Annotated in this window: 119 protein-coding genes and 1 tRNA gene (2 of these 120 cut by a window edge); 95 read left to right on the forward strand and 25 right to left on the reverse strand. The window is 47.4% G+C overall.

Features of this window, described 5'->3' with window-relative positions:
• From E7L17_RS08445 to E7L17_RS08535, 19 genes are all read left to right on the forward strand, one after another.
• Positions 1–186, forward strand: the final stretch of a protein-coding gene (locus tag E7L17_RS08445; RefSeq protein ID WP_316322819.1) for a Ger(x)C family spore germination protein. Its footprint begins 954 nt before the window's first position; 186 of the gene's 1140 nt are visible here — the last part of the coding sequence; its start codon lies beyond the left edge, outside the window; its stop codon occupies positions 184–186.
• 12 nt (positions 187–198) lie between these two features.
• Positions 199–411 carry a hypothetical protein gene (locus tag E7L17_RS08450; RefSeq protein ID WP_316322820.1) on the forward strand — a complete coding sequence of 71 codons (213 nt, stop codon included), beginning with the start codon at positions 199–201 and terminating at the stop codon, positions 409–411.
• A 15-nt stretch (positions 412–426) separates the two neighbouring features.
• Positions 427–1551: an endospore germination permease gene (locus tag E7L17_RS08455; protein WP_316322821.1), complete on the forward strand. Its 1125-nt coding sequence runs from the start codon at positions 427–429 to the stop codon at positions 1549–1551.
• 100 nt (positions 1552–1651) lie between these two features.
• On the forward strand, positions 1652–6019 hold the full coding sequence (locus E7L17_RS08460; RefSeq protein WP_316322822.1) for a collagen-like protein: 4368 nt from the start codon (positions 1652–1654) through the stop codon (positions 6017–6019).
• A 280-nt stretch (positions 6020–6299) separates the two neighbouring features.
• Complete coding sequence (locus E7L17_RS08465) at positions 6300–7967, forward strand: exosporium glycoprotein BclB-related protein (RefSeq protein WP_316322823.1); 1668 nt, start codon at positions 6300–6302, stop codon at positions 7965–7967.
• 177 nt (positions 7968–8144) lie between these two features.
• Positions 8145–9212 carry a glycosyltransferase gene (locus tag E7L17_RS08470; protein WP_410470659.1) on the forward strand — a complete coding sequence of 356 codons (1068 nt, stop codon included), beginning with the start codon at positions 8145–8147 and terminating at the stop codon, positions 9210–9212.
• A gap of 303 nt (positions 9213–9515) precedes the next feature.
• Positions 9516–9962, forward strand: a complete 447-nt coding sequence (locus tag E7L17_RS08475; protein ID WP_316322825.1) for an Rrf2 family transcriptional regulator — start codon at positions 9516–9518, stop codon at positions 9960–9962.
• A gap of 110 nt (positions 9963–10072) precedes the next feature.
• Positions 10073–11212, forward strand: coding sequence for a PLP-dependent aspartate aminotransferase family protein (locus E7L17_RS08480; RefSeq protein WP_316322826.1), 1140 nt, complete (start codon positions 10073–10075; stop codon positions 11210–11212).
• Between the two features lie 39 nt (positions 11213–11251).
• Positions 11252–12424 carry a MalY/PatB family protein gene (locus E7L17_RS08485; RefSeq protein WP_316322827.1) on the forward strand — a complete coding sequence of 391 codons (1173 nt, stop codon included), beginning with the start codon at positions 11252–11254 and terminating at the stop codon, positions 12422–12424.
• 122 nt (positions 12425–12546) lie between these two features.
• Positions 12547–12996: a hypothetical protein gene (locus E7L17_RS08490; RefSeq protein WP_316322828.1), complete on the forward strand. Its 450-nt coding sequence runs from the start codon at positions 12547–12549 to the stop codon at positions 12994–12996.
• A 963-nt stretch (positions 12997–13959) separates the two neighbouring features.
• Positions 13960–14985, forward strand: coding sequence for a heat-inducible transcriptional repressor HrcA (gene hrcA, locus E7L17_RS08495; RefSeq protein WP_316322829.1), 1026 nt, complete (start codon positions 13960–13962; stop codon positions 14983–14985).
• Positions 14986–15051: 66 nt separating this feature from the next.
• Entirely contained in the window at positions 15052–15609 is a 558-nt protein-coding gene (grpE, locus tag E7L17_RS08500; RefSeq protein WP_316322830.1) for a nucleotide exchange factor GrpE, read from the forward strand.
• A 109-nt stretch (positions 15610–15718) separates the two neighbouring features.
• A complete protein-coding gene (dnaK, locus tag E7L17_RS08505; protein ID WP_316322831.1) occupies positions 15719–17572 on the forward strand; it encodes a molecular chaperone DnaK in 1854 nt (617 codons plus the stop codon).
• Between the two features lie 222 nt (positions 17573–17794).
• On the forward strand, positions 17795–18940 hold the full coding sequence (gene dnaJ / locus E7L17_RS08510) for a molecular chaperone DnaJ (RefSeq protein WP_316322832.1): 1146 nt from the start codon (positions 17795–17797) through the stop codon (positions 18938–18940).
• Between the two features lie 282 nt (positions 18941–19222).
• Positions 19223–19504 carry a hypothetical protein gene (locus E7L17_RS08515; RefSeq protein ID WP_316322833.1) on the forward strand — a complete coding sequence of 94 codons (282 nt, stop codon included), beginning with the start codon at positions 19223–19225 and terminating at the stop codon, positions 19502–19504.
• A 336-nt stretch (positions 19505–19840) separates the two neighbouring features.
• Positions 19841–20155, forward strand: coding sequence for a hypothetical protein (locus E7L17_RS08520; RefSeq protein ID WP_316322834.1), 315 nt, complete (start codon positions 19841–19843; stop codon positions 20153–20155).
• Positions 20156–20497: 342 nt separating this feature from the next.
• Complete coding sequence (locus E7L17_RS08525; RefSeq protein ID WP_316322835.1) at positions 20498–20809, forward strand: hypothetical protein; 312 nt, start codon at positions 20498–20500, stop codon at positions 20807–20809.
• Between the two features lie 252 nt (positions 20810–21061).
• The gene (locus tag E7L17_RS08530; protein ID WP_316322836.1) at positions 21062–21709 is read left to right on the forward strand and encodes a hypothetical protein; all 648 of its coding nucleotides are present in this window, start codon (positions 21062–21064) and stop codon (positions 21707–21709) included.
• 529 nt (positions 21710–22238) lie between these two features.
• On the forward strand, positions 22239–22526 hold the full coding sequence (locus E7L17_RS08535) for a hypothetical protein (protein WP_316322837.1): 288 nt from the start codon (positions 22239–22241) through the stop codon (positions 22524–22526).
• Between the two features lie 69 nt (positions 22527–22595).
• Here E7L17_RS08535 and E7L17_RS08540 read toward each other — a convergent pair whose 3' ends face one another.
• Positions 22596–22730: a hypothetical protein gene (locus E7L17_RS08540; protein WP_316322838.1), complete on the reverse strand. Its 135-nt coding sequence runs from the start codon at positions 22728–22730 to the stop codon at positions 22596–22598.
• A gap of 262 nt (positions 22731–22992) precedes the next feature.
• Here E7L17_RS08540 and secA point away from each other — a divergent pair, with 262 nt between their 5' ends.
• Positions 22993–25737, forward strand: a complete 2745-nt coding sequence (gene secA / locus E7L17_RS08545; protein ID WP_316322839.1) for a preprotein translocase subunit SecA — start codon at positions 22993–22995, stop codon at positions 25735–25737.
• Positions 25738–26187: 450 nt separating this feature from the next.
• Here the strand turns inward: secA and E7L17_RS08550 are convergent, their stop codons facing one another.
• The 3 genes from E7L17_RS08550 to E7L17_RS08560 all read right to left on the reverse strand — a co-directional run bounded on the left by E7L17_RS08550 (position 26188) and on the right by E7L17_RS08560 (position 28818).
• A complete protein-coding gene (locus E7L17_RS08550) occupies positions 26188–27630 on the reverse strand; it encodes a PH domain protein (protein ID WP_316322840.1) in 1443 nt (480 codons plus the stop codon).
• Entirely contained in the window at positions 27623–28057 is a 435-nt protein-coding gene (locus E7L17_RS08555) for a PH domain-containing protein (protein ID WP_316322841.1), read from the reverse strand. The genes E7L17_RS08550 and E7L17_RS08555 overlap by 8 nt, the downstream gene beginning before the upstream one ends.
• 113 nt (positions 28058–28170) lie before the next feature.
• Complete coding sequence (locus E7L17_RS08560; RefSeq protein WP_316322842.1) at positions 28171–28818, reverse strand: Crp/Fnr family transcriptional regulator; 648 nt, start codon at positions 28816–28818, stop codon at positions 28171–28173.
• Positions 28819–29010: 192 nt separating this feature from the next.
• On the opposite strand from E7L17_RS08560, the gene leuC reads away from it, so the two are divergent.
• Both leuC and leuD read left to right on the forward strand, forming a co-directional pair.
• Positions 29011–30294, forward strand: a complete 1284-nt coding sequence (gene leuC / locus E7L17_RS08565; RefSeq protein WP_316322843.1) for a 3-isopropylmalate dehydratase large subunit — start codon at positions 29011–29013, stop codon at positions 30292–30294.
• Positions 30291–30776 (forward strand): 3-isopropylmalate dehydratase small subunit, encoded by a 486-nt coding sequence (gene leuD / locus E7L17_RS08570; RefSeq protein WP_316322844.1) that lies wholly within the window; start codon positions 30291–30293, stop codon positions 30774–30776. The genes leuC and leuD overlap by 4 nt, the downstream gene beginning before the upstream one ends.
• Before the next feature lie 162 nt (positions 30777–30938).
• On the opposite strand, the gene E7L17_RS08575 is transcribed toward leuD, so the two are convergent.
• From E7L17_RS08575 to E7L17_RS08595, 5 genes are all read right to left on the reverse strand, one after another.
• Positions 30939–31586, reverse strand: a complete 648-nt coding sequence (locus E7L17_RS08575) for a hypothetical protein (RefSeq protein WP_316322845.1) — start codon at positions 31584–31586, stop codon at positions 30939–30941.
• A 185-nt stretch (positions 31587–31771) separates the two neighbouring features.
• Complete coding sequence (locus E7L17_RS08580) at positions 31772–33844, reverse strand: elongation factor G (protein WP_316322846.1); 2073 nt, start codon at positions 33842–33844, stop codon at positions 31772–31774.
• Positions 33845–34161: 317 nt separating this feature from the next.
• Positions 34162–37440, reverse strand: coding sequence for a hypothetical protein (locus E7L17_RS08585; RefSeq protein WP_316322847.1), 3279 nt, complete (start codon positions 37438–37440; stop codon positions 34162–34164).
• Positions 37441–37468: 28 nt separating this feature from the next.
• Positions 37469–38239 carry a 23S rRNA (guanosine(2251)-2'-O)-methyltransferase RlmB gene (gene rlmB, locus E7L17_RS08590; protein ID WP_316322848.1) on the reverse strand — a complete coding sequence of 257 codons (771 nt, stop codon included), beginning with the start codon at positions 38237–38239 and terminating at the stop codon, positions 37469–37471.
• A 763-nt stretch (positions 38240–39002) separates the two neighbouring features.
• On the reverse strand, positions 39003–39266 hold the full coding sequence (locus E7L17_RS08595; protein WP_316322849.1) for a hypothetical protein: 264 nt from the start codon (positions 39264–39266) through the stop codon (positions 39003–39005).
• Between the two features lie 398 nt (positions 39267–39664).
• On the opposite strand from E7L17_RS08595, the gene E7L17_RS08600 reads away from it, so the two are divergent.
• The 9 genes from E7L17_RS08600 to E7L17_RS08640 all read left to right on the forward strand — a co-directional run bounded on the left by E7L17_RS08600 (position 39665) and on the right by E7L17_RS08640 (position 48354).
• On the forward strand, positions 39665–40501 hold the full coding sequence (locus E7L17_RS08600; protein WP_316322850.1) for a DNA-3-methyladenine glycosylase family protein: 837 nt from the start codon (positions 39665–39667) through the stop codon (positions 40499–40501).
• Positions 40502–40647: 146 nt separating this feature from the next.
• On the forward strand, positions 40648–41586 hold the full coding sequence (fba, locus tag E7L17_RS08605; protein WP_316322851.1) for a class II fructose-1,6-bisphosphate aldolase: 939 nt from the start codon (positions 40648–40650) through the stop codon (positions 41584–41586).
• 335 nt (positions 41587–41921) lie between these two features.
• Positions 41922–43154, forward strand: coding sequence for a sodium/glutamate symporter (gltS, locus tag E7L17_RS08610; RefSeq protein ID WP_316322852.1), 1233 nt, complete (start codon positions 41922–41924; stop codon positions 43152–43154).
• 96 nt (positions 43155–43250) lie between these two features.
• The gene (locus E7L17_RS08615) at positions 43251–43832 is read left to right on the forward strand and encodes a DUF4830 domain-containing protein (RefSeq protein WP_316322853.1); all 582 of its coding nucleotides are present in this window, start codon (positions 43251–43253) and stop codon (positions 43830–43832) included.
• Positions 43833–44070: 238 nt separating this feature from the next.
• Positions 44071–44808, forward strand: coding sequence for a pseudouridine synthase (locus E7L17_RS08620; RefSeq protein ID WP_410470660.1), 738 nt, complete (start codon positions 44071–44073; stop codon positions 44806–44808).
• Between the two features lie 206 nt (positions 44809–45014).
• Positions 45015–46127, forward strand: coding sequence for a sn-glycerol-3-phosphate ABC transporter ATP-binding protein UgpC (locus E7L17_RS08625; protein ID WP_316322855.1), 1113 nt, complete (start codon positions 45015–45017; stop codon positions 46125–46127).
• Positions 46128–46342: 215 nt separating this feature from the next.
• On the forward strand, positions 46343–47284 hold the full coding sequence (locus E7L17_RS08630) for a threonine/serine dehydratase (protein ID WP_316322856.1): 942 nt from the start codon (positions 46343–46345) through the stop codon (positions 47282–47284).
• Between the two features lie 62 nt (positions 47285–47346).
• Complete coding sequence (locus E7L17_RS08635; RefSeq protein ID WP_316322857.1) at positions 47347–47829, forward strand: RidA family protein; 483 nt, start codon at positions 47347–47349, stop codon at positions 47827–47829.
• A gap of 252 nt (positions 47830–48081) precedes the next feature.
• Complete coding sequence (locus tag E7L17_RS08640) at positions 48082–48354, forward strand: hypothetical protein (protein WP_316322858.1); 273 nt, start codon at positions 48082–48084, stop codon at positions 48352–48354.
• 48 nt (positions 48355–48402) lie between these two features.
• Here E7L17_RS08640 and E7L17_RS08645 read toward each other — a convergent pair whose 3' ends face one another.
• From E7L17_RS08645 to E7L17_RS08680, 8 genes are all read right to left on the reverse strand, one after another.
• Complete coding sequence (locus E7L17_RS08645) at positions 48403–49533, reverse strand: bifunctional chorismate mutase/prephenate dehydratase (RefSeq protein ID WP_316322859.1); 1131 nt, start codon at positions 49531–49533, stop codon at positions 48403–48405.
• Positions 49530–50621, reverse strand: coding sequence for a chorismate synthase (gene aroC, locus E7L17_RS08650; RefSeq protein ID WP_316322860.1), 1092 nt, complete (start codon positions 50619–50621; stop codon positions 49530–49532). The genes E7L17_RS08645 and aroC overlap by 4 nt, the downstream gene beginning before the upstream one ends.
• Positions 50611–51870, reverse strand: coding sequence for a 3-phosphoshikimate 1-carboxyvinyltransferase (gene aroA / locus E7L17_RS08655; protein ID WP_316322861.1), 1260 nt, complete (start codon positions 51868–51870; stop codon positions 50611–50613). Before aroA ends, aroC begins: the two co-directional genes overlap by 11 nt.
• Entirely contained in the window at positions 51867–52943 is a 1077-nt protein-coding gene (gene aroB / locus E7L17_RS08660; protein ID WP_316322862.1) for a 3-dehydroquinate synthase, read from the reverse strand. The genes aroA and aroB overlap by 4 nt, the downstream gene beginning before the upstream one ends.
• Positions 52944–53825 carry a prephenate dehydrogenase gene (locus tag E7L17_RS08665; RefSeq protein WP_316322863.1) on the reverse strand — a complete coding sequence of 294 codons (882 nt, stop codon included), beginning with the start codon at positions 53823–53825 and terminating at the stop codon, positions 52944–52946.
• Between the two features lie 47 nt (positions 53826–53872).
• Complete coding sequence (gene aroF, locus E7L17_RS08670; protein ID WP_316322864.1) at positions 53873–54889, reverse strand: 3-deoxy-7-phosphoheptulonate synthase; 1017 nt, start codon at positions 54887–54889, stop codon at positions 53873–53875.
• 311 nt (positions 54890–55200) lie between these two features.
• Positions 55201–55725 carry a shikimate kinase gene (locus E7L17_RS08675; protein WP_316322865.1) on the reverse strand — a complete coding sequence of 175 codons (525 nt, stop codon included), beginning with the start codon at positions 55723–55725 and terminating at the stop codon, positions 55201–55203.
• A gap of 6 nt (positions 55726–55731) precedes the next feature.
• Positions 55732–56622, reverse strand: coding sequence for a shikimate dehydrogenase (locus E7L17_RS08680; protein WP_316322866.1), 891 nt, complete (start codon positions 56620–56622; stop codon positions 55732–55734).
• Between the two features lie 704 nt (positions 56623–57326).
• On the opposite strand from E7L17_RS08680, the gene acpP reads away from it, so the two are divergent.
• The 41 genes from acpP (at position 57327) to E7L17_RS08885 (ending at position 78521) form a co-directional block, all read left to right on the forward strand.
• Complete coding sequence (gene acpP, locus E7L17_RS08685) at positions 57327–57554, forward strand: acyl carrier protein (protein WP_085831954.1); 228 nt, start codon at positions 57327–57329, stop codon at positions 57552–57554.
• Between the two features lie 245 nt (positions 57555–57799).
• On the forward strand, positions 57800–58921 hold the full coding sequence (locus E7L17_RS08690; RefSeq protein ID WP_316323017.1) for a sodium ion-translocating decarboxylase subunit beta: 1122 nt from the start codon (positions 57800–57802) through the stop codon (positions 58919–58921).
• Positions 58922–58935: 14 nt separating this feature from the next.
• Positions 58936–59121, forward strand: a complete 186-nt coding sequence (locus E7L17_RS08695) for a hypothetical protein (protein WP_316322867.1) — start codon at positions 58936–58938, stop codon at positions 59119–59121.
• Between the two features lie 18 nt (positions 59122–59139).
• Positions 59140–60576 carry a proline--tRNA ligase gene (gene proS, locus E7L17_RS08700; protein ID WP_316322868.1) on the forward strand — a complete coding sequence of 479 codons (1437 nt, stop codon included), beginning with the start codon at positions 59140–59142 and terminating at the stop codon, positions 60574–60576.
• Positions 60577–60698: 122 nt separating this feature from the next.
• Positions 60699–60995, forward strand: a complete 297-nt coding sequence (locus tag E7L17_RS08705) for a hypothetical protein (RefSeq protein WP_316322869.1) — start codon at positions 60699–60701, stop codon at positions 60993–60995.
• On the forward strand, positions 60992–61288 hold the full coding sequence (locus tag E7L17_RS08710; RefSeq protein ID WP_316322870.1) for a hypothetical protein: 297 nt from the start codon (positions 60992–60994) through the stop codon (positions 61286–61288). The genes E7L17_RS08705 and E7L17_RS08710 overlap by 4 nt, the downstream gene beginning before the upstream one ends.
• A 1-nt stretch (position 61289) precedes the next feature.
• Complete coding sequence (locus tag E7L17_RS08715; protein WP_316322871.1) at positions 61290–62156, forward strand: hypothetical protein; 867 nt, start codon at positions 61290–61292, stop codon at positions 62154–62156.
• A gap of 54 nt (positions 62157–62210) precedes the next feature.
• Positions 62211–62411: a hypothetical protein gene (locus E7L17_RS08720; protein ID WP_316322872.1), complete on the forward strand. Its 201-nt coding sequence runs from the start codon at positions 62211–62213 to the stop codon at positions 62409–62411.
• A 109-nt stretch (positions 62412–62520) separates the two neighbouring features.
• Positions 62521–62832 carry a 30S ribosomal protein S10 gene (gene rpsJ, locus E7L17_RS08725; RefSeq protein WP_316322873.1) on the forward strand — a complete coding sequence of 104 codons (312 nt, stop codon included), beginning with the start codon at positions 62521–62523 and terminating at the stop codon, positions 62830–62832.
• Positions 62833–62901: 69 nt separating this feature from the next.
• Positions 62902–63534, forward strand: coding sequence for a 50S ribosomal protein L3 (gene rplC / locus E7L17_RS08730; protein ID WP_316322874.1), 633 nt, complete (start codon positions 62902–62904; stop codon positions 63532–63534).
• Between the two features lie 17 nt (positions 63535–63551).
• The gene (gene rplD / locus E7L17_RS08735; RefSeq protein ID WP_316322875.1) at positions 63552–64175 is read left to right on the forward strand and encodes a 50S ribosomal protein L4; all 624 of its coding nucleotides are present in this window, start codon (positions 63552–63554) and stop codon (positions 64173–64175) included.
• Entirely contained in the window at positions 64175–64465 is a 291-nt protein-coding gene (gene rplW, locus E7L17_RS08740; protein WP_316322876.1) for a 50S ribosomal protein L23, read from the forward strand. The genes rplD and rplW overlap by 1 nt, the downstream gene beginning before the upstream one ends.
• A 116-nt stretch (positions 64466–64581) precedes the next feature.
• Entirely contained in the window at positions 64582–65415 is an 834-nt protein-coding gene (rplB, locus tag E7L17_RS08745; protein WP_316322877.1) for a 50S ribosomal protein L2, read from the forward strand.
• Positions 65416–65439: 24 nt separating this feature from the next.
• A complete protein-coding gene (rpsS, locus tag E7L17_RS08750) occupies positions 65440–65712 on the forward strand; it encodes a 30S ribosomal protein S19 (protein WP_085831966.1) in 273 nt (90 codons plus the stop codon).
• Between the two features lie 20 nt (positions 65713–65732).
• On the forward strand, positions 65733–66068 hold the full coding sequence (rplV, locus tag E7L17_RS08755; protein ID WP_316322878.1) for a 50S ribosomal protein L22: 336 nt from the start codon (positions 65733–65735) through the stop codon (positions 66066–66068).
• A 15-nt stretch (positions 66069–66083) separates the two neighbouring features.
• Positions 66084–66749 carry a 30S ribosomal protein S3 gene (gene rpsC, locus E7L17_RS08760; RefSeq protein ID WP_009065761.1) on the forward strand — a complete coding sequence of 222 codons (666 nt, stop codon included), beginning with the start codon at positions 66084–66086 and terminating at the stop codon, positions 66747–66749.
• A complete protein-coding gene (gene rplP / locus E7L17_RS08765; protein WP_085831968.1) occupies positions 66749–67177 on the forward strand; it encodes a 50S ribosomal protein L16 in 429 nt (142 codons plus the stop codon). Before rpsC ends, rplP begins: the two co-directional genes overlap by 1 nt.
• Positions 67174–67380 carry a 50S ribosomal protein L29 gene (gene rpmC, locus E7L17_RS08770; protein ID WP_085831969.1) on the forward strand — a complete coding sequence of 69 codons (207 nt, stop codon included), beginning with the start codon at positions 67174–67176 and terminating at the stop codon, positions 67378–67380. The genes rplP and rpmC overlap by 4 nt, the downstream gene beginning before the upstream one ends.
• Positions 67381–67400: 20 nt before the next feature.
• On the forward strand, positions 67401–67658 hold the full coding sequence (rpsQ, locus tag E7L17_RS08775; protein ID WP_316322879.1) for a 30S ribosomal protein S17: 258 nt from the start codon (positions 67401–67403) through the stop codon (positions 67656–67658).
• Positions 67659–67686: 28 nt separating this feature from the next.
• On the forward strand, positions 67687–68055 hold the full coding sequence (rplN, locus tag E7L17_RS08780) for a 50S ribosomal protein L14 (RefSeq protein ID WP_085831970.1): 369 nt from the start codon (positions 67687–67689) through the stop codon (positions 68053–68055).
• A 15-nt stretch (positions 68056–68070) separates the two neighbouring features.
• Entirely contained in the window at positions 68071–68391 is a 321-nt protein-coding gene (gene rplX, locus E7L17_RS08785; RefSeq protein WP_009065525.1) for a 50S ribosomal protein L24, read from the forward strand.
• Positions 68392–68408: 17 nt separating this feature from the next.
• Positions 68409–68948 (forward strand): 50S ribosomal protein L5, encoded by a 540-nt coding sequence (gene rplE / locus E7L17_RS08790; RefSeq protein WP_316322880.1) that lies wholly within the window; start codon positions 68409–68411, stop codon positions 68946–68948.
• 12 nt (positions 68949–68960) lie between these two features.
• On the forward strand, positions 68961–69146 hold the full coding sequence (locus tag E7L17_RS08795; protein ID WP_283609451.1) for a type Z 30S ribosomal protein S14: 186 nt from the start codon (positions 68961–68963) through the stop codon (positions 69144–69146).
• An 18-nt stretch (positions 69147–69164) separates the two neighbouring features.
• Positions 69165–69563, forward strand: coding sequence for a 30S ribosomal protein S8 (gene rpsH / locus E7L17_RS08800; RefSeq protein WP_085831973.1), 399 nt, complete (start codon positions 69165–69167; stop codon positions 69561–69563).
• A gap of 16 nt (positions 69564–69579) precedes the next feature.
• Positions 69580–70128 (forward strand): 50S ribosomal protein L6, encoded by a 549-nt coding sequence (gene rplF / locus E7L17_RS08805; protein WP_316322881.1) that lies wholly within the window; start codon positions 69580–69582, stop codon positions 70126–70128.
• Between the two features lie 20 nt (positions 70129–70148).
• Complete coding sequence (gene rplR / locus E7L17_RS08810) at positions 70149–70508, forward strand: 50S ribosomal protein L18 (protein WP_085831975.1); 360 nt, start codon at positions 70149–70151, stop codon at positions 70506–70508.
• A gap of 17 nt (positions 70509–70525) precedes the next feature.
• Positions 70526–71023, forward strand: coding sequence for a 30S ribosomal protein S5 (gene rpsE / locus E7L17_RS08815; protein WP_316322882.1), 498 nt, complete (start codon positions 70526–70528; stop codon positions 71021–71023).
• Positions 71024–71039: 16 nt separating this feature from the next.
• A complete protein-coding gene (gene rpmD / locus E7L17_RS08820) occupies positions 71040–71219 on the forward strand; it encodes a 50S ribosomal protein L30 (protein ID WP_316322883.1) in 180 nt (59 codons plus the stop codon).
• Positions 71220–71237: 18 nt separating this feature from the next.
• Positions 71238–71678, forward strand: a complete 441-nt coding sequence (gene rplO, locus E7L17_RS08825) for a 50S ribosomal protein L15 (protein ID WP_085831978.1) — start codon at positions 71238–71240, stop codon at positions 71676–71678.
• Between the two features lies 1 nt (position 71679).
• Positions 71680–73008, forward strand: a complete 1329-nt coding sequence (gene secY, locus E7L17_RS08830) for a preprotein translocase subunit SecY (RefSeq protein ID WP_316322884.1) — start codon at positions 71680–71682, stop codon at positions 73006–73008.
• 45 nt (positions 73009–73053) lie between these two features.
• Positions 73054–73695, forward strand: coding sequence for an adenylate kinase (locus E7L17_RS08835; RefSeq protein ID WP_316322885.1), 642 nt, complete (start codon positions 73054–73056; stop codon positions 73693–73695).
• The gene (gene map / locus E7L17_RS08840) at positions 73692–74444 is read left to right on the forward strand and encodes a type I methionyl aminopeptidase (protein ID WP_316322886.1); all 753 of its coding nucleotides are present in this window, start codon (positions 73692–73694) and stop codon (positions 74442–74444) included. The genes E7L17_RS08835 and map overlap by 4 nt, the downstream gene beginning before the upstream one ends.
• A gap of 11 nt (positions 74445–74455) precedes the next feature.
• On the forward strand, positions 74456–74695 hold the full coding sequence (locus E7L17_RS08845; RefSeq protein WP_085831981.1) for a KOW domain-containing RNA-binding protein: 240 nt from the start codon (positions 74456–74458) through the stop codon (positions 74693–74695).
• A gap of 28 nt (positions 74696–74723) precedes the next feature.
• Positions 74724–74942, forward strand: a complete 219-nt coding sequence (gene infA, locus E7L17_RS08850; protein ID WP_085831982.1) for a translation initiation factor IF-1 — start codon at positions 74724–74726, stop codon at positions 74940–74942.
• A 52-nt stretch (positions 74943–74994) separates the two neighbouring features.
• Complete coding sequence (gene rpmJ / locus E7L17_RS08855; RefSeq protein ID WP_009065749.1) at positions 74995–75108, forward strand: 50S ribosomal protein L36; 114 nt, start codon at positions 74995–74997, stop codon at positions 75106–75108.
• A 34-nt stretch (positions 75109–75142) separates the two neighbouring features.
• Complete coding sequence (gene rpsM, locus E7L17_RS08860; RefSeq protein ID WP_316322887.1) at positions 75143–75511, forward strand: 30S ribosomal protein S13; 369 nt, start codon at positions 75143–75145, stop codon at positions 75509–75511.
• A gap of 24 nt (positions 75512–75535) precedes the next feature.
• Positions 75536–75943, forward strand: coding sequence for a 30S ribosomal protein S11 (gene rpsK, locus E7L17_RS08865; RefSeq protein WP_009065718.1), 408 nt, complete (start codon positions 75536–75538; stop codon positions 75941–75943).
• Positions 75944–75978: 35 nt separating this feature from the next.
• Positions 75979–76605 carry a 30S ribosomal protein S4 gene (rpsD, locus tag E7L17_RS08870; RefSeq protein WP_316322888.1) on the forward strand — a complete coding sequence of 209 codons (627 nt, stop codon included), beginning with the start codon at positions 75979–75981 and terminating at the stop codon, positions 76603–76605.
• 67 nt (positions 76606–76672) lie between these two features.
• Positions 76673–77638: a DNA-directed RNA polymerase subunit alpha gene (locus E7L17_RS08875; protein WP_316322889.1), complete on the forward strand. Its 966-nt coding sequence runs from the start codon at positions 76673–76675 to the stop codon at positions 77636–77638.
• A 47-nt stretch (positions 77639–77685) separates the two neighbouring features.
• Positions 77686–78027 carry a 50S ribosomal protein L17 gene (gene rplQ, locus E7L17_RS08880; RefSeq protein ID WP_085831986.1) on the forward strand — a complete coding sequence of 114 codons (342 nt, stop codon included), beginning with the start codon at positions 77686–77688 and terminating at the stop codon, positions 78025–78027.
• A 158-nt stretch (positions 78028–78185) separates the two neighbouring features.
• Positions 78186–78521 carry a hypothetical protein gene (locus E7L17_RS08885; protein ID WP_316322890.1) on the forward strand — a complete coding sequence of 112 codons (336 nt, stop codon included), beginning with the start codon at positions 78186–78188 and terminating at the stop codon, positions 78519–78521.
• A gap of 124 nt (positions 78522–78645) precedes the next feature.
• On the opposite strand, the gene abc-f is transcribed toward E7L17_RS08885, so the two are convergent.
• The 3 genes from abc-f to rnhA all read right to left on the reverse strand — a co-directional run bounded on the left by abc-f (position 78646) and on the right by rnhA (position 82314).
• Entirely contained in the window at positions 78646–80262 is a 1617-nt protein-coding gene (gene abc-f / locus E7L17_RS08890) for a ribosomal protection-like ABC-F family protein (protein ID WP_316322891.1), read from the reverse strand.
• Positions 80263–80662: 400 nt separating this feature from the next.
• On the reverse strand, positions 80663–81808 hold the full coding sequence (gene nifS / locus E7L17_RS08895) for a cysteine desulfurase NifS (RefSeq protein WP_316322892.1): 1146 nt from the start codon (positions 81806–81808) through the stop codon (positions 80663–80665).
• Positions 81809–81873: 65 nt separating this feature from the next.
• Positions 81874–82314: a ribonuclease HI gene (rnhA, locus tag E7L17_RS08900; RefSeq protein ID WP_316322893.1), complete on the reverse strand. Its 441-nt coding sequence runs from the start codon at positions 82312–82314 to the stop codon at positions 81874–81876.
• Positions 82315–82821: 507 nt separating this feature from the next.
• Here rnhA and E7L17_RS08905 point away from each other — a divergent pair.
• The 16 genes from E7L17_RS08905 to E7L17_RS08980 all read left to right on the forward strand — a co-directional run bounded on the left by E7L17_RS08905 (position 82822) and on the right by E7L17_RS08980 (position 103078).
• Entirely contained in the window at positions 82822–84858 is a 2037-nt protein-coding gene (locus E7L17_RS08905) for an RNase J family beta-CASP ribonuclease (RefSeq protein WP_316322894.1), read from the forward strand.
• A gap of 127 nt (positions 84859–84985) precedes the next feature.
• Positions 84986–86980, forward strand: coding sequence for a DHH family phosphoesterase (locus E7L17_RS08910; RefSeq protein WP_316322895.1), 1995 nt, complete (start codon positions 84986–84988; stop codon positions 86978–86980).
• 102 nt (positions 86981–87082) lie between these two features.
• A complete protein-coding gene (rplI, locus tag E7L17_RS08915) occupies positions 87083–87535 on the forward strand; it encodes a 50S ribosomal protein L9 (RefSeq protein ID WP_316322896.1) in 453 nt (150 codons plus the stop codon).
• A gap of 36 nt (positions 87536–87571) precedes the next feature.
• Positions 87572–88939: a replicative DNA helicase gene (gene dnaB, locus E7L17_RS08920; protein WP_316322897.1), complete on the forward strand. Its 1368-nt coding sequence runs from the start codon at positions 87572–87574 to the stop codon at positions 88937–88939.
• Positions 88932–90302 (forward strand): tRNA lysidine(34) synthetase TilS, encoded by a 1371-nt coding sequence (tilS, locus tag E7L17_RS08925; protein ID WP_316322898.1) that lies wholly within the window; start codon positions 88932–88934, stop codon positions 90300–90302. The genes dnaB and tilS overlap by 8 nt, the downstream gene beginning before the upstream one ends.
• On the forward strand, positions 90299–90838 hold the full coding sequence (gene hpt, locus E7L17_RS08930) for a hypoxanthine phosphoribosyltransferase (RefSeq protein ID WP_316322899.1): 540 nt from the start codon (positions 90299–90301) through the stop codon (positions 90836–90838). The genes tilS and hpt overlap by 4 nt, the downstream gene beginning before the upstream one ends.
• Before the next feature lie 39 nt (positions 90839–90877).
• Complete coding sequence (gene ftsH / locus E7L17_RS08935) at positions 90878–92812, forward strand: ATP-dependent zinc metalloprotease FtsH (RefSeq protein WP_316322900.1); 1935 nt, start codon at positions 90878–90880, stop codon at positions 92810–92812.
• A 496-nt stretch (positions 92813–93308) separates the two neighbouring features.
• Positions 93309–95288, forward strand: coding sequence for a type IIA DNA topoisomerase subunit B (locus E7L17_RS08940; RefSeq protein WP_316322901.1), 1980 nt, complete (start codon positions 93309–93311; stop codon positions 95286–95288).
• 12 nt (positions 95289–95300) lie between these two features.
• Positions 95301–97535, forward strand: a complete 2235-nt coding sequence (locus E7L17_RS08945) for a DNA topoisomerase (ATP-hydrolyzing) subunit A (RefSeq protein WP_316322902.1) — start codon at positions 95301–95303, stop codon at positions 97533–97535.
• A 313-nt stretch (positions 97536–97848) separates the two neighbouring features.
• The gene (gene secG, locus E7L17_RS08950) at positions 97849–98100 is read left to right on the forward strand and encodes a preprotein translocase subunit SecG (protein ID WP_085832000.1); all 252 of its coding nucleotides are present in this window, start codon (positions 97849–97851) and stop codon (positions 98098–98100) included.
• A gap of 60 nt (positions 98101–98160) precedes the next feature.
• Entirely contained in the window at positions 98161–100299 is a 2139-nt protein-coding gene (rnr, locus tag E7L17_RS08955) for a ribonuclease R (protein ID WP_316322903.1), read from the forward strand.
• A gap of 56 nt (positions 100300–100355) precedes the next feature.
• Positions 100356–100616 carry a hypothetical protein gene (locus tag E7L17_RS08960; RefSeq protein ID WP_085832002.1) on the forward strand — a complete coding sequence of 87 codons (261 nt, stop codon included), beginning with the start codon at positions 100356–100358 and terminating at the stop codon, positions 100614–100616.
• A 99-nt stretch (positions 100617–100715) separates the two neighbouring features.
• On the forward strand, positions 100716–100970 hold the full coding sequence (locus E7L17_RS08965; RefSeq protein WP_316323018.1) for a pro-sigmaK processing inhibitor BofA family protein: 255 nt from the start codon (positions 100716–100718) through the stop codon (positions 100968–100970).
• Positions 100971–101276: 306 nt separating this feature from the next.
• The gene (locus E7L17_RS08970) at positions 101277–101978 is read left to right on the forward strand and encodes an AzlC family ABC transporter permease (protein WP_316322904.1); all 702 of its coding nucleotides are present in this window, start codon (positions 101277–101279) and stop codon (positions 101976–101978) included.
• Positions 101975–102307 carry a branched-chain amino acid transporter permease gene (locus tag E7L17_RS08975; RefSeq protein ID WP_316322905.1) on the forward strand — a complete coding sequence of 111 codons (333 nt, stop codon included), beginning with the start codon at positions 101975–101977 and terminating at the stop codon, positions 102305–102307. The genes E7L17_RS08970 and E7L17_RS08975 overlap by 4 nt, the downstream gene beginning before the upstream one ends.
• A 30-nt stretch (positions 102308–102337) precedes the next feature.
• Positions 102338–103078: a copper homeostasis protein CutC gene (locus E7L17_RS08980; protein WP_316322906.1), complete on the forward strand. Its 741-nt coding sequence runs from the start codon at positions 102338–102340 to the stop codon at positions 103076–103078.
• 1 nt (position 103079) lies between these two features.
• On the opposite strand, the gene E7L17_RS08985 is transcribed toward E7L17_RS08980, so the two are convergent.
• The gene (locus E7L17_RS08985; protein WP_085832006.1) at positions 103080–103679 is read right to left on the reverse strand and encodes a DUF4364 family protein; all 600 of its coding nucleotides are present in this window, start codon (positions 103677–103679) and stop codon (positions 103080–103082) included.
• A 67-nt stretch (positions 103680–103746) separates the two neighbouring features.
• The gene (locus tag E7L17_RS08990; RefSeq protein WP_316322907.1) at positions 103747–104160 is read right to left on the reverse strand and encodes a helix-turn-helix domain-containing protein; all 414 of its coding nucleotides are present in this window, start codon (positions 104158–104160) and stop codon (positions 103747–103749) included.
• A 216-nt stretch (positions 104161–104376) separates the two neighbouring features.
• Between E7L17_RS08990 and E7L17_RS08995 the strand changes: the two genes are divergently transcribed.
• A tRNA-Thr gene (locus E7L17_RS08995) sits at positions 104377–104451 on the forward strand.
• A gap of 293 nt (positions 104452–104744) precedes the next feature.
• On the opposite strand, the gene E7L17_RS09000 is transcribed toward E7L17_RS08995, so the two are convergent.
• From E7L17_RS09000 to E7L17_RS09010, 3 genes are all read right to left on the reverse strand, one after another.
• On the reverse strand, positions 104745–105398 hold the full coding sequence (locus tag E7L17_RS09000) for a pentapeptide repeat-containing protein (RefSeq protein WP_316322908.1): 654 nt from the start codon (positions 105396–105398) through the stop codon (positions 104745–104747).
• A 205-nt stretch (positions 105399–105603) separates the two neighbouring features.
• Positions 105604–106077, reverse strand: coding sequence for a pyridoxamine 5'-phosphate oxidase family protein (locus tag E7L17_RS09005; RefSeq protein WP_316322909.1), 474 nt, complete (start codon positions 106075–106077; stop codon positions 105604–105606).
• A gap of 96 nt (positions 106078–106173) precedes the next feature.
• Positions 106174–107580, reverse strand: a complete 1407-nt coding sequence (locus E7L17_RS09010) for a PLP-dependent aminotransferase family protein (protein ID WP_316322910.1) — start codon at positions 107578–107580, stop codon at positions 106174–106176.
• 134 nt (positions 107581–107714) lie between these two features.
• On the opposite strand from E7L17_RS09010, the gene E7L17_RS09015 reads away from it, so the two are divergent.
• The 6 genes from E7L17_RS09015 to E7L17_RS09040 form a co-directional block, all read left to right on the forward strand.
• Entirely contained in the window at positions 107715–108074 is a 360-nt protein-coding gene (locus E7L17_RS09015; protein WP_316322911.1) for a YbaN family protein, read from the forward strand.
• 429 nt (positions 108075–108503) lie between these two features.
• Positions 108504–109778 (forward strand): nickel-dependent lactate racemase, encoded by a 1275-nt coding sequence (gene larA / locus E7L17_RS09020; protein WP_316322912.1) that lies wholly within the window; start codon positions 108504–108506, stop codon positions 109776–109778.
• A 395-nt stretch (positions 109779–110173) separates the two neighbouring features.
• The gene (locus E7L17_RS09025; protein WP_316322913.1) at positions 110174–114181 is read left to right on the forward strand and encodes a prepilin-type N-terminal cleavage/methylation domain-containing protein; all 4008 of its coding nucleotides are present in this window, start codon (positions 110174–110176) and stop codon (positions 114179–114181) included.
• A gap of 20 nt (positions 114182–114201) precedes the next feature.
• The gene (locus E7L17_RS09030) at positions 114202–114801 is read left to right on the forward strand and encodes a hypothetical protein (protein ID WP_316322914.1); all 600 of its coding nucleotides are present in this window, start codon (positions 114202–114204) and stop codon (positions 114799–114801) included.
• 1 nt (position 114802) lies between these two features.
• The gene (locus E7L17_RS09035) at positions 114803–115111 is read left to right on the forward strand and encodes a hypothetical protein (RefSeq protein ID WP_316322915.1); all 309 of its coding nucleotides are present in this window, start codon (positions 114803–114805) and stop codon (positions 115109–115111) included.
• A 2-nt stretch (positions 115112–115113) separates the two neighbouring features.
• Positions 115114–115343, forward strand: the beginning of a protein-coding gene (locus E7L17_RS09040; protein ID WP_316322916.1) for a type II secretion system protein. The gene runs 328 nt beyond the window's last position; 230 of the gene's 558 nt are visible here — the first part of the coding sequence; its start codon is at positions 115114–115116; its stop codon lies beyond the right edge, outside the window.

The raw sequence follows: 115343 nt of genomic DNA on the forward strand, positions 1-115343 counted from the left end.
GTAATTAAAAAACTGCAAACACAATATCAATCGGATGTTTTAGGGATGGGAAGCATTATCTACCGCAAAAAGCTCCCTCTTTGGAGGCAAATTTCAGGCCAGTGGGATGAAATGTTCCGTACAGTACCAGTAGAGGTCACTGTGAAAATGCACATTACCAATACTGCTATGATGCGTGAGTCGTAGGAGGGCCTTCTTTTGGTATACGTTATATTAATTGCTTTGTTTGTGGGGGTAATCCTCATCGATTATCTGCCGAAAAGAAAGCTTCTTTCACGGCCGCTGCGCTGGTTCTATGTAGGGGTATGTGTTATCAGTTTCACAGTGCTGATGCTCGATCAGACAAATATGTCTATTCCCAGAGTTTCAACACTATTAACTTGGTTGGTTGAAAAAATATACGGGATTTAAGGTGGATAAATTGAAATGATGAAAACCATACACGATTGCCCTGTTACCTCACGGGAAATGGTTCTAATGATTGTGTTATTTGTGTTTGGAAGCAGCGTGGTGATGGGGGTAAACTCAGACACACGGCAAGACTCGTGGATTTGCCTGTTAATAGGGGCCGCACTATGTATTCCTGTATTTTTGTTGTATGCCAGAATTGTAAAATTAATGGGTGAGGATGATTTCTTTACCTGTATTATCAATTGGCTTGGGGAAGTTTTCGGACGAATTGTAATTGCATTGCTTGTTTGGTATTACTTGTATTTAGCTGCAATTGTACTGCGGAACTTTTCTGAGTTTATGGAAATTGTGGCTATGCCCGAAACGCCTCAAATACCAATGATGATTGCTCTGGTTCTTGTGATGGCATATCTATGCAAAAGCAGAATTCAGGTAATTGCACAATGGGCTGTTGTAGGAATTTATGTAACCATGGGTATTGTGATTATAACTATTTTAGCCACAGCTACGCATATGCAAATAGATTATCTGTTGCCAATTATGGAACATTCTCGTACAGAAATAGCGAAAAGCTCTATGCAGGTTTTTGCATTCCCTTATGCGGAGTGTGTGGTGTTTCTACCCCTTATTTCCGCAGTAAGAAACGTAAACCCTTATAAAGTTTTATTAAAGGGGTTAGGCATGTCCACTATCATTCTACTGTTTATTGTTTTAAGGAATATTTTATGTATTGGGTCGTATTTAATGGAGGCGGAGTATTTTCCGTCCTATTCCTGTGCAAGAATTATGGAAATTGGAAGCTTCCTTTCGCGGATTGAAGGCACAATTTCAATTAATTTTATTATAGCGGGGGTAACCAAAGCAACCCTTTGTCTTTATTCCGGATCGTTAGGAGCCGCAAAGCTGCTTAATATACCCAATAAGCTGGATTTGATTATTATGCCGGTTTGCATGTTTGCGTTAATGCTTTGTGCGATCTCTTATAGTGACGCCGTGCAGATGTTTGACTTTCTGGATATTTACCCTAAGTATTCCATTCCGTTTCAAGTGGGCCTCCCGGTTCTTATTTGGGTGGCCGCTGAGTGGAAAACTCGCGCGAAAAAAATGTCTTTTAGCAAAACAGCATCACAAAATTCTTAAAATATATTTTTCTTCGGAAACAAGGACTGTAAATCTCCATAATATGCTAACAGAAATTAACTCTGAGCATAGGCCTCTGTGACAGTTAGGAGATTTGCATATGTCAGCTGATAGTAAATACCCTTATGGCAGAGGGGATAAAATGCCATTCTTTTATGCCAAGGAAAATTACATGAGCAATGGTACAGGGTGCCCGTCGTGTCCGACTTCCTGCCCGGATCCGTGCCCTACACCATGCCCCCCTCCATATCCGTGTCCAACTGGCGCAACAGGACCCACCGGCCCAACTGGCCCCACGGGTGAAACCGGGAGCGGTTTTCCGGGTCCAACTGGTCCCACAGGTGCAATGGGGCCAACGGGCCCGGCGGGTGCAATGGGTCTTACAGGTCCTACGGGAGGCTCCGGTCCTATCGGACCGACTGGGCCTGCTGGCACAACCGGAGAAACTGGTACATCAGGCCCTGCAGGAATGCAGGGTCTTCAAGGCTCTATAGGTCCGCAAGGTCCTCAGGGAGTGCAGGGTCCCATAGGGCCCATAGGGGCTGTTGGCGCGACTGGTCCCACAGGTGCGGCGGGAATACAAGGAGCGTTGGGTTCTACCGGGCCTACCGGGTTTACAGGAGCCACCGGTGCTGTTGGCCCCACTGGGCCAGCGGGGCCTACCGGAATAGCAGGTGCTCCGGGTATGCCGGGGCCGGCAGGTGCCCAAGGTCCTCAAGGGACTGTGGGTCCGCAAGGTCAGCAGGGAAGCCAGGGTTTTCCCGGACCGACGGGTGCAATTGGTGCGACTGGCCCGACCGGTGCAACCGGAATGGCAGGAGCCGCAGGAATAACAGGTGCAACCGGAGCTACGGGTGCTACGGGTCTTACAGGAGCAATTGGCCCAACCGGTCCTACCGGAAGCATAGGAATTACCGGAGCAACCGGGCCAACAGGCCCAACGGGTGCCGTTGGTATGATGGGTTTAACCGGGCCAACTGGCCCGGCAGGAATGGTTGGCGCTACCGGTCCGGCTGGTCCTATGGGAATACAGGGGCCGCAAGGCTCTCAAGGCCCGCAGGGTGCGCAAGGAATACAAGGAAATGTTGGTGCAACTGGAAGCGTTGGCCCAACCGGACCTACAGGTGCCGTGGGCGCCGTGGGCGCTACAGGTCCTACTGGTGCAACGGGAGCCATTGGTATTGCTGGTCCTACCGGACCCACCGGTTCCGCAGGAGCAACAGGTCAAATTGGTCCAACTGGCGCTACGGGTAGCACAGGTGCAGCGGGTATTACAGGCCCGACTGGTCCCACGGGTGCATCTGGCTTTGTAGGAGCTACCGGACCCACCGGGGCGACCGGTGCAACGGGCGCAATGGGTTTCACGGGGGCTACCGGCCCAACTGGAGCCATTGGTCCAACAGGTGCAGTCGGTCCCGCTGGAGCACAGGGTCCTCAGGGAAATATTGGCCCGCAAGGTGCTCAGGGCTTACAGGGAATTGCAGGAGCAAGAGGTCCGCAAGGGATTGCTGGGCCCCAGGGTGCTCAGGGAATACAAGGGGATACGGGACCCACTGGAGGGTTTGGCCCCACAGGTCCCACAGGAGCGGTTGGCGCAATTGGTGCGACTGGTCCAACCGGAGCCGCTGGTGCAATGGGTGCGACGGGTATTGCAGGCCCCACGGGTCCTACGGGAGCCTCCGGTATAGTAGGCGCAACCGGCCCTACAGGTGCAACCGGTGCCTCTGGTGAAACGGGTACTGCAGGTCCGACTGGTCCAACCGGAACGGCAGGTATTGTGGGCGCTACCGGTCCCACCGGCGCGACCGGTGCCACGGGTGCTACGGGGCTAATAGGCGCTACCGGCGCAACGGGAGCAATGGGTCCCGCTGGTGCGATTGGCCCAACCGGCGCTCAGGGCCCACAGGGTATTATTGGTCCACAGGGTCCTCAAGGAATACAAGGTATTGGATCACGGGGAATACAGGGTATTGTTGGACCGCAAGGCCCTCAGGGAAATCAAGGCGAAATTGGCCCCACGGGAATAGCAGGTCCAACCGGAGCGCAGGGGCCGCGAGGCGATGTAGGCCCGCAAGGGCCGCAGGGAATCGTAGGCCCTAAAGGCGCGCAGGGAATACAGGGTGATACTGGACCGACCGGTGCCATAGGCTCCACAGGCCCCACAGGAGAGGTTGGTGCCATTGGTGCAACCGGCCCTACGGGCGCAACGGGTTTGACAGGTGCTACCGGTCTTTCAGGTCCGACCGGACCCACAGGAGCTGTAGGTTCAACAGGTGCCATTGGCCCCACTGGTGTTACGGGTGCCACTGGTGCAGCAGGTATCGCAGGCCCAACCGGTCCTACGGGTGCGGCAGGTATTGTAGGCGCAACGGGTCCTACCGGCTCGACTGGTGCTACTGGCGCAATGGGCTTCACCGGAGCAACCGGCCCTACTGGTGCAGTCGGCCCGGCAGGCATTGCGGGTCCCACTGGGGCACAGGGGCCGCAAGGAAATATTGGCCCGCAAGGCGCACAGGGCTTACAGGGCGTTGCTGGCCCTGCGGGAGCACAGGGGCCACAGGGAATCGTAGGTCCGCAGGGAGCGCAAGGAATACAAGGGGATACAGGACCCACTGGCGCGATAGGCCCTACCGGAGCCGCTGGTATTATTGGTGCAACTGGCGCTACAGGTGCTACGGGAGCTACTGGCGCGGCGGGAATTGCAGGTCCTACTGGTCCCACAGGAGCCACAGGCTCAACCGGCGTGATTGGCCCAACCGGCGCGCAGGGGCCACAAGGTAATATTGGTCCGCAAGGTCCACAAGGCTTGCAAGGGATTGAAGGTGCACAAGGCCCGCAGGGTGTTGTAGGCCCACAGGGTGCTCAGGGTGTAAGGGGTGATACGGGAGCCACCGGTGCGGTAGGCCCAACCGGTCCCACCGGGGCAATTGGTGCAATCGGAGCAACAGGACCAACAGGAGCAACAGGTGCGGTAGGTACGGCAGGTGTACCAGGTCCCACTGGTCCAACGGGTGCAGCAGGCTCAACTGGTGTGATTGGCCCTACGGGAGCTACGGGAGCCACTGGTGCGGCAGGTATTGCAGGTCCTACCGGACCGACGGGAGCTTCTGGTACAGTTGGTGCTACGGGACCCATAGGAGCGACCGGTGCAACCGGTGCGATGGGATTAATTGGTGCAACCGGCCCTACGGGCGCAATTGGTCCAGCAGGTATTGCTGGTCCAACCGGCGCACAGGGTCCGCAAGGTAACCTTGGTCCGCAGGGTGCACAGGGTCCGCAAGGTGTTGCAGGTGTAACGGGTGCAACGGGTGCAACCGGCCCCCAAGGAATTCAAGGCGCGGGGGGAGCCATTGGTCCAACCGGCCCCACCGGTGCAGTAGGAACAGTGGGGCCACAGGGGGCGACCGGACCTACTGGATTGCCCGGCTCAATCGGTCCAACCGGTCCCACTGGCCCACAAGGGCTTCAGGGGTTAACGGGAGCTACCGGTGCTACGGGAGCGACGGGACCCAATGGCCCCGCGGGTATTCCCGGAGGTTCTGGGCCGATTGGAATGCAAGGCTTTCAGGGAACCATAGGTCCTGCAGGTCCGCAGGGTGCTATTGGTCCAACCGGTCCTTCGGGTGCTACGGGTCCCACCGGTTCTGTTGGCGCGACTGGTTCCGTTGGTCCTGCGGGGCCTACTGGCCCACAAGGTGTGCAAGGATTTATCGGCCCAGCCGGAGCGCAGGGGCCGACTGGCTCTGCCGGAGCACAAGGTCCCACAGGAGTCCCCGGCCCCGCCGGCCCTCAGGGGTTACAAGGTTCCATCGGCCCGCAAGGCCCCCAGGGACCCCAAGGTCCACAGGGTGCTCAAGGACCTATTGGTGCAGGTGGCCCAACAGGTCCAACGGGTTCTGTTGGCCCTGCTGGTGTTACTGGTCCAACGGGTGCCACAGGAGCTACTGGTCCAACAGGTGACCAAGATTTTGATATTGTTACGACCCAAATCGGAAATATAAATGTTGAAATTAGTCCCAATGAGGGTGGAGGGAATAATCAGGCGGTAGGTGCTCTCGTGTTTGATGGTGGGTTAAGCCGTACCGTAACGGAGATGGCGGCCTATATTGTGCAGACTGGAGCAAGGAACGGAACTTTCCAAATGGCAATTTTAAGACCGGTTTCCACTACAAGTGCAGTTGTAGTAGCGGTTACTACGCGAGTGAACTTTATTTCACCGGGAATGTTTATACTTCCTCTCATCACGCCTTATGTGCTTTTGCCCGGGAACCTATATTATCTTGCTGTTTATAATCAGGTAAATGCATCACGCATTGGTGGGCTAACGGCTGGGCTTGGTACGGTTCAGCAAGCCCCTCCCATTAATTTTAGAAGCCAAAATATTCAGGGAGGCTTTTTTGTTGGGCAAAATCTAAGTATCAGTGATGTTAATTTGAGATTAACACCGTGGCTTGCCGCCTTGGAGTAAATTAAGAACAATAGGAAGTAAATAGGAATGGAAAAGAACAGGGATGACAAACTCACTGTTCTTCAAATAGAAGTAAAAAGATCCTTGATTAGTTTTCTTGAGCAATATTACCAAGCTTCTTTTTAAATATATAATTACTGTGGAATTTTGAACGAACCAATCAGTTAAGGTTCTAAATTAAGCTTGTCCTTTTGCAACAAGTTTTAGAATGCTTCATACTATACTAAAGGGTGCCATCCTTTCATGAGAGACCTATTATAATAGGATAGGAGATTTGCATATGTCTTTTGACAAAAGATCCTCATATAGTTGGGGGGATTCTTTTTCCCCAAATATGAAGGTTTACAGCAGCGGCTCTGACGGCGGCTGCCCAGCTTGCCCGACCCCAAGTCCATGCCCGTGCCCATGCCCGTGCCCCAGTCCGACATGCCCGACGTGCCCAACGTGCCCACCTTGCCCCATTCCGTGCCCCGGTCCAACTGGTCCAACCGGTCCAACCGGCCCCACAGGCCGTACAGGTTCAGCAGGCCCAACCGGTGCAACGGGTGCAGCTGGCCCTGCCGGTGCACAAGGAGTTCAAGGACCTGTTGGTCCACAAGGACCGCAGGGTGTTGAAGGCCCACAAGGCCAGCAAGGTATACAAGGTGTTGTTGGTCCTACCGGCGCAACGGGCGCAGTAGGTTTAACAGGAGCGACCGGTCCCACAGGTCCTACTGGTCCCACTGGTGCCATTGGTTTAACAGGAGTAACAGGCCCCACAGGTCCTACTGGCCCAACCGGAGCCATTGGTGTAACCGGCGTAACCGGCGCTACAGGTCCCATAGGTCCTACTGGACCAACCGGCCCAACCGGAGCCATCGGCGTAACTGGCTTAACCGGAGCAACGGGCCCCACAGGCCCCACAGGTCCTACTGGCCCAACCGGAGCCATCGGCGTAACTGGCTTAACCGGAGCAACGGGCCCCACAGGCCCCACAGGCCCCACAGGCCCAACCGGAGCCATCGGCGTAACCGGCTTAACCGGAGCAACGGGCCCCACAGGCCCCACTGGTCCTACAGGCCCAACCGGTGCTGTTGGTGTAACCGGAGCTACAGGCCCAACAGGTCCCACTGGTATCACTGGTCTAACGGGTGCAACTGGTCCTACAGGCCCAACTGGTATCACTGGTTTAACAGGCCCGACAGGCCCGACAGGCCCAACAGGTCCAACCGGTATTGCTGGTTTAACAGGTGCAACTGGACCCACCGGACCAACCGGTATTGCTGGTTTAACAGGTGCAACCGGACCGACAGGTCCTACCGGTCCAACAGGCCCCACTGGTGCCATCGGCGTAACCGGTGCAATTGGCCCAACAGGCCCAACTGGTGCAGACGGCGTAACAGGCCCAACTGGTCCCACAGGCCCCACTGGTCCTACCGGCCCAACCGGCCCCACTGGTGCTGCCGCGATTATTCCATTTGCTTCCGGTACTCCTGGTGTTTTGACTACGGTACTGGGTGGATTGGCAGGAACATCAACAGCCGTTGGCTTTGGTAACTCCGTTACAGGTTTAAGCCTTGTTGGTGGTGTAATTGATACTACTGGAACAACCAACATGGCCTTCTCCGTGCCGCGAGATGGTACGATTAGTTCCATTGCGGCTCAATTCAGCCTTTCTGTTGCCGCAACTCTGGTAGGCTCCACAGTTACGGTTACGGCACAATTGTTCTCTGCTCCTGCATTGAGCAATACGTTCTCACCGGTTGCGGGTGCACTTGTCACATTGGCGCCTGCACTCACGGGATTGGTAGCCATTGGCACTACCAGCAGCGGTATTACAACGGGTCTTTCAATACCGGTAACGGCTGGTACTCGCCTCATGCTGGTGTTCTCTGCATCAGTAACTGCAGGTATCGACATCGCAACAGCAATCACTGGTTTTGCCAGTGCAGGTCTTTCAATTCTATAAGCACTCCATTGAGGGGAGGCTCGGTTTTCCGAGCCTCTTTTCTTATGCTTATTTTTATAAGATAAAAACAGTGAGACTCCGTAGGCATAATGGACAAAGGAACTTACATACCATGTTACCGGAGCGCGTTTTATACCACAGCAAAGGGGGAGTTGCTTAACGTCTTACTTGATCTGCGTGTATGCCATATGTAAAAATGAGGAACAGTTTGTTGACCGATGGATGGATTCCATGAAAGAGGCGGATCAGATTATTGTAACCGATACCGGGTCTACCGATGGCACCGTAACGCGTTTACGGGAAAGAGGCGCCGTGGTTTATGAAGAAGAGGTAAAGCCTTGGCGATTTGACCATGCGCGCAATGCCTCACTGTCTCATGTGCCAGAGGACGTAGATATTTGTGTTTGCACCGACCTAGATGAGGTGCTTTCACCGGGTTGGCGTGCTGCTCTGGAGAGGGCTTGGCAGAAAGATACCACACGCGCTCAATACCTGTATAATTGGAGCCACCATGCAGATGGTACTCCAGATCTTCAGCTGTTTTACACAAAAATCCATTCCCGGCAAGGTTTCAAATGGAGCTTCCCCGTGCACGAGTATTTAACTTATACGGGCCATGTGCCGGAGAGCGTAGTTTTTGTGCAAGACATGGTACTCGACCATTACCCAGACAATACAAAATCGAGAGGTTCATACCTGCCTTTGCTGGAAACCGCCGTAGAAGAAAACCCCTCAGATTCCCGCATGATGTATTACCTTGGACGCGAATATATGTTTAAGGCGCAGTGGCAAGACTGTATTGATACAATGAAGAGGTATCTCGCCCTCTCCCATTGGGAGGAAGAACGCAGTGCAGCGATGCGCTGGAGTGCTTACTCTTATAGTATGATGGGGAATCTGCAGGAATCTGCCCGGTGGTACCTGCGTGCAATTGCAGAGGCACCAAACATGCGCGACCCTTACGTGGAGTTTGCTCAGTTCGCTTATAAGCAAGGCAACTGGCCCTTGGTGTATTGCCTAACCCGAAAGGCGTTATCTATAACACAAAAATCGCTTGCCTTTGCCAATATGGGTTACGCTTGGAACGAAACACCAGAGGACCTATGTGCAATCGCCTGCTGGAATCTGAAGCTTTATAGTGAAGCTTTGGAGCATGCACGCCGTGCGGTAGAGCAAAACCCTAACAATGAACGCTTGCATAATAACCTGCGGCTTATTGAAGAGGCTGCAAAAAATGATTCCTAAGCCACATTTGGATGATTCGCCTCAGTTCTCGCATGTTCCTCCAAAAGTCTTTCCGCCGGGTGCTACCTGTGCGGAAAGACTTTTCTTTCTGTAAGTAGCGTTTAGGCTGCAAGATGGAATCAATCTAATTGGTATAATTTAATTGCAAATTAACGAATATGTATAATTATGAACAAGTAACATTTACACGTTTTAATAGGATTTTTTTAGGGCATTATCTTTTTGGAGCGGGTATTGACATTTCGCATTATTTTTTATATCATTAAAATCATATAGTAAAAGTATGAAATGAGGGTTTGCTTCATGAGGATTTCTGCAAAGGGTCGTTATGCCCTTGCCGCAATGGTCAGCATGTCTGAGTCTTATGCGAGCGGAGAATATATAACCGTTATTAGCATTTCAGAAAAGTTGGGAATCTCTAAGATTTATTTAGAGCAGGTTTTCTCCCTTTTAAAAAGAGGAGGGCTGGTCAACTCGATTAAAGGCGCGCAGGGCGGCTACCAGCTTTCACGAATGCCAAGGCAGATTAGTGTGTACCAGGTTTTATCTGCTGTGGAGCTCTCGCTGTTTGAACCAGCGGAAGATACCGTTGACCAAAAAGCACCGGACATTGAAAAGGCGATGCGACTGAGCGCGTTCGAAAAACTGGACAAGGCTGTACTGGATTCCCTTTCTGCGGTTACGCTGGATGATTTGGCAACCGAGGCCGAGCGCCACCGGGAAGAAAACTCCTTTATGTTTTATATTTAGTTATCCGGCAGTTTAGTTTCTCACTGCGGGAGAAAAAGTTAGTTTAATAAGCAAAACACACTGCGGCTCTGCCATAAGGCAGGGCCTGTTCTGAAAGCAGGGGCATTTTTATGGAATTTAATACAATTTGTGTGCATGGCTCAACCCACTCTTACGATAATACCGGTTCCATCTCCGTACCGATTTTTCAAACGGCTACCTTTGCTCACCCTGGCGTTGGGCAAAGCACCGGGTACGATTATTCTCGTGTGCAAAACCCAACGAGAGAGTATTTGGAAGAAACAATTACAAGGCTGGAGCAAGGCAACGGCGCACTGGCTTTTTCCTCCGGTATGGCGGCAATTTCAGCCGTGATGGAGCTGTTTTCCCCCGGAGACCATTTCATAACGTCTGATGACTTATATGGTGGCTCGCACCGTTTGTTCCATCATATCAACGCAAAGAACGGGCTTTCATTTACGGCAGTGAATACCTCTTATATCGAGCAGATAAAAGCGGCAATTCGTCCGGAAACCAAGGCGTTATTTGTGGAAACCCCCTCCAACCCCATGATGCAGGTAACCGACCTGAAGAAAACGGCAGAGCTTGCGCACGAACACGGACTGCTGCTTATTGTAGACAATACCTTTTTAACGCCGTATTTACAGCGCCCCTTAACGTTAGGAGCAGACATTGTGGTGCACAGCGGCACGAAATACCTTGGTGGGCATAACGATGTTCTAGCGGGTTTTGCAATCGCCAAGGACGAAAGCATTATTGAGCGGCTTCGCTTTGTGTACAAAAACACGGGAGCATGTCTCTCTCCGTTTGATAGCTGGCTCTTAATTCGCGGTATAAAAACACTGCCCTTACGGATGGATCGTCAAGAGCAAAGTGCCCTCAAGATTGCCGAATGGCTCACAAAGCAAGATAAAATCAAGCAGGTGTACTACACCGGTTTGCCGGAGCACCCGGACTATGCGCTCTCCAAACAGCAGGCAAGCGGGTTTGGTTCGATGATTTCGTTTGAGGTAGACAGCCCAGAAACCGCAAAACGGATGTTGACTCGTGTGAATTTAATTCACTTCGCTGAAAGCCTAGGAGGAGTAGAAACGCTGATTACCTACCCCATGCTGCAAACTCATGCAGAAATTCCCGCAGAGGAGCGGGAAGCCAAGGGCATTACGGACAAGCTCCTGCGTCTTTCCGTTGGAATTGAGGATGCAAATGACCTAATTGCCGATTTAACGTATGCCCTAAAAGTGGACTAACCATCGCTTTGTTACCCGTTACCAGACAGGAGGAACCCAATGTCTTTTGATACAATATACGACCGGAAGAATACCGGGTCTCTAAAATATGATTGCGCCGCTCGCTATGGCAAGCCGGAAGGGCTTGTACCGTTATGGGTAGCCGATATGGATTTCCCCGCGCCGCAATGTGTGAACAAAGCACTTGCTGAGCGCTGTGAACATGGAATTTATGGCTACACCGAGCCGGATGAGCGCTATTTTAATGCGCTCAAGAACTGGTTTTCCACACGTCACGGCTGGACTGTGGAAAACAATTGGCTTTTAAAAACCCCCGGAGTGGTGTTCGCCCTTTGTACAGCAATTCGCGCTTATACCGAACCGGGCGATGCTGTTTTAATTCAGCCACCCGTTTACTATCCTTTCTCCGAATCCATCTTAGAGAATGACAGGCGGCTGGTGAAGAATTCACTGGTCTACCGCGATGGTGAATACAGCATCGATTTCGCGGATTTTGAAGAGAAAATCCAACAGGAAAAGGTTAAGCTTTTCCTGCTATGCAATCCACATAATCCAGTTGGCAGAGTGTGGTCAGAGCAAGAGCTTGTACAACTCGGTGAAATCTGCCTGCGCCATGGCGTAACGGTCGTTTCGGATGAAATACACGCTGATTTTGCCTTTTCTGGCAATCGACATTTGGTGTTTGCTTCCCTGCGCCCAGAGTTTGCTGAGATTACCATCACCTGCACAGCTCCCACCAAAACCTTTAACTTGGCGGGGCTTCAGATTTCGAATATCTTTGTGCAGAATGCAGAGCTTCGCCGTGGTTTTCGAGCTGAGATGAACCGTGCCGGGTACAGCCAAGCCAATGTGATGGGGCTGATTGCCTGCCGTGCCGCTTATGAGGGCGGTGCAGAGTGGCTCGATAAGCTGAAAGAGTACCTTGTGGGAAATCAAAACTTTGTAAAAGAATTTCTGCAAGAACACATTCCCGACATCCATTTGGTCGAGCCACAGGGAACTTATCTTCTTTGGCTGGATTGCAGCGGTTTAGGACTGGACGACGATACCTTAAACAAGCTCATTCTCGAAAAAGCGGGGCTTTGGCTCGATAATGGTTCCATGTTCGGCGAAGAGGGTGAGGGCTTCCAGCGCATTAATATTGCGTGCCCACGCTCGGTACTGCAAAAGGCACTGGAACAGCTTGAGAAAGCAATCAAAGAGGTTTTATAAATTATTGAGAGGTCTGCAAAAATGCAGACCTCTTTTGATTTTTAAACTATGTCTTAATTTTTGTGGGCTTGTCCTTTAAGCCAAGGCTTTTTACTTTTATTTAATAATAGGTTGTTTTTTTGATGAAAGAAGTGTTGCGCTCTGGCGCAGGGAATTCTGCTAGCGCAGGGCTTTGCCCCTCGTGCCGGGGCGGGCACCTACTTTCACGAAAGGGTGAAAGTAGGCAAAGGCCTTCCAAGGGGAGAGTATCGATTCTCTCCCCTTGGATCCCGGACGAGAGCGCTCTAAAAATGACCGCCGACGGACGGAATCCGTTTGCTTTCTTTTTTATCATAGCTAGGAGAGTGGGCATTTTTAATGGAGCGCCTTACCGGAGGCTTTCGTTTAATAGTTTGGGGGTGTTCCCCAAACGGAATCCAAAGGCAGAGCCTTTGGTGAGTCTTTCCTCCTTTTCTTCTCATCAAGAAAAGGAGAGCCCGCCCCGGCTTGAGGGGCGAATGAAAAGAAAAAAGAAATCTCCTGCGGCACCAGCCGCTTTAAAATCCCCTATTTTAAATGAGTTGTTATATTAAAAATATTGTGCTACGGTTCTTAGCGACGTACCGCGAGCGAACGAGAGCGTTTGAAAAAGGGCAAAAAAACGCCGTTCCAATAAAGGAACGGCGTGAGCCGCATGCGTGATGGTGCGGCGTTGCTTGCTTACAGACATTAGCGCGGCGAAGCTGGAAAAAAACAAATCTATTATCCCATATGCTTCAAGAGGTTGCTCCCATTTTTTTGCTCTCCCACAGGGGGTGGAAAAACGGTTTGATTCAAAAGTTACTTCCCCCAACCCACACACAAACGTGCGGTAATCCACTTCTGTGTAAGTGAACTACATTTCCAGCCTCGCGTTGCCTTTGTCTGCAAGGCAATAAAAAAGCGCTTGTCACGGAAACCCTCGTTAAAAAGGGTACTCCACAACAAGCGATACATTGCATATCGGTTTCAGTCTCAAATTGCCAAGCTTCGCAATCATAATCCTAACGCCCCATTTCTTTAACCCTCTATACAAAAGGGAGATAATGGGTTATAATTGTGTGGCAAAGCGCAGTGAAAACTGTTGTTATGGAGGCGTTGGCTCCGTAGCAGGGGGTGGGTGTTGGTGGCACTCATTCCTGCTTTGCTTTTTAAATTACCTTACAATGTAAATATTAACATTATTTACCATTAATTGCAAGTTATATTTGTATTATGGGAAAAAATATCACAAAAAACATGTATTTATCAAAAAACGCCGGGTTTTGCCCTTGGCGTTCTTTTTTTGTTTATACATAAAAAGCCGAATATGAAAAGCCTAACATTGAAAAGAAATCAATAATGGTATGAAATTTGCATTTTCGCACCAAATTGGGAATGTTGCCGCTTTTGTGGTACACATTAATAATTAATTTACATTTGAAATCTTGACAATGACGGCGCAGAATGATAAATTATTAAATAGGAGTTAGCACTCGAACTCATAGAGTGCTAAAACTAAAAAAGAGGTGAGAGGAATGGAGCTTAGCGACAGAAAACTAAAGGTGCTGGCAGCGATTGTAGATGCTTATGTAAGAACCGGCGAGCCGGTAGGCTCAAAAGCGCTGGCGGCTGACCTAGGTGTTTCCTCTGCCACCATTCGAAACGAAATGGCTGACTTAGCAGAAATTGGTTTGCTGGAACAGCCGCATACCTCCGCAGGGCGTATTCCCTCCCAAAAGGGCTACCGTATTTATATTGACCGAGTGATGAACCGAAAACCCGTTACGCAGGAAGAACAGCGGTTTTTAGATGGCATGCTGTTCTCCAGTGCATACGACCAGCAAAAGCTGCTGGAGGGTGTTTCGCAAATGCTGGCGGGGCTTACCCGTTTTGCGGCGGTTTCCACCGCTCCCTCGGGCAAACGAGCAGACATTCGCGCGTTGCAATTCGTGCAAACGAGCCGCAGAACCGCAATGCTGATTCTGCTCACCTCGGCAGGCACGATGAAGCACCAAATCTTCCGCTGTGAGTTCGATTTATCCCCTGAAATTTTAAGGGTGTTTTTCCGAGTGCTCAACGAGCGGCTGGCTGGTGTTCCGGTGGCGGCAGTCACCCCCGCGTATATTCAAACGCTCGCCGCTTCTCTTGGCGATTTAACGGTGATGATGTCCTCCGCGCTGATGGCGCTTATGGAGGCCGCACAAGAATCCGTTGAACCAGAGGTTCGCCTCAACGGGCAAATGAATTTGCTGTTTTACCCCGAGTTTGAGCGTGGCAACGCCCGCCGGGTGATGGATTTTTTAGAACGCCCGCAAGATCTGGCAGAGCTGCTTTTGCAGCCGCAAAAGGAAGTTCGTGTGATGATTGGGGATGAAACGAAGCACCCCGAGCTGCGCGATTCGAGCATCATCGTAGCGCAATATGCCATTGATGGTCAGCGTGCCGGCGCAATTGGCGTAATTGGCCCAACCCGAATGGATTACGCAGGGCTAATTGGCAAGCTGGATTATTTGTCTCAAACCGTGGGGCGGCTCCTGACGGAGCTTCGTCAGGAAGAATAGGGAACAATCAAATGAAATATAGAATTACAGGCTGCCGCGTGACGGCAGCGGAAAGGGGCAATCTCCTTGAGTAAAAAGGATGCAGCAAAGCAGGCTGAAATGGAGAACGAAGTAAACACAGCGGAGCAGCCGCAGACAGAAACACCGGGAGGCAGTTCCAACGCTGAAATCAACCAGCTTCAGGAGCAGCTAGAGCAAACTGCCGCAGAGCTAGCAAAGCAGAAAGAACTGCTGCTGCGCACTGCCGCAGAATACGATAACTACCGCAAGCGTACGGACCGTGAAAAAACCATGGTTTATACCGACGCTACGGCAGATACAATTGAAAAGGTTCTTCCCGTTTGCGATAATCTCGAGCGTGCACTTGCACAGCAGGGCGGCTCAGTGGAAGACCTTCGCAAGGGCGTTGAAATGGTATTTAACCAGCTAACAGCCGCACTTGAAAAAATGGGTGTTATCGCAATTGGGGAGCCGGGCGAACCGTTCGACCCCGAAGTACACAACGCCGTATCTCATATTGAAGATGATTCACTGGGCGAAAATGTAATTGCCGTGGTTCTGCAAAAGGGCTACAAAATCGGCGACAAAATCATTCGCCACGCAATGGTTCAAGTGGCCAACTGATTGGCCTGAATTTGAGAATCCGCTTAAGTGAAACGGCGGTTGCCGATTTGTCGGCTAGATAAATAATATCAAAAAAATAATTTAACCTAAATTTTTGGAGGTAAATCGTATGGCAAAAACAATTGGTATCGACTTAGGTACAACAAACTCCTGCGTAGCAGTTATTGAGGGCGGCGAGCCGGTCGTTATTTCGAACGCAGAAGGCGCTCGCACCACTCCCTCTGTTGTTGCATTTTCAAAAACCGGTGAGCGTATGGTTGGCCAGGTGGCAAAGCGCCAGGCAATCACAAACCCGGAGCGCACCATCGCTTCGATTAAGAGAGAGATGGGTACCGGCTTTAAGGTAAACATTGACGATAAGAGCTTCACTCCTCAAGAGATCTCTGCAATGATTCTGCAAAAGCTGAAGGCAGATGCAGAAGCCTATTTGGGTGAGCCTGTAACCTCCGCAGTTATTACCGTACCTGCTTACTTTACTGACGCACAGCGCCAGGCAACCAAGGATGCCGGTAAAATTGCTGGTTTGGATGTAAAGAGAATCATCAATGAGCCGACTGCTGCGGCATTGTCTTATGGCATCGACAAGGGCGACGACCAGAAGATTATGGTTTACGATTTGGGCGGCGGTACATTCGACGTTTCTATTATTGAAATGGGCGATGGTGTGCAGGAGGTTCTTGCAACTGCCGGTAACAACCGCTTGGGCGGCGACGATTTCGACAAGCGCGTGATGGACTGGATGGTTGACGCATTCAAGAGAGAAGCCGGTATTGACCTAAGCGGCGACAAAATGGCAATGCAGCGCCTCAAGGAAGCTGCAGAAAAGGCAAAGATTGAGCTTTCCGGTATGACCACAGCTTCCATTAATCTGCCTTTCATTACCGCAGATGCAACTGGCCCCAAGCACTTAGACCTTACTCTCACCCGTGCAAAGTTTAATGAGCTGACTGCCGACTTGGTCGAAAAGACCATGGGCCCGGTTCGCCAAGCTCTTCAGGATTCCGGTCTCCAGATTTCCGACATCAGCAAGGTGCTGATGGTTGGTGGTTCCTCTCGTATTCCTGCGGTTCAGGATGCGGTTAAGAACCTGACCGGCAAAGACCCCTTCAAGGGCATTAACCCCGACGAGTGCGTAGCCATCGGTGCTGCATTGCAGGCTGGTGTTTTGGGCGGCGAAGTTCAGGGCCTGCTGCTGCTGGATGTTACTCCCCTTTCCCTCGGCGTTGAAACAATGGGCGGCATTATGACCAAAATCATTGAGCGCAACACCACTATCCCCACCAAGAAGAGCCAGATTTTCTCCACCGCAGCGGATGGCCAGACTCAGGTTGAGGTTAACGTATTGCAGGGTGAGCGTGAATTTGCCCGCGACAATAAGCAGCTTGCTCTGTTTAAGCTCGACGGCATTGCTCCGGCTCCTCGTGGAATCCCCCAGATTGAGGTTACCTTTGATTTGGATGCCAACGGCATTGTAAATGTTTCTGCGAAAGACCTTGGCACCGGCAAGGAACAGCATATCACCATTACCTCCAGCACGAACATGAACAAGGATGATATTGATAAGGCAGTGAAAGAAGCAGAGCAGTTTGCCGCCGAAGACAAAAAGCGCCGTGAAGAGGTTGACGCTAAAAACGAAGCAGAGAACCTGTGCTACTCCGTTGAAAAGCTGATTACCGACAGTGGCGATAAGATTGACGAAGCGGACAAAAACGAGCTGAACCAGAAGGTTGCTGAACTGAAGGGTATGCTTACAACTGCTACTGTGGAAGAGCTGAAGCTGAAAACAGAAGACGTGCAGAAGAGCCTGTACGCTGTTTCGGAAAAACTTTACAAAGCCAATGCACCGCAGGGCGGTGAAGCAGCTCCCGACATGGGCGGCCAGCCCCAGCAGGGCCCGGCAGAAGATGGCGGACAGACGGTGTATGATGCGGACTTTAAGGACGTAGACGACAGCCAGAAATAATTCCGGTATTTTCAACTTGGTGCATTTTGTGGTATTATATGCCCAGTGCATTTGTTATACAACGAAACGGGTGCCGCGGCACCATAGAAGCAATACCGCGCAAAGGGTGGCCGAGGCCGCCCTTTGTGAGGTATGCTGCCGTGGTAATTGCCCGGCGCAGAAAATCAGGGCAAGCGGGGTGTGTGATGCTCCGCTTGCCGCACCATGTGGGAGTGACTTGGCTTGGCGGATAAAAGGGATTACTATGAGGTGATGGGGGTACCCAAAAATGCCTCAGACGATGAAATAAAAAAAGCGTACCGCAAACTGGCAAAGCAGTACCACCCCGATTTAAACCCGGGGGATAAGGCTGCGGAGGCAAACTTTAAAGAGGTCAATGAGGCCTACGAGGTTTTGTCTGACAAAGAGAAAAAAGCGCGGTATGATCAGTTTGGTCATGCGGGTGTAGACCCGAATTTTGGCGGCGGCCCCGGTGGCAGCCCCTTTGATGGCGACATTGATTTGGGCGATATTTTCAACAGCTTTTTCGGCGGCGGTTTCGGTACAGGGCGGAGTGCAAACCCCAATGCGCCAAGGCGCGGGCGAGATGCACAGGCATCCGTTACCATCTCGTTTGAAGAGGCCGCAAAAGGCGTTAAAAAGCAAGTTTCTTATCAAAGAATTGAATCGTGCCAGTCTTGCGGCGGTTCCGGCGCAGAGAGCGGTACCGAGACAAAAACCTGCCCACAGTGCAGTGGCACTGGTCAAGTGCGGGTTAGCCAGCGCACTCCGTTCGGCGTAGTGCAAACCAGCCGTGGGTGTGACCGATGCGGTGGTAAGGGTAAAATTATTGACCACCCCTGCCATTCTTGCAGCGGCACGGGGAGAGTTAGAAAAACCAAAACACTGGAAATCACCATACCTGCTGGTATTGATGATGGGCAGACCTTAAACGTGGGAGGCCATGGCGATGCCGGAACAAACGGCGGACCTTCGGGCGATTTACACGTGTATGTCACCGTTCGTCCTCATGCCATTTTTGAGCGCCGTGGGAACGATGTTTGGTGCGAAATGCCAATTACATTTACGCAGGCAACCTTGGGCGCAGAGGTCATTGTACCTACTTTGGATGGTAAAGTAAGCTACCAAGTGCATGACGGCACACAGCCGGGTGATGTATTTAAGCTGCGCGGCAAGGGAATCCCGAACATTCATGGCCGCGGACGCGGCGACCAGTATGTGCGCGTAACGATTGAAGTGCCGAAGAACCTAACGGATCGCCAAAAAGAGATTCTACAGGAATTCGACAGCACGGGTGACGAGCGCAACTACCAAAAGCGCAAAACCTTCTTCGATAAGATTAAAAACTTATTCGATGCAGAAAAATAAGATGGCATAGCTGCTGTTTATAAAGAAAGGCTCCGCTTTTGTGCGGAGTCTTTCTTTATTTTGTAGAAAAATTGGGAGGGTAAAGAGGTTCGTTCGGATCAAAGAATAAGTTTTAATGACCAATAGTAAAGCGTGGCTATCTATATAATTTGTTTTATTCATTTTACATAGTTGAATAATGGTTTAATTTTCACTATAATTATCCATGATGCATTATTTTTTAAAAGCTTTAGTAATCAATTTCTAAAGAAGTGCAATTTAAATTTTATGAGGTACAAAACTATGAAAAAGAGTTTGTCATTTAAGATTCTATTATTTTTTGTTGCAGTACTTTCTATATTTTCTGCTGCATTCCTGATTTATTCTCACTATTTTTTGAAAGATGTTTTCTTCAGTTTAATGGACGGCCCTACCTCTATTTTAACTGCCAACGGAGCCCCGATTTTTCAGGATTTACTCCGTTTTGATTTTTCCGTTCCATTGGGTGTTGTGATTCTGTTAGCTGCACCGATTGTTGTTGGAATAATCACATATCGTATGGGAAAAGAAAAAGGCAAGTCGTAAAATAGAGTAATTTTAATGCAATATAGGAAAATTCTGTAACAAAACAGGTACGAAAATCGTTATATAAAGTGAAGGCATTATTGGCAAAGATTTGATAATTATGTTTTGGAAAAGGAGGTTAATTTGACTTAAGATTAAGCTACTGTTGCTGTTAGCTCAATCATTGGGTTGATGTTTGAAAAAACATAAAAAGGCTTCGCGCAGGCGAAGCCTTTTTGATTTCTATTATTAACCCATTATCCAAAAGAAGTATTAAACTACAAATATTGATATATATGTAAAACTATATTATAATTATTATAAATTATAATATAGTTTTAAAGGAGTGGTTATTTTATGGATAAAACCTTGCAAAAGAAATGGTATCTGTTAGCATATCTTTTTATTATATATGCGGTGCTCTCCAGCACATATCGCATCTTAAAAGCGATGGACGTAGTTAACCTAGCAATTTTAAAAACATTTTTGTTATGGCCGCCTATCATTTTGCTCTGTGCAATCTTAGTTTTTTTCCTCTGGCTTACAAAAAAGAGCGGACCAGACTGGAAACAGTATGTGCAAGAAAAACGCTTTGTCAAGCTTTTCTTTATGATTGGATTGGGATTAAGTTTTGTTTGTGCCATTATTGCAGATTATTTTATTCCGTTTTAATTAATTGGAGTAGTGGAATAAAAAAATATTTCAAAACAAATGAAACGAGAAAGAGGGATGCAAGGTGAATAAGAAATGGGTTTATCTAGGTTTTCTGATTGTTATTAGTATTTTTATCGTACTTTCATACCCAGTTTTCCATTTCAGCTTAAGAACTTCGTATACACTATTTTATCTTTTTATAATTTCAACTTTTGTAGTAAATGGTGTTATTTCTTTTCGCAAAAAGCAAACGGTAGTTGCGTTAATGTATCTTGTACCTATATTTTTATCATTGTGGTTCATGATTCGCTTGTACATGTAAAAAGAGTCTCTGCTATTAATGAAAGAAGGGGAAGCGTTATGAAAAAAGAATTCTGGTATAAAATACAGCAGGATATACTGGGGCTAAAGGGCGCTTGGCTCTTGTTTTTGCTGGTGATAGCGGTTAGCTATATTGGGCAAAACATACCAGATATGACATTTTTGTTCCGATTACTGTTAAACCTAATTGGTGTTGTTTTAGTAGCGGCTGTTTATTTTATCGGGAAATCGAAACGCTCCAAAAAGCAGAGCCGTATTCTTTGCTTTTATATGGCTGTGTTTTTCATTGGGTGTATCGCGGCATATTTTGAGGTGAAGCCGCTTCATTTAATCTACAAGCTGTTTCCATAAACGGTTTGTTAGGCTTTTCTTTATGATTGTGTTCGGATTAGCGTTTGTTTGCAGTATAATTGCAGATTATTTTATTTAAATAAAAATTATTATATATATTTTGTAACAAAACATAACTCATTAACGTTATATAAATGAAAGTATCTTTTTTTAAAGCTTAATCAGTTTTAAAATTAGAAGGAGGTATATCGTTATAAGATGCTTTCATGATTGATTTTAAAAAAGACTTAAGAATGTGAAGGAGTTTGTAAAATGAAAAAGTTAATGAGTTTTGCACTGGCACTTTCCATGATGGTGAGTGTTTTCGCAATTCCTGCTTCTGCAATTGAATCTAATTCCATCTCAGCCCAATCAGGCGTTCTTGCTAAAACGACAGAAGATATTTATGCTACAAACTATTCTGAAAAACTTTTCATAGACGGGAGTATGCATACTTATAAGTATTCTTATGACAATCAAGGCAGAAGAACAATCAAAATCTTATCTAATACAAAAGAAGATGTAGTTTGCGTTGATGCCTCAACAGGCAAAGCATTTTTGAATGGAAAGTTAGTTGCGCAGACGAATAAAGTATCAAAAAGTAATAGCAATAGTGTATTATCGACTTCATTAAAGGCAAGTGCTTGGGAAGATTTTGATAGCGGAGAGGAGTATATAAGCTGGGCTGAAGCAACAGCAGCAGCTGTGGTAGCAGGTATTATTGCTATATACCTAGGAGGGCCAGTAACAGGTGTCATGGCTGCAGCAAGTATTATAGCCTCCACTTGCTCCGGTGGAACACTAATATGGACCAGTAAAATAAAATATAAAACAAGAAGTACGGAAGTAAAAGTAAAATGGTATTTTATTGCACCTGAAAAATCAAAATACGGTCCATACTCTTTGACATATAAACGATAAAACTGAATGTAATAGTATTGTTTTTGTTTTCTGAAAGAAGGTGGAGAATATTTCAACCAGAAAAATTATTTATATGATTTGCATGACGCTTATTGGCATATTTATTATTATGGCGAATCCAATATTCCATATAAGCAAAATAACTACGCAGACACTACTTTACCTTTTTATGATTGTTATATTGGTAGTAAATGCAGTTAAATCTTTCCAAAAAAAGCAAATCGCAGGCGTAGTACTGAATCTTGTACCTGTATTTTTAGCATTATGGTTTTTAATTCGCTTGTATTTGTAAGAGGAGTCTATAAATTAAATTATTCAGATTAACAAATGCTTTAAAATGAATCGGATGCCCAAAGATTACAGCATAGCATAAGTTGTTGTGGAGATATTCTTCACAACAGGGAATGGGTGTTCTTGCACCCATTCCCACTTTTTATTCTTAAATACATATGATTATCCACATAGAATGTGTTTCAATATAACTTAAGTAATCAGCTTTATGTGGGCAGGCAGTAAGGAGGGGATTATTTTGAAGAAAGAGTATTGGCTTGGAATACAAAACGAAATATTGGAAGAAAAGGGAATTTACAAACTGTGGTTTTTTATATTTATAGTTTGCTTTGTGATACACGGTGAACCTGCGGCATTATGGTATTTTGTTCCTCTTGGGTTCTCTGTTTTATCCTTGGTGTTTTTGGGAGTGATTTGGCACGTATGCAAGCAAGAGCGGTCACGTAAAGACAGCCGAGAGCTTTTATTTAATATTGTTATTTTTATTGGAGGTGCAGTCATATCTCTTTACCGCATTCTGCAATAAATGCAAAACCCGGCCTGTATCCGAGAGCTTTAGCGGATATAAGCCGGGTCTTCTTATGTTATTCTTGCGTTACTTATTTTTATCAATGTAAATATTGAGTGCCTTTATCCCTCTTAGTCCAAAGCCAATTGCCGTAAGGTAAAAGAAGATGCGGAGAAACGATTCGATTCCCGCCAAAGAAGATAACCATAAAATCGAATTCATAGTAAAACCTCCCATTCCATGTTGTAGAACGAATACTTTTGCATTATATATACCATTTTAGAGAGAAAAACACAACATTAAAAAAGGTAAAATAAACCAGTGGAGGAAAAAGGAAATGGCTCTCTAGCTGGCAGAAACTGTTTGTTTACACAATCTTCTTTTTTTTTAGCGCGCTCTATGCTATAATATGAAACGTATAAATGCGAAGATCATCATGCGAAACAGGTGCCGTTTCGCTTTAAATTGTGTTGAGGTGAAGACGATGAATATTTTGGCCAAGTTCTTTGGTAATTACAGCAAGCGCGAGCTGAAACGAATTCAGCCCCTTTGCGATGCTGTTCTGGCGTTAGAGGAAAAATATAAAGCCATGTCAGACGCCGAACTCAAAGCGCAGACCGCTGCGCTGAAAGAAAGGCTTGCAAATGGCGAAACGCTGGACGACATCCTCCCTGATGCGTTTGCCGTTTGCCGAGAGGGTTCTGCCCGTATTCTTGAGATGCGGCACTTCCCGGTACAGATTATTGGCGGCATCGTGCTGCACCAAGGGCGCATTAGTGAAATGAAGACCGGTGAAGGTAAAACGTTGGTGGCAACACTGCCGGCTTACCTGAATGCACTTTCTGGCAAGGGTGTGCATGTAGTTACCGTCAACGATTACCTGGCTCGCCGTGACTCGGAATGGATGGGCAAGGTGTTCCGCTTCCTTGGTCTTACCGTCGGGCTGATTGTTCACGATATGGACAACGACCAGCGCAAAGCAGCCTATGAGGCAGACATCACGTATGGCACCAACAACGAGATGGGCTTTGATTACCTGCGCGATAACATGGTGATTTATAAAGAGAATAAGGTACAGCGCGGCCATAACTACGCCATCGTCGATGAGGTGGACTCCATCCTGATCGATGAAGCCCGTACGCCCTTAATTATCTCTGGCCAAGGAGATAAATCTACCGATCTCTACGGTCATGCAGACCGCTTTGCGAAAAAGCTCAAGATGATTCGTGTAGCGGAGCTGGACGAAAAAGAGGATAACGATGAGTTGTATAAGGAATACGACTACGTTGTAAATGAAAAGCTGAAAACAGCTTCCCTTACTCCCGCTGGTGTAAAAAAGGCGGAGCAGTTTTTTAGTATTGAAAACTTAACGGATGCCGACAATCTTACAATTCAGCACCACATCAATCAGGCGATTAAGGCAAACGGCGTTATGCGCAGTGACATTGACTATGTGGTAAAAGACGGCGAGGTCATCATTGTTGATGAGTTCACTGGGCGTTTGATGAACGGCCGCCGCTACAACGAAGGCTTGCACCAGGCAATTGAAGCAAAAGAGGGAGTAGAGGTTGCCAGAGAGAGCAAAACGCTGGCTACCATCACATTCCAGAACTACTTCCGCTTGTACACAAAGCTCTCCGGTATGACCGGTACAGCAATGACCGAAGAAGAGGAATTCCGAGAGATTTATAAGCTGGACGTTGTGGAGATTCCCACAAACCGTTCTCTTGCTCGTGAGGATTTGCCGGATGTTGTGTATAAAACAGAAAAGGCAAAGTTCGATGCCGTGATTGAAGATGTGGAGGAGCACTACAAAAAGGGACAACCGGTTCTGGTTGGCACCATCTCCATTGAAAAATCTGAAATTCTCAGCAGCATGCTCAAGCGCCGCGGCGTAAAGCACGAGGTTCTTAATGCGAAGTACCATGAAAAAGAAGCAGAGATTGTAGCGCAGGCTGGTAAAAAGGGTGCGGTAACCATCGCTACCAACATGGCTGGTCGTGGTACCGATATTATGCTCGGTGGTAACGCTGAGTATATGGCAAAATCGGAAATGCGCCGTATGGGCTTCTCAGAAGAACTGATTAGTGAATCCACCGCTTATTCCGACACACAGGATCCCGAGATTTTAGAAGCTCGCAAAACCTATGTGGAGCTTAATGATAAATACAAAGAGCAGATTCGCCCGATTGCCGAAGAGGTTCGTTCTTTGGGTGGCCTGTATATTATTGGTACGGAGCGCCATGAATCCCGCCGTATTGATAATCAGCTGCGCGGCCGTGCTGGTCGTCAGGGTGACCCGGGTAAGAGCCGGTTCTTCATCTCGCTGGAAGACGATTTAATGCGTTTGTTCGGCGGTGAGCGCATCTCAAACCTGATGGATTCCCTCAAGGTGGAAGAAGATATGCCCATTGAAGCGGGCATGCTCTCAAAGACTATTGAAAGTGCTCAGCGCAAGGTGGAAGGCCGTAACTTTGGTATTCGTAAAAATGTTCTGCAATACGACGATGTTATGAACCGCCAGCGTGAGGTTATTTATAAGCAGCGTGATCAAGTGCTTGACGGTGAAAACATTCGCGGTCAAATCATCACCATGATTGAGCAGGCGATTGACACCAATATTAAGCGTTACCTGCCGGAAGACCAACTCCATGATGATTGGGATTTCAAGGGTCTGCGCGACCATTATATGGGCTGGCTCATCAAGCCGGAAGAACTGGAGTTTACACCGGAAGAGCTAGAGGATCTGGACCCCGAATATGTAAAGAACGAGCTGCTTCAGATTGCGAACCGCATGTACGAGCAGCGTGAGAATGAATACAGCCCAGAAATTGTGCGTGAATTGGAACGTGTGATTCTGCTCAAGAACGTAGACGTTCTCTGGATGGATCATATTGACGCGATGGAAGAACTGCAGCGTGGTATTCGCCTGCGTGCTTATGCACAGCGTGACCCGGTTGTGGAGTACCGTATGGAAGGCTTCGATATGTTCGACTCCATGATTTCACAAATTCGTGAAAATACGGCTCGCATGATGCTAACCGTGCGCCTGCAAACACAGGAAGAACCGAAGCGCGAAGAGGTGGCAAAGCCCACCATGGCGACCGGTGCCGGTGACGGTAGTGAAGAAAACCACCCCGTAGTGAACGACAAGAAAGTCGGCAGAAACGACCCCTGCCCCTGCGGAAGCGGTAAAAAGTATAAAAAGTGCTGTGGTAAAGACGAATAATTTGAAAGAATACTTTCTGGATTTACAAACAGCCATAAAAAAAGACTTGCCTTACTGGCAAGTCTTTTTTATTATCTCAGACATGCTGCTCCCAATTCTACGAAATAGTATAAATTGAATAAACAAACAGAAAGAGGAGTTCAAAAAAGAATTATGAAAGATAATAGCCATACTTTATTACGGGTATAAAGAGTAATGTTCGTTTTATAACGTGCGATTTTGAATTATTTTGAAATTTTTTCATATAAAGCACAAAAACTATTGCATTATTTTTATTTATCAGTATAATTTATAATAGATACCGGATAAGGGATGCTTTCTATTCCAGCCCCCTCTAGTTGGAATACCCACCGGTCTTCGTTTGATTACTCTCTCTTTTTTAATACCAAGGCGCCGCTTAGCGGCGCCTTGGTATTTTTATATGCATGTTTATTATAAATTTATTTTAGATCACTCGCTTTGCTCTGGTACAAAATGGAACTTCTCAATATCACTGAGGCGAAAATGGCGTAAATCAAAACAGGCTCCTTTTTCCGTACCAATGCAAAGGCGCACTTGGCAACGCCCGCTCCGCTTTTGGAGAGGATTTTGTCGGATCACAACAGCTTGCACTGCGCTTTTGGGAATCACTGCGGTAAACAATTGATCGTTAATATAGCCGCAGGCAGAAATGTGGGTGTTATCTTCTGCCAAAAAGGTGTTGCGGTATGCGGCAACGCGAAGCAGCAGATAATAGAGTGGGAAAGCGAACAGAAAGAGAATCAATGGAGAAAACAAGGGAAGAAAACGCACAAATAAGAGATACAGCACCAAAATGCCCGCAGCATTTAGCAGGGGAGAAAAAAGAAAGCTAAACAATGAATTTTTAGAGGGCCGAATGACCGTCATTCCCTCTCTTGAGAAGAAGTAGGAGGATTCATTTGGGTAGAAGCGAGACAGATGATGCCGCAGTTCGCGAGTAGTCGCAGCCGCCATCAATAAGCTTCGATCTCCCTTTTCTTTGCCGGAACCAATGGTGTGCAGGTAAACAGAGGATAGGTGTAACAGGCGCATCATTAAGGTTTGGCGGATTGCCACAGCTCGTATTGCCTGGTTGGTAAGCAGCTGGCGGCTGCGAAAAATCATGCCACGTGAAATCATCGTACCGGTGGGGGCTACTCCTGCAGTAAAAAAGGCATAACGGAAAAATTGAACGAGAAAAGCACAGAACCACCCCACAGCCATTAACCAACCAACAATTGCAACCGCTGGGGGTAATCCCCATGCCATAAGACGCTGTGTCTGGTTTACATTATCATAGATTCCATAGAGCCGCTGTGTAAGCTCATCGCCTAAAATCTTACTGGCTCGGTTAAATAAAATACCGATTAAAAGTAAACCAGATGCTGGGTTCGACCATGAGATAGCCATAAGAATCACACGGATAGAACTGGCAGTATATCTATGTGAAATTTCTTCGCGCAATTGCTGCCACCACAGCAATGGTGCTTTTTTAGCGAGTAACAAGGTAAGGCTTGGTTTTTTCGCGTTAGCCGCGGGGCTATCGAGCATTACCTGAGCTGCTCCAAACAGGTCTAAAATAGGGTTTAGACGTAGAAAGACCGAAGCCACACAATCTGCCGGGAGCATTTTTTGCTTTCGAAAAAATAAGCCGCTCTTCCAATATAGAATCGAGAGACTGCGTCCATTTTCTTCTATAGCCGTTACCCCATACCCACAGCTTAGGTACTGAAAATAAGCAATTCCGATAATTCCTACTACGCTGGGTAAGCTGCTCCAAGCTACTTCAGAAAATGGCGCCTGAAAAACAGCTTGTATCAGCGGAATAATCAGCAGAAAAAAGAAACGGGAAAGATAATTCCATAGGGTGACAATATGAGGTCGTTTAGTCATCGGCGGCCTCCTCAACCAATTGCATTAGCTGTCGTGCATCTTGCTCTGAAAGCTGGCGCAATGAGATAGGCGCACCAACGGGGCGCACAGAGAGTGTGCATAGCCCAAGTGCACTTTGCAGAGGTGTGTGTGAAATGGTTGCCGTGAGGATGGTTTCTAAGCGAAGTGAGGTTTTCACGGGGAAGAGTAATCCGATTTTCCAAGTTAGTCGCCCATCTTCCAGAAAAACATAAGCGGTTTGATACAGGCGTGGAACATACCAGAAAAAATACAATAAGTATATTGTAATTACGATTATACAAGTGATAATTCCCGCAATGGGGAGAAGTGCTGCAACAGCTCCACTCAAAAAACAAAAAAGCAGTGCCGTGAGTGTTCCTTGAATACGCCATAGGCAGATGCTCTTTTTTCCCAGACCAAATTTCAAAGCAATCACTCCGTTTAAAAATCCATTCCCCTTCCTGTGGCTGCCACAATATTTTTTCAGTTAGAGGAGAATAGGCGGTAGTATTGTTCCCAAAATTTGCGGATTCTATGAGATTAATCGGCAGCAGGAGACAAAGCGTATTGCAGGAGTGCCTCAGGGTTGCGTATTTCAATGCTGCGGTAGTGTGTGCGAATCCAGCCTTTTCGTGCGAGCTCACCCAATACACGGCTTACCGTAACTCGAGATACCCCAGCCATGCTGGCTAAATCTTCGTGTGAGCAAGCGATGGTTTGGCCAGAAAGTCCGCCGCAAAGTTCCGTGAGTATTTTCGCAATGCGACGGTCTGCCTGCAGAAAGGTCATGTGATCCACTTGGTTGGAGAGCATTCGCACGGTTTTTGAAAACAAATGCAATAATTGAAAAGCAAGCATGGGTTCTTCCCGAAAGCAAATGAGAAGAAGCTCACGGCTTACGGGAATAATCTGTGATTTTTCAATCGTTCTTGCAGATGAAACACGGGGCAGGCCATCGAAAAAGGCGGCCTCTCCAAAAATATTCCCCGCTGTAAGCAAGGTAAGCGTTTTTTCCTGCCCATGTTCCGAGCTCATAGAGATTCGCACCTTGCCGCTTTTTAGGTAATAAAAACGTTCGGCGACCTCTCCCTGCCGGTAAATCATTTGATTTCCCGGGTATAGCCGTGGGGTCTCTTTTTGCTCTAGAACCTCCCATAAGCTTTCTGCTGCGTGGTTTGCCTGTTCCAATCCATTTCACTCCCTATAAACCAACTTATGTATTCGAAAGAGTTTCCCAAATCACAAATAAAATTTTTTCAATTGTAACATGATTTACATTCTTCGCGCAAGATGAATGCGATAATAGAGAAAATAAAGCCAAGGTTGTGGACGACCGACATACTGATGGGCTTTCAACACAGCAGGGGAGGTTTTGAACCGATGGGAATGACGATGACACAAAAGATTTTGGCGGCAAAGGCTGGGTTACCGCATGTAACCGCAGGGCAATTGGTAGAAGCAACGCTGGATTTAGTTTTGGGAAATGATATCACTAGCCCGGTGGCGATTAATGAATTTGAAAAGAGCGGAGCCACAGGTGTATTTCACAAGGATAAAATTGCGTTAGTGCTTGACCATTTTACGCCGAATAAGGATATTAAAGCGGCGGAGCAATGCCGCCAGACCCGTAATTTTGCAGACCAATACGACATCACCAATTTCTTCGATGTTGGGCAAATGGGGATTGAACACGCACTTCTGCCGGAACAAGGTCTTGTTGGCCCTGGAGACTGTGTAATTGGAGCGGATTCTCACACTTGCACGTACGGCGCATTGGGTGCTTTTTCCACCGGAGTAGGCTCAACCGATATGGCAGCGGGTATGATTACCGGCAAGGCTTGGTTTAAAGTGCCGGGAGCCATTCGAGTGGTGCTTAACGGGCAGTGTCCCAAATGGGTATCAGGTAAAGATGTGATTTTGCACTTGATTGGAAAAATAGGTGTAGATGGTGCATTGTACCAATCTTTGGAGTTTACCGGTGAGGGTGTAAAATCACTCTCAATCGATGACCGCTTATGTATTGCAAACATGGCAATTGAGGCGGGCGCCAAAAATGGTATCTTCCCGGTGGATGAGGTCACACTCGCTTACTGTAAGAATCGTTTTCAGCGTGAACCAGTTATTTACACGGCGGATGAGGATGCCAAATACGATAGCGAGATTGTCATTAACCTTTCGGATTTACGCCCAACAATTGCATTCCCACACCTGCCGGAGAATACCCATACCATTGATGAGGCGGGTACGGTAAAGGTAGACCAAGCGGTGATTGGCTCCTGCACCAACGGGCGTATGGAAGACCTGCGTGCCGCTGCAGAGATTTTAAAGGGCCGCAAGGTTAACAAGCGGGTACGCTGCATTATTATTCCCGGAACGCAAAGCATTTATCTGCAGGCAATCCGTGAGGGCTTGGCAGAGATTTTTGTAGAGGCGGGGGCGGTGTTTTCAACGCCAACCTGTGGGCCGTGCCTTGGCGGACATATGGGCATTCTCGGCAAAGGCGAGCGTTCGGTTTCCACTACGAATCGCAACTTTGTAGGGAGAATGGGTCATATTGAGTCTGAAGTCTATTTGGCAAGCCCCGCTGTGGCGGCAGCCAGTGCGGTTACCGGTGTACTCACAGACCCCGCCGCGCTGTTTACCGGAAAGGAGGATGCACAATGAATGCACAAGGTACCGTACACAAGTATGGCGATAATGTAGATACCGATGTTATTATTCCTGCCCGTTACCTGAATACTTCTTCTCATCAGGAGTTGGCGCAGCACTGCATGGTAGACATTGACGCAGATTTTGTAAACCGGGTAAAACCGGGAGATATTATGGTGGCGAATAAAAACTTTGGGTGTGGTTCTTCCCGTGAACATGCTCCCATTGCAATTAAGGCCAGCGGAATTTCCTGTGTAATTGCTGCAACCTATGCCCGGATTTTCTACCGCAATGCCATTAACATTGGCCTTCCAATTTTGGAATGCGAAGAGGCAGCGCGTGAGATTGAAGCGGGGGATGAAGTCAGTGTGGATTTTGACACGGGTGTGATTCGTGACCTTACTACAGGCAAAACGTATCAGGCGCAGCCGTTCCCACCGTTTATTCAGAACATCATCTCAAAGGGCGGGCTGCTCAACAGTATTACGAATCCGTAAAAGCATCCTTTTACAGAGCAAAAAGCAGGGGCGGGATTTTTAAATCCCGCCCCTGCTTTTTTGCGCTTGTGAGTGCAAACTGGATTCTAACCAGTAAAGTAATGGTTTCGAACACAGTGCTTTGTGTAATGCTATATAAAGTAGAATTGCTAGTGCAAAGAGTTACATCACACAAAGACCAAACTCTGCAGAAATAAGGTGCCTTTCGTAATAGGTTTGCGTATAGGTTGTTTTAAGCCATTTTGGGAATCGTCCCGTTCTCTTTATTTCAGAGGGTATGGTAATAACCGCAGAGCCCATAAAGTTAACGACCGTATCGGGAGTGGCGTTTGGCAACCACCAATCGACACTTTGATCTTCCAAAGACCATTCGCCTCCGCTAAGCCGTTCCCAGCCCATCTTTTTTACGGTGTTTATCTGCGCAAAGGAATCCCAATAATAGATTTCTACAATTGCGTAAAGCCTTGCAACCTTGTCACCCTCTACAACGTCTTTATATATCTTTCGGGTGATTATACGACCCTGATCTGCGTTATCCTTGTTAGAAGCACTCTCATCCATTGCGTTAAACAATTTTCCGGCTGCTTCTTCAGAGTTTGCAATAGACACTTCACCTGTACTATTCTTTTGCTCCAATCGAATTTGAGATAAATCGAATGGGGAATGAAGAAAGAGTTCATTTAACTCTATTTGCATTCCGTTGCCCATTGCAGAGTGGATTGAATCTGCCAGATAAGCAGGTATATATAGAAATATGGACAATAGGGAACTTAATAACAGACTGAGGGTCTTCGTCCAGATTTTCAGCATATGTACCTCCTAACACTATTGCAATATATATTATTATAGTATATCGTTTTCATTTGCTTATTGCAACCGAATCTAAGCATTCATTTACTAAAAGAAAATAAATGCTTACAATATGACTGTAACACATAAAAAGGCCGGAGAATCTCCTTTGCAGGAGATTTTCCGGCTGTGTGTTTTATTGTATTTTATTCGGCTTTCTCTGCTGCTTTCGCGCCTTCCACTACTTTCTGAGCCATTTGTGCCGGTGCTTCTTCATAACGGACAAAGGCAAAGGTAAAGCTGCCACGCCCTTGTGTTACCTGGCGAATAAATGTGGTAAAGTCGTGCATTTCCGCCATAGGAACCTCTGCTTCGACTACCTGCATTCCGTCTGCACCCGGGCTCATACCCATAATGCGGCCGCGGCGCTTGTTTACCTCACCCATAACATCACCGGTGTTGGAATCAGGCACGGTAGCATTTAAGGTGCCAATGGGTTCCAGCAATACGGGGGATGCCTGCGGCATTCCGGTTTTATAGGCGACGGCTGCTGCCAGCTTAAATGCCATTTCAGAGGAATCAACCGGGTGATACGAGCCATCATACAGGGTTGCTTTCAGGCCAACCACTGGGTACCCTGCCAGCGGGCCTTTCAAAATGCACTCACGCAGTCCCTTTTCAACCGCAGGGAAGAAACCTTTTGGCACTGAGCCGCCAACTACGCGCTCACCAAACTCTAGGCCGTCGCTGTCGCAAGGCGCGAATTCAATCCAAACATCACCAAACTGGCCATGGCCGCCGGTTTGCTTTTTATGGCGACCCTGTACCTGCACCTTTTTGCGGATGGTTTCGCGGTATGGTACGCGTGGTTCTGTTAAGGTGATTTCCACTCCGAACTTGCTCTTTAGCTTCGAAACAACTACATCCAAATGCTGTTCCCCAAGGCCGGTAAGAATCATCTGGTGGATTTCCGGGTTGTTTACAAAGCGAAGGGTGGGGTCTTCCTCTAAGAGACGCAGGATGCCCTGTGCAATTTTATCTTCGTCGCCCTTGGCTTTTGGCACAATCGCCATAGAAAGTGTGGGAGCGGGATAATCAACGCCGTCGAGTACGACTTTGCGTGCGGGGGAGCAAAGGGTATCTCCCGTGCCGGTACTTTGCAACTTTGGTACTGCACCAATGTCACCGGCAACAAGTACCTGTGCATCCTCCTGTTTTTTGCCCCGAATGGTAATCACCTTACCTATACGCTCGGGATTCCCGGTTCTCATATTGACTAACGGAGTTTCCGTTGTGATTTTTCCGGAGATGACTTTCAGATAGGATAGTCTGCCGATGAATGGGTCGGCAATTGTTTTAAAGACGATAGCAGCCGTGGCTCCATCCTCATTCGGGGAAAGTTCCACGGGGTTGCCGCCAACATCCAGCCCCAGCTCGCCACTTTTTTCTTCCGCGGAGGGCGCCAGCCAAATCAGGCCGTTAAGAAGCTGTTCAATTCCATAAGTAAGCTGAGCATCACCGCAGAATACGGGGCTGATGGTTCCGCTTTTCACACCCTTGCTTACGCCAACAATCACTTCTTCCGGTGTAAACTGCTCGCCGGAGAAATATTTTTCAAACATTTCTTCACTTGTTTCCGCTACGGCTTCATAAATTGCCGTGCGCAGACCATCCAAACGGTCGCCCATGTCGGGCATCGGCACTTCAACCGGTGTTCCGTTCTGGTATTGATACGCCTTATACTCCAATATGTTCACATAGCAGTCGGCATTGCCGTTTACAATGTACGGGACAACCACCGGGCATACAGATGGTCCAAAGCTGGCTTTTAGATCTTCAAATACACGGTAAAAACGCGCACTTTCGTCGCATAGGCCGTTTACAAAAAAGATTTTAGAAAGCCCGCGTGCTGCTGCCGCCTGGTTTGCTTTTTCGGTACCTACCAGTACACCGGATTTGCCGGAAACGGTAATTAAAACAGAATCCGCAGCACGTACTGCTTCATAAAGCCCGCCTTCAAAGTCGAACAGGCCGGGAGTATCAATAAGATTAATCTTGTGGTTTTTCCACTCTAACGGAGCAACCGCTGCTCCCACAGATGCTTTACGACGGATTTCTTCTGGGTCGTAATCACAAACGGTATTTCCTTCCCCTACCTTTCCCAACCGGTCAGACGCGCCGGACAAAAACAGCAATGCCTCTGCCAGCGTAGTCTTTCCCGAGCCACTGTGGCCCGCGATCGCAATGTTCAGAATATTTTTCGCATGATACTGCTTCACTTGGTAAAACTCCTTTCAAGATGCCCCAGCCGGGGCAGTAGGGTATTGCCGGGAGACTGTTCTGTAAAAACAGGAGTCGTTTGGATATTCCATACAATCCATTCCCAGTTATTATTTACAATTATATCCTGTTTTCACATAGGAAGCAATGCTTTCTAATAAATTATACGCTTTAAATAAGAGGATTTTATGGAAACTATACAATTTAACGAATTCGTTTTCTGCCAGATGTTTCCCCTGTTTTTGCTTGACTTGCAAAAAAACGGACAGGCCCTGTGAATAAGGGACTGTCCGTCGAATAAGGTCGAGTGTAATAATTATGGTTTGCGCAATCGTGGAATGAGTAGAACCGCAGCAGTCCAAAATAGCTGGTACAACAGGAGTGCCATGGTAGAAAGCTGCTCAAGTCCAGAGAAAAAGATAAGAAACGCAACAAAAAGGAAACCGAGAATGACACCAACGGTTTGCAGCATGGTAGCCATGGTAACATTGCTTTTTTCACGCACACAGGCCGTTAGCATCCGCATCATCGAGGCAGGGCGGCCTTTTGTGACAAGCAATGCGTCAGAGCGCTCACAATCCTTTGTAATTTTGTTCTGGTAGAGAGAGCCAAGGGCTTCCGGTAAAACTCGCACAGAGTGCGGGTCTAGCCCAAAGCATTCCGCTACAAACTCAGGAGTCATATTGGGGTCAGTTGTGCGCAGTATCAGGCTGATTCCGTTTTTCTCCATTCGGCGAAGCTCCTGTGCCCGCCGTTTGTCTGAGTTATACGATATGACAAACATGGCAACCAGTTCACCCTGAGAGGCTAAATAAACGACCTTTTTGCCCCCCAGCAGGTATTTATTCTCATAATCTCTAGAGGGAGGAGTAAGCCCGTGCTGCTCCAGCAGTTGGCGGGTACCCACTAAGGTACGTCGCCCGTTCACCCACCCGGTAACACCCCGGTCATCTTCATACGTAATGTTTTCGGCTTTGGGTAAGATGTCGCGTCGGTTTTGAATAATCTGCTCAAACAGGTCACTAAGCGGGCCACCTAACGTACACATAACTGCGCTGGCATCCATAATTACTTCGTCGATTCGCTGTCCGCCAAAGGTTTTAATGCCATTTAATATAACAGTTCCCTTGGGGAACAGCTCTTTGGAATCTGTCATTAAAGCGTTGGTGTTGCAGAAATACTCCACAGCCGAATTGCCTACCAGCATTGTACCGCACCGTCGTGCCAAAGCACAAAGACGGCTGATAGGCATGTTGGCGCACAGCATGCTGGTAATGGGAGCACTCACACATGCAGCTGCGGCAAAGGCCGTTACCGCTGCGGAAGCGCTTCTGGTAAAAATAAGACTTACTGCACACAGCAATATACTGCCAAGAAACAGCAGGGGAGCCATAGACTGCGACGCCTGCTCGCTGGGGTCAGGGTCATAGGAGTTGCGCAAATAATTGCGGAAGAAACCGGTCTTTCGTTGGTAAGCAATGAGCGGCTCACCCACAACACAGCCTTTTGCAAGCTGCAGAGCGGTGTTGTAATCATCAAACAGCTCAACAGCCATTTTCGGCTCTGGGGAAGCTAAAAAGCGGAAGTTTGCACGGATGCGCCTCACCATTGAGAGTTTACCGGCAGAATTGAGGAAAAGACCGAGTCCGGCAAGAACCGCATACAAATGAAGCTGACCATTTTCAACCTCATGTGTTTGAAAGAGCATGACCGCACCTTGTATCCAAGCGGCAACGGCGGCAACGGCCACGCCGCTGTCTGCGTTGGCCTGCAGTCTAGCCAATGCGCGGATGCCGCCAAAAACGGTTTTGCGGCAAAAAATTACTGCTATTGTGAATAGACAAAGGTTTGTAATCAGGTATGCGAGAGGCAAAACATCTGCCCTCAAAAAGGTGGGTAGCATACCGGAGCGTTCACTGACAAAACCCCAGAACAGCATGACCATCAAGAGTATTCCGGTGACCGAAACACGCAAAGCGAGCGCGCGGTGCTCTGCCCCGAGCTCGTGTAGTATGGAAGGAGCATCTTCCGGAGTGGTATAGTCATCCAGATTCTCTGGTTCGGGCTCTGGTACCGGTTCATCACCGGGGTCGTTGTCTTCTTCCATCTCGCCGAGGAAGTGAAAGCTATGTACGTTGGAAGAGGAGGTTACCTTTTTACGACGGTGGCGTGGTTGCTTGTGTGCCGGTACTTCAGGTTCTTCCTCCGGCGCAAGTTGGTAGCATTCTTCCACACGGGCGAGTGCCGCTTCCAAGCGATTAAATTCTAAAATATGAACCGGTAGGGTGTTCGGTAGGTATTTGCGTGAGCTTCGAACTAAGGAACGAATTTGCTCCTTTTTTTGTTGTTCCGCTTTGCGTATGGCAGCTTGTGCCTGAAGCTGCTCCAGAGCGGCTCGTGCCCTTTTTTCTTCCTCCGATTGCGACATTACTGTTTGCATCTCAACCGGTTCGGGCTGTTCTGCCGGTGAGCCTAACGGAGGTACAGCGGGCTGCGCCGCTAACTGCTTGGTGGGCTCCTGCGGTACCGGGCTGGGAGCTGACGGGGAATCTGCATTCGGATTTAACGGTTCGTGTGCAGGAGATTGCGTTCCCGATTGCCCCTTGCGTTCCGAGGGGGCAGGCTGAGGTTCCGATTCCGGCGTTACAACATCCATCTCTTTGGTAACTTCTTTTTTCGAAATTGATGGCTGTGCCGTGAGTACCTCCCTAGCGGGGCGCTGCGGTTTGACCTGCTGTTTTACGGGGGTAGAAGCTTCTCCTTGGGATTTTTGAACCAGACGAGCTGCCTCTTCCAAATCCATAAATCCGCTTTCGCTTTCTTTTGGGAAAGGGAGCGGTTCTAAGCGCAAGTGGTTGCTGGTAGGAAGCTCCGGTAAACGGAACTCTTGTGTAGATTCCTTTTTTGCAGGTTCACTTTCCAGTTCTGGATGTACCGCTTCCTGCTTTGCAGGTTTCTGGGGTGCGGTAGGGCCAAGCGGTCTTTGCTGTGTTTCTCTTACAAGATGAACCGGTGAATCGGGCTCCTTTGGCTGAAAGCGAGCAGAGATTTCTTCTTCCATCTCATCTTCCGGTGTTTCATCAAATAAATAACGAAATGCAGGTGTGGGGCCCTTCTCTGTGTGGATGGGGTCATCATACCCTTTTTTGTATTCTTCCACTGGTTTTAACTGAAGACCGTAATAAATATCCTCTTCATCATCAAACTCACACGCTTTTTCTGCCTTTCGAATGCGCCTGCGTGCAAAAAAACCCTTCAGCCCGCGGGGTGCGGGCTGTTCCTTTTCGGATTCTTCAGGGCTGGTTGTATTTGTTGCCGAAATGAATCGGATTTCTCCATTTTGCCCAGGAGTCATTGGCTGAGCCGGCATTTCCTGTGGGGGCTGAGAAATAGGGGCCGGAATCTCTGGCCCTCGCTCAGGCGGGGCCGGCTGTTCCGGCTTAGGCTGAGTCTCGGGTGGTTGAATTCGCGGTGCGCTTTTCTCGTCTTCGCCGGACAGCGTTTCAAACGCCTTACTGCTCAAACGGTCTTTTGCTTCCGCCAGAATATCATCCACCGAGTATTCCGGAGAGTTTTTCCCCTTATTGTTTTCCATGGTAGGCTACACGCTCCCGTCCTTTTGCTTATTTAGCCTGAATCCCCCTGCGCTGCCGTACGACTTCATAACAAATCACGCCGCATGCCACAGAAGCATTCAACGAGTTTATCTTTCCCAGCATCGGCAAAGATATGATAAAATCTGATTTTTCTCGAACAAGCCGGCTTACGCCAAAGCCCTCTGAGCCAATTACAATGGCAGCAGGGCTGCGGTAATCCACCGCACACCAGTCTTGCCCGTCCATATCAGCGGCATAAATCCATAGGCCGCGTTTTTTCAGTTCATCTAAAGTATTGGCTAAATTGGTCACTCTTGCAACCGGTACATATTCCACCGCACCTGCAGATGCTTTGCCAACGGCATAGGTAAGCCCGGCAGCTCTGCGGCGTGGCACGATGACACCGTGTGCACCGGAGCATTCCGCTGTGCGGAGGATTGCCCCCAAATTGTGAGGGTCTTCCAGCTCGTCCGCAATTAGGAAGAAAGGCGGCTCGCCACGCTCTTCCGCCACACGGAACAAATCTTCTAAAGTGGCATATTCTTTCACTGCGGCCACGGCTACCACGCCTTGGTGGTTTGCGTGCCCGCACATATAATCAAGCTTTTTGGGGTCAGCTTCCTTAATGGGAATCCCAGCTTGCTTCGCTTTTGTGATAATTCCGCCAATGGAGCCTGTGCGGTTACCCCGCGCCATGTAGATGCTGTCGATTGTGCGCCCGGATTTCAGTGCTTCGCTAACGGCATTTCTGCCCGCAATAATATCGTCGCCGCGCCCAGTGGTTTTATTATCTTCCATATGTTTCTGACTCCTCTTTACGGTCTTTATCGTATTTGTTAAGTACGGTTGCGGCAATTGCCACATACCGATATATTTTATTCTAAATTTATTTTATACGCTGCTGGGCAGCATCTGCGGGCGAACAAAAGCGCTCTAAAAATGACCGCCCACAGTTGGGATGCACTTGCTAATTTCTTTATGGTAGCTACGAAGGTAACATTTTAATGGAGCGCTATCGATGGTTTTCGTTTTGCGGTTTTGGGTCGTTCTCAAAACCGATTCCAAAGGCAGAGTCTATAGTGAGTTTTTTCTCCTCTTGTTCTCATCAAGAAAGGGAGTGCCCACCCCGGCTTGAGGGACAAGCCCTTGCACCAGAAGAAGACTGAGGTATGCGTAAAAAGTAACATTCACTAGATTTTTCAACGTTCTCTCAGGTGCTCGAAGCTAAGCTTCGGTCTGTACCGTGAGGTTACTCAATCATCTAAAATAATCAAAATCAAAAAATTGCACTAAATTTAAAAATAGAGTAAGGCAGATGATTCAATGTTCTCTCTCAGGTGCCCGAAGCTATGCTTCGGTCTGCACCGTGAGGTTACTCAATCATCTAAAATAATCAAAATCAAAAAATTGCACTCAATTTAAAAATAGAGTAAGGCAGATGATTCAATGTTCTCTCAGGTGCCCTGAAGCTATGCTTCGGCCTGCACCGTGAGGTTATTATAACACAAAAGGTAACGGAAAGGAAAAGATTTTGTTAAAAAAAGGCGGATTGTGTATCGGCTTAAATTGTGGCAAAATAAAGAATAGTTGCCACTGCGGCAACTGCCGCAGGAGGGAGAACGCGTGTAACCCAAAAAGACATTCCCTTTGCTCTTTTCATGCCAGAGGGTGCGTCTAAGCTACGTAGTATTTTGCGGGCCTCTCGCTCTAAAAGCTCGCGTTCAGCGCTTGCGTATTCTGGCTTAACGATTAGATAAGCGCTTTCATAGTACATATTGCCTGTTTCCTTTACCTCAATGATTTGTCTGCTAATTCCGCGGATCATATTGAGCCTCCTGCTGTTTTAATACCTTTATTTTAGGCTAAAGCAAATCGTTTATACGGAATTAGTAAGGAAAAGGATTGTACAAATACACGTTATACCATTAGTAAAGTTGTAGGTTTACATAAACTTTGTGGATAACCCGGGATCAGACTGTGGATAACTCTGTTGAAAGTGTTGATAAGTCACGGTATACCGCTGTGTTAACTTTTGTTAGAGTTTGTTTAAAAAACCTGTTATGTCAACCGATTCCGACGCACAAATACAAATTCTCAAATAACAAATAGTATTTTTCTTCTTTACAAGGTTTCGTAAAGAGGCGTTTACGTTTCTTTAAAAGTATGCTATAACGAATAGCAATGGTGTAGCCGCGAAAGCAATCGCGGAAAAGGAGGTAGCCCATGCACTACATAGAAAATATGCGAGGAATCGAGATTTTGTCTTCTACCGATTTGGATTTACAGCAAACGCTGGATTGTGGCCAGTGCTTTCGTTGGCAGGTGCTGCCTGACGGAGAATATCGAGGAATTGCTTTCGGACGAAAATTGACAATAACCGAGAAAAACGGCACGGTGTTATTTCACGGAGTCACAGCAGCGGAATTTGAATCGATTTGGATTCCTTACTTTGACCTTAATTTTGATTACGCTGTGGTACGGGAATTATTTGCGCAAATGCACCCTGCTTTGAAAGAAGCCGCAACGTTTGCACCGGGTATCCGCTTATTGCAGCAGGACCCATGGGAAGCACTTTGTTCGTTTATTCTATCCCAAAACAATAATATACCACGCATTAAAGGCTTGGTGGACAGGTTATGCCAATTGCTTGGTGAGGAGCGCGATGGTTTTCATGACTTTCCTACCCCGGAGCGCTTGGCAGAGCAAACCATAGACACACTCGCGCCAGTACGCAGTGGCTTTCGAGCAAAATACCTGATTGATGCCGCGCAGAAGGTTTGTGACGGAACGGTCGATTTAAACGCACTTTACCATTTGCCAATGGAGGAAGCCCGCCAAAGTCTTACACAAATTTACGGTGTGGGAGACAAGGTTGCTGAATGTGCTTTATTGTATGGTTTTCACCGGTTGGAGGCATTCCCGATGGATGTTTGGATGAAACGCGCCATGGCTGTACTGCTTCCCGGTTATACGCCCGAGCAGCTGGGCCCCTATGCAGGGATTGCCCAGCAATACCTTTTTCATTATAGCCGGTGTAATGCAGAACTGTTTACTGCCTGAAAGATACAAAAATATTTCCTAAGATTTTATAGTTGTTTTTTTAACAAGCCTGTCTTTTCTGCTGATTTATGGTATAATAGCCACAACAGCACATTTGTTGCCGTTAACAGAATCCACTATTAAAATCTTTCAGGAGTGTGATCCAAATGCCATTGGTAAATACGACGGAAATGTTCAAGAAAGCCTACGAAGGCGGATACGCCATCGGCGCATTCAACGTTAACAACATGGAGATTATTCAGGGAATCACAGAGGCTTGCCATGAGCTGAAAGCTCCCGTAATCCTACAGGTTTCCGCAGGAGCCCGCAAATATGCGAACCACACGTATCTTACAAAGCTGGTAGAAGCGGCGGTTCAGCTGAACCCCGAGCTGCCTATCGCACTGCATCTGGATCATGGCCCTTCTTTTGAGCTTTGCAAAGAGTGCATCGATGGTGGTTTTTCCTCCGTTATGTTTGACGGTTCCTCTTTGCCTTATGAAGAGAATGTGGAAGAGGCTCGCCGCGTTGCAGAATATGCTCATAAATACAATGTAACGGTGGAAGCAGAGCTTGGTCAGCTTGCCGGCATTGAAGACGATGTGAGTGTAGATGAAGATGCTGCGCATTTCACAGACCCGAATCAAGTTGAGGATTTTGTAAAGAGAACCGGAGTGGATTCGCTGGCGATCGCCATTGGAACCAGCCATGGCGCTTTTAAATTTAAACCTGGCCAAAAGCCCCAGCTTCGTTTTGACATTCTAGAGGAAGTTTCTCGCCGCCTGCCCGGATTCCCCATTGTTCTGCACGGTGCATCATCTGTTGTTCCGCAGTTTGTTGAGGAAATCAACCGCTTTGGTGGTAGTATGCCGGATGCGATTGGTATTCCGGAAGACATGCTTCGTCAGGCTGCCACAATGGCAGTGTGCAAAATCAACATCGATTCTGACCTTCGCTTGGCAATGACTGCAAGTGTTCGCAAATACTTAGCGGAAAATCCCTCTCATTTTGACCCCCGCCAGTACCTCGGGCCCGCACGTACTTCCATTAAAGGAATGGTTGAGCACAAAATTAACACCGTTTTGGGCTGTGCAGGTAAGGCCTGATTTTAGGTACAATTTTGAAAATGCCGAATAACCACACTTTTCAATGTATATCTGTAAGCCCCTGTTGCTTTTAAGCAGCAGGGGCTTTTTGCGTTTTAATTACGTACTTCAGACAAAAGCGGAAAGCAAAACTGCATCCGTATATCAATTATTTGCATTCTTGACAGTTAACGTTAACTTCGTTTTTAAAGTCGGGAAAAGTTCATATTAGGTCCAGGTTTATCATATCTATTCAGGCAAGAGTTGTGGGCATAGGCGTTCCATTTACTGGGGAGGTGAGAATACAATGCTCTGTGCAACTCTGCGAATACGGATATTCTTGAGGGGGATTTTGTATGCGTGCGGAATTGGTAGATTCGGTATTAACCTTTTCATTTGACAATATTGGTACGATGACCTTAGCGGCAATCTTTCTTTTAATAGGTTACTTCCTAAAAAGCAAGATTTTATTCCTAGAAAAGTTTTGCATTCCCGCTCCCGTAGTGGGAGGGTTCCTGTTTGTATTCATTAATTTTGGTTTTTATTTAAGCGGTGCCATTCATTTTCAATTTGATTCATCTCTTCAGGCGGTATTCATGCTTGCCTTTTTTACCACAGTAGGGCTTGGCGCCAGCCTGCGTGTTTTGCTGACAGGCGGGAAGCTGCTGGTTGTTTACTGGTTGGTAAATGTGGTCATAACCGTTCTGCAAACCGGAATTGGAGTCGGCCTTGGCCCAATGGTAGGCCTGCATGCCGCCTATGGAATCGTCTCTGGCCCTGTGGCACTGGTGGGCGGCCACGGTGGTGCAGCGGCATACGGGCAAACACTGGAGAGCATGGGTTACCCCGGAGCAAGCCTGGTAGGCCTTGCAGCAGCAACGTTTGGTCTCATCGTAGCAAGCCTGATTGGCGGACCGTTGGGTCGTCGCCTGATTATTCGCTACCGGCTTGAGCCAAAGCCAGATGAAGAATTCAAGATTGATGTAAGTGGCTATGAAGAACAACCACAGGAACAAAAGGTAATGGATTACGCCTGCACGATGAAAAACCTAACGGCTCTGATGCTTTGCATGACGCTTGGATCTGTCATTGTTGGTTATTTGGGACAATTGATTCATATGTCGATCCCAACTTATGTGGGTGCAATGTTTTTTGCGGTACTGGTGCGTAACCTGAATGAAAAGTACCATTTTTATGAGTTTCGCATGGACTTTAACGATAAGGTGGGAGACGTAACATTAGGGCTTTACCTTTCTATGGCTCTTCTCACGCTCAAGCTTTGGGAGCTGGCAGAGCTTGCTCTCCCGCTGTTGGTTGTTCTGGTTACGCAAACGGTCGTTTTGGTATTGCTTACTTATTTTATTATTTTCCGCATCCTTGGAAAAAATTACGATGCGGCGGTTATGTGTGTCGGTTTAATTGGGCACGACATAGGTTCTACTCCCACTGCGGTAGCCAACATGACTACCATTCAGGCAAAGTACGGGGAATCACGCAAGGCACTTATAATTGTTCCGATTGTAGGCGCATTTTTAATTGATGTATTTTATCAGCCTTTTGTTATTTGGTGCATTAATGTGCTATGCTAGACCAGCTTTTCATATAACAGGAGTAAATCGAAAAATGCTTGCATGAGCGGGCAGTAAAGTGCATATGTATTGGTATGAATTAAGGGGGAGAGAGCAATGTTCGTCGTATCTGTGAAAGCAAAACGTAAAAACATTCTGTTGGTTGTATTTCTTATTCTAGTGTTGGTTCTTGTGGCTATAACAGCAATGGTGGTTCGTGGGTCGGGCAGCGAAGCAACCATGGGCAACCAAAAATATAACGTAAAAGCCGATAGTAACGAAGATCGCATTGCGTTCTTATCCCAATTTGGTTGGGAAGTTTCGAGTGAGCCCATTGAAATACGTGAAATAACCATACCTGCAACCTTTAATGAGGTGTACGAAAAGTACAATAGCATGCAAAAAGAGCAAGGGCTGGATTTGACACGCTATGCAGGTAAGATATGCAAACAGTGGGTATATGAGATAAATAACGCAACCGACCAAGGCGCTCCCGTTCGTGCCACTATGCTGGTGCTTGGCGGTAAGGTAATTGGAGGAGATATTAGCTCTACCCCCATAGACGGCTTCATGTGTGGATTTGCAGGGAGTGACCGCATTATGCCCGGTAATACGGCAAAGCAGCTTACTTCTTCAGCAGAGTCCGCCAAGCAGACCAATGTAAGCGAAATACCCACCAACGCGTGGCCAACAGATTGAATCATGACATAATTTCTATTTCGATAGCGTATCGCTCCATTCATAGAAAAGCGTGCGGAGAATTTTTCTCTGCACGCTTTTTACCTTGACGTTTTCTCTTCCCGCACAGTACAATAGTATTGCAACAAAAAACAAAGGCCTAAGAAGCCAGCTTTTTGAGTGCCGGGTAGTGAGCCGGTAAGGCTGTGTTGTGTTTGCAATGATAAGGGATAATAATGAAAAAGGCAGGGAAGATAGAATGGCGCTGGAGCGGCTCGATAAAATACTGGCCTCCCAAAATATTGGTAGCCGTAAAGACGTAGGCATATTGATTCGAAAAGGGCGGGTTACTGTTAATGGTGCTGTGGTAGTAAAACCGGAGCAAAAGGTAGACGCAGAGTGTAACGCGGTAGCTGTAGATGGCCGGGAACTGGCATCTTCCCAAATGATTTATTTGATGATGAATAAGCCGCAGGGGGTACTTTCGGCATCACGAGATACAAGGGCAAAAACTGTGGTCGATTTGGTTCCCCAGGAATGGCAGCGAAGAGGGCTTTTCCCAGCCGGAAGACTCGATAAGGACACAGTAGGCTTACTAATTCTAACAAATGATGGAGAATATGCACACAAAATGCTCTCTCCCAAAAAGAAAGTTGAAAAAATATATGAAGCGATTCTGGATAAGCCTATCGATTCAGAGGATATTTTGGCGTTTTCTGTCGGAGTAAAAATGAAAGATTTTGATGCTCTTCCTGCAAAATTGTCTGTAATGCCCCAAGATTTGGCAGATGAGAATACACTTCCCCTGGAGCGGCAGGTTCGCGTAATAATCCATGAGGGAAAATACCACCAAGTTAAGCGAATGTTTATGGCCCGTGGAAAAACCGTACTGGCACTGCGCCGAGTGCAAATTGGTTCTCTGAAACTGGACCCCAATTTGGCTCCTGGTGAGGTTAGACAAATGGACGAAAAAGAAATTCTGGCTGTTTTCACCTGAAATGCAGGTTGGTTTTTATCACATCTTCATCTTCTTTATGGGATTTACCTAAACGCTCCATGCAAAGTTTGGGTAAAAAAGGTCTGTTAAAATGAGGGTTCTTCTGCTATATTAATAATATCAAATCTTGCTATTTCCATTAGGTTTTGGGCGTCGGGTACGACGCTGTGCTTTCAGATTGATCCATATGCTCAGGAGGTTTATTTATGGCGAGTTTATCACTTAAGAACATTTACAAGATTTATTCAGGCGGTGTAACAGCAGTTACGGATTTCTGCCTGGAGATTGAAGACAAGGAATTCATAATTTTGGTTGGCCCCTCTGGATGCGGAAAATCCACCACGCTCCGTATGATCGCCGGACTGGAGGAAATTTCTAAGGGCGAGCTGTACATCGGGGACAAGCTGGCAAACGACATTGCCCCCAAAGACCGTGATATTGCTATGGTGTTTCAGAACTATGCGCTGTACCCCCATATGACCGTGTTTGATAACATGGCATTCGGCCTTAAGTTGCGTAAAACACCGAAAGACGAAATTAAGCGCCGCGTTGAAGAGGCCGCGCGTAGTCTCGACATCTCTCACCTGCTGGAAAGAAAGCCGAAGGCTCTCTCCGGTGGTCAGCGCCAGCGTGTTGCTTTGGGGCGTGCCATTGTGCGTGACCCGAAAGTATTCCTGCTGGATGAACCGCTATCCAACTTGGATGCAAAGCTGCGTGCGCAGATGAGAACCGAGATTGCGAAGCTTCATAAGCGCCTTGGTACCACGTTCATTTATGTTACCCATGACCAAACCGAAGCAATGACGATGGCGGATCGTATCGTTGTTATGAAGGACGGTTTCATTCAGCAGGTAGATAGCCCTCAAAATCTGTATGAGCACCCGGTAAACGAGTTTGTTGCAGGCTTTATGGGTTCCCCGCAAATGAACTTCCTCGATGCTGTTCTGGGGAAAGACGGCGCTCAGTATACGCTTACCTTTGGCAATACTACCGTGAAGATTCCTCAGGAAAAAACAGAGGGAACTTCTTTGGAAGCATATGTAGGCAAAACCGTTACCTTTGGTGTTCGCCCAGAGGATGTTCACGACGAGCCTGCTTTCCTTGCGAAGTCTCCCGATAGCTTGGCGACGGCAGACGTTGAGGTTACCGAGCTGATGGGTGCAGAAATTTATTTGTACCTAAGCTGCGAGGGCAATTCTCTTACTGCCCGTGTTGACCCTGCCTCCACCGCAAAGCCCGGCGACAAGGCTAACATTGCTCTGGATATGATGAAGTGCCACATATTTGATAAAGAGACCGAGCTGGCTATTTTGAACTAAATTGAAATTGCTCTGGTTATAAAACGAAATGGGCTATCCGTAGGGTAGCCCGTTTTTAATACATAGTTTTAGTATCAAAAAAGAAATACAAAATAATCAATACATACTTACTAAAATTTGAATTTGCAGAATACTCCATTTTTGTGGTAATTTAGAATGAAGAAAAGCTTAATGGCAGAACAACGGCACACAACAAGTAAAAGGAGAGACTTGATATGGTAACAGCACAAGATGTCGCTTTGGCAAAAGAACGAATTGGAAAATACCTTTATGAAACTCCGGTTATTCGCTTGCAGAATTTGGATGCCTTCCTTGGCTGCCAAGTATATGTAAAAGCGGAAAATATGCAAAAAACCCATTCCTTTAAACTTAGAGGAGCGTTAAATAAGGTTTTAACTCTCACACCCGAACAACTGAAAATGGGCGTGGTGGCAGTTTCGTCTGGCAACCATGGTATTGGTGTAGCCTACGCGGCGAAAATGCTGGGGATTAAGGCTACTGTTGTGCTAACCGACACCGCACCAGAAATAAAAGTGAATGAGATTAAGGGTTTGGGTGCCGAGGTTCTTCTGTGTGAGCTCAATGCCCGCCAGGCTTTGGCGCAGAGCCTTGTGGAAAAGTACGGCTCTGTTTTTATTCCTCCGTATGATGATGAAGCGATTATAGCAGGTCAAGGTACTTGTGGAGTAGAAATTGTTCAGCAGCTGCCAGAAGTAGATATTATTATGACGCCAGTAAGCGGCGGCGGTCTTGTTTCAGGCGTTGCCATTGGCGCAAAAGGTGAAAAGTCAACGGTAAGGGTGGTTGGCGCAGAACCTGCGGTTGTATCCCGCTATTCCCACAGTATTGCAGCCGGTGAGAGGGTTAACCTGCCAAAGGCTGCCTCCTTGGCAGACGCACTGCTTGTAACCCAGCCGGGTCAAACAAACTTCCCGTTGGTGCAAAAGTATGTGGATCAGGTAGTATCTACCAATGAAGAGTACATTGCAAAAGCAGCTCGCCTGTTAAGCAGTGAGGGCAAAATTGTTGCCGAGCCGGCATCTTCTATCACCATGGGAGCTATTTTAGAGGGGAATATCCATTTTGAGCCGGAGCAGAAGGTTTGCTTTTTGCTGTCTGGCGGCAATACAGAGCTGCCGTTCTTAGCATCTCTGTAATTGTAGAGTGTTCGGTACAAAGTCTAGCGATAAGTTATTTACATAAAAAGAGGAGTATCATAATGAGTGTTTTTGATAAACTGAAAGAACTTGGTATTGAGCTGCCGGGGTTTAACCCGCCTGCCGCAAACTATTCCCCTGCCGTACGTGCGGGAGAATTTATTTTTACTGCCGGACAAACCCCCAAGCAGGGAGGAAAACTGATTTTAACGGGCAAAATTGGAGTTGAGGTAAGCGAAGAACAGGCCTATGAGGCTGTTAAAACCTGCGCTATGAACTGCCTGACCATTTTAGACTACTATGCCGGTGGGCTGGATAACATAGCAGAAATTGTGAAGATGACGGTATTCCTTAACACCGAAGATGGATTTGAGAACCATGCTAAAATTGGCAACGGAGCATCCGACCTTTTCGTGTCTATTTTTGGTTCGCATGGCTGTGCGGCACGTAGTGCAGTTGGCGTAAGCTCTCTACCAGGCAATGCTCCCTGCGAAATTGAATTGGTGGTGCGCTTAAAAGACGCATCGGTTCCGTCAAAAGGCTGAGTAAAAAATCTTCAAAACAAATGCAAGCATCCTCCTTTTAGGCAGATACCTGAGGGGGGATGCTTGCTTTTTTATTTATTAGATGTGGACAGAATCAGCAGATGGGTTTTTCTTCAGTGGGGAAGAAAACGGGATAAGAAATAGTAATAGCCTATATTGGAAATGTAAATAGAAAAAATAATATTTGTGTATTGAAATTCCATTTAGGTTGCTGATTGTAATAATTAAAAAATATATAAAGAGTTGCTAAACGTGAAAAAACAATGGATGACTTTTGGTTTATGCTCAGTTATTACCTGCCTATCAGCAGGAGCAGTATCCGCTAATGCTACAGTTCGGCCAAATGCAAATTCTGTTCCAATAGATGTTTCAAATATTAAGGAGCCATACCCCAACGTTTTTATTGGTTTTTTATTAAATTCAGTAATGCGAACCATATTACTAAAATTTAAATTTGGCTATTGCCAAGCAGTTAGCAAAGCGGAATACAGGGAATGGCTATTCAAAAAAGAACGTTTTATCTGAAGGAGAAACATCCAACAGGTAAAACGTCCTTTTCATTATATATAGGGGTCAGGGAGTGACTTCGCGTTCGCGATAATTTCCCAGGAAAGAGAAACGAGGTAGTTCCTCGTGCAAAGAGGCAATTAAATCAAGCGTGCTAGCTTCCCGCACATTCCCAGTGAAATCCAGATAAAAATCATACTCAAAGTTTTTATCTGCCAAAGGACGGGATTCAATTTTCGTAAGATTGAGCCCATGCAAAGAAAAACGAGATAAAATGGCGGAAAGGGAACCAGTGGTGTGCGGCAGAGAAAAGCAAAGGCTTATTTTCTGTGCATCCGCCGGAATAATCGGTTCACGGCACACCGCTATAAAGCGAGTGCAGTTACTGTGAGAGTTTTGAATGTTGCGGTTAAGTATGGTTAGGCCATAGGTTTCTGCAGCCTGCTGTGAACAGATAACCCCAATGCTGCCACCTTGCGTAGCTGCCATTTTTGCAGCGGCGGCAGTATTGCTAAATGGTTCAGTAGTAAGATTGTTTTGATTCAGGTATTCCGTGCATTGCGCCAACGCCTGCGGATGGGAATACACCGTTTTTATTTCGTTGAGGTGAACTCCCGATGGTGCGGCAAGACAATGCTCAATTTTTACAGAGGCAGCTGCTGCAATATAGAAACGGTACTTTAGAATCAAGTCATATACATCCGTTACAGAGCCTGCGGATGAATTTTCAACCGGAAGAATGCCAAAATCAGCAGTACCATTTTTAAGTGACTCAAACACTTCTTGAAAGGAGGGGGAAAAGGCTAGTTCACCCTCTGGGAATAAATGCAGTGCCGCTTGGTGAGAATAGGCACCCTCTGCGCCTTGGCAGGCAATGTGTCCGCCAGCAGGGAGGTTCTCTTGTGCTCTTAAAATCAGGGAGCGCAATTTTTCCCCACTGTTGAGTAAACGGTGCTGCAAAGCGCGGCTCGCCTCCATGCATGCAGCATAGATGACGCGTATCTCTCTGCCGTAATCTCCGGCTTGACTTTCCATACGGTTTAATATTTCCCGCTCTCGTTCGGGGTTCAATATGGGGCCGCCCGTTTGTTGTTTTACTCTTGCGACTTCTCGCCCGCATTCCAGGCGTTCTATGAGTAAGGGAAGCAGTTGATTATCAATCTGATTAATTCTATCTCGAATCTCCTCGAGTGTCATACCAGCTTACCCCTTTCTGCCATTAAATTGATAAGACCTATTGCAACAGCGGACTCCACCACTGGAATTGCCCGGGGAACGATGCAGGGGTCGTGGCGACCATGAATCGACAGAGGTTCGTTTTGCAAAGTGGTGAGGTTTACAGTTTCCTGTTCCTGCCCAATGGAGGCAGTTGGTTTCAATGCTGCCCGTACAATGACAGGCATTCCAGTGGTAATGCCGCCGAGAATTCCCCCGGAATGATTGGTAACGGTTTTTACCTGACCATTTTCAGCTGTAAACGCATCGTTATTTTCACTGCCCCGCAGGGATGCGCAGGCAAATCCATCTCCAAATTCTACCCCTTTTACGGCGGGAATACCAAATAGAATGGAAGAAAGCACGTTTTCCACACCATAGAACATCGGTGAGCCAATACCGGCAGGCAGCCCGGTTACAGCACACTCCACCACACCGCCTACACTATCTGCTTGTAGCCGCGCGTTTTCAATCTCTTGCATCATGGCTGTTTGTACGGAGCGGTCAATCAGAGAAAAGTACTCCGTTGAAATGCGTTCCAAAAGAGCATCGGAAATATCAACTGGGTCAAAAGCAGTATCCAATATAGATCCAATTTGAAGAGCGTGTGCGCCAATGCGAATTCCGTGCAGAGATAGAATTTGGCGGCAGATTGCACCGGCAAAGGTAAGCGGAGCAGTGAGCCGGCCAGAAAAATGACCACCTCCACGTATATCGTTCGCACCATTGTAGCGAACCGCTCCGGTGTAATCCGCATGACCCGGGCGCGGCAGTACCCGCAGACTCTCGTAGTCTGAGGAACGGGTATTGGTGTTTTCAATCATTCCGCAAAGGGGGGCGCCAGTGGTTTTGCCGTTCAGCAATCCGCTTACGATGCGAACGTGATCACTCTCACGGCGAGGGGTGGAGGTTGTATCGCGCCCTGGGGCACGGCGTGCCATTTGCAAGGCGAGTTGTACTTCATCAATGGGGCAGCCGGCTGGTACATTGTCCAGCACCACACCAATTGCTTCGCCATGGCTTTCGCCAAAGATGCTGATTCGTATCATCTCTCCAAAACTAGACGACATTGGCTTTTCCCCCTAACCGATTATATTCCTCAAAAAAATTGGGATAGGATTTTGCGACACTGTTTGCGTCTGTAATAATGGTGGGATTACTGCCCTGCAATGCGGCGATGGCCAAAGCCATTACAATCCGGTGGTCGTTGCACCCGTCGGCCGTGCCGGGTGAGAGCTGTGGTACACCGTCAATGATTAGGCCATCTGGCTGTTGGGTAATGCGCGCACCTAGCTTTGCAAGTGCTTCTGTCATCGCTTCCAAGCGGTCGCTTTCTTTCAGCCTAAGGCGGGCGGCGCCGGTAATCACCGTGCGCCCTTCTGCCAGTGCAGCAGTAGCAGCGAGCACCGGAACCAAATCGGGAATCTGTGTAGCATCAATGGGAATACCACTAAGGGGTGCGCCTGAGACGGTAAGAGCCTCTCCCTGCCACTCAACCTGCGCCCCGAAGCGCTGGAATAGCGCAGCAGATTCCCGGTCCCCCTGCGCGGAGTCTCTGCGCAGGCCGTGAATGGAAATTTCACCGCCAAGTGCTCCTGCGGCTAGAAAAAAGGCGGCCTGTGACCAATCGCCCTCCACGGTGTAATCGCGTGGCTGGTATTGCTGCCAACCGGGAACCTCCCAACCACCTTCCACTGTGCGGATATTGATGCCAAAATCATGTAGGACGGAAAGTGTTAAATCAATGTATCCGGCGGACTCCAATGGAGTAGTAAGCCGAATGCAGCTGTCTCCCGGTAAAAGAGGGAGTGCCAATAATAACCCGGTGATAAACTGGGAACTAATATTTCCCGGCAGTTCGTACTCGCCGGGAATCAGTCCTCCGTCGATTTCAAGCGGGAGCCCGCCGTGAGTGTTTAAAATGGCACCGTGAGAGGGAAGGCACTCTAAATAGGTGTTCAGCGGGCGGTAGGGAAGCCGCCCCTGTCCGGTTAATTTGGCGCTAATACCGAGTGCTGCCAGTATGGGAATGAGAAAGCGCAGAGTAGAGCCGGATTCAAGGCAATCAATTTCCGCTTCATCCTCCCATTTTCCACTGCTGTCAATGAGGATGATATCGCCTTCTCGTTGTACCTGAACCCCTAGTATCTCCAAAGCACCAATGGTTGCACGCATGTCTTCGGAATCTGCCACGTGGGTAATGCGGCTGATACCACGCGCGAGCGCAGCACATAGTATGGCGCGATGTGCAAGACTCTTGGAGGGTGGTGCGGTTACCGAGCCACAAAGGCGAGATGGGGCAACGATTGCTTGGCTCATATACTGCCCTCCTTTTCTTTCATTATAATAGGAAGAAGATCTTGCTTGGGAATAGGGTGCACAAATGAGTGCCCGATTTCACGCAGTAAAATCAAATTCAGCGTGCCGCCCATCCCCTTTTTGTCAAATGCAGCAGCACTGGCAAGGCTCTCTGCCGGGGCGCAGTCTTTTATGGGAAGGTGGTACTGTGTGAGCAGTGCGGCAATTTCATCCGCTGTGCCTGGTTTGGTGAAACCCAGTGCTTCCCCTGCATGAGCGATTTTTACCATTCCAATACCAACGGCTTCTCCGTGAGTTAGCTTTCCAAAGTCGTAGTATTTTTCAAGAGCGTGCCCGAGTGTGTGGCCAAAATTCAGAAGCATTCGCTCGCCGGTATCAAATTCGTCGGCTTCTACTACGATGCGCTTGCAGTTTACACACTCATAAATCATTTGCTCTAATACTTGTAGATTATTGGCTACGTCGTTTCCTTTTATTAATTCAAATAAGGCTCTGCTTTTAATACAGCCGTACTTAATTGCTTCCCCCATGCCATCCGCAAAAAAACGGGACGGCAAAGTTGAAAGAATGTCGGGGTCAATTAATACCAGCCGAGGCTGGTGAAAAGCCCCAACCAGATTTTTGCCCTGCGGCAAATCTACTCCGGTCTTCCCTCCAACAGATGAATCAATTTGCGCAAGCAGGGAGGTTGGTATTTGTATAAATCCAATACCCCGCAGGAATGTGGCGGCGGCAAAGCCCGCCATATCACCCGTTACACCGCCGCCCAGCGCTACGATGAAATCGGTTCTCGTCATTTTCTGTTCTGCCATAGCGGAGTAGATTTGTTCTATAGTAGAAAGGCGTTTGCTTTCTTCCCCGGCAGGGAATGTAAAAACATCTGGTACAAAGCCTGCCATAGCCAAAGAATCTGCTGCACGGCGTGCATACAATGGTCCAACGTTGCTGTCGGTAATAATCATGGCGCGCCCGCCAGCCCGGAAAAGTGTGCTTGCTTGTTCCCCCAGTTGGTTCAGACAACCGCGCTGAATCAAAATTTGGTAGGGTCTGGAGGTTTGTATATTCAGCTCCATTTATTCACCCAGCCTTTCTTTTATCTCTCGCCCTTGCCGAAGCAGTCTGCGAAGTGTCTCTGGTTGATTCCCCTCTACCGCATTTCGAATCGCAGTAAGATGCGAAAGCAGGGTGTCAATTTCGCGGGTTAATGGCTCACGGTTTTCGAGGAATAGTTCACTCCACAGATTTTCGTTGATGCGTGCCACACGGGAAACATCGCGATAGCTCCCCGCGGAGTAGCCCCGGTGTTCCGGGCATAAGGGGCTCATAACGTAAGCGCAGGCCAGCACGTGGGGTAACTGAGAGGTAAATGCAATCATTTCGTCGTGGTGCTCCGGTGTGGTGAGGATGGTCTGCTTTGCACCAACAGAGTACGCCAAGTGTTCCATCAGTGTAACATCCTCTTCCGGTGCTTCGCAAGGGATGAGCAGATAGCTCGCTCCCAAAAACAATCCACTTTCGCTGACAGTAAAACCATTTTGTTCTTTCCCGGCCATTGGGTGCCCTCCAACAAAGGTAAAACCATACTTACGGGAGAGCTGAGTCAGCTCGGGGCAGATGGCTCCCTTTACCCCACAGGTGTCACTTACCAATACACCGGCAAGAAGAGGACCCTTTTCCTTGATAAACTCGATGCAGGCTTGTGGGTAGCAGCATAAAAGAATCAGGTCTGCCTTTTGCAGCGTGGTGTCATCTGCAATTTTGCGGATAGCGCCACATTGCAGTGCCTGCTCCAGAACCTCTGGGTTTTGGTCTATACCGGAGACACAATGGTTTTGCTTCGATAGCGCTTTTGCCATAGAGCCACCTATCAGCCCAAGGCCAACAATGGTAATATCTAGTTGATCCGGGTTCCGCTCGTTTGGCTTGCGCCTGCCGGTTTGGTGTGTTGGTTGCAAAATACAGCACTCTCCTTACCAATTTGTTCAAGCTACGATCTAGTGGCTTACCGAGTTTTACCGAAAACCTCGCCAACCTCGAACAAACGGGAGGCGACCTTGTCGAACTGGTTGGGCGTTAAGGACTGTGCTCCATCCGAAAGAGCGTGGGGAGGGTCGTTGTGCACTTCAATGATTAATCCATCTGCACCAGCAGCAACGGCTGCCATCGCCAGAGGTTCAACCAACCATGCGATTCCGCCAGCGTGGCTGGGGTCCACAATTACCGGAAGGTGAGAAAGTTTTTTTAGTACCGGAATGGCTGAAATATCAAGCGTGTTACGGGTGTACGGCTCAAAGGTGCGAATTCCGCGTTCACAGAGAATAACCTGCTCGTTGCCGCCTGCCATAATGTATTCAGCGCTCATCAATAGTTCTTCAATCGTACTGGAAAGCCCACGCTTGAGGAGGATGGGCTTATTTATTTTGCCAAGCTCTTTGAGCAGCTCAAAGTTCTGCATGTTGCGTGCACCAACTTGAATAATGTCTACATCATCAAATAGCTCGAGGTGTGAAACACGCATAATTTCCGTGATGATTGGCAGACCCGTCTTTTTCTTTGCCTCACTCAAAAGCTCTAGGCCTTCTGCTTTCATGCCTTGGAAGGAGTAGGGAGAGGTGCGGGGCTTAAATGCGCCACCTCGCAGGAATTTTGCGCCTGCGCTCTTTACTCGCTCGGCAATTCCGCAAATTTGTTCTTCGCCCTCTACGGAGCATGGCCCGGCAATGAGGGTAAGGGAGCCATCGCCTATTTTTTGCCCACCGGGAAGCGTGATCACGGTGTTGTCTGGGTGGAACTTACGGTTCGATTTTTTGTAAGGCTCTTGTACGCGCTTTACGCTTTCCACCCAATCCTGTGCCGCTATATTATCCATATCTACACTTGAGGTATCTCCAATCAGGCCAAGAACGGTTCTCTGTGTGCCGACCCAAGTGTTTACCTGAAGCTCGTATTCGCCTGTAAGCCTCTGGATGAATTGTTCAAGCTGCTCTTTCGTGCATTCCGGTTTTAATACAATAATCATGTTAGTACCCTCCTAAAATGGTTTTAAATAAAAAAATAAGGGACGAGGCTGCCAGGCAGCTTCGTCCCTTACCAAATATTACTTTGCAAAAAGTCAGTGGCGTTCAGTACGCCCTGTGCAAGAAGTAAATTCAGACCGATGGAAACAGTCACGGCAGTATTCAGAGCATGCAAAATAATCCCACGCAAAAAAATAGCGGGGATAGCCAAAGCTTGTAAATCGCACACTGTTCTGAATAACGTTCATGAGAATGTTTCCTCCGATGAGTTGTTTTAAACTTGGGTTCATAATAAAATATCTTAATTTGTTTGTCAAGTGTTTTTGCTGAAAAAGAAACGTGCTTTTTGTAATATTTGCTCGCACACGTCGTCTGGGCTGTAATCTGCATTTACGCTAAGATGTGCAGCGGTACGGTACAGTGGGATTCGTTTTGCATATAGTATGCGCAAAAATTCTTGCCGGTCATCCCTTTGTAAAAGAGGACGGTCATCTAAACCGTTTAGGCGTTGCTCCACAGCGTTCAGAGAAGCATCTAGGTGGATAAGGACTCCGCCTTTGCGTAAGATTTCAACATTTTCTTCTTTTAATACGGCACCGCCGCCTGTTGCAATAATAAGGTTGTTTTGTTCGGAGAGCTTACGTGCCGCTTTGGTTTCAAGCTTTCGAAAGCCTTCTTCACCTTGCTCAGCAAAAATTTGAGTCACGGTTTTGCCTTCTTGCTGTTCAATATATTGGTCAAGGTCAAAAAAAGCTCTGCCGCTTTTTTGGGCAAGCACCTGCCCAACGGTTGTTTTTCCACTCCCCATAAACCCGCATAACACAATATTGCCGCACATCTGCAATCACTCCTTCTTACCGCCAAACATGCGGTTCATTTCTAAAATTGCACTTTTACTAATTCGGGAAATCTGTTCTGGTTCAAACTCCGCCCCATACCAAATGCTTTGAGCCGCAGCTGCCTGCCACACTAGCATATCCATTCCGCCAATTGCCTTAGCTCCGGCATTGCGCGCTTTTTTTAAGAATTCGGTTTCATCCGGATTATAGACTGCATCAAATACAGCAGTTGCATTTCGGTATAATTCATCAGGTAGCTGGGGAATAGTATGGTTGCTTGGGTACATGCCAAGTGGAGTGCCGTTTGCAATTAGGCCATAGGCTTCGCTGGGGTCAAGATCATTGTACTGACAGACATGTACAATAGAATCTTTTTGCTGTTTCTGCATACGCTCCCGCAGCGATTCTGCAAGTAAAGCAGCGGAGGAAAGTCCGCTTTCACGAACACAAATTGTAATATCTGGAAAATAGGACGCATCGGCCAGCTCAAAAGCTATTACGCGAGAAACGCCTCCGCTGCCAAGTATTAGGTTTTTGCTACCCATGGCAATACCGGCAGATCGCAGAGATTTTTGAAAACCGATACCGTCTGTAGTAAAACCACAAAGTCGGCCAGCCTCATTTTTAATCGTATTTACGGAGGAAAATGCTGCCGCCGTTTCGTCAATTTCATGAAGCAGTGCCATTACGGCTTGCTTATGCGGAATGGTAACGTTAAAACCATCGAGCTGAAGAAAGCGTTCCTTGTGTGCTGGCTCTGTCAGCTCCTTCGGTGAGACCGATAGCACCGTGTAATCCGCATCGATTCCCGATAGGCGAAACAGTTCGTTGTGGATAAACGGCGACATAGTGTGGCCAACGGGAAAGCCGATTAGGCCAAAATGATATTTTTTCATGATAGATTCCTCCTCGGTATCTGCCGAAAGGATTTTTGACTGAGGTTCTGAAAACTGCTTTTAAGTTTCTCCAATATGCAGAGCATGTTAAAAGATGAAATTACACAGAATTATCATTCCGTTTTATTCCATACATAGCAGCACTCTCCCGAAATTACAAAAAAGGGACGAGGCTGCTATGCAGCTTCGTCCCTTACTAAACATTACGTTGGCTATTTTTCAGTAGCGTTTAGAACGCCCGGCGCCAGTAATAAATTCAGATGGGTGAAAACAGTCATGGCAGCAATTGGAGCATGCGAAAAAATCCCACGCAAAATAAAAGCGGGGATAGCTAAAGCTTGTAAATCGCACACTGTTTCGAATTGCGCCCATAAATGAAAACCCTCCGGTATTCTTTTCTTTCGACTTGCGTTCATCATAAACAATCTGAAAAAGTTTGTCAAGAAATTTTTTAAAATGGAAATTTAAGTCATTGATAAAGGGAGATGATCTGAACAGGGACACAGAAAGCTTGGTTGAATAAAAAATGAATTTCTCATTTGAAAAGTTCTTAAAAAAGAAATAATCAGGAATGTGATAATTTCTATTGACAAAGAGAAAGTTTGCTAATAATATGTGGGTAGGGAAATTGTAGGATACAATACAATATTCTAGATTGCTCGTGTGCGATCATTTTTTATTACATTCGGTAAGGAGGAAAAAGGATGGTTTTTGAGAAGGTGAAGGCGATCCTCAGCGAACAGTTCGATGTTGAGGAGGACTCCATTACTTTAGACACATCCGTTGTGGATGACCTAGGTGCGGATTCTTTGGATGTGGTCGATTTGTTGATGTCGATTGAAGATGAATTTGAAATCGAGATTCCCGACACGGAGGTCGATAACATTAAAACGGTCGGGGAACTTGTGAAATACATTGAAGGCCATGTTTAAAACTGTATAAAACTAGCATAAATATGGTTAAAACTGTATATTCTACAAAAAAAGAAAGCCGTTGTGCCTAGCACAGCGGTTTTTTTGTGATTTTTTAGTCTTTTGACTTGAAAATCACAAGGGAAGCCGATATAATGTATGAAGTTAGCATGGAAAATAAAATATTTTCAAAAGGAGAGTAAAAATCGTTGAATGAATTCAGCTTTTTAGTTGACGGCGTGCAGTATATGGCCGCCCACCCGAAAATGCTGGTCATGTGGGCAGTTGGAGCGCTTCTCATTTGGCTTGCAATCGAAAAAGATTTTGAACCCGCACTGTTGCTTCCTATGGGCTTTGGTGCAATCCTCGTTAACTTACCCATGCCGGGTGTGCTTGGCAACATTGTTGTTGATGCTGCCGGACATACTTCTGTTGAGGGAGCACCTGGTATTGTTACCTGGCTGTTCCAGACCGGTATTGAAACATCCGAAGCATTCCCGCTTCTGCTGTTTGTAGGTATTGGTGCAATGATCGACTTTGGACCCCTTCTTTCCAACCCCCGGATGCTTCTGTTCGGTGGTGCGGCACAGTTTGGTATCTTCCTGACTGTTGTGCTGGCAGTATTGCTTGGCTTCCCGCTGAAGGATGCAATGAGCATTGGTGTTATCGGTGCCGCTGATGGCCCGACTTCCATTCTCGTTTCCCAGACACTGGGCAGTGCTTATATGGGTGCAATTGCCGTTGCGGCGTATTCGTACATGGCTCTGGTGCCAGTTATTCAGCCCTTAGCAATTAAGATGGTAACCACCAAGAAAGAGCGTATGATTCGTATGCCCTACAACCCGAAGTCTGTTACCAAAACCACTAAGATTTTGTTCCCCATCATTGTTACTCTGATCGCGGGTATGATTGCTCCCGATTCCGTAGCACTGGTAGGATTCTTGATGTTTGGTAACCTGATTCGCGAGAGCGGTCGCCTCGAGAGCCTGTCTCAGACAGCACAGGGCCCGCTGGCAAACTTGATTACCATTTTCCTCGGTATTACCATTGCGTTTACCATGCAGGCAGAACGCTTCCTGAACATGGGTACATTAATCGTTATGGCACTGGGTCTGTTTGCGTTTGTTTTCGACACCATTGGTGGCGTTGTATTCGCAAAGATTCTGAATGTCTTCCTGCCCCAGGGTAAGAAGATTAACCCCATGGTTGGTGGTGCAGGTATCTCTGCATTCCCGATGTCCGCTCGTGTTATCCAGAAGATGGCACTCAAAGAGGACAACCAGAACCACCTGCTGATGCATGCAGTTGGTGCAAACGTTGCTGGTCAGATCGGTTCCGTTGTTGCTGGCGGTATCATTCTGTCTCTGGCTAAAGTATTCTTGGCTTAAGGAGGGCTTGTATTATGAATTTGACTATGTTAGCAATTGCTTTTCAAGGCGTTATGGGCCCTGTTGAGTCTAGCTCAATTGACCATTCTCTTGAACTAATGGGCAAGGGAATGCTCGGTATTTTTATCGTTATGATTTTGATTTACGCTCTGATTGTCGGCCTGGAGAAATTCACAGGCGGCAAAAAGGAGAAGAAGTAATAAGGAGCAAAGAAACTCATGGCCGAAAAAAAGAAATTGGTAGAGGCCATTACTCCTATGGAGGAGGACTTTGCCAGATGGTATACCGATATTGTTAAGAAAGCAGAATTGATGGATTATTCCAGTGTGCGCGGCTGTATGGTAATTGAACCGTATGGCTTCGCCATTTGGGAAAACATCCGTGACCTTTTGGATAAGCGCTTTAAGGAACTGGGGCACCAGAATGTTTCGATGCCAATGTTTATTCCGGAAAGCCTGCTCCAAAAAGAGAAGGATCATGTGGAGGGTTTTGCACCCGAGGTTGCGTGGGTAACCCATGGCGGCAGCGAGGAGCTTCCCGAACGCCTTTGCGTTCGCCCTACATCTGAAACCTTGTTCTGTGATTATTACGCGCGTAAAATTCAATCTTGGCGTGACCTGCCAAAGCTTTACAACCAATGGTGTTCTGTAGTGCGGTGGGAGAAAACCACTCGCCCGTTCCTTCGTTCGGTGGAATTCCACTGGCAGGAGGGCCACACCATGCACGAAACGCCGGAAGAAGCTAAGGCTGAAACCGAGCAGATGCTGCGAGTGTATGCAGAGCTTTGTGAGAATGAGCTTTCCATTCCTGTTATTAAGGGAAGAAAGACCGACAAGGAAAAGTTTGCCGGCGCGGAAATGACTTATACCATTGAGGCCATGATGCATGACGGCAAGGCGCTGCAGTCCGGTACCAGCCATTATTTTGGCGACGGGTTTGCAAAAGCCTTTGACATCACGTTCCAAGGCAGAGATAATTCCGTTTGCCACCCTTACCAAACCTCATGGGGCCTTAGCACCCGTATCATTGGTGGAATCATTATGACCCACGGTGATAACAGCGGTTTGGTTCTGCCCCCGGCAATTGCACCCATTCAGGTTGTGATTGTACCGGTGGCGCAGCACAAGGAAGGCGTTCTGGAAAAAGCCAGAGAACTGGAGCAAAGGCTCAAAAAGGTTTGCCGTGTTCTGGTGGACGACAGTGATCAATCGCCCGGCTGGAAATTTGCTCAGTACGAAATGAAAGGGGTTCCGATCCGTTTGGAGATCGGACCCAAGGATATAGAGAAGGACCAATGTGTGCTGGTCCGCAGAACAGACCGTGAGAAGACGTTTGTCTCTCTGGCTGAACTGGAACAGGCTGTATTGGATCAACTCGAAACGGTTCGCAAGGGAATGTACGAAGCGGCGCTTAACCGCCGTGAGAGTATGACCTACACCGTAAAGACATTGGATGAATTCCGCCAAGTTGCGGATGAAAAGCCAGGCTTTGTAAAAGCAATGTGGTGCGGCAGTACCGAATGTGAGGATAAACTAAAGGAATTGGTTGGAGTTACCTCCCGTTGTATGCCCTTTGAGCAGGAACAGATTACGGAGACCTGTGTCTGCTGTGGGCAAAAGGCCAAAGCGATGGTTTATTGGGGCAAGGCGTATTAAGGCTTTACCGTAACCGTGGTTTAAACCAGTGGAAATGATGTTTAGAGGGGAAAGAGGATGTCTGTCATCCCTTTCCCTTTTTTCCTTTTATGAAGAATAAGAAAGGGGGAAAAGAGAAACCTATGAAAAAGGTCTGCAAAGGTTTACTGATTTCATCTGTGTTATGGCTTGGTGCCGCGGCACTGGCTGGCTGGAAGCTGCAACAAAAAATTGGTGATGACGCAATGGCGATTGGGATCATCGCTTCTGCGGATGGCCCTACTTCAATTGTAGTAAATAAAAAGGGTAAGTTACGGGGCTGGACATACGGTTTTTTTCACTCATCACTTTTCTTCGCGAATTTGTTTTCTCCAATAATGATTCTGGCTAAGAGGGAACAAATGAAACGGTATATTGGGAGAAAGAGAAAACAGTTATGAGGAAATGGTTTGTTCGTTGTGTGGCGGTAGTTGTTTTTGCTGCTGCGGTACAGGGTTGGCGTTTTTACAAGGAGTTGTATCCTTACCCGATTATGTTTACAACAAAAATAGAATCAGAGGAAGATTACGATCTTTTGGATGGCCCCGCTTCTGTAATGATAAGTGACGATATGTTCCGGGGGCCAAAAGGCATATTGAATAAAATGGCTCTATTTTTTTGCAACCGAATGATTTCTGCTCGCGCGATGATTGTACGAAGCAAGTTGAAGATTTCTACTAAAAGGGGAAGATGATATGAAACAACTAATTGCAGTAGGGGCGGCCGTTGCGCTGCTGTTTTCTCTGCTCACAGGGTGCGTACAACGCGGCGCGCAAAGCTCTGCTCCATCTTCTTCCGAAGAACTCTCGCTGCCGGAATCGTCATTGCCAGAGCAATCCGAAGTATCCTCTGACGCAGAGTCGTCTGAACCGGATAGCTCAGAGCAGGTTTCCACGGCTGCGGTACGTCGTGAGCTGTTTCGTTTTCAAAGCAATGGAAAGAACTATACGATTGCCTATCCTGTATTTCTTGGGATGAAGCACTCGGAAGCGTTGAATGCGGCGGTGAAAGAGGCGGCACTCCGTGATGCGGAGGTTGGCGGATATGTAGAAGAACGAGATGCATCCTCCAAACAAACCGTGCAGGTCACCATCCGCACAGACTATGAGTTGACCCGCCAAAGTGGTAATTACGTGAGCGTACTGTTTACGGTTATGTTTGGCCGCTCAGATGCTGCTCACCCTAGCAAATATACTCGCTCAGTAAATTTTGACCTTCAAACAGGAAAAGCCCTTTCATCTTCTGATTTACTAAAGCAGGAGGAAGATTTGTATGAGGTAGTTTGGGAGGCGGTACGCGACAATGCCCCACCTGAAATTGCCGAGGCGCTTTCGTCTTCCACAATCGCGCAAAATTTTCAAGAAACATCCGTTTATATGACTCCGGACGGAATTGGCTTTTCACTCCCGTTGCCTTATGTGTTGGGAGATGTATACCAGATTGTGGTACCTTATTTTGAGATGAAGCCATTTCTAAAGGTGGATGTAAATCCAGAAGAGCATGCACTGAATCAGTTCCGCAAGCAGATGGAAGAAGACACATTTGAATCAAAAACGCTTTAGTTAATATGAACAAATATTACAGTAAAATTTCTTACACAAAAGAGAAAAAAATTCTTGCAATCTGTTTTCCCATATGGTATTATAATTGAGCGTGACTGCGACAGATATGCGATGAAGCGGGAGGTTGCGGCAGAAATGCCGGTTTTTCCGTGGAGTATGTCCGATTTTAAACCGGGCGACAGATATTTTGGGACAGAACAAGGCCATACGTGCGCCGTTTTGCCCAGACGTTTTTTTGTGCCTTTCCCGGATTAACTTCGCTTGAGAAGTCAATCCGGTTTTTAATGTGTAAGGGTGAAACACCCGGAGCAGTGTTAGGTTTTAAAAACGCCGCCCGCCAACTATTAACAAGGAGGCGATTCAAGTGGCAGTCAAAGAAAAAATCAGGATCAGAATTAAGGGTTACGATCATCAGCTGGTAGACCAGTCTGCAGAGAAGATCGTTGCAACAGCAAAGCGTACAGGCGCCAGAGTATCCGGCCCCGTTCCGCTGCCGACTGAAAAGCAGATCATCACCGTTCTGCGCGCTGTTCATAAGTACAAAGACAGCCGTGAGCAGTTCGAGATGAGAACCCATAAGAGACTGATCGACATCCTCAGACCCTCTAACAAAACAGTAGAGGCAATGATGGGCCTGGAACTTCCCGCGGGCGTCGAGATTGAGATTAAACTCTAATCGACCAACCGAGCGGCTGGGGTCACGTTGGTGAAAAACCAACCAATAACCTGCATAGGAGGTAAAAACATGCAAAAAGCAATCATTGGCAAGAAGATTGGCATGACGCAAATCTTCGATGAAAAGGGGAATGTTGTTCCCGTCACTGTTGTTGTAGCTGGTCCCTGCGTTGTTTCGCAGAAAAAGACAGTTGATAACGATGGTTACGCAGCAATTCAGGTCGGTTTTGGCGACAGAAAGCTTAACCGTTTGAATAAACCCCTGAAGGGCCACTTCGCAAAAGCGGACGTAGCTCCCAAAAGAACTCTGAGAGAGTTCAGACTCTCCAACACAGACGCCTATAACGTAGGCGACCTGATCAAGGCCGATGTCTTCGAAAAAGGGGACAAGGTTGATGTTTCCGGCACGAGCAAGGGTAAGGGTTACGCCGGTGCGATTAAGCGCTGGAACTTCCAGAGACTGAAAGAAACCCACGGTACCGGCCCTGTTGCCAGACACCGCGGTTCTCTGGGTGCCAACTCCAGCCCCTCCAGAGTGTTTAAGGGCCTGAAGGCTGCTGGACACATGGGTGCTGAAAAGGTTACCGTTCAGAATTTGACCGTTGTCAAGGTAGATGCCGAAAACAATCTGATCGCTATTAAAGGGGCTATCCCTGGTCCTAACGGCGGCGTTGTTGTCATCCGCGACAGCGTGAAGGCGTAAGGGAAGGAGGAATTAGAATGCCGAAAGTAGCAGTACTTGATATGGCTGGTAAGGAAGTTGGACAAATCGAACTTGCTGAAGCTATATTCGGAATTGAACCCAATGTCGCAGTAATGCATCAGCTGGTGAAAAACTATCTGGCAAATCAGCGTCAAGGCACACAATCTGCGCTAACTCGCGCGGAGGTTGCCGGCGGCGGTAGAAAACCCTGGCGCCAGAAGGGCACCGGTCACGCAAGACAGGGCTCCATCCGCGCTCCCCAGTGGAGACACGGCGGTGTCGTATTTGCACCGAAGCCCCGCGACTACAGATATACCGTGAACAAGAAGGTTCGCCGTCTTGCCATGAAATCTGCTTTCTCTAGCAAGGTGATCGACAACGAGATTATTGTTCTTGATCAAATTGCAATGGATGAATACAAAACAAAGGTGATCGTTTCCATGCTCCAGGCGCTTGGCGCTGACAAGAAGGCTTTGATCGTTCTCCCTGAAGAGAACAAGAAGGTCATTGCTTCCGCTGCAAACCTGCAGGGCGTGAAAACAGCCACCGTAAATACTCTGAATGTCTACGACATCCTCAATGCTGATAAGTTCATCGTGCTTAAGGATGCTGTGGCCAAGATCGAGGAGGTGTATGCGTAATGACTGCACATGAGATTGTTGTTCGACCGATTATTACTGAAAAAAGCATGAGCACCATTAGCGCTAAGAAGTACACCTTCGAGGTTGCCCGCAATGCTACCAAAATTGATATTGCGCGCGCTATCGAGGAGCTTTTTAAGGTTAAGGTTGCTAAGGTGAACACATTGCATGTTCGCGGGCATCTGCGCCGTCAGGGCAGAACCCAGGGCTACACTGCTGCTTGGAAGAAAGCAGTTGTTGCTCTAACCGAAGACAGCAAGCCGATCGAATTCTTCGAGGGTATGATGTAATATCGGCTTTTCGATATTACCACTTAGTATACAGAATCCTGCCGATCCTGAGGCAGGGGCAAAGTATGGGGATTTGGCTAATCCCCGCAAAGCCACAACAAGGAGTGTGAAACCGAATGCCTATTATTAACTATAAACCGACGACCGCGGGTCGCCGCAATATGTCGGTAACAGATTATTCTAAGCTCTCCAAAAAAGGCCCTGAGAAGAGCCTGTTGGAGCCGCTGAATAAAAAGTCCGGCCGTAACAGCTATGGCAGAATCACGGTTCGCCATCGCGGAGGCGGAAACCGCAAGAAGTACCGCGTGATCGATTTCAAGCGCCAGAGAGCAGACATTCCGGCCACGGTTCTTACTTTAGAGTATGATCCCAACCGTTCCGCTTTCATTGCACTCGTTCAATACGAGGATGGCCAGAAGAGCTACATCATTGCTCCCCACGGTCTGAAAGTTGGCGACACAATCGTTTCCGGTGCGGGTGCAGATATTAAGCCCGGCAATGCATTGCCGCTTGCAAATATCCCCACTGGTACCTTTATCCACAACGTTGAGCTTTACCCCGGCAAGGGCGGCCAGTTGGCTCGTTCTGCTGGTAACCAGGCTCAGCTTATGGCAAAGGAAAACGGGATGGCGCTGCTTCGTTTGCCTTCCGGTGAGCTTCGCAACGTTTCTCAGCTGTGCATGGCTACCATTGGCCAGGTCAGCAACCTCGATCACGAGAATGTAAAGATCGGTAAAGCCGGTCGTAAGCGCCACATGGGTTGGCGTCCTACCGTTCGCGGCTCTGTTATGAACCCGAACGATCACCCCCACGGTGGTGGTGAAGGTAAATCTCCCGTTGGTCGTCCCGGCCCTGTTACCCCCTGGGGTAAACCTGCACTGGGTTACAAGACTCGTTCTAAGAAGAACCGCTCCGATAAGTTTATCGTGAAGCGCAGAAATAGTAAGTAAGGCGGACAGAAAGGAGCTTAACTGATGAGCAGAAGTGTGAAAAAGGGTCCTTATGTTCAGCCTATCCTGCTGAAAAGGATTCAAGAGATGAACGCCGCCGGTGAAAAGAAAATCATCAAGAGCTGGAGCAGAGCTTCGATTATTTTCCCGGATTTCGTCGGTCATACCATTGCCGTCCATGACGGCCGCAAGCATGTTCCGGTTTATGTTACCGAAGATATGGTTGGGCACAAGCTCGGTGAGTTTGCCCCCACCAGAACCTTTAAAGGTCACGCCGGATCCAAAACTACCAGATAAGGCCGAAAGGAGTGTATACAATGGAAGCAAGGGCTTATTTGAAATACGCCCGTATTTCTCCCCGCAAAGTATCAATTGTGCTGGATTTGATCCGGGGCAAGGATACAGAGCTTGCAATGGCTATCCTGAAGCATACCCCAAAGGCCGCAACTGAAGACCTTCAGAAGTTGCTGAAGTCGGCCATTGCTAATGCTGAGAATAACCATAATATGGACGTTACCAGACTGTACGTTGCAGAGTGCTTCGTCAGCCCTGGCCCGATCCTCAAGCGCATTCGCCCCAGAGCGCAGGGTCGCGCGTTCAGAATTTTGAAAAGAACTTCGCACGTTACCCTCGTGCTCAAGGAAAAAGAATAGCGGAGGAGGTAAACTATGGGCCAGAAAATCAATCCACACGGCTTTCGTGTGGGCGTAATTAAAGATTGGGATTCCCGCTGGTTCGCGAAGGACAATGTCTTTGGCGACACCCTGGTCGAGGATTACAAGCTGCGTAAAACACTGAAGAAGCAGCTCGCTTCCGCGGGTGTTCCTAAAATTGAGATTGAGCGTGACGCTTCTAAGGTTCGCGTTCACATCCATTGCGCAAAGCCCGGCATGGTCATTGGCAAGGGCGGCGCAGAGATTGAAAAGCTACGTGTACAGTGCGAAGCGATGCTGGGTAAGCCGGTATCCATCAATATCGTTGAGGTGAAATCCCCCGATTTGAATGCACAGCTCGTTGCTGAAAACATTGCTCAGCAGCTCGAAAAGAGAATTTCGTTCCGCCGTGCAATGAAGCAGTGCATGGGCCGCGCTATGAAGCTCGGCGCAAAAGGCATTAAAACTCAGGTTTCCGGCCGTTTGGGCGGTGCTGAAATTGCCCGTACTGAGCACTACCATGAGGGAACTATCCCGCTGCAGACCATCCGTGCAGACATCGACTACGGTTTTGCCGAGGCTGCTACCACCTATGGCCGTATTGGCGTAAAGGTGTGGATCTACAGAGGCGAGGTTCTTCATGATAACCGCAAGCCCAAGAGGGAAGGAGGCAATAAATAATGTTGCTGCCTAAACGTGTGAAATACCGCAGAGTGCACCGCGGTCGTATGACCGGTAAAGCATATCGCGGAAGCAAGGTCGCATACGGCGATTTCGGCCTGCAGGCTACAGAGCCTGCCTGGATCACTTCGAACCAGATTGAGGCTGCCCGTATTGCAATGACCCGTTACACAAAGAGATTCGGTAAAGTCTGGATCAAGATTTTCCCGGATAAGCCTGTTACTAAGAAGCCGGCAGAAACCCGCATGGGTTCCGGTAAAGGCGCACCTGAGTATTGGGTGGCTGTTGTTAAACCCGGCAGAGTTATGTTTGAAATCGGCGGTGTTGCTGAAGAAACCGCTAGAGAGGCAATGCGCCTTGCTGCAAACAAGCTGCCGATTAAATGCAAGTTTGTCAAGAAGGAAGAAACGGGTGGTGAGCAATCATGAAGGCCGCAGAGATTAGAGAGTTGACAACCGAAGAGCTGCAAAGCAAGCTGAAGGATCTCAAAGAAGAGCTTTTCAACCTGCGTTTTCAGCTTGCCATTAATCAGCTTGACAACCCGATGCGAATTTCCGCTGTCAAAAAGGACATTGCCCGCATTAAGACAATTCTGCGTGACAATGAGCTTAAGGACAGCGCGAAAGCGTAATGGGAAGGGAGGATTAAGCTGTGAGTGACAGAAATATGAGAAAAACCAACGTCGGCAAGGTCGTCAGTAATAAGATGGACAAAACCGCCGTTGTCGCTATCCAAGACAGCGTGAAGCATCCGCTTTACAATAAGATTATCAAACGTACCGTGAAACTTAAGGTTCATGATGAGAACAATGAGTGCACCATCGGTGACCGTGTGCGTGTGATGGAGACCCGTCCCCTTTCCAAAGAAAAAAGATGGCGTCTTGTTGAAATTATTGAGAAAGCCAAATAAGTAGCTTTGAGCGAAGGAGGAACGCACTGTGATACAACAGCAGACTTACCTCAAGGTTGCCGATAACACCGGCGCGAAAGAGCTTATGTGCATTCGCGTGCTGGGCGGCACCGGCAGAAGGTATGCCAATATTGGCGACGTTGTGGTGGCTTCCGTTAAAAAAGCAGCACCCGGCGGCGTTGTTAAAAAAGGCGACGTTGTTAAAGCGGTTATTGTTCGTACCGCTTTTGGCGTTCGCCGCCAAGACGGAACGTATATCCGCTTCGACGAGAATGCGGCGGTTCTGATTAAAGATGATAAAAATCCTAGGGGCACGCGTATCTTTGGGCCTGTTGCCAGAGAATTGCGCGACAAAGATTACCTGAAAATCTTAAGCCTTGCCCCGGAAGTACTGTAATGGAGGTGTTCACTAATGAATAACAAAGTTCATGTAAAAACTGGTGACACCGTCATCATTTTGAGCGGCAAAGAGCGCGGCAAACAGGGAAAGGTTCTAGCGGTTAGCCCCAAAGAGGGGAAAGTAATCGTTGAGGGCCGCAACATGGTAACCAAGCATGTAAAGCCCCGCAAAATGGGTGCCCCGGGCGGACTCGTAAAGGCCGAGGGCGCTCTGTACGCCTGCAAGGTTCAGATCGTTTGCCCTCGCTGCGGAAAGCCCACTCGTGTTGCGCATAAGCTCTATGAGGACGGCACCAAAGACCGCGTTTGCGTAAAATGCGGCGAGTCGCTGTAAGGGAGGAAAGATAGGACATGGCCAGACTGAAGGAGTTTTACAAGCAGGAGGTCTCGCCCGCGCTCATGAAGAAATTCGGCTACAAGAGTGTGATGGAGATCCCCAAGCTCGACAAAATAGTCATTAATGTAGGCGCCGGTGAGGCTCGTGACAATTCTAAGGTAATCGACGCCATTATGACTGACATTGCAGCGATTACCGGCCAGAAGCCCCAGGTTTGCAAAGCGAAGAAATCTGTTGCAAACTTTAAGCTGCGTGAAGGCATGAATATCGGCGTTAAGGTTACGCTCAGAGGAGCGAACATGTATGAGTTTCTCGACCGTTTCTTCAATGTCTCACTGCCTCGCGTTAGAGACTTTAGAGGCATTAACCCGAATTCCTTTGACGGACGCGGCAACTACAACATGGGCATTAAGGAGCAGCTGATTTTCCCCGAAATCGAGTATGATAAAATCGACAAGGTACGTGGAATGGATATCTGCTTCGTAACCACCGCAAAAACCGACGAAGAGGCTCGCGAGCTGCTAACGCTCATGGGCGCTCCGTTTGCGAGATAAGGAGGGATTATTGTGGCCAAAACATCTATGAAAATCAAACAAATGAGGACGGCAAAATTTTCCTCCAGAGAGCATAACCGCTGCAAAATTTGCGGCCGGCCGCATGCTTATCTCCGCAAGTTCGGGATTTGCCGCATATGCTTCCGCGAGCTTGCCCATAAGGGTGAGATCCCGGGCGTGAAAAAAGCCAGCTGGTAAAGCAAAGGAGGGAACGGTATGCAGATTACAGATACAATTGCTGATTTGCTCACCCGTATTCGCAACGCGAATGCTGCGAAGCACGATTCCGTTCAGATTCCCAAGAGCAACATGAAAGAATCTATTATTAAGATTCTGGTTGAAGAGGGATATGTAAAGAACTACACGGTGATCGAGGACGGCAAACAGGGGATTCTGAAAGTGAATCTGAAGTACGGCGAGGGTAAGACCCCCGTCATTAAAGGCTTGCGCAGAGTGTCGAAACCCGGCCTGCGCATCTATTCCAACGCAGAAGATCTGCCAAAGGTTCTCAAAGGCCTTGGCATCGCGGTCATCTCAACTTCTAAGGGCATTATGACAGACCGTCAGGCTCGTAAAGAAAACGTTGGCGGCGAAGTTCTAGCGTTTATTTGGTAAACAAGGGGGTGCAACTATGTCGCGAATTGGAAGAAAACCCATAAATATTCCCGCTGGTGTCGATGTTAAAATCGATGGCAACGTTGTTACTGTTAAGGGTGCTAAGGGAACGCTGACTCAGCAGTTCCACCCGAACATGACGATCTCTCAGGAGGGCAACGAGCTTCTCGTAACCCGCCCGAACGATGAGAAGGATAACCGTGCACTGCACGGCCTGACCCGTACGCTGCTGCACAACATGGTAGTTGGTGTAACGGAGGGCTTTAAGAAGGAGCTCGACGTTCTGGGTGTTGGTTACCGTGTACAGAAGCAGGGCAAGGACCTGGTTATGAACCTAGGTTATTCCCATCAGGTAATCGTGTCTGAAAATGACGAGATTCAAATTGAAGCTCCTACGCCCAACAAGATTATCATTCATGGTATTGACAAGCAGAAGGTTGGCCAGTTTGCCGCGGAAGTCCGCGAGAAACGTCCGCCGGAGCCGTATAAGGGCAAGGGTATTCGTTATGTTGGTGAATATGTCCGCCGTAAGGAAGGCAAGGCCGGTAAGGGCTCTAAGAAGTAACTGAAGGAGAGTGAATCAAAATGGTGAACAAGGCTGATACAAATAAAGCCAGGCTGAACCGCCACCGTCGTGTGCGCGGCAAGGTTTCGGGCACTGCAGAGCGCCCGCGCCTGAATGTATTCCGCTCCGCCAAGAACATCTACGCCCAGATTATCGACGATGTTGCGGGGGTTACTCTCGCAGCAGCTTCCACACTGGACAAAGAGTTTACTGGCAATGGCGGAAACAAAGAGGCCGCAAAAAAGGTTGGCGAGCTAATCGCTAAGCGCGCGGCTGAGAAGGGGATCACCGAGGTCGTATTTGACCGCGGCGGTTATATTTTCCACGGCCGCGTCAAAGAGCTGGCCGAAGGCGCCCGCGAGGGCGGCCTCAAGTTCTAAGAGAAGGAGGAATACTTTTGGCTAGAATTGACGCATCTACTTTGGATTTAAAAGAGCGCGTTGTTGCGATTAACCGCGTTTCCAAAACTGTAAAAGGCGGTCGTATTTTCAAATTCGCCGCTCTGGTAGTTGTCGGTGACGGCAACGGAACAGTAGGATTCGGTATTGGTAAGGCAGGCGAAGTTCCGGATTCCATCCGTAAGGGAATTGAGGACGCCAAGAAGAACCTGATTAAGGTTTCTTTGCGTGGCAGCACAATTCCTCATGAAGTAATTGGTGTATATGGTGCAGGCCGCGTGCTGATGAAGCCCGCCGCACCCGGTACTGGTGTTATTGCTGGCGGCGCCGTTCGTGCAGTGGTAGAATCAGCTGGTATTAAAGATATTCGTACAAAAGCACTGCGCTCCAACAACCCTTGCAACGTAGTTCGTGCAACCATTGAAGGTCTTGCTGAGCTGCGCACTGCTGAAGAGGTTGCTGCGATTCGCGGTAAATCTGCAAAAGAGATTCTGTAACAAGGGGGGCAGCAATATGGCACAGATTCAGATCAAGTTGGTTAAGAGCCTCATTGGCAGCCACAAGGACCAGATTGCGACCGCTCAGTCCCTTGGTTTGCATAAAATCGGTGACTGCACTTCGCAGCCCGATAATCCTCAGACCAAAGGCAAGGTGGCAAAAATTATCCACCTCATCGAGGTAAGCAAAGCGTAAGCAAGGAGGTGCGAGTAAATGAAGTTGCATGACTTATCTGCAGTACCCGGGTCCACCCAAAAGGCCCGTAGAATCGGCAGAGGACATGGCTCCGGTTGGGGCAAAACCTCCGGCAAGGGTCATAAAGGCCAGAAGGCTAGATCCGGCCGTGGATTCCGTGCAGGTTTTGAAGGCGGTCAAATGCCTCTGCAGAGAAGAATCCCGAAAAGAGGCTTTGTCAATATTTTTGCAAAGGACATCGTTGCGATCAACGTTGGTACGCTGGAATCCTTTGACAATGGCGCTGTTGTAGACATTCAGGCTCTGCTGGATGCCGGCATCGTGAGAAATTCCTTTGACGGAGTGAAGATTCTTTCTAACGGCAAGCTAACGAAGAGCTTGACAGTAAAGGCAACGTCCTTCTCTGAAGCGGCAAAGCAGAAGATTGAGGCTGCCGGTGGGAAGGCAGAGGTGATCTGAGTTGTTTTCTACAATGAAGAATGCCTGGGCAATTCCCGATCTGCGTAAAAAGATTCTGTTTACACTGTTCATAATCGTTGTGTTCCGGTTTGGCGCCGTTATTACGGTGCCCTTCCTGAACGTAGAAGCCCTTCAGGGTTTAATGGGCCAGGTTGGCGAGTCGGGTAATGCACTGGGGTATTTAGATATGCTCTCTGGCGGCGCCTTTGCAAATGCCACCCTGTTTGCCATGAGTGTTACTCCCTACATTAACAGCTCCATTATTCTGCAGCTGTTGACGGTAGCCTTGCCTCCCTTGGAGCGCTTGGCTAAGGAGGGTGAAGAGGGCCGCAAGAAGATTGCTGCCATTACCCGTTATGTAACCGTTGTGCTGGGCCTGATTCAAGGTACCGCTTACTACTTTTATCTGCATAACAGCTCCTTTGAGGGTACCCCCATCACCATGTTTAACAAGGGTTGGGAGCAGACCTTCTCTGCTGTGGTTATCATCTTCACCTTCACTGCCGGTACGGCTTTGATGATGTGGATGGGCGAGCAGGTGAACAAGTACGGTATTGGCAATGGTATTTCCGTTCTCTTGTTCTCTGGTATCGTGGCTCGTATGCCGCATACCATTAGTACACTGGGCAAATACCTGCAAATTGCAAATCAGGATCCTTCAAACTATGGCAAGTACTATGCGTTTGTACCGATTTTCGTTCTTTTGTTCCTGGCGATTATTTGGTTTATTGTTCTTATGAACAACTCCGAGCGCCGGATTCCGATTCAATATGCAAAGCGCATGGTGGGTCGCAAAATGTACGGTGGTCAGTCCAGCCATATTCCGATTAAGGTTGCGATGTCCGGCGTTATGCCGATCATCTTCGCAAGCTCAATTTTGGCCATTCCCAGCACCATTCAGCTGTTCACAAACCCGAAGAGCGGCTTCTGGAAAGGTTTTCTGGATGCTTTCTCCTCCACCGGCTGGATGTATTCGGTTGTATATTTCGTTTTGATTGTAATGTTTGCGTATTTCTATGTTACCATTCAGTATAATCCGATTGAAATGGCCAATAATCTTCGTCAAAGCAACGGTACGATTCCGGGCGTACGTCCCGGCAAGCCGACCTCCGATTTTATTTCTAGAATCCTTTCCAAGCTTACCCTGATTGGCGCTTTGTTCCTGGCTGTCATTGCCCTAATGCCCATCCTCTTTGGTGCGGCAACAGGTATGCATAACATGTCTCTGGGCGGTACCTCTCTTATCATTTTGGTAGGCGTCGCTCTGGATACAGTCAAACAGATGGAGTCTCAGATGATGATGCGCCATTACAAGGGCTTTCTTGATTGACAGGTAGGCTTTTGAAAACAACATGGGGAGAGAGGGAAAAGGATTATGAAAATCATACTTCTTGGCGCTCCGGGCGCCGGCAAAGGCACGCAGGCTGAGGTAATCTGCGAGCGTTTGTTTATTCCCGCCATTTCTACGGGAACGATAATTCGAGAAGCGCTGAAAAGCGGCACTGAAATGGGCCGGAAAGCAAAGTCCTATATGGAAGCTGGTCAGCTGGTACCAGATGAGATCGTAATTGGTATCATCGAGGAGAGACTGGCCAAGGGCGACTGTGAAAATGGATTTATCCTGGACGGTTTCCCGAGAACCATCGTTCAGGCCGAGGCTCTGGATAAAATGGGGTTTGCGATTGATAAGGTCATCGATATTGAGGTGACTGATGAAGACATCGTCGCCAGAATATCCGGACGCCGTGTGTGCGATAAATGCGGTGCAATCTACCACGTGCAGCATAAGCCCAGCAAGGTAGATGGCGTTTGCGATAAGTGCGCAGGCACCCTTTCTCAGCGTCAGGATGACCAGACCGAAACAGTAATAAAACGGTTGAAGGTTTACCATGATCAGACAGAACCGCTGAAGGAGTACTACCAGAAGCAAGGTAAGCTGTTGATTGTTGAAGGAGGAGAAAGTATTGCGGATACGACCCGTAAAATACTTTCTTTACTGGAAGAGGCGCAATCATGATTGTGCTTAAGACCAGCCGTGAGCTTGCAGCAATGCGAGTTGCCGGTAGAATTTCAGCCAATGCTTTAAAACTGGCAGGCCAGGCGGTCGAACCCGGTATTTCTACCTGGGAGATCGACCGCGTTGCCCGCCGTTATATCGAGAGCGAGGGTGCAACGCCTTCTTTTCTGGGATACGGCGGTTTTCCGGCCAGCGCCTGCATTTCGGTAAATAATGTGGTTATCCATGGCATACCAAGCAAGGAAGTAATCCTAAGGCAAGGTGATATTGTCAGCATCGACATCGGCGCTTTTTATGAAGGCTTTACCGGTGACAACGCCTACACATTTGCGTGCGGTGACGTTTCCCCTGAAGCACAGCGCCTGATGGATACGACTCAGGAAAGCCTTTATGAGGGCATTCATGCCGCAAAGGCAGGTAACCGGGTTGGCGATATTGGCCATGCGGTGCAAACGTATGTCGAAGCACGCGGTTACTCGGTGGTACGCGATTTTGTCGGCCACGGAGTAGGCGCGAAGCTGCACGAAGATCCTAGCGTACCGAATTTTGGCGCGCCCGGCCGGGGCGTGCGATTGTTACCTGGCATGACAATAGCGATTGAGCCAATGGTAAATGCCGGAGTGCATACCGTCAAAACATTATCTGACGGCTGGACCACCGTTACAACAGATGGTAAGCTTGCTGCTCATTTTGAGCATTCGATTGCCGTTACAGCCGATGGTCCTGTCATTTTGACCTTACCGGATTAAGGGGAATCAGGATGGATTTTGTTAGAGGGCTTGTTGTCCGGTCATTGCGAGGGCGCGACAAGGGAGAATTTTTAGTGGTGCTGGAGGTTTGCGGCAAAGAGGTTATTCTCTGTGACGGAAAACGCCGCCCGCTGGAAAAGCCCAAGCGCAAGAACCTGATTCACCTTGCCGCGACAAACACCCTGCTTAGCTCGATGAACACCAACCGTGAAATCCGCTGCGCCCTGCGGCGCTTTTCGCAGGACAGCTGATTTCTGCAAGAGGAGGTTATGCTGATTTATGTCAAAACAAGATGTTATCGAAATTGAGGGTACCGTAACAGAAGCTCTACCGAACGCGATGTTTAATGTGGAGCTGCCGAACGGTCATATAATACTGGCGCATATTTCCGGTAAGCTGCGTATGAATTTCATCCGCATTCTGCCCGGCGATAAGGTTACATTAGAGCTTTCGCCCTATGACCTAACGCGTGGACGTATTACTTGGCGTTCGAAATAAAACCAGTGAAATCCGATTTGTTTAAACGACTTCGTCAAGGAGGGCGCACAGAATGAAAGTCAGACCTTCTGTAAAGAAAATTTGCGAGAAGTGCAAAATCATTAAGCGCAAGGGAAAGATCATGGTTATTTGTGAGAATCCCAAGCATAAACAGCGCCAGGGCTGATGGCGTAATTTGATCTTATGGAGGTGCAACCAGTATGGCGCGTATATCAGGTATCGATTTGCCCAGAGACAAACGTATTGAAATTGGGCTTACCTATATTTTTGGAATTGGCAACAAAACTGCCAAAGATATTCTGAAGGCAACCGGTGTTAACCCCGACACCCGCGTTCGCGATTTGTCTGAAGACGACACCGCAAAGCTGAGAGAATATATTGACCGCAACTGCCGCGTAGAAGGTGATCTGCGCCGCGACGTGGCGTTTGATATCAAACGATTGATCGAAATCGGCTGCTACCGCGGAATCCGTCATCGCAAGGGCCTGCCCGTTCGTGGCCAGCGTTCTAAGACGAATGCCCGCACTCGCAAGGGCCCCAGAAAAACAATGGCAAACAAGAAGAAATAAGCGAAGTCAGGAGGGATTACTCAGATGGCAGCACAAAAAGGCGGTAAGAAAACTACCGCAGTCCGCAGACGCCGCGAACGCAAGAACATCGAGCGCGGTGCTGCTCACATTCAGTCTACTTTCAACAATACAATTGTTACCATTACCGATGTGCAGGGCAATGCAATCTCCTGGGCCAGCTCCGGCGAGCTGGGCTTCAGAGGCTCCAGAAAGTCCACTCCCTTTGCCGCGCAGTCAGCAGCAGAAACCGCTGCTAAAATTGCGATGGAGCATGGTATGAAATCGGTAGAGGTTTTCGTAAAGGGACCGGGTGCCGGCCGTGAAGCCGCAATTCGCGCGCTCCAGGGTGCCGGGCTTGAGGTTAGCATGATTAAAGATGTTACCCCCATCCCCCACAACGGATGCCGCCCGCCCAAGAGAAGACGCGTTTAGTTTAAAACCGATTTTTTAGGAGGTGCAACCTTATTATGGCAAGATATACAGAGGCTGTGTGCAAGCTGTGCCGCCGCGAAGGCCAGAAGCTCTTTTTGAAGGGCGAGCGCTGCTACACAGAGAAATGCGGAGTAAGCCGTAGAGCTTATGCCCCCGGCCAGCATGGCCAGGGCCGCAAGAAGACTTCTGAGTATGGCCTGCAGCTGCGTGCAAAGCAGATGACCAAGCGCTTTTATGGTGTTTTGGAGAGCCAGTTCAGAGGCTATTATGATATGGCTACCCGCATGGAAGGCAAGACCGGCGACGCTCTGCTCGGAATTCTTGAGAGCCGCCTTGACAATGTTGTGTACCGTTCGGGCTGGGGCAGCTCTCGTGCAGAAGCACGCCAGCTGGTCGTTCACGGTCACTTCACCATCAATGGCAAGCGTGTAGATATTCCCTCTTACCTGACAAAACCGGGTGAGGTTATTTCCATTAAAGAATCCAGCCGCAGCAGCGATAAAATCAAGGCTGTGCTGGAAGCGAACGCTTCCCGCCCTGTACCCAAGTGGTTGGAACTCAACCGCAACACTCTGGAATCCAAAGTTCTGGCATTCCCTGAGCGTGAGGACATTGAGCTGGCAGTTGACGAGACTCTCATCGTTGAGTTGTACTCCAAGTAATGCCTTTGCGCAAGGCTAGTGTACATGACGGCAAAGCAATTTGCTTATGTGTGAAGGAGGTTCGCTGATGATTGAGATCGAAAAGCCAAAAATCGAAACAGAAGAGTTATCCAGTGACGGAACCCATGGCATATTTGTTGTGGAGCCGCTCGAGAGGGGATTCGGCACTACGCTGGGCAATAGCCTGCGTCGCGTGCTGCTCTCCAGCCTACCGGGCGTAGCTGTTACCTCTATTAAAATAGACGGTGTTCTGCACGAGTTTTCCACAATTCCCGGCGTGAAAGAGGATGTCACCGAGATCGTACTGAATATTAAGGGATTAACTGCTAAGCTGCACTGCGACGGCCCCAAAACCGTTGAAATCAGCGCGGAGGGCCCCGGCGAAGTGACAGCGAATTCCATTAAATGCGACAGTGAAGTGGAGATTCTGAATCCCGATATGCATATCGCCACTCTGTCCGATGGCGCCAAGCTTTATATGGAGCTTACTCTGGATAAAGGCCGCGGCTATGTTCCTGCCGAGAAAAACAAGGCAAACATGCGTGGCGGCAGCAACAACAGCGTGATTGGTGAACTTCCGATCGATTCTATTTATACCCCGGTTTTAAAAGTGAATTACAATGTCGCAAATACCCGCGTAGGCCAGAGTATCGACTACGATAAGCTGACGATGGACGTGTGGACCAACGGCGTAATCAGCGCACAAGAGGCGGTTTCTTTGGCCGCTAAAGTGCTGACCGAACACCTGAATCTGTTTGTGGATCTGTCTGACAAGGGCAGTAGCACGGAGATTATGGTGGAGAAGGATGAGAAGGGTAAGGAAAAAGTACTGGAGATGACCATCGAAGAGCTGGATCTTTCCGTACGTTCCTTTAACTGCCTCAAGCGCGCCGGCATTAACACGGTTGAAGACCTCATTAACAAGTCCGAAGAAGACATGATGAAGGTTCGCAACCTTGGCCGCAAGTCTTTGGAAGAAGTTGTGTGGAAGATGGCTTCCCTCGGCTTCAGCCTGCGTAAGGAAGACGAATAACGGATAGCAAATAACTTGCAACCTAAGGTAAAAGGAGTGATATTTCGATGCCTGGAACCAGAAAGCTCGGAAGAGATACTGCTCATAGAACTGCGATGCTGAGAGGCATGGTTACCTTTTTGCTTGAGAATGGCAAAATTGAGACCACTGTAACCCGCGCCAAAGAGGTTCGTTCTCTCACTGAGAAAATGATTACCCTGGCTCAGGAGAACAATCTGCATAACCAGCGTATGGCACTTTCTTTCATCACGAAAGAAGACGTGACCCACAAGCTGTTTACTGAGATTGCCCCCAAATATGCCGACCGTAAGGGCGGATATACCCGCATCACAAAGATTGGCCCGCGCCGCGGTGACGCAGCTGAAATGGCAATCATTGAGTTGATCTAATCGAACTGTTTCGATTCGTAATAGAAGAAGCCCTCCCAATTGGGAGGGCTTCTTTGCGTGCTTTTAATCAAAGTATCTAATTCTTCTACCCAATTGATTTTAAATAGCTAATACTTTATAATAAATATAAGAATAGAGAATAGTTGGAGGCTGTTAAAATGGAAGAGGAAGAGTTGGAGTTAGAGAACATTCTTGGAGTAAGCGATGGTATTACTGCAACTTATCACGAAATGCCCAAAAATCCTTACCACTGGAAAAGCGGAAAAAAGCCACCCAAACGCTATAACGAAGATGGTACCCTTGCTTTTTTATGGGTATTGGTTTGCCTGTACAATTCCCAATTAAAAGAGATTAAACCTATGACGGCGAAGTATGAGGCCGAACTTGGCTGGGTAGATGATCAAAATCAACCAATTGAAAACGGTTCATGGAGGGTAACACATTGGAATATTTTGACCCCACCACCGGTGTTTGATGGTGATTTATATTGGTAATCGACATATCTCATGAGTTTCCCCTTACCTTTATACTAAGAATATTATTTGAGATAGTTTAGAAAGGAAATAAAAATCCGCTATCCCACTGTATAGGGGCAGCGGATTTTTGTTTTTCTTTCATTTAAGTGCTCAGACTTCTTAGCTCTTCCAAAACACAACGATATTCCTCATCCAGCACCTCACGATTTGCACCGGGTAAAGAGAGTTCAGATACAATACGGGCAAGGCGTGTTTCCAGTATCAACCGCTGTGTGGAGTTGGTATTTTGAGGTGGAAATTTCTTCAGTTTTTCGTATTCATCTAAGTTACCGGCAAAGGAGCGAATGCGTTTGTTCTCAATAAGCAGCAATCGATTTGCAACCGCATTTACAAAAGACTGGTCGTGAGATACAAAAAGTAGTACGCCGGGGTAATCGGATAACATTACTTGAACTGCCTCAATGGATTGTACATCCAAGTAATTGGTTGGTTCATCCAATAAAAGTACATTCGCATCGGATGCCAAAAGCTGTGCCAACGAAAGCTTTATTTTCTCTCCGCCACTGAGTATGGCGGCTTTTTTCTGTACAGTGTCCCCACGAAATAGCAGGCGAGCTAAAATGGTTCTAACCGTGCTTTCTGATTGAACGCTGTGAGCCAATGCGTTTTGAAGTACAGTTTTCTCCTCATCCAGATTTTGAAAGTCTTGACAAAAGTATCCCAACCGTGCCTTGGGCGCACACCGAATTGCCGAATTCCCCTGCGCGATTAGTTGAAAAAGAGTGGTTTTACCCACGCCATTATTACCAATGAGTGCTGTGCGGGTTCGGTTTGGAATCTCAAAGCAAGCGTTTTCAAACAAGGTATTTTCTCTATATCCAAAGTGTAGCCCTTGGCAGGAAATTACGATTTTGTTCTGCGGGGGTTGAGTCAGTGAAAAATCGAGCTGAACACGAGGCAATTCTCGCGGCCTTTCTTTTTCTTCGAGTCTCTCCAAACGAGATTGCAAAGCCTGTGTACCTCTATTTAGCTTTTTGATTGTCTCCGTGGACTCTCTTTTGTGAAGGCGTGCTTCGGAATTCCCCATGCGTTTTGGTGCCTTGCGAATTCCTTTTGCATGATCCCGTGAACGGATCATTGATTTTTGGAGTCGAGCCCTTTCTTCCGTATATTGTTGGTATTCAAACTCTTCCCGTTTGATAATTTCTTGTTTTTGCAGAGAATACGAAGTGTAATTGCCAGAATAATCAGTTACGGTACCGTCGTGAACTTCAAAGATCCGGTTACAAGTTGCGTCAAGCAGGCTGCGGTCATGGCTGATGAGTACCAGTGTTTCTGCTGTTTTCAGTTGCTTTGTGAGAAGCTTGATTCCCGCATGGTCAAGGTTACTTGTTGGTTCATCCGCCATCAAAATTCCATGAGAACTAGATAGCGCATTGTCAATTTTTAACCTAGTTTGTTCGCCGCCGCTCAGTTTTTCATGCGCTAGGCGATCGGCTGGTAAAAAACGATGTTCTGTTTCGGGTAAAGGGACTTCCTGTGAAAATTGGCGTATATAGGAAATTGGGCACAAGCGGCGAATAGTACCCTCTTCTGGTTCACGAGCTCCGGCAAGCAATTCCATTAGCGTTGTTTTACCAGCTCCATTTTCCCCAACAATCCCGATTTTGTCACCTGTGTAGATGGTTAGATGCGGCAAATTAAGAATCAAACGGTTACCATACTGTTTTTTTAAGTTTGCTACTTCCAATAATATCAAAAAAATCTCTCCTTACATCCTATGGATGTGTCGGAAAGATCATAACAAAAATACACACAAACAGCCTGCTCCCAAGCGGAACAAGCCCTGCGTTAATTTTTTGATACGCTAATCCGACACAAACGGGCGCACTTCACCCGTCATCCACTGCTATTTTATGGCTTTGTCAGATTAGCAATTGCGCATGGCTTTTTAATACCTATCCCTTTCTACGAGTTGCTTTCAGGATAACTGATGGAACTAATTTTGTCAATGGGTGGATTATTTATCCTCCAAAACAATCTAACTTTCAACAATATGTTAACTAATTGTTGAAAGTTAGATTGTTTTTACAATTAGTTAATCAAAAGTTAGTCTTTGAACCCCTATTTCCTTAATTCTTTCAGTCGATAGCATAAACTTAGCTTGTTCGTAGTCGCTCAATCACTGCCGGTAGTACGCTAAGAATATATTCGATATCCTCTTCGGTATTCTGGTCTCCAAGCGTCAGGCGCAAGGAGCTTTTTGCAAGCTCAGGAGGAATTCCGATCGCCAGCAGAACATGGCTGGCTTCCAAAGACCCTGCCGTACAAGCCGAACCGGAGGAAGCGCAAATACCCTGACGGTCGAGAAGCAGAAGCATGGCTTCTCCATCAACTCCGTGTAAACAAAGATTCACATTACCAGGTAATCGCTGTTTGGCGTCACCGTTTAAAGAGCTACCGGGTATTTGCAATGCGCCTTCGATTAAGCGGTCGCGCAAAATACATAGTTGGTCTGCTCGTTCTTTCATGGTGGCGCAGGCATCACGCATTGCAGTAGCCAAACCAACAATGGCGGCAACGTTCTCTGTTCCGGCTCTGCGGCCACGCTCTTGTGCTCCGCCGTCCACCAAATTTTGAATGGTGATTCCCCGGCGTACATACAGTGCTCCAATGCCCTTGGGTGCATGCAGCTTATGGCCGGAAAGCGATAGCAGGTCAATATTCTGCTCTGCAACGTCAATTGGTAAAATACCAATTGCCTGAACAGCATCCGTATGAAAAAGTACACCGCGCTCCCGGCAAATGGAGCCAATTTCTGCGATGGGCTGGATCGTACCAATTTCATTATTGGCATACATCACAGAAACAAGTGCGGTATCTTCACGTATGGCATTCGCAACTTCTTCAGGGCGAACCAGTCCGTTTTCATGAACGGGAAGATAGGTAACGGAAAACCCCTCCCGCTCTAACGACTCTGCGGCATGCAGCACAGCGTGGTGCTCAAAGCAGGTGGTAATCAGGTGTTTTTTGCCTTGTAGCGCAAGCTCACGTGCAATTCCTTTGATTGCCCAATTGTCCGATTCGCTGCCGCCGGCCGTAAAATAGATTTCTCCGGGACGTGCGCCAATACACTCCGCAATGCTTTCGCGCGCAAGCTCAAGCGCACGCTTTGCTTCGCGTCCCTTGGAGTACATGCTAGACGGATTCCCATAGCTTTCCGTCAGGTAAGGCATCATGGCGCGCAGTACCGGTTCCGTTATAGGTGTGGTAGCCGCGTTATCGGCATATACAAATCGGCTCATAAGATTTCCTCCATGCGTCATAAGGCGCAGTTTCATGGTGCTGCAAAGTAAAAAACAGAAATATGTTAGGCTTTATACTGTTCTGCTGCGGCAACAGCAAGGCGGTCGCAGCGTTCGTTTTCGGGGTGCCCGGCATGTCCCTTTACCCAACAGATTTTAACATGGTGCGGCTCGAGTAAATGGAGCAGACGTTCCCACAAATCGGTATTGAGCGCCGGTTTTTTATCGGCTTTTTTCCAGCCATTATTACGCCAAGATTTTGCCCATCCTTTTTCAATTGCATCGCAAACATATTTGGAATCGCTCCAAAGAGTAACCTCACAGGGTTCTTTTAAAAGCGCAAGCGCTTCAATCACAGCGCTAAGCTCCATCCGGTTATTGGTTGTATGTGCTTCACCGCCGCTGATTTCTTTTTCTCTACCTTGGTAGCGGAGGATCGCACCCCAACCACCCGGCCCGGGGTTCCCTTGGCAGGCTCCGTCAGTAAAAATTTCTATTTGTTTCACGTAAGGTATCTCCGTTCTTTGTTTTTTTCTATGTTAAGGATGGCATACTATATTTAATAGCGGTTTTATTTGAAAAGTAGTTATGCAGTTGGTGATTTTATAAATTCAATGGATAGTAAAATGTGAAAGAGATTTGCGTCTTAGTATAAGGCATGTTGCATTTGCCTTACAAATTGATTATTTGCCATTCGGCAGAACGTATGGTTTCATTATACCAACCTTTTACGTGTGCCGCAACCGCAGCTTCACACTCACCACAGCTTTGTGCCATGCTTGACATCATGTGGTAATCAGGGTAAAATGAGACCTATCATATTGAGCGGATTATACCTATTTTTCCATAGAAAACGGTTATCATCCGCAGTGTATCGTTCATTTTCGCGGTAGCCCCGCGATGGATATAGACAATCGGATATTTACCAATATGCGTTTCGCATACACGCTTGCGGCACCGTTTGTGCGCAGGCTAGGGTGGTTTTGTCCCCAAATTAAAATGGAGGTTATTTTGTGACAGAAAAAATGAATATGAATTCGCCTGCCGACGCTGAGAAGAAGCAGGGCACCTTGTACGGAAAAGTGGTGGCCCGCAAGCAGCCGGAGAAGGCCGCGATTGCGGAGGATAAAAGGCCGGCGAAGGCAGAAAAGACGGTTGAGAAAACAGAGAAAACAGCCGCCGTTAAGTCTGCGCCTAAAAATGCACCCAAAGGGCAAAAAAAGGGTGGCCAGGGTAACAAGCCGCAGCAACAGCCGCGTGCAAAGGAAGCACCGAAAAACGCGCCACGCAAGGTAGAGAAAAGCGTTCTTCTGCCAGAGGTATTGGCGCAGGTGCAAAAGCAAGCCAAAAAGCAGACTCGCCGCAGGCCAAAGAAAGAAAACGTGCAGGAAAAGCCCTCAATTAAGGTGTATTTTCTTGGTGGCCTGAATGAAATCGGCAAAAATATGACTTTGTTTGAGTGCGAAGGCGAAATGCTGATTATAGATTGCGGCATGGCATTCCCGGATGGCGATATGCTCGGCGTGGATCTTGTAATTCCAGACTTTACGTTTGTAGAGCGTAATATCGATAAAATTCGTGGTATTGTGCTGACCCACGGCCATGAGGATCATATTGGTTCATTGCCTTATTTGCTCAAACGAGTAAACCTGCCGCTTTACGGCACTGCCCTAACACTTGGATTAGTTGGCGGTAAGCTAAAAGAGCACGGCCTTGCCAATAAAGTTAAAATGAATGTGGTTCGCCCTGGCGACACGATTAAGCTGGGTAGCATGGCATGCGAGTTTATTCATGTAAACCACTCGATTTCAGACGCTGTTAGCGTAGCGATTCATTCCCCCGCTGGTACAATCGTGCATACCGGCGACTTTAAAATCGACTGCACCCCTACACAAGGAAAAATGATTGACCTTGGTCGGTTTGCCCAATTGGGGAAAGAGGGTGTTTTGGCTCTCTTTGCCGATTCTACTAATGCAGAGCGCCCAGGTTTTACCATGACGGAGCGCAAGGTAAGCCAGTCTTTTGAAAACCTGTTTTTGCGTGCAGAAAAAAGCCGCATTATCATAGCAACCTTTGCATCGAACATTAGTCGTGTGCAGCAAATTATAAACTGCGCCGTAAAATATGGCAGAAAAGTAGCTCTATCTGGCCGCAGTATGCTCAATGTAATGGGTATTGCACAGGAGCTTGGCTACCTCGATATTCCTGATGGTGTCCTTATCGACATCGATATGATTCGCCGTTACCCCAAAGAGCAGATTGTTTTAATTACCACCGGCAGCCAAGGCGAGCCGATGTCTGCTCTAACTCGTATGGCGTTTGCTGACCACCGCAAGGTGGAGGTTGGCCCGGGGGATTTCATCATTATTTCTGCCCGCCCGATTCCTGGCAACGAGAAAACCGTGGGCAATGTGATTGATGAGCTGATGAAGCGCGGCTGCGAGGTTGTGTATGAATCTATGTACGAGGTGCATGTATCTGGCCACGCCTGCCAAGAGGAACTGAAGATTATTCAGGGTATTACACAGCCGAAATTCTTTATTCCGGTTCATGGTGAGCAAAAGCACCTGCAAAAGCATGCTGAGCTGGCACAGGCAATGGGTCTTAGCCGCTCCAACATTTATATTGGCAATATTGGTGATGTGCTGGAGATTAACCAGAACTATATGCGCCAGTTGCCCAGTGTTCCTGCTGGCCGTGTGCTGGTTGACGGTCTTGGTGTTGGTGATGTTGGCAGTATTGTTCTGCGCGACAGAAAGCACCTCGGTGAAGATGGCCTGATTGTGGTTGTGTGCACGATTGATGCAACAGATGGCCATGTGATTTCTGGGCCGGACATTGTCTCCCGTGGGTTTGTTTATGTTCGTGAGTCTGAAAGTTTAATGGACGATGCGAAGAAATTAGTATATAATGTTCTGGATACCAGTGCGCAGGGCAAGGTTCACGATTGGGGTATGCTAAAAACACGAATTAAAGACGATTTGTCCCGCATGCTGTACGACAAAACTAGACGCAGCCCGATGATTCTCCCAATCATTATGGAAGTTTGATTGAAAGTTGAACCGTAAATTACTTGAATTTATATAGAAGATTGTCTTCTATTCCTCCTCTTGCTTCAGGCAGGGGGAGGAATGGGAGAATTTGTTCAAGTGAAACTGCAATAAAGGAGAAATTAGATTGAAGCGGAAAATATGGGCTACCTCACCCGTGTTTTATGGCATCGCTGCTGTGATGCTGCTGATGGCACTGCTCAGTAGATTCTGGGATGCCAGAATTTTCTATGCAGAATTGGTTTTGGCTGTATTGGCCTTTATCGCAGTTGCTATGGCAAATTACCATTTTAAGCTCTATGTGGGTACGGCAGTGAAAAGTGCAGAAAAAATTCTTTCTGCTTCAGACTACCGTGCAATACATGAGTTTACTATCCCAGCTGTTTTGGTTGGGAAAATGGGCGATGTGATTTGGTACAACAACCGCTTTTCTGGCGAGGTTAGCTCCGGGTTTGACTGCCGCGGCGAAAACGTGGCGCGTTTTCTTACCCCCCATACGCTTGAACAAGCGGTAGGTGGGGAAGGTATCGACACTCAAGTGGGCGATCACCAGTACACAGTGTATTCCATGTCTACAAGAAATGGCTATGTGCTGTACTTTGTAGATAATACATACTACAAAGAAATCAGCCGTAAATACAGCGACCAAAAACCGGTAGTGGCTTTGGTTCTATTCGATAACCGTGAAGAGCTGATTCGCGACAGCGCCAGCAGTGAAGATGCGCGTATTTCTTCTGCAGTAGAAGAAGTGCTTCGTGGCTGGACAAAGGATACCGGCAGCTTTTTGGAACGTTTGGCCGGTGGGCGGTACTTGATTATGACAGATGAAGCGCACATTCGCGAGGATGTAAAAAAGCGCTTTGAGGTAATTGATGCGGTTCGCACCGTAAAGAGTGCGGATAACCGGAGTGCGACTATTTCCATTGGTGTGGGCCGTGGTGCCTCCAACTTTGCGGAAGGGGAGCTTTGGGCGCGTCAAGCGCTTGACATGGCGCTCGGGCGTGGTGGCGACCAAGTTGCAGTAAAGCAGGAGGATGGCACCTACGAGTTCTTCGGTGGCCTATCCAAAGGCGTAGAAAAGCGTGACAAGGTGCGTACCCGCGTTATAGCGGCAACACTGAGCGACCATGTTAAGGAATGCGACACTGTGTTCATTATGGGTCACAAGTATTCCGATTTGGATGCGATTGGTGCGGCAGTGGGCATGTGGAGTGCGGTTCACAAGGGCCTTAACAAAAAGGCGTTCATAGTCGTGAACCGAGGGCAAAGCATGGCGGTTCCGATTATTGAAAGTATGGAACAGTCTCTGCCGGAGGAAAAGATATTTATTACGCCAGATACGGCACTCGATATGGTTACGCAGAAGAGCCTTGTCATTGTGGTAGACACCCATTCGCAGGATTTTGTAGAGAGTGAAGAGCTGCTTCGCCAAACCTCTAAAATTGTTGTTATCGACCACCACCGTATGATGGTAAAGCATATTAGCAATGCGATTGTATTCTACCATGAGCCTTACGCTAGTTCCGCAGCGGAGTTGGTAACCGAGCTTGTGCAGTATATTAGTGAGAAATCCCTTTCTCGCGTAGAGGCAGAAGCCCTTTTGGCAGGCATTATGCTAGACACAAAGAATTTTGTGCTGAAAACCGGAGTGCGAACCTTTGAGGCCGCAGCCTACTTGCGGCGCAGAGGTGCCGATACGGTTGAGGTAAAGCGGTTATTTTCAAACACAATTGATACCTATAAGGCGAAGTACCAAATGGTTTCTTCCGCTGAAATTTATAACAATTGTGCCATTGTAAGCGCAGACGAAGAAACACCAGACATTCGCGTTGCAGCGGCACAGGCCGCGGATGAGCTGCTCTCCATTCAGGGAGTAAACGCGTCGTTTGTTATTTATCCTACCCCCGGCGGCGTGCAGATTTCTGCCCGCTCTCTGGGAGATGTAAACGTACAGGTAATTATGGAGATTATGGGTGGCGGCGGCCACCTGACTATGGCGGCGGTGCAACTAAAGAATACGACGCTACAACAGGCGCGCGATACCCTAATTTCCGTCATCAATAACAATCTTGCAAAGGCAAGCAAATTGAATTTGCCAGCGCAGGGTGGTGCCAAAAATTAATCAGTTTTTAAGCTTTGAGCCCGGTTTTATTCGCTTTATGCGATATTTTGAATTAAGAATTGGCTCAAAGTGAAGGATTATAGAAAAACGGAGGAATGTTTCATGAAAGTTGTTTTGCTGCAGGACGTAAAGGGAAACGGTAAAAAAGGTGAGCTTGTGGAAGTATCCGACGGCTACGCCAGAAACTTCCTTTTGCCCAGAAAGCTTGCCAAAGAGGCAAACGCACAGGCAATGAATGAACTAAAAAATGCGGAAGAAGCCAAGGAATTCCGCCGTAAAACAGAACTGGAAAATGCGCAAAAAACAGCGCAGACCATTGAGGGTAAAAGTGTAAAGCTTACCGCAACCGCAGGCCAGGGCGGCAAACTGTTTGGCTCGGTAACCGCGAAAGAGATCGCCGAGGCCTTAAAACAGCAGTACGGTGTGGATGTGGACAAGCGTAAAATTGAAATGCCCGGCGATATAAAGGCATTTGGCACATATGAGTGCGAAATTCGCCTGCACCAGAGTGTAACCGCTAAGGTGTTCGCTGTGGTAGGCGAAAAGGCGGAATAAGCTCCGCATAGAATCAAGCTGTCAGGAGGATTCAGGATGGATCGTGATAATCTGACAATTGGATACGATGGAATGGACCTGCCGTTCAGCCCAGAAGCAGAGCAATCTGTTTTAGGTGCCGTTCTGCTTGATTCCACCTGCCTTGACCGGGTCGCGGAATTTCTTCCGCGTCCCGATTATTTTCATCAGGTAAACCATTCATTGATTTACGGAGTCATGCTCGAGATGTTCACGCTCGGCCAGCCTGTCGATTTTGTTACGGTGCTCGAGCGCCTCAAGGAAACTCCTCGTTTTGATGAATCTGCAGGTAAATCGTATTTAATGCAGCTGGCGCAAATGGTTCCCTCCATTTCAAATGTAGAAACCTATGCGAAGATTGTTCGCGATAAATACGACGTTCGATCGCTCATTCAAACGGCGCGCGGCATTCTGGATGACGCACGTGAGAATGGAGCAGACGCTTCTTCCTTGCTCGATTCCGCAGAGCAGCGCATATTTGACATTCGACGCGGTAAAAATATGCAAGGGCTACAACGTGTAAATGAGATTATTCTTGACACGTTTGACCGCCTTGATTTACTCAACGGCCCGGATAAGGATATGTATCAGGGCATTTCTACTGGTATTAAAGGGCTGGATGATACCATTACCGGTCTGAATCGTTCCGACCTTTTAATACTGGCTGCGCGACCCGGTATGGGTAAAACCAGCTTCGCCCTGAACATTGCCCGCCATGCGGCGGTAGTCGCAAATAAAAAAGTTGCTTTCTTCTCGCTTGAAATGAGCAAGGAGCAGCTCGCGTCGCGTCTGCTCTCAACGGAAGCGCTTGTTGGCGGAACCAAGTTACGTACCGGCCAGCTTAGCGAAGGGGAATGGATGCGCCTGATTGAAGCGGGGGACATTCTCTCTCGTGCGCAAATGTATTTTGACGACAGCTCCGGTATTACTGTACCGGAGATGAAAGCCAAGGTGCGCCGCCTGAAAGACGTTGACATGATTGTGATTGACTACTTGCAACTCATGAACAGCTCACGCCGCATTGATAACCGTGTTCAGGAGATTTCGGAAATTACTCGAAATCTGAAAATTATGGCAAAAGAGCTGAATGTTCCAGTCTTAACACTGTCGCAGTTGGCGCGTGCCAGTGAAAAGCGTACCGAGCACCGACCGGTGCTCTCTGACCTGCGTGATTCCGGCTCTATTGAGCAGGATGCGGACGTTGTCTTATTTCTGTACCGTGAAGATTACTACCAAGGACCCGGTGCACCGGATGAAGACACCGACCGCAACAGCGGCGAGTGTATTGTCGCAAAAAACCGCCATGGTGAATTAAAAACGGTTCCGCTGCATTGGCAGGGTGAATTTATGCGATTTACTTCTCAGGAGGTTGTACGCAGTGAATAAGGAGAATGGTGTTCCGGCAGAGGAGCTTATCCGCCAGACGGTCAAACGCTATTCGATGCTGACCGGCGCGGAGCGCGTGGTAGCTGGTTTTTCCGGCGGCGCGGATTCCATTGCGCTGGTCGATTTTTTATGGCAGAGCGGTATTCCTTTGCTCGCCGCCCATGTAAATCATGGCTTGCGCGGAAAAGAATCGGATGCAGACGAACAGTTTGTACGCGAGTTCTGTAAGGCGAATAAAATTCCACTGCATGTGAAACGTGTGGATGTGGCGGCACAAGCGGCAGAACACGGTGAGGGTTTGGAAGAAGCTGGTAGACGCATTCGCTATTCTTTTTTTCAATCCATCAGCAGGCCGGGAGATAAAATCGCCACGGCGCATACACTGTCCGACCAAACGGAGACCGTTTTATTGCACTTAGCTCGTGGCACAGGTACCAAGGGACTGTGTGGCATTCCACCCGTACGTGGTAACATTATTCGCCCTTTAATCGGCATTACCCGAGCGCAGGTGGAGGAATATTGCAAACAAAATTTTTTGCCATATGTGACTGATCAAAGCAATTTTAGCCGGGAATACGCCCGCAACCGTGTGCGGCTCGATATTATTCCGGCATTAAAGGAGCTGAACCCCTCCTTTGAGCAGGCGGTGGAGCGGATGACACAACTGCTAACCGAGGATGATGAGTGCCTTTCGCAGCTTGCGGCACAGGCCGTTTCGAAATCCCGAGCGGATGACGGCTGGAAAATAGAACCACTTGAAAGTTTGCCTCGGCCGGTCTTGTCTCGCGCTTTGCGGCAAATTGCACAGCAGGCTGGCATTACCTCCCTCAGTCGGGAACGTACGCAGGCCGCTATGAGGCTACTCAATTCCGGTTCTGGTAAAATGGATGCGGGTGGCGGGTATTTTTTTGTTCTGGGCGGCGGCTTGTTACGCATTGTTTTGCCCGAAAAATATGAAATTGGCTGGAGTACCCCCTTGCAGGTGCCGAAAACCTTGACACCGACGGGCAGAGAGGTCATAATAAGAACACTAACTCGCGCAGAATATGAAAATATGGAGACAAAAATTCGCAATTTGTTATTTCATAACGCGCTTGATTATGATACAATAAAGAATAATTCCATTTTAAGAGGCCGCCGGCCGGGTGATTCCTTTTCGCCGCAAGGCCGTGGCGTTACCAAAAGCCTGAAAAAGCTGATGAACGAGGAGAAAATCCAAGTGTTTCGCAGGGATGGGCTTTTGCTGCTGGAGAACAATGGGCAGATTCTTTGGGTTGAATCCATTGGTGTTGCCGAGCAAGCCCGCGTTCAGCCAGGTACCAAACAAATCGCATACATTAGCGTTAAGGAGTGCAATTCATGACCAACGATATCAAAGAGGTTCTATTCAGCGAAGAAAAACTGGCGGAAATTGTCCGCGATCTGGGCAAGCGCATCAGCGAGGATTATAAGGGAAAAAATCTTTTGATGGTAAGCGTGCTGAAAGGGTCCTTTATTTTTATGGCAGATTTGACCCGCGCTATCGACATTCCCTGCCGCATTGACTTTATGTCAGTTTCAAGCTACGGTTCTGGTACAAAGTCTACCGGCGTTGTGAAAATCACAAAAGATTTGGATTTGCCGCTTGCAGGTTATGACCTGCTGGTTGTGGAAGATATTTTGGACAGCGGCGTAACGCTTAGCTACATACTGGAGCTTTTACAGCCACGTGGTCCAAAGAGTATTAAAATATGTACTTTGTTTGACAAGCCCGAGCGCCGTACCGCACAAATTACAGCGGACTATATTGGCACTAGAGTTCCAGATGAATTTATTGTTGGTTATGGTCTTGATTATGATGAAACCTACCGGAATCTTCCTTATGTGGGAATTTTAAAGCCCCACATATACGGAGGCTGAGTTTCGGTTATTGCATAAAAGGAGAGGAGTGAACTCATTTTGGATAATAAAAAAAATCTGCGGAATTTAATCATTTATTTAGGCGCCCCAATCCTGATTATCATTATCATGGCCAGCATCTATGGCAATGTAAAGCCGCAGAAGGCCCATAAATATTCCGAAATAGTCGGCTACTTTAAATCGCAGCAGGTCACCGATTACTCCATGGATTTGGGAAGCGGTGAAATGCAGATTTCGCTCAAAGACGGTACAAAGGTAACGTATACCGCACCAAACGTGGGAATCATGTACGAAGAGATTCACCCGTATATTCAGCAGTATAACGAGGACCATCCGGACAAGAACATGGAGTACGACTTAAAGCGTCCGGCTGAAACCTCTTGGCTTGCTAGCCTAATTCCGACCATTCTGCTTCTGGCAGGTATGCTTGTTTTCTGGTGGTTCATGATGAAGCGCCTGAACACCAGCATGGGTGATGCAGGCAAGCAGATGAACTTTGGCAAGGCCAAAGTAAAGCAAATGGCAGACGAAAAACGCAAAACAACCTTTGCTGACGTTGCAGGTGCCGACGAAGAGAAGGAAGAGTTGCGCGAAATCGTTGAATTCTTGAAAAACCCCAAAAAGTATAACGAGTTGGGTGCACGTATTCCCAAGGGTGTACTGCTTGTGGGCCCTCCCGGTACCGGTAAAACTCTTTTGGCACGCGCAGTTGCAGGTGAAGCTGGCGTTCCGTTCTTCTCGATTTCCGGTTCCGACTTCGTAGAAATGTTTGTTGGTGTGGGTGCTTCGCGTGTTCGCGATTTGTTTGACCAAGCGAAGAAAAACTCACCCTGCATTATCTTTATTGATGAAATTGATGCGGTAGGCCGCCAGCGCGGCGCCGGTCTTGGCGGCGGCCACGACGAGCGCGAGCAGACCCTAAACCAGTTGCTCGTTGAGATGGACGGCTTCGGTGCAAACGAAGGCGTTATTATGATTGCCGCAACAAACCGCCCAGATATTCTAGACCCTGCTCTTATGCGTCCCGGTCGTTTTGACCGCCAGGTAATGGTTGGTTATCCCGACATTAAGGGCCGTGAAGAGATTCTAAAGGTACACGCAAGGGGCAAGCCCATTGCGCCAAACGTAAGCCTGAAGACCATTGCAAAATCCACTGCCGGGTTTACCGGTGCAGACCTTGAGAACCTGCTCAATGAGGCAGCGCTTCTTTCTGCAAGAAAGAACCTGCGCGCCATTACCATGGAAGAAATTGAGGAGGCAACCATTAAGGTTGTTGTGGGTACAGAGAAAAAGAGCCGTGTGATGACAGAGAAAGAAAAGACGCTTACTGCCTACCATGAAGGCGGGCATGCGGTAGTCACCTATTTCTGCTCCACACAAGACCCCGTTCACCAAATCTCAATTATTCCCCGCGGTATGGCGGGCGGTTATACCATGCAGCTTCCCTCTGAGGATCGTTCCTATAAGTGCAAAAAGGAAATGCTCGAGGATTTGATGGTGCTCATGGGTGGCCGTGTAGCAGAATCTCTTGTGCTGGATGATATTTCTACCGGTGCATCGAACGATATTGAGCGTGCAACCAAAACAGCGCGTGCCATGATTACCAAATATGGAATGAGTGAAATGCTGGGAACGGTAACGTATGGCTCCGACAGCAGCGAGCCTTTCCTAGGCCGTGATATGGGTCATGTGCGGAATTATTCCGAGAGCACTGCCGCTGCAATTGATGCCGAGATTAAAGACATTTTAACCAACGCTTATGATAAAGCAGCGAAGATCCTGTCTGACCATATGGATAAGCTGCACTTGGTTGCAAAATATCTGTATCAGAACGAGAAGATGAGCGGTGAGGATTTCCAAAAACTGATGAGTGGTGCTGTATTACCTGGGATCACGGATCAAGTACCGGTGCTAGAAACAAGCGAAGAGCGTACTTTGGCAGATTCCAAACCGGAAGAAGAAACAGCTGAATGATTGATCGAAAAGGGGAAATATTATATTTCCCCCTTTCCTTGTCCGAAAAAAACAGGCCTTTGAGCGTTGTGCAACTGCGAACTATGCTGTTTTGCTGACGGCGTTGGCTGCATCTGCAAAGAAGAATCCTATGAAAATGGGTACTCCTCTTTGCTGCGTGTGCCGCTCTGTTGTTGCAGTTCTCAATGGGCCTTTTTTCTTTGCTATTTCGTTACAAATCTGTTCGGGCGGCGTATACTGCCTGTCTTCGACAGAAAGTGGCGGTCACCATTGTTTATAATCTAAAATGGTTACCGTATGAAAAGAAACAAAGAACTGATGTACGGTCGTTTTCCGGGAAATAATTGCGTTTACTGTATATGGCGCAGTATCATTTTTTGGCACATAACAACAACAGAACGATTTTTACATGTAAAATGGTATACCACGGGTGTTGCCCGGGAAGAATTCAAAATGCCAGAGCCTCAGTTGCGGGGCTAACGGCAGGAGGGAAGCTATGGCTAAAAAGACGGCATATGGAAACGACAGCATCTCGTCACTGAAGGGTGCCGACCGTGTACGCCGCCGCCCGGCGGTTATTTTCGGTTCGGACGGTATTGAGGGCTGCGAGCATTCCATTTTTGAAATATTATCGAACTCGATTGATGAAGCAAGAGAAGGCTTTGGCCACGAAATTACAATCACGTGCTACCGCGACCATTCGGTTGAGGTGGAAGATCACGGGCGTGGAATTCCCGTAGACTATAATACAAAAGAAGAGCGCTTTAACTGGGAGCTTGTTTTTTGTGAGCTGTACGCAGGCGGAAAATACAACAACGATTCGGATGAAAGCTATGAGTATTCGCTGGGTCTCAATGGTCTGGGCCTATGCTCCACGCAGTATGCCGCTGAATATATGGATGTTGACATCCGTCGTGATGGAACACGCTATACGCTGCACTTTGAGCATGGCGAGAACGTAGGCGGCCTGCAAAAGGACGCATATAGCAAAAAGGATACCGGTACCAAAATCCGCTGGAGGCCTGACTTGCAGGTCTTTACGGATATTGCCGTACCGCAGGAATATTATCTCGATATGATTCGCCGCCAGGCAATCGTAAATGAGGGGATTCGTTTTCTGCTCCGGTATGAAACGGATGCCGGCTTTGAAACCACGGAGTTTTGCTACCAGGAAGGCATTTTAGACCATGTTCGCGAGCTCGCGGGTGAGGATGCCCTTACCTCGGTGCAGAGCTGGCAAGCGGAGCGCCGTGTGCGTGACCGTGCGGACAAGCCTGAGTATAAGACGAAAATCAATGTAGCGCTTGCATTTTCGAACCGTGTGCGTGCAACAGAGTATTATCATAACTCCAGTTGGCTTGAGCATGGCGGTGCGCCAGACAAAGCGGTGCGCAGTGCATTTGTTGCACAAATTGATGCGTATTTAAAGCAAACAAGTAAATACAATAAGAACGAGAGTAAAATTACTTATACCGATGTTGAGGACTGCTTAATTCTGGTGATCTCTTCGTTTTCGAACCGCACCTCTTACGAGAACCAGACCAAGAAAGCAATCACCAATAAGGGAATTCAGGAAGCGATGACCGAGCTGCTGCGGCACCATCTGGAGGTTTTCTTCCTTGAAAATCCCGTGGAAGCAGAAAAAGTAGCGGCGCAGGTGCTCATTAACAAGCGCAGCCGTGAGGATGCGGAAAAAACACGCCTGAACCTGAAAAAGAAGCTGACTTCTACAATGGATGTTACCAACCGTGTTGCAAAATTTGTAGATTGCCGAAGCCGGAAAACGGAAGAGCGTGAGATCTTCATTGTGGAGGGAGACTCTGCTTTGGGCGCCTGTAAACAGGCTCGTGACCCCGATTTTCAGGCAATTATGCCAATCCGCGGTAAAATACTCAACTGCCTGAAGGCAGATTACGACCGTATTTTTAAAAGCGATATTATAACGGATTTGATTAAGGTTTTGGGATGCGGAGTGGAAGTGAAATCGAAGGCAAATAAAGATTTATCTTCGTTTGATTTATCGCTTTTGCGTTGGAATAAAATCATTTTGTGTACAGATGCGGATGTAGACGGCTTCCAGATTCGTACCCTGCTGCTTACCATGCTCTATCGCCTCACGCCTACTCTAATTGAGGAGGGCAAGGTGTTTATCGCAGAATCCCCACTGTTTGAGATAACCGCAAAAGACCAAACCTATTTTGCATACACCGAGCAGGAAAAAATAAAGATATTGCAGCGCTTGGAGGGTACAAAGTACGTGATTCAGCGCTCCAAAGGTTTGGGTGAAAACGAACCGGATATGATGAATTTAACGACAATGAATCCCGCTACGCGGCGGCTGATTCAAGTAATGCCCGAAGATGCGGGCAGAACGGCAGAGGTGTTTGACCTGCTTTTGGGGGATAACCTGGTTGGGCGTAAAGACTTTATCGCCCGAAGCGGCCACGATTACCTAGATGCTGCCGATGTAAGCTAAGGGGGGAACAAATTGGCACACAGAAAAAAAGAATCGAATACAGCGCCCCCCAAGGGTAAGGGTGTAATTGAAGGCGCAGGGCTTGTGGTAACACAGCCCATTACCGCAACTTTGGAAAAAAACTATATGCCCTATGCAATGAGCGTAATTATGTCGCGCGCCATTCCAGAGATCGACGGCTTTAAGCCATCGCACCGCAAGATATTATACACAATGTATAAAATGGGGTTGCTTACAGGCTCCAGAACAAAGAGTGCGAATATTGTTGGACAAACCATGAAGCTAAATCCGCATGGTGATGCTGCTATTTACGAAACCATGGTTCGTCTGAGTCGCGGATATGAGGCACTTTTGCACGCTTATGTCGATTCCAAGGGAAACTTCGGTAAATTTTATTCTCGTGATATGGCTTGGGCGGCCTCCCGTTACACTGAGGCAAAGCTAGACAATATTTGCCAAGAGCTTTTTCGAGATATTGATCGAGATACGGTCGATTTTGTAGATAACTACGACAATACGATGAAAGAGCCAACATTACTCCCAGCCGCATTTCCATCTATTTTGGTGAATGCAAATACTGGTATTGCGGTTGGTATGGCAAGTAATATTTGCCCCTTTAACTTAGCGGAGGTCTGCCAAACTACTATTGGCCTGATTCGTGACCCAGAATTTGATATTGCATCCACACTTCAGGCACCGGATTTCCCCAGTGGCGGGCAAGTGGTTTATGACCGAGCTGCCATGGAAGAGATTTACCGTACCGGCCGTGGCGGTGTAAAAATTCGCTGTCGCTATTCGTATGACAAAACGGCAAATTGCATCGACGTAACGCAGATTCCACCTACCACAACCATAGAAGCAATTGTGGAAAAGGTAGTCGATTTGGTGCGCCAAGGCAAGCTGAAAGAAATTTCAGATATTCGAGATGAAACTGGCTTGAGCGGCCTAAAAATCACCATCGATTTAAAGCGCGGGGTTGACCCCGAGCGGCTCATGCAGCGTCTCTTTAAAATGACGCCACTGGAAGACAGCTTCTCCTGTAATTTTAACGTGTTAATTAGTGGGATACCCCAGGTAATGGGTGTGCGCAATCTGCTCCTCGAATGGGTTGCATTCCGTGTGGAATGTGTGCGCCGACGCACCCATTACGATTTGCGCAAGAAAAAGGAAAAGCTGCACCTGCTTCGTGGGTTGCAAGCCATCTTACTGGATATTGATAAGGCGATTCGAATCGTTCGTGAAACGGAAGAAGAAGCCGAGGTTGTAACAAACCTAATGATTGGCTTTGGAATAGATGAAATCCAGGCAGAATATGTAGCTGAGATTAAGCTGCGGCACTTAAATCGGGAATATATCTTAAAGCGCACACAAGAAACCAGTGAGCTAGAGAAAGAAATCATTCACTTACAGGAATTGATGGAAAGCCGCGCAAAGCTTCAGGGTGTGATTGTTGCCGAGCTCAAAGAGGTAGAGAAAAAGTATGGTCAACCTCGCCATACGCAACTTGTGTATGCGTCTGATTTAGAGGAGTATGTACCCGAGCAGGAGATTGATGATTACCCGGTACATCTTTTCTTTACTCGTGAAGGGTACTTTAAAAAGATTACACCCCAGTCTCTACGTATGAGCGGCGAGCAAAAGCTCAAAGAGGGAGATGTGGTAACTCAAACAGAGGAAGGCTCCAATGCCTGTGACCTGCTGTTCTTTACCGATCGTAGCCAGGTTTATAAAATGCGTGCGGCAGATTTAAGTGACGGCAAGGCCAGTGTATTGGGCGAATATATTCCGGCAAAGGCTGGTATGGATGATAGCGAAAATGCCATCTTCATGGTTCCAACCAACAATTATCAAGGCTACATGCTGTTTTTATTTGAAAACGGAAAGGCGGCTAAAGTTGAACTTTCTGCCTATGCCACCAAAACAAACCGCCGTAAGCTGGTTGGAGCGTATAGCGATAAATCTCCCCTTGTGGCAATCATGTACCTGAAAGAAGACCGCGATATTCTTCTAACCGGTACAAACGGGCGATTGCTGCTAGTTCATACCGGTGCGATTGCAGACAAAGCCACCCGTACCACACAAGGTGTATTTGTAATGTCGTTTACAGCGGCGAAGCACCACCTGCAAAGTGCAGAGCCATATGTAGAGGGTATGCTGGAAACGCCTGACCGCTATCGTAAGAATGTTCCTTCACCCGGAGCAGTACCAAGCCAGGCAGATGCTATGAGAGGTCAAATGTCCTTGTAAAAAAGTGAATCGCCGCACGGAATGCCAATAGCAAACCGGCGGCGGTTCCGGCAATTGAAAATGCAAACGCACGCGAAACTCTCAATTGCTTGTTCTTACTATGTCCCTATTATTAGTAAGTTATGTACGGCTATTTTTGGAAGTAAAAGAAAATTGGTTATAAAATAGGTTATTTTACAATTTATTTTAAGCCGCTTTCATCAGCCGGCAGGGAAAGTGTGGATGTCCTAGAATATTTTGAAAAAAGATTGCTAAACAAAAATCTTTGTGGTATCATAATCACAAGTGTTTATTGTACGTTCGGAGGTACGCTATGACTGGACTTGAAATTTTCTTTGGAGTAGTTTTGCTGTTATTCTCCATCGCTATTATAGTGATAATCCTTCTGCAGGAAGGCCAGCAGCAAAATTTAGGCGCAATAACTGGCGGCGCAGATACATTTTTGTCTAAGAACAAAGCTCGTTCCATCGATGCGTTTTTGTCACGCTGGACAAAAGTGATAGCGGTAGGCTTTTTCGTAATGGTAATTGCCATAAATGCGATTATGTTCTTCGCCGGGAAATAAGAATGCAGCCGAAAAGCTCCGCTGAAAAGCGGGGCTTTTTTTTGAAAGGAAAGGGGAAACATGTTAAAAAAGAAGGAAAAAACACCGGCTGAATCGATTTTAAAAGCGCTTTCGAAGCTTCGTCATGCCATATCCTCAAAAGAGCTTCTTAAGAAAACAGGAATTAAAGACAAGAATGTCTTTTACGATACCCTCCACCAAATGCAGGAGAGCGGCGATATTTATGTAAATAAACGGCATCAAGTTTTAGGCAGAGTCGGCAAAACCAACCTTACGGGTACGGTTTTATCACTCTCAGAGGGTTTTGCTTTCGTACGCCCTGAGAGTGGCGGTGATGATTTGTACGTTTCCAGTGACCGCCTTAAGGGTGCAATTGTTGGTGATACCGTACTGCTGAAAAATGTGACTGAAACTGCTCGTGGAAAAAAAGCAGAGGTTGCCTCGGTTACAAAGCGGCGCCAACGGATTACTACCGGAACAGTGCGTAAGTCGTATAGTGGGTTTGAAATTGTACCAGATGTTGCAATTCGTTATAATTTGCCCACCCCAAAGGTGGATTTAAAGGGAGCTCGCCCCGGTGATAAGGTTCAGGTGGAATTGGTTCGCGTACCGCGGCGTGAAAAGCTTTCTGCCCGTGTAGTGAAAATTTATGGCAATGCAGAGAGTGCAAAAATATGTGCAGATGCAATTATAGACCAAAACGGAATTGCTACGATATTCCCCGATGCAGTACTCGCCGAGGCGGCACGTGCGGCACAACAGCCAATCACGCAGGAAGAAATCAATAACAGGCTCGATTTGCGTGAGGAAATGATTTGCACCATTGACGGTGCAGATGCCAAGGATCTCGATGATGCAATCAATGTACGCCGCACTGAGCGTGGCTTTGAACTGGGCGTGCATATTGCAGACGTTTCTCACTATGTAGTGGAAGACAGTGCGATTGATGAAGAAGCCTTTCAGCGAGGTACATCGGTTTACTTTGCAGACCGTGTGATTCCCATGCTGCCAAAAGAGCTCTCAAATGGTGCCTGTTCTTTGAATGCAGGAGAAGACAAGCTCACATTTTCTGCTCTCATCCGTTTGGATGAAGCCGGTGAAATCGTAAGCTATCGTTTTGAAAAAACCGTAATTCATTCCAAGGTACGCGGCGTGTATTCCGAGGTTAACCGTATTTATAGCGGTGAAGCAGAGCAAGCATTACTAGAGAAATACGCCCCGGTTCTCGATTCACTAAATGCGGCACGAGAATTGGCCAAAATATTAGAGAATCGCTCTCGCCAAAAGGGCTCCATGGATTTTGATAGTGGAGAATCGATGTTTATACTCGATAAAAACGGTGTGTGCGTTCATATTAGACCTCGTGTACAGGGTGAAGCGGAAAAAGTTATCGAACAGTTAATGATTACCGCGAATCAGGCGGCGGCAAAGCTTGCAAAAGAAGAGCAGCTTCCTTTTGTATATCGCATTCATGAAAATCCAGATCCTGATCGCATTAAGGCGCTTGTGAGCCTAGCGGCGGCACTCGGATTTTCCACCCAGCGTCTTCGTTCCGAAAAGCCATCTCCAGCCGATTTCTCAGAACTGCTGGATCAGGTAAAGGGAACACCTGCGGAGCAGGTAGTCTCTCACCAAGTACTGCGTACCATGGAAAAAGCAAAATATTCTACTGAGCCAGTTGGCCATTTCGGCTTGTCGCTAGCTGATTATTGCCATTTCACTTCACCTATTCGCCGTTACCCAGACTTGGCGATTCACCGGATTTTATCGCAAAGCAAGACGCTAGGGCAAATTGAATTGTCTCTCCGCTTTGCGTCGTTTGCGGCAGCTGCGGCATCAGAATCCTCGAAAAGTGAGGTACGCGCCATGACAGCCGAGCGTAGTGCGGAAGATTGCTACAAAGCAGAGTTTATGAAAGCGCACATTGGCGAAGAGTTTAACGGAGTTGTAAGCGGTGTTACACAGCGCGGTGTATTTGTAAGGCTTGAGAGTAGCGTAGAGGGCTTTGTGCCTATTGGTGCATTCCCCAACGCGAACTACAAGTTTGACGGTGTCGTAACACAGGTAGACGAGCGCACCGGCAACCGCATTACCATTGGAACGCCAATGAGAATCGTGGTTGCGGCGTCCGATATTCCCACTGGCCGTATTGATTTTATGCCTGCAGGACAAGAAATAAATTCCAACCAATCGGTATAAATTGGGTATAAAAGACCAACATATTAGCATATGATAAACCGAAAGGCGGAGCTAATATGGAAACTGTACTCAAGATGATCCAGCAGACGGTAAAGCCGATGGAGGCAGTAAGGCAGGATTCTGGAATTTTACAAGAGTTGAGGGAAGTTTCAAGGCTGATGGCCTGCAACGAAAGATGGTTTCAAATGGAGTGCAATGAAGACTTGATTGATGCCTGTGTGCATCAACGCATTGAGCTTCTGGCGCGGTATCGCCATCTATTGCAGGAGGCTAAGCGGCAGGGAATTTCAGCTTCTCCTTTTTCGAATTTGGAATAAACCCGGCGGTCATCCACCGCCTGGTTTTGCTTTTTAGTTGAGTACATCTCAAATGAAGAGCAGGAACGCAAAGAAAAAGGAGGCGGTCTGGTGCCAAGCATGACAACCATTCTGGTGGCAGTAGGTATCTTTTTATTCCTTGCGGCGCTTCAGGCGCTGCTGGGCTCCAGGCGACCAATGCAGCGTGCGGCGGGCGGTATTATTATCGGCGTTGGAACGTTGGCTGTGGTAAATCTTACCGGCCTATTTACTGGTGTAAGTATTCCGGTTAGTCTGTTTAGTCTCGGTGTTTCTGCTGCGGGCGGAATACCCGGGGTTACATTGCTGCTTATGCTAAATCTAATATTCCAATAAAGACCGGCGGTTGGGGATTCCCACCGCCGGTCTTTTTTAATCTTTAATCTGGTGAGACGAAATCATTCAAAATTTAGGAGGAAACTTATCTGAATTTCTTTTATTATAATTCCTCTAAAACCACTTTTGTAAGAGTACAAAAAATAATGAGAACCTTACTTTTAATTCACATAAAAAGTAAAAATGTATGTGAATGCTTTTCCCGGTGTTACCTTGTTATTATTCCAAAAATTATGGTATAATTGTGAAAAACAGATTGGCGAAAAAAGCGAGCAAAGGTCGCTTTTTCTCTTGGGAGGGCTACGGTTGAAGGAAAAGCGGCATCTTTTTCAAGAAGCATTTAAGCATACCCTACCGGTTATGACCGGTTATCTTTTTCTAGGTTTTGCATTTGGTGTGTTTTTGCAGAGCAAGGGCTATGGGTTGCCGTGGGCGCTGCTGATGAGCGTGTTTATCTACGCAGGTTCCATGCAGTTTGTTACGGTCGATTTATTAGCGGGAGCGGCTTCCTTGGTGAGTGCAGCAATTATGACATTAATGGTGAATGCCCGGCATTTATTTTATGGGATAGCAATGCTCAATGAGTTCCGTGAAATGGGTCGTAAAAAGCCGTATCTGATTTTTTCACTTACCGACGAAACATTTTCTCTGTTTTGTGGGCTCAAAGAGCCGCCAGGCCCAGATAGAAAGCGCCTGTTGTTTTACATAGCCATACTGGATCAAATGTACTGGGTACTTGGCAGTGTGGCTGGCTCAGTGTTTGGCTCCGTTTGGCACATTCCCTCCAAGGGGATCGATTTTGTAATGACCGCGCTGTTCACGGTTATCTTCCTTGAGCGTTGGAAAGCCGAGGAAGACCACACAGCGTCTATTCTTGGAATTGTAATATCGCTAGTTTGCCTGCTGGTGTTTGGCTCCTCCGGCTTCGTCATCCCGGCTATGCTCTCCATTACCGCGGTGTTCTTACTGCTGCGTGGCAGGTTGGGGAAGAAGGAGGGTGCACAATGACAGTACTTCATGGACTTCTATTGGTAGGGGTGATTGCGTTAGTTACGTTTCTCATTCGTTCTGCACCGTTTCTGCTCTTTCCGGCTGACCAAGCCACACCCGGGTGGGTGATTTATTTAGGCAGGGTGCTTCCGTCCGCGGTGATTGGTATGCTGATTGTTTACTGCTTGCGAGACGCAACCCCTCTTTCGTTCCCCTATGCCATTCCAGAGGGGGCTGCACTGCTCACGGTGGTTTTACTGCATTTGTGGAAGCGCAACACACTGCTGAGCATTGCGGGCGGCACAATTTTGTATATGGTATTGGTGCAGCTTGTGTTTAATACATAAAAATGGTCGTTATTTTATAGGAGGGAACATATGAAAGCGGTTTTGGAAGTATGTGTTGATACAGTAGACTCTGCATTTGAGGCACAGCGTGCCGGAGCAGATCGGCTTCTTCTCTGCTCCGGACTCCAGCTTGGCGGAATCACTCCGAATATAAACTTCTTTTATGAGGTACGCAATCGGCTGGATTTGCCGATCTCTGTTTTGGTGCGACCGCATTTTGGTGACTACTGCTGTTCCCAAGCGGAGTTTGAAATGATGAAAGATGACATTGCTCTTTACCGGGATGCAGGTGCAGACGCCGTTCAAACAGGAATTTTGCTGCCGGATGGCTCTCTGGACGTTCTTCGCATGGATGAGCTAATTGTTCAAGCAGAAGATATGAAGATGGTACTGGGCCGTGCATTTGATGAATGCCGTGAGCCGGAGGAAGCCCTTCAGCGCGCGAGAATGATGGGCTTTGGCGGGCTTGTAACCTCTGGGCAGTGCCGCCGCAGCTATGATGGCCGCAGCCTGATAGCACGGTTGCTTCTCAATGCAAACGATATGGAGATTGTGGTAGCGGGAGACATGGAGCCGCAGGAATTTGCGGCGTTCCGACGCGTTACAGCGGCATCTGTTTATCAGGGATCTTGGCTCAAAAAGACAGAGAGTGTAATGCAGTACCGTAAAAAACAGCGTTGTGAACCACTGGTGAGTGTACAGGAATACACGGTTTGGCAGACGGATACACAAAAAATCGCCGCCATGCGCGCAGCAATGGACGGCGAGTAGTTTATTCTTTTGGCTGTTTTTTCATACCCATTTCAGTGAGTGTTTCAGCCATCATCTTTTGGTCTTTGGTAACCGCTGCCAGCATAGCGCGGTAAATAATATCTGGGTCTTGCTGAAAATTGAGCTTAACCAGATTCGCCTGCTGTAAATCAGGAACGTAAAGCGAGAGCGACATAAGCTCCATATCGCCGCCTGAAATATGGCAGTTTACCTGGTAGCCGTTATTTGTGTGGGTAATTTCTACGGCGTTTTCTTCTTCGCGCTTCATGCGCGATAAAAGCTGGAGTGCCGCTGTAAGGGTACGCTGGCGAACTGCTGTAGGAATTGTGGCGTCTAGCTGATTTGCAATTACCCGAGCTGATTCACCGGGAGTACAGAGTCCATTTTTTATTACAATGCTGCCTTTGTCGATTAAATCAGAAAGAGCAGTCGTAATTTCAAAATAATTGGCCAGCCCGTTCTCCTGCAAAATGTCGATAATATCTTCTTTGCGGAACGGCGAGTCTACACTGACCAGAAGGTAACAAATTAAAATGCGGATTTCTTTGGTGTTTCTAAGGCCGCCCGGCTCAATTCCGGCGGCAAATGCGTCAAATTTCATGCGGCACCTCCGGCAATCAATAATCTACTAATTTAGTATATCATGAAAAGAGAAAATCCGCAAAGCCTCAATCCAATTCTTTTTTATTATTTTTGCTTAGTATTTCGCTCGCTTTTTGGAGTAGTTCTTCCTTTTGAGTAGAGGAACAGGCACGAAAAAACGCAATAAGCTGCAATTCATCTTTTTTCAAATCATAAATATGGCTGTTATTGTCTGTAATTCGTTTTACGTTCAGTTTCCCCCAGGATGAAGAATCATTAAGCATGAGGGATAAATCCTCCTGCCCCAATAGCTCCGGCAAGCTGATGCAAAACACCTGAGACAGTAGAATAAGAGATGAAATGTCTGGTGTTGTTTTACCGGATTCATAGTAGGAGTAGGTGGAACGATCAATATTGAGCACATTTGCAAGGTGTTGCTGCGTGTAACCGCATTTTTCCCTGAAAATCCGCAAGTTTTTACCAATGGTTCTCAGTGACATAGTATCACTCTTTCTTGGGAGCTTAATATATTAATTATATGTTATCCCAGAATTAAACATATAGTTATGTGATTTTCTTTCACTTATTCATGACAAGGAAATTTTGTTTTTTCGATAAGAGAATACAGAAGCATGAGGAATAAAAAACTGAGCAAGTCCACTTGACGAACTCGTTTCTTTTTTGTATACTATATTGGCTGAATAAAAGAAAAATATGCTGGTGTGGCTCAATGGCAGAGCAGCTCATTCGTAATGAGCAGGTTGTCGGTTCGATTCCGACCACCAGCTCCAAAAAATAAAGCTGAAGCAGATACGATTTTGTATCTGCTTCAGCTTTATTTTTGTTTATAATCAGAGTGTTAAATTGTATTAATCTAAGGAGCCAAAGAAAGGTGCAGTATATAGAACGAATGCAGGCTGTAATATAGCCGTATTAGGAGCATTTAGGGCATAAGAAAAATCATGTAAACGTTGTGCTTATTATTAGATGAATTATAAAATATATTTAAGACCACAAAGGTACAGTGCCTATCTTAAAATGCTCAAAAATCGAATATGAAAGCCACAGAAGCAAATGAAATAGGCTATACTTTTACAATAATACCCCAAAGGCGAATTAAATCCGCTGCTTGGAGCAAGTTGACTTTCACTCCTTTTAATTCGATAGGAGGGGAGGACACAATAGGTGCAACGAAATCATTTTCTGTAAAGTCAATAGTTGCAAGCAGCGTTTTAAAAAAATTGTTATTTGAGAACTTGGATTTTCTTGCCTGAAAGTTTTTTAATTTTGCTTCCGCCATGGATGATTCTGTGAAATCAACTTCTTCAAATAGAACATCTGTCAATTTACTCCTGTCAAAGCATGAGTATTGCAGATTGGTATCTCTAAAAACGGTTTTCTTGATAAGCGTTTCACTCATTTCTAATCCCATACATTTACAAGAAGCAAATATGCATCTTTCAAAATAAGCATCCGTAAATTCTGTGTTCGAGAAGTCGCAGGATTGAAATATAACATCAGTAAAACTGGCTTTATGAAATTTACAGGAATGAAATGTAGAATTGTCAAAAACACTCTCTTTAATTTCAATATTGTAAAAATCTTCGCCTTGAACGACGGTTTCACTACTTTTTATTGCAGAGATAGGAAGCTCAGATTGAAGAAACTCTAGTGCATAAGTAGAAAAATCATCTATTAGTATAAACTCCTTGGGTAACTGTGGGCTAGCTTTATTCATAGCAACCACCTTTTTATGTTTACTTTTTCAATTAATGTTAGCATCAATACAAAGCTTCGTCAACAGTATGCAGAACTAGTTCTTTCAGCTCTTTAGCCGACGTTCGCCTATGTGCTAATCCAATTATTATTAATGGAACGTTATGGATTGCAACTGAGAATAAAATGAAGCAGCTCCCAACCAACATTTTCGGGGAGCTGCTTTTTTAGTCGTAATATTTACCGGTTATTTCAGTGATATCAATTTGAATTACGGCGGTACCTTTTACCATATTAGCGGGTAAATCACGGTCTGCAAGGTGTGGAGTGTATTTCTTTACAATTTCTTTTAACACCATTTCTTTTTTCTCAATGTCCTTTAGAAGTGTGGCGTTGCCGGAGATAATTACGCTTTCATATTTGGTGTTGGTATCGCAGGGCTTTTCGTTCGGGTCTAATAAGAGCTTGTCCATTTCATATACACAAAAGCAAACTCTTGGATTGTTTGTAAGGTTGCTGATTTTCTGCCCTTTGGGCAACCCATGGGCATAAAGCGTGTTTTGCTGGTAAACAAAGTGCATGGGGGTAACGTATGGTGTGCCGTCGGCATTAATTGTTGCTAAGCTGCCGGTTTGGGTGCGTTCCAGTAATTGGTTAATCAGCTCTTCTTTTAAAGGGTGTGTTTTCATGCGGTACTGCATGGTTGGTTCCTCCTTGTACAATTCTCTTTTAACCAGATTGTACAATAAAACCGGCTCTTACCAAAGAGCCGGTTTTTAAATATTTTTAGGATACGGTTAACCAAACCAAGCTCGAGCTAAGCGTTGGACTGCAGTGGGAATGTCATTCTCAGAAATCATGCCATAACCTAAAATAATACAATTTTTTTTATAGGTGTGCAAATTTAACCAAAATGGGGAAACCGGACATACTTTTACTTGCTGTTCAAGCGCTTGTTCGATGAGTATCGTTTCTTGCTGTCCCTCCAAAAACTCCAGCATCAAATGCAGCCCGGCTTGTTGCCCATGAATTTTTACTCGATTGCCCATGTAAGCTTGCAGTGACTGTAATAAAATATCGTGTTTTTTCTTATGAGCCAAGCAGATTTTACGGTTGTGCTTTTCCCAATGGCCATCGGCAATCAGGCGAGTCATCACAATTTGCTCCATCAGCGGAACGGTACATTGGTACCCGGAAAACCGTCTTTCATATTTTGGCAGCAGCCATTTGGGCAGAATCATGTATGCCATGCGCAGGCCGGGGGACAGAGACTTTGAAAAAGTTCCAATATAAACAACTCGTCCACCGGTATCAATGGATTGCAGAGAGGGAATTGGTCTGCCGTGGTAACGGAATTCGCTGTCGTAATCATCTTCTATTAAAATGGTATCGTGCTCCTTTGCCCAGTTCAAAAGCTGTATTCTTTTGTGTATCGGCAATACAACTCCGGTTGGAAATTGGTGAGAGGGTGTAATGTGCACCATTTTTACAGTAGATACGGCAAGAGCTGCAAGGCAAATGCCATCATGGCGAACTGGGATTGGCAGAATCTCATATCCATTCTTCTGAAAGACAGTACTTGCACCGTTGTAGCAGGGTTCTTCCATTGCGATCTGTTTGTTTTCATACGGGTGCAGTTGAATGAGAATTTCCAATGCGGATTGTGTGCCGCTGCATAAAATAATCTGGTCGGCTTCACAGTTAACACCCCGGCTGTGGTACAAATAATCTTTTAGCTGAATGCGCAGGCTGAGATCTCCTTTTACATCACCATAGCTCTGGATTTTTTGCAGCTCGGCGCTGCCCAGCAAATCGTTAGTATACTTTTTCCAAAGCTTGTCGGGGAATGCGTTGGCGCTCAAGCTTCCATACTGGAAGCTGTACTTAATTGCTTTTTTATTCTCAGCAGGAGCGGTAACGGGGCTTTGTTGGTGCTCAGGTAGCTCTGCCCTTTGGTTTAGATGGAATTGAAGATCGTTTACAACATAACCGGAGCTTGGCCGGTTGGTAAGGTAGCCCTCAAGCACCAATTGCGCATAAGCACTCTCTACGGTATTTCTTCCAATTTGCAGCTCCTTTGCCAAAGCTCTTGTAGAGGTAATTCTTTTGCCCTCAGCAAGGCTGCCGCTTAATATATCGGCACGGATTTGCTCGTATATCTGCTGGTAAATTGGCTGTGAACTGACGGGGTTAATTTGCAGCATGGCTGTTACTCCTATTAGCAGACTGTTTGCACCTATACTGTATCCTATAAATTTAATAAGATTGGATGTATACACTGTACCACTTTGCCGTTATACTGTCTATAACAGGAAAAGAAAGAGCAGGGGACGTTTTATTGAAGACAGTTCATTTCATATTCGGTATTTTAATGCTTATTTTGGGTGTCTTGGGTGCTGTATTGCCAGTTCTGCCTACCACACCGTTTGTTTTGGCTTCCACCTATTGCTTTGCGCGCAGCTCTCCCAAATTCCATTCTTATATTGTAAATAACCGATTTTACCAAAAGCATCTTGCAAAGTCGGTAGAAAGCAAAAGCATGACGAGAAGAACAAAAGCCTCCATTTTAACTTTTTCTTCCGTTTGCATTTTAAGTGTTTTCTTTTCAACCGTGAGTGTTGCTTTGCGAATTTTTTTGCTTGTCGTCCTATGCGTTCAATTTCTTGTATTCATTTTTTATATTAAAACAAGCTCATAAACAAATCCTCTATAAATAGGAAAAGGCGAAAGGAAGATACTTCCTTTCGCCTTTTCCTATTTAATTAAAGCTGAACCATTTATAGAATTTGAATATGGCAGACCGTGGTCCAACGTAGCTCAAACGATTCGTGCTGCTCTTTTGGTCGTCGTAATTTGGTTCTACCAATATTAGCTTTGCTATTATTTTTCAAATAGAATCCATGCATATTCTAATTTTTCATTTTATTAAGGCAAATAGCGGGATAGCGTAAATTAAATTCTTTGACAAATTGAGAGAGTATGATTTGTAAAAAAATAGAATCCAATAAATCAGCATTGTTTTTATTTATTTTTGTGGTAAAGTAAAGATAAGTTCATTATTTTGGAGCGACCAATATTTCGATTATCTACAAATATCAAAGAAGAATTTATAAAGTGGGGTGTTTTTGTGTCTGTTTTAATCCCTTTCGGCACATCTCAAATGGAGCTTCGATCAGACCTTAGCGAAGCGGAAATTCTGGAATCTCATATTGGGGAGCTGAAAGCTGCCAATACAGAGGATGGTTTGGTATTGGATGCGATGGCAAATCCAATTGATTCTCCCAAGCTGCGCGAGCTTGCCGTAGGTAAAAGAACCTGCACCATAATTATAAGTGACCATACGCGACCGGTACCAAGTAAGCATATTATCCCTTTTATGCTCCAAGAGCTGCGTGAGGGCAGCCCAAACATAGACATAACGCTGTTAGTCGCAACGGGATTTCACCGCCCAACGGATAAGCGAGAGCTTGTAACAAAGCTGGGAGAAGATATTGTAGAGAATGAAACGATCGTAATTCACGACAGCCGCGACGCAGAGAGCAATGTGAATATAGGCACTCTGCCCTCCGGTGCGGCCTGTGTAATCGATAAGCTTGCGGTGGAAACAGACCTGCTCATTGCAGAGGGTTTTATTGAGCCGCATTTCTTCGCCGGTTTTTCAGGAGGAAGAAAGAGTGTTCTGCCGGGTGTGTGCGATCAAGTAACAGTGCTTGGTAATCATTGCTCCAAATTTATAGATTCCCCTTATGCGCGAACCGGTGTGCTTGACGGCAACCCGCTTCACAAAGATATGCTTGCCGCTTGTGAGTTTGCGAAGCTCGCTTACATCGTAAACGTGATTATAGATGAAGAAAAGCGTGTGGTTGCGGCATTTGCCGGCAATGCCATTACCGCTCACCGCAAGGGGTGTGAGCTACTGCTCAATTATTGCCAGGTAAAGCCAAAGCAGCGGGGCGATATAGTAATCTCCAGCAACGGGGGCTATCCGCTTGACCAAAACATTTACCAAAGCGTAAAGGGTCTCACTGCCGCTGAAGCTGCCGCTGCACCGGAGGCCGTACTCATTATGGTAAGCTCCTGCAGTGACGGTCATGGAGGCGAAAGTTTTTATCACGCTTTGCGGGACTGTGAATCTACTCAGAAGTTAACAGAGCAGATTTTAAAGACTCCGCAGGATCAAACCCTGCCAGACCAATGGGAGTTCCAGATTCTGTGCCGTGTACTGAATAAGCACAAAGTGATATATGTGACTGACCCGGCACAAAAGCAGACTGTAGAGGATATGAAAATTATGTGGGCGCCGGATGTGGACGCCGCTCTGCAAAAAGCGAGAGAAATCAAAGGGGAGAGTGCACACCTCGTCGTAGTCCCAAATGGTATTTCGGTTATGGTTCGGGAATAAAAGCAAAACAATGTAAATTGGTTTAAAAGATGCTTTCACGTATTGTGGAAGCATCTTTTTTGTCTTATTCATTCCATGTTATATATAAAAGTTAAAATAAAAAACCTTCCAATAATAGTTTGGTAAAATACAGAAATAAAAGAATATAGTAATAATGAAAATATAAGAATACAAGGCGGTTTCTATAATTTGTTAGATAGAATAATCTTCCATTATTCGTCAAAAATCAACAGAAAAATGAGAATAATTTTCTTGTCAAACCAAGGAAAATATGATAGCATAATTTTATAACCAATATGGTAGTTTAAAGCGATGTGCCACATGGTGCTCTTCCGCAGTTAACTGCCCAAAAGCATTGTGTTTGAGAAGCTGTCGTTTTGTAACGGCGGCTTTCTTTGTGGGATGAGATAAAGGAACGGGTGGTGAAACGCGTGGTGTGGCACAGTGGGGAAAACAAACGGAGCAAACGTGGGTTCACTACGGTGGAACTTCTTGCAGTGGTTGCCATTCTTACCATTCTGCTGGCATTGGCGGCACCCAATTTAATACAGAGTTGGAAGGGCCTTCAAATTACAGAGCTGGACGGAACAGCCCGCGAAATATTTCTAACCGCACAAAACGAGCTTACAGAGAAAAAAACTTCTGACGCATTGCAAAAGCTTGCGGCAGACAGTGAAGTGGTTCAAAATGACTCAATTACAGAGGACGGAGTTACCAAAACAATCTACTACATAACCTCGGAAGAGGTCGGAGATTCCCTAGGCCGTTTAAAGGCACTTTTTTCTACTCTGCCTGGCGGCTCGGTGTTATTCGTAAACCCACGAACTGGCGATGTGACCGATGTATATTACTCGAAAAATTCTCTTACTTATACTGAAGTCGCAGAGTTACGCAAGGAGCTTGGAGGAAGAGACAACCGTGACCTGCGTGCCGAAAAAGGCATTGGGTATTACGGTGGGCTTGTCACGTCGTCTCCAACGCCCGGCGAACCAGAGGAGCCCAATCATTTACCCGAAACGTTGGAGTTGGTAAACGGGGAGGATTTATACGTAAAGCTGGTTTACCCAGAGTTGGGCGAGGCAATGCGAAACCCAGAAAAGGTTTTGGCTTTGATTCAAATTACCGATGAAAGCGGAGCTTCTATAACACGCAGTGCAAACGGCACCTCTGCGGTAAAATCCAAAGAGGAAAGTGATGCGGAGTTCAGCCTTTGGAAATCGAGCATCTACGCTGGGGTAACCACCGGGAACGACTTTACCCTGTATGTGTTGCTAGACAGCTTAGTAGATGGCAAATCTTTTTCTACTCTGTTCCCCACGCTGCATGCGGGGGACGATATTACCGTGCAGGTGTCGCTCTCTTATAACGGGAAAAGCTTGTACCAAAATGCTATGGTTGGTAAGGTAAACAGCCTGTATGGTGCAAAGCACGAAACAAACGATACCATAGACGGAATCTTTCATAAAAGGGGAGTGGAGTTTTCCCGTGTTCGCCACTTAAGCAACCTTAGGTACTATTCCATGGGGGTTGGTACTGCCACGCAAACGGGAGATATTGATTTTACACGTTCGGTTCGCCAAGCCACCATGATGCCGATAACGGAACATGTGAACACGGCACCCGCTTGGTTTACGCCCATTAGCCTTACAGATTCCACAAAGCAGAACGGCCTTATTGTAGATGGGAAAGACGGGAATAGAACCGCTCATTTCCTCTCGAATTTTCAAATGCAAAGCCCGATTTCCGCATTATTTGGAACCTGCTCGGTTTCTGCAGATTTTCAAAATCTACGATTGGTGGATGTTCAAAGCTCCGGTGAGCAGATTGCGGGCTCACTGATTGGTAAATTAAGCGGCGACGGCGGAAATAGTACTATTTCAAACAGCGGCGCCTATCAATCGGGTGTTGGTAAAGGCTTTGTTACAGGAGGGCGCAGCAGCAGCTCAGGTTCCGAGCGCCCCACCGGCGGCCTCATTGGCTTAATAGAGGCAAAAGATGGGAATGCAGTCATCATAAAAAACTCGTTTTCTGCCTTACCGGTTAGCAACGATGCCAGTCAATCTGGGGGACTAATCGGTAGTGTGCGGGGTGGAAGTTCTTCTGCTCCGGTTGAAATTCAAAACAGTTACTCATCTGTAACTGTCATTTCTGGGCACTCGGGTGTATATTACAAAACAGCGGGGGGCTTGGTCGGCTCTACGTCTGGGTATACCCGCATTACAGACAGCTATTCAACAGCAGACGTTGCCGCTGCTGAAAACTCCGGTGCTTTGGTGGGCGTAAATACGGGCAACCTGTTCGTGTCATCCAGTTATGCCTGCGGGCTTGTAACAACGAATGGCACGACTGCATATGGCCCGCTTGCCTCTGGAGGTACAATCGCCTATACAGACAGCAGTTATCTCTTGCAGTCTGGCAACAGCGAGGCTTCGGATGCGTACGGGGGCTCTACCCCTGCCGGTTTGACAGCCCTAGAGTACGATACTCTGGCGAAAGACAGCTCGGGCAACACCATTCAAAACAGTGTGGAGAAATGCCACCCATATGCAGAGAAATTAAAAGAGAAAGCTTACCCGTTCCGGATGGTTACCGAAGAGTATTATGGCGACTGGCCGGAGGTAATTGTACCCTCTAAAGGGAAGCCACCTTATAGCTTATGCTACTATGAAAGGTACACGAATGGAACGTGGGGCTTTTACGGGTTCGACTCGAACGGGGTGCTGGCAGATACGCTCGATTATAGAAATGATTCCGTGATTGCCGCCACTGGCTACGGGGTACTTGTTCCGGCTGGAACTCAAAACGTTGTAGGGCCAAACATTGGATGGGGGCCAAATGCCACCTTGGGCGAGAAAATAGCGATACCCTCGCTTCAAAGAGATTTGTACCCACTGCCTAATGCCACCACAGACCTGCAAACGCATGTAAATCAGCGTGACCGCAGTGTAAAGGATTTACAGTCAGGCCGTTCAATTTACATCAATCCTTTCTTTGGAGCGGCACTCTCGCTCAATGTATTGCAAGTGAATGAATCGCAGCCAATGCAGATTCGCACAGAGGAACAGCTTCGTGAGCGCAATCGAATTTCGGACAGTGGCTGGTATTTTAAGCAAACCCATAATATCACCGTTACAAAAGCGGATACCGGCGGGTTTGTGAATAACACCGGCTGTACGTACGATGGCGGCGGGAATCTCATCAGCGGACTTCAACAGCCACTGGTAAGCACAAATATGGGACCCCTGAAGAACTTAGACTTGATTCAGGTATCTATTCGTAAATCTGGAGATACAGCGGCGCTCGTGCAAACCAATCAGAATGTTGTATCGAACTGTAACGTTCGTTCCGGCAGCATCGTTAGTACATCCGGCTCTGCCTCCGGTCTGGTGCACACCTCCAATGGCGGTACCATAATAGATTGTGTGGTAGGCACAGAGAGTACAAGCGTTACCGTAACCGGCGGCGGGCAATATGCTGCGGGTATGATTAGCACCATTGGCGGCGGTGGACCGGGAATCTTAAATTGCAAGGTGACGAATACAGCAGTGAGCAACCCCAATGGTTTAGCAGCGGGGTTAGTTGGTTCCGCAAGTAATTTGAATACGGGAAGTATCTCTAACAATACGGTGAGCGGTAGCGTAACGGTAACGGGAGCAAGTGCGGCGGGCTTTGCAGGGCAAAACGCATGGAACGCTACCATACAAAACAGCAGTACGGCTGCGGAGGTTACCTCGCTGCAAAGTGGCGGTGCCGCAGGCTTTGTTTTACAAAACTCAGGCGGTGTCGTTCGGCTTTCTTATGCAAGCGGGTTGGTCACCGCACAAAATGGTGGGAGTGCCTCCGGCTTCTTTAACAGCATGGAGGGCGGAGAAGTGAGTGACTCTTACCACACGGGTAAAATTTTAGCGGCTGGCAATGGAACTGCCTCTGGTTTTGGCCGTGCACTGCGGCAGGGAACGGTAACGAACTGTTTTTCAGTCGGTTCTGCAACATCAGCGAGTGGCAATGCTTCGGGCTTTCTGCAAGAGATTACCCAATACAACGGCTTTGTAAAGAACAGTTATGCTGCGGTTGCGCTCACCTTTGGGAGTACTGGTGCTGGGTTTACCAACTCAGTGGTAAGTGCAACCGATTGCTACTGGGTAAGGCAGTTCGGCGGCTTTAATTCGGGTGTGGATACTTTATGGAACCAGACGGGCAGAATTACCAGTGTATCGTTCGATACCCTACGCCAGATGCAATTGTACGCATCTGGCTGGAGTTGGGATTCTGGCTACCAAAGCTGGACGATGGCAACCACCCCCGCACAAACACACCCCGTTACGGATGCACAAAGAGGGCAAGCTTACCCTTACCCACGCATTAAGGGACTCGATTACTACGGCGATTGGCCGGTAAGCTAAATAGAAACAGGAGGGTAGTAATGCGGTTGATTCGTGATAAACTGAAAAGTAAACGCGGTGCCTCATTTTTAATTGCTCTCTTATTCTTTTTCATATGTATTACAATGGGCTCGCTGATTTTAACAGCCGCAACCGCTAATGCCGTTAAAGTGAAAGACCGCTACAAGGAACAGCAGGATTACCTAGCAGTAGCTTCTGCTGCACGGCTGGTGAAGGATTCCCTTGGTAAGTATGTTTACACTGAAGGAAAAACGTGGCAGTCTTGGCAAACGGGGATAGACCCAGCGACTGGCCAGCCCATTATGGAAACCGGCTGGAAGAAAATAAAGCCGTTTCTTTCTCCTGATGAAGAGGGAGATCTACTCGCCAATGCGTATAAAGATACAGGCGGGTCGACGGATTATTCCGATAGTTTTACAATACAGGCAGACGAGATGCCGGATGTAACTGCAAAGTTCAAGATGAAGCAGGGCGGCGATGTGGCTCTGGAGCTCGCAGCGGGGAATTACTCCATGACGGTCTCGTTTACATGCCGTACATCGCACGTAACAGACCACAAAACCTACGACTATTATAAAACCTCGTGGGGCGGTGGCAAAATTACGAAGGGAGCGGGTTAGGATGCGCAGAAAAAGAAGTTCTTCCGGTGAAACTCTGGTGGAGACTTTGGCGGCGCTTCTTCTGGTTGTGCTTTCCGGCCTGCTCTTTTTGCAGATGACCATGGCTTCTACCAAAATGAGTGCGCAGGCGAAAGAACTGGACGCGCTGTACCAAAGGGTGCTTGCGGCGGCAGAGAAGCAGGGTGCCTCTCCCGTTTCCTCCGGCAGTATTGAGATAGGCGGCAGAGACTATGACGTAAACTACTACGCATACTCCAGCGGAACTTCCTCCGAAAAGCTATATTCTTACGCGCAAAGTGATGGGGGATGAACATGCCGAAGCGCAAGCTGCGCTGCCGCTCTGGCATGACGATTGTTGAAACCTTGATGGCTGTATTAATCATCGCGCTGCTCACTTCAACCATTTTGATTGGCACGCAGGCAGCCATGCGGGTAACCTACCAAGAAACCTTTGTGGCGGAAAGCCAGTCTGTTGCAGACACCATGAACCGAGCACTATCAGACGTTCTGCGCTATGCACAGAATGTAACGACCGATGATGA

The sequence above is a fragment of the Clostridium sp. genome (assembly GCF_032576335.1).
In the GTDB taxonomy this organism is placed as follows: Bacteria; Bacillota; Clostridia; order Oscillospirales; family Acutalibacteraceae; genus Faecalispora.

Bases quoted from the DNA above. Each gene is read 5' to 3' on its own strand.
- E7L17_RS08455 (WP_316322821.1), top strand. From the start codon at position 427: ATGATGAAAACCATACACGATTGCCCTGTTACCTCACGGGAAATGGTT.
- E7L17_RS08460 (WP_316322822.1), top strand. From the start codon at position 1,652: ATGTCAGCTGATAGTAAATACCCTTATGGCAGAGGGGATAAAATGCCA.
- E7L17_RS08465 (WP_316322823.1), top strand. From the start codon at position 6,300: ATGTCTTTTGACAAAAGATCCTCATATAGTTGGGGGGATTCTTTTTCC.
- E7L17_RS08475 (WP_316322825.1), top strand. From the start codon at position 9,516: ATGAGGATTTCTGCAAAGGGTCGTTATGCCCTTGCCGCAATGGTCAGC.
- E7L17_RS08480 (WP_316322826.1), top strand. From the start codon at position 10,073: ATGGAATTTAATACAATTTGTGTGCATGGCTCAACCCACTCTTACGAT.
- E7L17_RS08485 (WP_316322827.1), top strand. From the start codon at position 11,252: ATGTCTTTTGATACAATATACGACCGGAAGAATACCGGGTCTCTAAAA.
- E7L17_RS08490 (WP_316322828.1), top strand. From the start codon at position 12,547: ATGAAAGAAGTGTTGCGCTCTGGCGCAGGGAATTCTGCTAGCGCAGGG.
- hrcA (WP_316322829.1), top strand. From the start codon at position 13,960: ATGGAGCTTAGCGACAGAAAACTAAAGGTGCTGGCAGCGATTGTAGAT.
- dnaK (WP_316322831.1), top strand. From the start codon at position 15,719: ATGGCAAAAACAATTGGTATCGACTTAGGTACAACAAACTCCTGCGTA.
- E7L17_RS08515 (WP_316322833.1), top strand. From the start codon at position 19,223: ATGAAAAAGAGTTTGTCATTTAAGATTCTATTATTTTTTGTTGCAGTA.
- E7L17_RS08520 (WP_316322834.1), top strand. From the start codon at position 19,841: ATGGATAAAACCTTGCAAAAGAAATGGTATCTGTTAGCATATCTTTTT.
- E7L17_RS08525 (WP_316322835.1), top strand. From the start codon at position 20,498: ATGAAAAAAGAATTCTGGTATAAAATACAGCAGGATATACTGGGGCTA.
- E7L17_RS08530 (WP_316322836.1), top strand. From the start codon at position 21,062: ATGAAAAAGTTAATGAGTTTTGCACTGGCACTTTCCATGATGGTGAGT.
- E7L17_RS08540 (WP_316322838.1), bottom strand. From the start codon at position 22,730: ATGAATTCGATTTTATGGTTATCTTCTTTGGCGGGAATCGAATCGTTT.
- secA (WP_316322839.1), top strand. From the start codon at position 22,993: ATGAATATTTTGGCCAAGTTCTTTGGTAATTACAGCAAGCGCGAGCTG.
- E7L17_RS08550 (WP_316322840.1), bottom strand. From the start codon at position 27,630: ATGACTAAACGACCTCATATTGTCACCCTATGGAATTATCTTTCCCGT.
- leuC (WP_316322843.1), top strand. From the start codon at position 29,011: ATGGGAATGACGATGACACAAAAGATTTTGGCGGCAAAGGCTGGGTTA.
- leuD (WP_316322844.1), top strand. From the start codon at position 30,291: ATGAATGCACAAGGTACCGTACACAAGTATGGCGATAATGTAGATACC.
- E7L17_RS08575 (WP_316322845.1), bottom strand. From the start codon at position 31,586: ATGCTGAAAATCTGGACGAAGACCCTCAGTCTGTTATTAAGTTCCCTA.
- E7L17_RS08585 (WP_316322847.1), bottom strand. From the start codon at position 37,440: ATGGAAAACAATAAGGGGAAAAACTCTCCGGAATACTCGGTGGATGAT.
- rlmB (WP_316322848.1), bottom strand. From the start codon at position 38,239: ATGGAAGATAATAAAACCACTGGGCGCGGCGACGATATTATTGCGGGC.
- E7L17_RS08595 (WP_316322849.1), bottom strand. From the start codon at position 39,266: ATGATCCGCGGAATTAGCAGACAAATCATTGAGGTAAAGGAAACAGGC.
- E7L17_RS08600 (WP_316322850.1), top strand. From the start codon at position 39,665: ATGCACTACATAGAAAATATGCGAGGAATCGAGATTTTGTCTTCTACC.
- fba (WP_316322851.1), top strand. From the start codon at position 40,648: ATGCCATTGGTAAATACGACGGAAATGTTCAAGAAAGCCTACGAAGGC.
- gltS (WP_316322852.1), top strand. From the start codon at position 41,922: ATGCGTGCGGAATTGGTAGATTCGGTATTAACCTTTTCATTTGACAAT.
- E7L17_RS08615 (WP_316322853.1), top strand. From the start codon at position 43,251: ATGTTCGTCGTATCTGTGAAAGCAAAACGTAAAAACATTCTGTTGGTT.
- E7L17_RS08620 (WP_410470660.1), top strand. From the start codon at position 44,071: ATGGCGCTGGAGCGGCTCGATAAAATACTGGCCTCCCAAAATATTGGT.
- E7L17_RS08625 (WP_316322855.1), top strand. From the start codon at position 45,015: ATGGCGAGTTTATCACTTAAGAACATTTACAAGATTTATTCAGGCGGT.
- E7L17_RS08630 (WP_316322856.1), top strand. From the start codon at position 46,343: ATGGTAACAGCACAAGATGTCGCTTTGGCAAAAGAACGAATTGGAAAA.
- E7L17_RS08635 (WP_316322857.1), top strand. From the start codon at position 47,347: ATGAGTGTTTTTGATAAACTGAAAGAACTTGGTATTGAGCTGCCGGGG.
- E7L17_RS08645 (WP_316322859.1), bottom strand. From the start codon at position 49,533: ATGACACTCGAGGAGATTCGAGATAGAATTAATCAGATTGATAATCAA.
- aroC (WP_316322860.1), bottom strand. From the start codon at position 50,621: ATGTCGTCTAGTTTTGGAGAGATGATACGAATCAGCATCTTTGGCGAA.
- aroA (WP_316322861.1), bottom strand. From the start codon at position 51,870: ATGAGCCAAGCAATCGTTGCCCCATCTCGCCTTTGTGGCTCGGTAACC.
- aroB (WP_316322862.1), bottom strand. From the start codon at position 52,943: ATGGAGCTGAATATACAAACCTCCAGACCCTACCAAATTTTGATTCAG.
- aroF (WP_316322864.1), bottom strand. From the start codon at position 54,889: ATGATTATTGTATTAAAACCGGAATGCACGAAAGAGCAGCTTGAACAA.
- E7L17_RS08675 (WP_316322865.1), bottom strand. From the start codon at position 55,725: ATGTGCGGCAATATTGTGTTATGCGGGTTTATGGGGAGTGGAAAAACA.
- E7L17_RS08680 (WP_316322866.1), bottom strand. From the start codon at position 56,622: ATGAAAAAATATCATTTTGGCCTAATCGGCTTTCCCGTTGGCCACACT.
- acpP (WP_085831954.1), top strand. From the start codon at position 57,327: ATGGTTTTTGAGAAGGTGAAGGCGATCCTCAGCGAACAGTTCGATGTT.
- E7L17_RS08690 (WP_316323017.1), top strand. From the start codon at position 57,800: ATGCTGGTCATGTGGGCAGTTGGAGCGCTTCTCATTTGGCTTGCAATC.
- E7L17_RS08695 (WP_316322867.1), top strand. From the start codon at position 58,936: ATGAATTTGACTATGTTAGCAATTGCTTTTCAAGGCGTTATGGGCCCT.
- proS (WP_316322868.1), top strand. From the start codon at position 59,140: ATGGCCGAAAAAAAGAAATTGGTAGAGGCCATTACTCCTATGGAGGAG.
- E7L17_RS08705 (WP_316322869.1), top strand. From the start codon at position 60,699: ATGAAAAAGGTCTGCAAAGGTTTACTGATTTCATCTGTGTTATGGCTT.
- E7L17_RS08710 (WP_316322870.1), top strand. From the start codon at position 60,992: ATGAGGAAATGGTTTGTTCGTTGTGTGGCGGTAGTTGTTTTTGCTGCT.
- E7L17_RS08715 (WP_316322871.1), top strand. From the start codon at position 61,290: ATGAAACAACTAATTGCAGTAGGGGCGGCCGTTGCGCTGCTGTTTTCT.
- rplC (WP_316322874.1), top strand. From the start codon at position 62,902: ATGCAAAAAGCAATCATTGGCAAGAAGATTGGCATGACGCAAATCTTC.
- rplD (WP_316322875.1), top strand. From the start codon at position 63,552: ATGCCGAAAGTAGCAGTACTTGATATGGCTGGTAAGGAAGTTGGACAA.
- rplW (WP_316322876.1), top strand. From the start codon at position 64,175: ATGACTGCACATGAGATTGTTGTTCGACCGATTATTACTGAAAAAAGC.
- rplB (WP_316322877.1), top strand. From the start codon at position 64,582: ATGCCTATTATTAACTATAAACCGACGACCGCGGGTCGCCGCAATATG.
- rpsS (WP_085831966.1), top strand. From the start codon at position 65,440: ATGAGCAGAAGTGTGAAAAAGGGTCCTTATGTTCAGCCTATCCTGCTG.
- rplV (WP_316322878.1), top strand. From the start codon at position 65,733: ATGGAAGCAAGGGCTTATTTGAAATACGCCCGTATTTCTCCCCGCAAA.
- rpsC (WP_009065761.1), top strand. From the start codon at position 66,084: ATGGGCCAGAAAATCAATCCACACGGCTTTCGTGTGGGCGTAATTAAA.
- rplP (WP_085831968.1), top strand. From the start codon at position 66,749: ATGTTGCTGCCTAAACGTGTGAAATACCGCAGAGTGCACCGCGGTCGT.
- rpmC (WP_085831969.1), top strand. From the start codon at position 67,174: ATGAAGGCCGCAGAGATTAGAGAGTTGACAACCGAAGAGCTGCAAAGC.
- rplX (WP_009065525.1), top strand. From the start codon at position 68,071: ATGAATAACAAAGTTCATGTAAAAACTGGTGACACCGTCATCATTTTG.
- rplE (WP_316322880.1), top strand. From the start codon at position 68,409: ATGGCCAGACTGAAGGAGTTTTACAAGCAGGAGGTCTCGCCCGCGCTC.
- rpsH (WP_085831973.1), top strand. From the start codon at position 69,165: ATGCAGATTACAGATACAATTGCTGATTTGCTCACCCGTATTCGCAAC.
- rplF (WP_316322881.1), top strand. From the start codon at position 69,580: ATGTCGCGAATTGGAAGAAAACCCATAAATATTCCCGCTGGTGTCGAT.
- rplR (WP_085831975.1), top strand. From the start codon at position 70,149: ATGGTGAACAAGGCTGATACAAATAAAGCCAGGCTGAACCGCCACCGT.
- rpmD (WP_316322883.1), top strand. From the start codon at position 71,040: ATGGCACAGATTCAGATCAAGTTGGTTAAGAGCCTCATTGGCAGCCAC.
- rplO (WP_085831978.1), top strand. From the start codon at position 71,238: ATGAAGTTGCATGACTTATCTGCAGTACCCGGGTCCACCCAAAAGGCC.
- E7L17_RS08835 (WP_316322885.1), top strand. From the start codon at position 73,054: ATGAAAATCATACTTCTTGGCGCTCCGGGCGCCGGCAAAGGCACGCAG.
- map (WP_316322886.1), top strand. From the start codon at position 73,692: ATGATTGTGCTTAAGACCAGCCGTGAGCTTGCAGCAATGCGAGTTGCC.
- E7L17_RS08845 (WP_085831981.1), top strand. From the start codon at position 74,456: ATGGATTTTGTTAGAGGGCTTGTTGTCCGGTCATTGCGAGGGCGCGAC.
- infA (WP_085831982.1), top strand. From the start codon at position 74,724: ATGTCAAAACAAGATGTTATCGAAATTGAGGGTACCGTAACAGAAGCT.
- rpmJ (WP_009065749.1), top strand. From the start codon at position 74,995: ATGAAAGTCAGACCTTCTGTAAAGAAAATTTGCGAGAAGTGCAAAATC.
- rpsM (WP_316322887.1), top strand. From the start codon at position 75,143: ATGGCGCGTATATCAGGTATCGATTTGCCCAGAGACAAACGTATTGAA.
- rpsK (WP_009065718.1), top strand. From the start codon at position 75,536: ATGGCAGCACAAAAAGGCGGTAAGAAAACTACCGCAGTCCGCAGACGC.
- rpsD (WP_316322888.1), top strand. From the start codon at position 75,979: ATGGCAAGATATACAGAGGCTGTGTGCAAGCTGTGCCGCCGCGAAGGC.
- E7L17_RS08875 (WP_316322889.1), top strand. From the start codon at position 76,673: ATGATTGAGATCGAAAAGCCAAAAATCGAAACAGAAGAGTTATCCAGT.
- rplQ (WP_085831986.1), top strand. From the start codon at position 77,686: ATGCCTGGAACCAGAAAGCTCGGAAGAGATACTGCTCATAGAACTGCG.
- E7L17_RS08885 (WP_316322890.1), top strand. From the start codon at position 78,186: ATGGAAGAGGAAGAGTTGGAGTTAGAGAACATTCTTGGAGTAAGCGAT.
- nifS (WP_316322892.1), bottom strand. From the start codon at position 81,808: ATGAGCCGATTTGTATATGCCGATAACGCGGCTACCACACCTATAACG.
- rplI (WP_316322896.1), top strand. From the start codon at position 87,083: ATGAAAGTTGTTTTGCTGCAGGACGTAAAGGGAAACGGTAAAAAAGGT.
- dnaB (WP_316322897.1), top strand. From the start codon at position 87,572: ATGGATCGTGATAATCTGACAATTGGATACGATGGAATGGACCTGCCG.
- hpt (WP_316322899.1), top strand. From the start codon at position 90,299: ATGACCAACGATATCAAAGAGGTTCTATTCAGCGAAGAAAAACTGGCG.
- E7L17_RS08940 (WP_316322901.1), top strand. From the start codon at position 93,309: ATGGCTAAAAAGACGGCATATGGAAACGACAGCATCTCGTCACTGAAG.
- secG (WP_085832000.1), top strand. From the start codon at position 97,849: ATGACTGGACTTGAAATTTTCTTTGGAGTAGTTTTGCTGTTATTCTCC.
- rnr (WP_316322903.1), top strand. From the start codon at position 98,161: ATGTTAAAAAAGAAGGAAAAAACACCGGCTGAATCGATTTTAAAAGCG.
- E7L17_RS08960 (WP_085832002.1), top strand. From the start codon at position 100,356: ATGGAAACTGTACTCAAGATGATCCAGCAGACGGTAAAGCCGATGGAG.
- E7L17_RS08965 (WP_316323018.1), top strand. From the start codon at position 100,716: ATGACAACCATTCTGGTGGCAGTAGGTATCTTTTTATTCCTTGCGGCG.
- E7L17_RS08975 (WP_316322905.1), top strand. From the start codon at position 101,975: ATGACAGTACTTCATGGACTTCTATTGGTAGGGGTGATTGCGTTAGTT.
- E7L17_RS08980 (WP_316322906.1), top strand. From the start codon at position 102,338: ATGAAAGCGGTTTTGGAAGTATGTGTTGATACAGTAGACTCTGCATTT.
- E7L17_RS08985 (WP_085832006.1), bottom strand. From the start codon at position 103,679: ATGAAATTTGACGCATTTGCCGCCGGAATTGAGCCGGGCGGCCTTAGA.
- E7L17_RS08990 (WP_316322907.1), bottom strand. From the start codon at position 104,160: ATGTCACTGAGAACCATTGGTAAAAACTTGCGGATTTTCAGGGAAAAA.
- E7L17_RS09000 (WP_316322908.1), bottom strand. From the start codon at position 105,398: ATGAATAAAGCTAGCCCACAGTTACCCAAGGAGTTTATACTAATAGAT.
- E7L17_RS09005 (WP_316322909.1), bottom strand. From the start codon at position 106,077: ATGCAGTACCGCATGAAAACACACCCTTTAAAAGAAGAGCTGATTAAC.
- E7L17_RS09010 (WP_316322910.1), bottom strand. From the start codon at position 107,580: ATGCTGCAAATTAACCCCGTCAGTTCACAGCCAATTTACCAGCAGATA.
- E7L17_RS09030 (WP_316322914.1), top strand. From the start codon at position 114,202: ATGCGGTTGATTCGTGATAAACTGAAAAGTAAACGCGGTGCCTCATTT.
- E7L17_RS09035 (WP_316322915.1), top strand. From the start codon at position 114,803: ATGCGCAGAAAAAGAAGTTCTTCCGGTGAAACTCTGGTGGAGACTTTG.